The sequence below is a fragment of the Mesorhizobium sp. WSM1386 genome (assembly GCF_055901595.1).
The window spans coordinates 5,971,530-6,086,872 of sequence record NZ_CM148373.1 but is presented as its reverse complement, the minus strand read 5'-3'; the positions used below and the strand labels follow the sequence as shown (position 1 = coordinate 6,086,872).

The window sequence follows — 115,343 nt, the reverse complement described above, 5'->3', positions numbered from 1 at the left end:
GGCTACTTCTACATCCCCGGCACCGAAACCTGCCTGCGCATCGGCGGCTACATCCGTTACGACATCGGCGTCGGCGACGTGGGTTCGTTCGACGGTGCGACAAGCGCCGATCACGAGGTCCCCGGCGACAGCAACGACACCTTCTACAAGCATGCCCGTTTCTCGCTGAAGACCTGGACCGGTCAGGAAACCGAACTCGGCACCTTGAAGACCTATACCGAGACCCGCTTCAACTTCCAGAATAACAACCGTGACTCGGGCAGGTTTGGCACGCTCAATACTGCGGACAACGGAGACACCGTCTCGCTGAACTTCGCCTGGATCCAGCTCGGTGGTCTCCGCGTTGGTAAGGACGAATCGGCCTTCGATACGTTCATCGGCTACGCCGGCAACGTCATCCAGGATACGCTGGTTCCCTATGGCGGTTTCGACACCAACGTCGTGCAGTATTACTTCGACGCTGGCAACGGCTTCTCGGCTGTGGTCTCTCTCGAAGAAGGCTCGGGCACCGACACGATCGACAGCTATGTTCCGCATGTCGTCGGTGGCGTGAAGTGGACGCAGGGCTGGGGCGCGGTTACTGGCGTCATCGCTTACGACAGCAACTATGAAGAAGTCTCCGGCAAGGTCCGTTTGGACGTCAACGTCAACGACGCTCTGTCGCTGTTCGTCATGGGCGGCTACGGCTCCGACGACAACCTCACCGACGGCACTTGGGCGTTCCCGGCTGGCGGTCGCGGCTTCTACAAGCCGTGGAGCGGCAATTGGGCAGTCTGGGGCGGCGGCACCTACAAGTTCAACGAAAAGACCTCGTTCAACCTCCAGGCGTCGTATGACGAAGGCAAGAACATCGGCATCGCCGCGAACGTTGCCTATGACATTGTTCCCGGCCTCACGATCACGGCCGAAGTCGACTACTCGCATCTCGGCGATGACTCTGTGTCGAACTGGACCGGTATTTCTCCTGGCGATGACGACGCAATCGGCGGCATGCTTCGCTTCCAGCGCTCGTTCTAAAAGGCGCTGCCTGATTGAAATCGAAAACCCGGCGGGCAACCGCCGGGTTTTTTCATGTTGTCTGTATGGAACTTCGGACAGCCGATGGCATGGACGCCCGCCTGCTGCCACGCTTGCAGCCGTGGAAGAACAATCCTCGCAGCGAAAGGAAAGAAGGAAGCCAAAACTGCTTGGCAACCGACGCACGAAACGGCGGAGGCTCTGTGGCCGGGATACGCCGGCGGACAGGTGAAGGAACGCGGCGTTAAGCCTGAGGAAACCCTATTAGACTGATCTAGTGGCGGAAAGGATATGCCGGCGGGATTGGATGGCTGCGCGCAGCATCAGGCACTATCGGTCAAACCTCAGCAAGATCGCCCAAGGCTTCGATCAACGGCTGAATCTCGCTTTCGTAATTCTTCCAACGCTTGACGGACGACGTATAGATCGGCTGCCGGACCTGCCAATTGCTGTAGGTATTTACGGAGCCGCCCCTGTCAAAAAAGCGCAGGCAGGCATCGTCCCACGACAATCCGAGATAATCTATGAGCCGGCGTGACTGCTCCTCCTGATTTTCGATCAACATCTCGTAGCGATTTTCGAAAATACGACCCGGGAAAACCTTCTCCCAATGCCGCATCAAGCGATCATACTCCTTGTAGTAAAGCCCCAGCGTCTCAAGATCGGCACTGTAGCTGTGAGCTTTATTGAACTGCAGGACGAAACAGGAGATGCAATTGTCGATGGCGTCTCGACGACAATGAATGATCCGCGCTTTGGGGAAAAGAAGGCCAACCAGGCCAATCAGCTCGAAATTATGAGGCATCTTGTCAATAATTCGCAGTGAGTCGGGAGCCCGCTCGCGCAGATAAGCAAGGTGCTCTTCGGCCAAAGCCCTGGTCAGATTGGGAGTAATCATCGCGATCGATTGGCCGAGGTTCACGTTGGAGCGGTCTGCGACACCGAGTCCATTGGCTGTTCGCCTAAGTTTGCTGAGTTCGCCGGCGCCATGAACATTGGAGTGGCTGGCACAGATCTGCTCTGTCAATGTCGTGCCCGAACGAGGCATGCCAACGACGAATACAGGCGCCTCCGAGGGATTGCCGAACGCGGCTCTTGAAGTCACCAGTTCCGGCGTAAAGGTTGCGATCATGCCATCGACCCAGCGACGGTACGATTGCAGATCGAATGTATGGCCCCCGGCTTGATTCCCCTTCTTGAAGTGATCCATCGCCTCCTTATAGCGACGGAGGTCGTTGAGAAGCTTTCCTGCGGCGTGATGGAGCGCTGCCGCTCCCTCCGGCCCATGGCCCGGGTCTTGAAGCTCCGTCAGGATTGCCCCGAGTTCTGGCGGCTCTTCAGCGAATTTGCGCGTGCGTACAAGCGCATTGTGGGCAGCAGGTACCGCGATGCGCCGTTGTATCGCCTCTTTCAGATGAACCGCGGCTTCGTCCATACGGCCGAGGCTTGCGAGCGCGCGGGGCAACCCCAACCAGGCTACGGGATGATTTCGGTCAATCCTGAGCGCCTTCTCAAAGAGCGGCAGCGCCATCTCCCCCTTGTCAAACGCATTGTAGGCATCGCCCAAGGCGCAAAGCGCCTCCACCAGATCCGGCTTCAACTCAAGGGCGTACTGAAAGTGCTTGATCGCCGGCGTAAATTCGCTGACCTTCAAATAGGTCTCGCCGAGGCTTAGATGGTAATAAGGATTCTGCGGATCCTCTGCCACCGCCCGAGCGAAATATCGCAGTGACTTTTCGTCATCGAAATCGAGCCCGAGCGTTCCCAGGATATACAGGGCCAGCGGATGGTTGGGCGTGCGAGCCAGCACCCTGTGGCACAGTTCCTCAGCCTCGGATAGACGTACGGCCTGCTGCCACTCGAGCGCCTGCCGTAAAAGCAAGTCGTCGGCGTGGCTGCGGTGGGACCGCGCTTTGGATGACGCAGCCTTCGGTGATGCCGACTTCGGCGAGGGTGGGGTCCTGAGGTGCTTTGCCCATGCGGGCGGCAATCGGTTGCTCATCCTGTTTGGCTAGCAAAAGGGGCTTGGAGAATCCAGCCTCGATAGCCGTTTTGCGCAGAGCGCTGGCGTCGCCCCACGATTTCCCCATTCTTCCGGATCGACCCTTATCGGATTCCCGTTTCGCGCTATGCGGTAGTAATCTAGCCCCCTGCGCACTGCCAAGGCGATACGGTGATCACAAGTTTTGGCGCGTCACAATCCATTCGTGGGATGCCATATAAGCGAGCACCTGCAAACCTCGTCGCGATGTCTCGGCCGGGTCACGGCGCTCCGTCGACCGAACTCGTGTACGCCATGACGTCGGCTCGCGCACCACTGTGGAGACAGTGTTGCCGGCGGCGAGGCGCGCACGAACCTTGCCGCTTAGTGGGGATCTCCGACGTCGATTCGTTGACGGGCGCTCTTTCCTATTCCGTTGTGCTAGCCTTTCTTCTGCGACGTGTGTGCGATTGCGCTGCGGCCATTTTTAACACGGGTGTGATGTCCACCGGCGCATTCTCTGCCCCATGTGGGGTCTGTAGCCCCTGCACCTGGACGGTCGGGAATGGGAGTTCGATGCCCTGCTCCTTAAACACCTGGCGGAGGCGTACATAGAATTTGCGTTTCATACCGAAGGCGCCTCCCGGCCTCGTTGTGGCCTTGACCCTCAATACGATGCCGTACTCGCCAAACTCCTGTACGCCCTGCATTTTGATCGGGTCGAGCACCCAGTGTTTGAACTCGGGATCTTCCGCCAATTCGAGGCCGATCCGCTTGATCAGCTTGCGAGCGAAGTCGATATCGGTGTCATAGCCAACGGTGATGTTGAATTTGTCGATAACCCAGTCACGGCTCTGGTTCTGGACGGCCCCGAGTTCCCCAAAAGGTATGGTGAACAGTGGACCACGATGATGACGCAGCTTCACCGAACGCAGCGAAAAGCTCTCCACGGTACCCTTGTAATTGCCCGAGGAAATATATTCGCCGACACGAAACGCATCGTCGAGCAAGAAAAACACGCCCGAAATGATGTCCTTGACGATGGTTTGTGCCCCAAAGCCCACCGCGACGCCGACAACGCCAGCGCCAGCGATCAGCGGGCCGATTTGGATACCCAGCGAGGCGAGCATCATAAGCACCGCCATCACGATGATCGATGCGAGCAGAATGTTCTGAAGGATCGGCAACAGCGTGTGCAGCCGCGCCTGCTGCGGATCGAGCATAGGGACCTCTTCGTCGCTGATCACAGGGTGTGGTGTTTCGATGCCCAGCTTTCGTTCGATCAAGGCTTTGATGATCGACCAGCCGAAATCGGCCGCGAGGGCAATGACCACAACATTAATCAGGCCGCGCAATATGAAGGTCGTCGTATCGCTGTCGCGCATGGATTGCATGTCCAGACCCCAGACACGCGCGAGAAAGTAAGCCGCCGCCAGGATAAAAATCATTCGGATCCCGCGATCGATGACAGCGATCGCCACCGCCGGGATCGTAGGCCGGCCGAGATCTTCCGAACCTGGCCGCAGGACGAAATTAACTCCGCGCTGCGTCATCACGATCGCCAACGGCAGGAAGAATGCGGCGAAGGTGAACCAGAACATTACATAAAGCCCGGCGATGCGCTGCAGGAACAGGACGACCAAATAAGCCGTCAATAGCCATGTCGCTTCCGTGTGAACGCTGTGGCGCGCACCGTCTCGTTGCGTTCTTGGCCGACGCCAGATGGCCAGCAGCAAAAGCAATAGCAGCACGAAATCGGCGCCAAGCGACAGGACCATCATTCCGTCCCGATCGATGCCGAGACCTGGCAAGAGGATGAACGCGGCGGCGAAGAAGGCGAAGACGCCAACGATTCGAGGTAGCCAATAGGACCAATGGTCAGCCACTTCATTGGTGATCGGCAAAGCGCGAACCTCGACCGCGTTCTCGACGTTCATGAAGGAAGGGACCAGCATGGCGATGACGTACATGCGCACACCCCATGTAATGACTGCCGCCATCAGAAATGTCAGTACAATCTCGCGGATAAGCATTGGCCAGTCGAACAGCATGAACGCGCCAGCGCTGCCCAGTGCGAACGAGACGATCAGCATGCTGGAATAAAGTGTGCGACCGCCGATTTTCTTGGCCCGCCCAACGGGCGTACCCTTCGGTTGCGCGATGATCCAGAGACGAAATGGACGGGTCAACTTGTACGTTGCCCAAGTAAGCGCCAGGCCGGCAGCGATGAACATCGCAATCAGCAAGAGTACGCCGGCAGATCCCTTGCTGGACATATCCTCCATCGTCTCTGCCCGAACGCGCGCGAACTGATCTGGCAGCAGGGGCAAAGTTCGCACGATTCTTCCGATATGATGCCTGACCATATCGAGCGTCGAGGATGCCATCGTATTCATCTGGCCTGGTGCGGTCGCTGCGCCGGACGGTGCGTCGGCCGGAGAAGCTCCTGTCTCCGCAGGCGCTCTCGTTGACCCAGCATTTCGCTGTTCGGCCACCCAGGCCTTCACTGACGCATCGTCGAGCAGCTCGAATAGCTGCTTGACCCTTTCAGGCGGGACGGTTGCCGGCGCCTGCGCCTGCGCTGGACCAGCCAATAAGAGGGTGATTCCAAAGATGAGCGGCCTGGAAACCAGGACGAACATCGCGCCAAGGTGTCGGCGAGGTTGTGCCGGGCGCGCCAGGTTCCTGGCTCCCAATCGTCGAGTGATGAGACGCATCATGCTGTTAACCTTCCGGTCAAATCGGCAAGCAACGACGTCTATGCCCGCCATTGCTCCTACGTTGAAGAGCCGATGTTGTGATACAAGACTCCATCGTTCAAGCTAGACCATTGCGTAGGGTCTGGTCGCGCAAATCAGTGATGTGATCCGCAATTCAAAGACGCTGGGCGTCACCGGACTTCTGGTAGAGCAGAACGTTCGCCGCGTTGAGCATCTACCCATCGTGGCAGCCAAAAGCGTGACCGTGTGCGTCTATTCCCTCCAGCGCGATAGACAGTCGCATCGCCCTCTACCTGGCGTCTGTCGACCTTGCGCATTGTGAGCGGAAATATGAGATGAACAAAGTTCACGTTCAATTGAGAACGGCCTCGACGATGGCAACAAAGTCATCGAGCGAGCGATCCCCGCGAATCTCGATGCGCGGAAGGTCGATGGGATCGCTATTAAGGTCCGCCGGCCCGTGTCTGGCGCCGAAGCCGATCCGATAGCCGGACTCCTTGGCCAGCCTGCCGAGCCGTCGATCGGTGACAGAGAAGGGTGCCGCGAAGGCCGTGGTTGGCCGGCCGGTCCACCGTTCGACGAACATACGAGACCGCAGCAGCTCGGCGGCCAATTCAGAGCTCGACAGACCATCGATGGCGCGATGCGTCGCCAGGTGGCTTCCGAAGAACGCACCTTCGGCGGCGAGACGGCGCACCGTTCCCGCATCCATAAGCGGTGTCGGCGGACCGCTGAGAGCGTCCCACTTTGCATTTTCACCCACCAGGTCCGTGACCAGGAACACTTCCGCGGTCAGGTCGTGCGCACGCAAGATCGGCCAGGCATGGTCGGCAAAGTTCTGGAATCCGTCATCGAAGGTGATGAGCACCGGGCGGCCAGCGAAAGGCTGACGGTTGGCGATGGACCCTTCAAGTTGCTCGGACATGATCGCGTGAAAGCCATTTGCGCGCAACCATGCCATCTGGCTTGCGAATGCAGCGGGCGTGAGCCGGAAACGGGCGAGCGCGGCCGGACCTTCATCGGCGACGCTGTGATACATGAGGACAGGGATACGTTGCCGCCGCTCGCTACGAACGACGTCGCGGCGCAAGACCCGCGCCCCGCCCCAGACGATATTGCGCGCGACCCCGATACCGATGGGTGCACGGACCGGCACATGATCAATCACCGGCTCCGTCGCCATGTGGTCCGGCGACAGGCGGCGGAAGCGATCTATGCGATAGAGTTCGGTCTGGATCGATTGCGCAAGGACGAGGCCTTCGGTCTCTGACAGGGTTTTCGAGATCGTTTGGGCACCGAATGTGTTCCAGTCGAAGCCCGTCCTTTCAATATTGTCGCGTAGCACGAATGCGTGTGCGTTGATGAAACTCCCGCCGGGCGCCAGTGCCTCGACGAATTTTTTGGCGATGCGCCGCAATCCGGCGAGATCATCCAGGTAGTAGAGCACTTCCGAACAGACGATCAGATCCATCTCACTGGGCAGCGTGTCCGCAAAAAAATCCAGTACGCCGAACTCGACATTCGGTTGGTCGATGCAGCGCGCGCGCGCCCGCTCGATGGCTACGGCGGAAATGTCGGTGGCAGTCAAATGGCCCACTCGGGGCGCCAATTGGCGCGTGAAATGGCCTTCCGCACAGGCCAGCTCAAGCGCCCGTCCGATGGGACCGGCCGGCAGAATTTCGAGCTGCCGCTCATATTTTTCCTGTTCGTAGGGCGAGCTGTAGTTCCAGGGATCTTCTGTCGCGAAATACCGATTCCAGAACGACGTACGATCCTTGTTGTGGCCACTCGACGCCGGTGCACGGCGCGGCGCCGGATGCGGCTGCGTTGCTTCGGCGCTTGACCGAACCAGTTCCCGCGCTTCCGACATCAATTGCGCGAGTTTGCCGAAGTGGCTGTCCGGATCAGGCTGCTGTTCCGCTGTGGTCGACAGTGCCTCGGCTGCCAGCGTGCTTGATGTGTCGGCACCGTCGTCCTTTTGTGGTAGGAAATTCAGGATCAGTTCAATCCAATGGCGCCTTGTCACTTTCCCGAGTACGCCGAACTGTACGATAGCCCCGATCTGCCCATCCATCATCAGGTAGGCATAGATTTGATCGATTCCTTCCGGAAGCTCGGTCGAGGTTGGATTTCGAGCGTCGACGCGAATTCCGAAGGTGCGCGCCAGCCTGCGGGGAGCGGCAAGATCGTCGGCATCGAGCAGCATTTGCTCGAGATGATACTGTAGGCGACGACCCGCAACCGGGTCGCCCCAGACCTTGCCGAGTTCGATGATCAACTCGCTGATGGCGCCGCCAAACATGTCCCAGCGGGCAGCCATATGGGCTGGCACCGATAGGCTGAGGCCGTCGAAGGTCACCTTGGCGATCTCGCGCGCCCACTTACGCCTTGCCGGGAGCGCGCGCAGGGATTGCGGGTTGATCGAGCCGCCGCCGCTGCCGCAATCCGACGCAGCGTTCCACAGGGCGAACCACGCCAGTGCTTCGGAAGCGGTGCGGCCGCCCGCCGAGATCGCCCCATTGGCATGCGCCGGCGCTGGGTGCTTGACCCTGGGGTCGGTGGCAAAGCCGCGGGCGATAATGATTTCCGCGTCTGCCAGCGTCTGCCTCGAATTGCGGGTGAGCGCGTTGGGGCTGGTTCGATAGAAGGCGAGCGGCTCGTCGACCATCACCCAATTTTTGCCCAGACGCGCGACGCGCTGCCACAGATCCCAGCCCTCGCAGGTGGAAAGAGACACATCAAAACCGCCCAACTCCACAACTGTCGCGCGATCGACCAGCAGCGCGTGAGTGGCGATGGCACATCGGCGGGCGAACGTTTCGAAGGGCTGGCTTGCGACCTCGGGCTCGATGCTCGCCGGGGTGAGCGCTCCATTGGGCATGACGCGCCGCGAACCGCAATAAGCGGCCACTGCATCGGGAGCGGTTTTTAGTGCGGCCAGCATTTTCGTAAGGAAGCTGCCATCCACCCAGTCGTCGGCGTCCAGGAACATCAACCAGCGGCCACGCGCCGTCGAAATCCCGTTGTTGCGTGCGCCGGCGGGGCTTTTCGCGCAAGAACTCAAGGTCCGAAATCGGGCATCCTGTTCCACATAAGCGGCGATGATCGCGGGGGTGCGGTCCGTGGAGGCGTCGTCGACGATGATCACCTCCCAATCCGTGGTTTCCTGATCGAGAAGGCAATCGAGTGCGCGCGTCAGCGTTACCTCCGCGTTGTGCGCAGGAACTACGATCGAGACCAATGGATTATACGCCACGTTGTCTCACCCGCGCCGGTTCGTAACAGGTAGAACAAGCTGCGTTGATCTTTGTCGGCGCAGGCCGGCACGATCGATGCCGATCCATTCGAGCCCAACGTCGACCACGACTATACCCAGTATCCGGCAGGTCTGCCGGTGAATGCCGGCATGCATTGCGCCGCTGTTTTGCTCGACATTGAACATCGGTACCACACCCTTGCGGTAGCATTATTGTGGGTCATTGAGCTTTCGTTTTCTTCTGCAAGAGTTGGCGAATGTCGAAACCCGATACCGGCATCGGATGACAGCACTGCCCTGTCAAGATCGGGGCCAATCAGGGTAGCAAAAAAAGACCTGAAGACAGGCTTGAATGGCAAGCGCTCATGCCCAAGCCTTAGTGCTGCGCCGCCCGGCAACAAAAGATGGTCGCGGGCGAACACGCGAGGGCAAGCCGATCCTGATCGAACTGATCGGAACCGCAGTCGAGCGCCGCAGTTGCTGATGATGGGTCCAAGGCACTCGATCTCGATGCCGCAGTGCTCGACGACGGCCGCCAATTTTCGCACATGATTCCGCAAAAGGGCCTGTTCGCTGGTAGATTGTCGAGCTCGAGCAGCATGTCAAATTTACGCGTGAACCCGCTTAGGCGGAAAAGATTCCGGCTTGCGAGCCGGGTGTTTTGCTGACATCTTTACTAGTTGCTAAATTAGCACGGTGTTAGCTGTTTAAATGAAGGGTATACGGATGGCCAAGGAATCTTCGAGTACCGCTTCTCCGACAAATAAAGCGGACGGAAATCTGACAAGTAATGCAGACGCAAACGGGCTCGCCTTCATGGCGGGCCAGGCTCGCGAGAGCGGGACCCCCGGCGATGCTGTAGGTGTCGACAAGATACGTGATCTGCTGTTCGGCAACCAGATGCAGGACTATGATCGCCGCTTTTCCAAGCTTGAAGAACGGGTCTTGCAGCGCTTCAAGGATGTCGAATCCGAGGCCAAGCGCAATCTTGAAATGTACGAGTCAAACGCGAAAAAGCAGGTCGACTCGCTTGCGGCGCAATTGCGGAACGAAAAAGACGCGCGAGCCGACGCCGACAAGGAGATTGACCGGAATCTTCGCGAGCAAAATCAAGCGCTTGAAAAGCAGGTGCGCGCGTTGTCGGATCAAGTGAACGAGCTTGAGCGCGAAATTGCCGACCGGATAAATCGAAACGATCATTTGCTGCGTGAGGAAATCAAGCAAAAGAATGAAGGCATTCAGATGCTGATGGAGAAAATGTTTTCCGATCTCGGCAACGTCAAGACCGACCGAAATCTTTTGGCCGGCCTGTTTGTCGAGGTTGCAAAATGTCTGAATCAGGATCCCGTCGGCAGCAAGAACAACTCGGACCGTAGCTGGAAAGTGAGTTGATCGGATTTGACGTCGACCGTCGACCCAATCAGCCTTCCGCAAAGAACAGCCTCGAACGATACAGAGATTGATCGCGAGGCTCTGGCCCGTCTTTTGATCGAAATTGCTCGGAACGTTGATCCGGACTACCGTGCGCGTCTCGGAGGAGTTCCAACCGCCGATCCTCGCATGGAAACGCTGCGCCAGTTGCTGGTCAGCCGCGAAATTTCAGAGCTTTCACGAGTTACGCATCTGCTCGACGAACCGGAGCAGCTTGCCGCAGCAGTGGGCGACGTGCTTCCCAATGCAGCCGCACGAGCGCCTCATGCGCAACTCGGTGAGGCGCTTGCGCCGGCTGTCGAAAGGGCTGTGCAACGGTCGATCCAGAAGAGCCCGCGCACGCTGACGGATATATTATACCCTGTGTTTCTTCCAGCAATTCGCAAGTCAATCGGGGAAAAGATCGACCAGACTTTTCAGTCGCTGAATGAAACTTTAAGGCATATATTTACCTGGCATGGCCTCAAGTGGAGACTTGAATCTTGGAGAACTGGAGCCAGCTTTTCGGAAGTTGTGCTGAAGCATTCTCTTTTATATCGTGTTGAACATGTCTTTCTGATTAACCGCACTTCTGGGCTCTTGATAGCGCATGTAGCTGCCGACAATGCGACGAGCGAAGATCCTCAACTGATCTCTTCTATGCTGAGCGCAATCCAAGACTTTGTGAAGGACTCATTCAACGAGAAGGAGCAGAGCGGCCTGGACACTATTCGTTTTGGCGACCTTCGTCTCTGGTCAGAAGTAGGACCGTTCGCGACCCTGGTTTCGGTGATCCGAGGAAACCCCCCAGAAGGATTGCATGACATAGTTCGCGACGTGTTGCTCCGTGTCCATGAGGAATACTCGCAGGCTTTAATGGAGTTTGACGGCGACGGGTCGCAGTTGGCCGGCATAGAGGCGCAGTTGCAGGCCTGCGTCGAGCTGAAGCAGGAGGAATCAAACCAGGGATTTCCGTGGCTGGTGGTGGGCCTGGGCCTGCTGCTGTTGGTTCTGGCAGGCGGTTGGTTCTTTCTTTCATGGCAATCCGGGCAGCGCTGGCAGGCTTATGTGTCGCGACTGGAGAGCCAGCCGGGCATCATCGTTGCCGAACAAAACATACGCGATGGCCAATTCTATATTGCCGGCCTGAGAGACCCGCTTGCCGCCGACCCGCAAGCCCTGCTGTCGGGAACGCAGGTCGATCCCGGCAGGGTCCATTCGCAGTGGCAATTCTATCAGAGCCTTGAACCGGAGTTCGTGTTGAAGCGGCTGACGGCGTCGCTGGCTCCGCCGGAGTCAGTACGGCTTGCCATCGTCGATGGGCGCATCGTTGCCGAGGGTGAGGCTCCCGACACTTGGATAGATCGGGCGCGCGCCGCGGCCCGACAGCTTTCAGTAGGCGGACCGGAATTCGACATCTCCAAGGTTCGTGATGTGAGCCCCGAAGCACGCGCGGCAGAGCGCTGGCAAGCCTATGTGTCGCGACTGGAGAGCCAGCCGGGCATCATCGTTGCCGAACAAAAGATACGCGATGGCCAATTCTATATTGCCGGCCTGAGAGACCCGCTTGCCGCCGACCCGCAAGCCCTGCTGTCGGGAACGCAGGTTGATCCTGCCCGCGTTCACTCACAGTGGCAATTCTTTCAGAGCCTTGATCCAAAGTTCGTGGTGAAGCGGCTGACGGCGTTGCTGTATCCGCTGAAATTGGTTCGGCTTTCGATCGTCGATAATCGCATTGTTGCCGAGGGTGAGGCTCCCGACACTTGGATAGATCGGGCGCGCGCCGCGGCCCGACAGCTTTCAGTAGGCGGACCGGAATTCGACATCTCCAAGGTTCGTGATGTGAGCCCAGAAGCACGCGAGGCGGAGCACTGGCAGTATTATGTGTCGCGACTTGAGGCCCAATCGGGAATCATCGTCGCTCAGCAAACGGTTAGGGGCGGCCAATTCTACATTTCCGGCCTGAGAGACCCGCTTGCCGCCGACCCGCAAGCTCTGCTGTCCGGAACGCAGATTGATCCTGCCCGCGTTCACTCACAGTGGCAATTCTTTCAGAGCCTCGATCCAAAGTTCGTGGTGAAGCGGCTGACGGCGTCGCTGTCCCCGCCGAAATCGGTTCAGCTTTCGATCATCCAAGGTCGCATCCTAGTCGTGGGGGAGGCTCCTGTCGGTTGGATCAACCGGGCGCAGGCCGCTGCCGAACAGCTTTCGGCGGACGGAGTGGTTCTGGATGTCTCGCAACTGCGCGAGTTGAACCTCGAAGAACTTAATTATTTGAGAGAGGCCATCCAGACGACTGATATTTTCTTCTCTTCCGGCAAAGTTGTGCCGGGACCAGAGCAACTGCCGGTTCTCGACAGGCTGGCGGATCAAATCAAGGAATTCGCCCAAAATGCCCGCAAGTCAGGCGTAGCAGCGCGTTTCATGTTGACCGGGCATTCGGACGCCACAGGCCGTGAGACGGCCAACGCGTCGATCAGTGCAGCCCGCGCCGAGACCGTTCGCGCGCTTCTCAACAAACGCGGCGTCGCTCCGGAACTGCTGCTGGTTCGGGGCGCGGGCACTTTTGAGCCGCTGGTGCCTGAAAACAGTCAAGCCGGGAGCTCCACCAATCGCCGGGTTTCGATTACGGTAAACCTGGACTAGGGGAGCCCAAGATGGTGCAAAAAAAGATCTGCATGCTGGGCGGGTTCGCTGTCGGAAAGACGAGCCTGGTTCGCAGGTTTGTGCAAAGCATCTTTTCAGAAACCTACCTGACCACGGTGGGAGTGAAAATCGACAAGAAGAATGTCGCACTCCCGGATAAAACCGTCGATCTGATTTTGTGGGACTTGGCCGGCGAAGACGACATCGGCTCATTCCGCGTCAGTTATGTTCGAGGTGCAACCGGGCTTGTGCTAGTCGTCGATGGGACCCGCGCTGCGACGCTTGCCGTGGCGCTCACGCTGCGCGAACGCGCAGAGGCCGAATTCGGCGCAATGCCGTTCGTAGTGCTGATCAACAAATCCGACCTGGCCGAACGGTGGGCAATATCGGAGAGTGATATCAACGAACTCAGGCAGCGTGGATGGCAAATCTATCTGACGAGTGCGCTCTCGGGTGAGAATGTCGATGATGCATTTCGTCAACTTGCTTTGATGGTAACCAAGTAGATCATGCATGGATTGCCAAAAGAAGTCAGCAGTTGGATTTTCAACTTCTTCTACAATGGGAACTCCGTCGCTTATCTGAAAATCGACACTCAGCTTTGCGTGGCTGCGAAGGGCGGTAATGTTGAGCATTACGGGCTCTCATCGCTTCGCATTGGCGAGCCCGTTGCCGAGCAGCTTGAATTCATGGAAGGTTTGCTGCCTTGCCCGGAGCTTCCGTTTCACATTGCCATGGTCGAACTGCCCAGCGGGCGTGTCGCTGACCTTCATTTTTTTGCTGACAATGCCTGCGTGTGGCTGCTCTTTCTTGACGCCACTGCCGAACGCGACAATAGGCAGCGGCTTCAACAAAAGGCTTATGAAATGACCCTCCTGCAAGAGAGGGAGCGTCAACTCAACAAGGAATTACAATCGACGAACGAGGCGTTGAGGAAGAGCCAGGAAGGATTGACGCGTGAATACCATCGCGCCGAAACCCTGCTCCTCAACATACTTCCGGCGTCGATCGCGGAGCGGCTGAAGGCGCACAAAAAAATTGCTGACAACCACGCAGAAGTGAGTGTGCTTTTTGCCGACATAGTCGGTTTTACAGAACGAGCGCGGAGCGTCGGAGCCGTAACGACACTCGCAATTTTAAATTACTTCTTCAAGACGGCGGATCGGCTCTCGGAACGATACGGCTGCGAAAAGATCAAGACAATCGGCGATTGTGTGATGGTGGTCGCTGGCCTGCCCACCGCGCGAGCCGATCATGCGAAGGCACTCGCGCGCTATGCACTTGAGCTGCGTAAGGCGGTCAAGCGCGAACGCTTCGCAGGAGAACCGCTGAGACTCAGAATTGGAATTCACTCAGGGCCAATCGTCGCCGGCGTCATAGGCAAGAGGCGGTTCGCCTATGATTTGTGGGGCGAGACGGTTAATCTCGCCTCGCGTATTCAAACCTCCGCGGAGCCCGATGAAATCCGCATTTCGGATGCAACTCGCCAAATGCTTGGGCCAAATTTTGCTTGCGACCCACTCGAGGAAACGGAATTGCGTGGTACAGGTCGTGTGAGAATGTGGCGGCTCCCGGCCTGATTGCCGCGCAGCAGTGCCGATCCTGGGCTCATTCATCTCAAGCCCCAAGCTGTAACGCGAAGTTTGACCCGATGGTGACCGCCGACGGTCTATTGGGCGACTTGGGACACGGCTGACATCAGCTCTTGCGGGTTTGGCGCCCCAAACATGTATCGCCCACCTTCTGGCACCTCCGTGAAGCTCCAGCGGACGATCCCCTGCCGGTCCAGCAGGAACTGACCGACCAGTTGTCCATGTCCCGTTGCGATCATCTGCTCGTCGGCTTCGGTAAGCTCGTAGTGGTCCTTCTTGTCGAGGATTGCGGCGGCTGTCATAGGATCCATGGGACCGGGCAATTCGCCAGGTATGTCGACCCGCATATCCTGTGCCGCTGCCATCGCGACCTTGTACGGCCAGTTCGTCTCGTTCTCGGTGAATTGGAGATTAGGCAGCCCAAAAGCACGATGTGAAGCGCGTTCCGGGTCCGAGGCCGCAAGCAGGTTCGGCATCGGGTGGTAGCGGAAATAGAGACGCGCCCGTTCGATCGGCGTGTTGACCACCGTCAGGCTCTCCACGCCCCTTTCGCGCAGCTCCGGGTCAAGCCGCGCCTGGGCGGCGATGTGGCGCCGGCAAAACGCACAATGCAAACCTCGAAACAGGCCGACCAGCACCGGTTTTTGCCCGCGAAAGTCGTCAAGCGCAATCTTGCCTTCCTGGGTAATGGCGTCGAGTACCAGGTTCGGCGCCCGGTCGCCCGGTTGAAGCGGTAGCAATTCACTAGGCGCGGACATGTCCAACCCCCTATCCCGGCTAGTCGAGAAAAGGCAGCACCACAAGCGCTTCCGGGTCGAGCCCGTGCTGGGCGCATATACCCTGCGCCAGGGAAAAGTAGCGTTCGGCCTCCGCCAGATTGTCGAGGTCGAGATTAAGCGTTGCTAGACCATCATAGCACGGAAACAGCAGTTGGGGCTCGCCCGTTTCGCGGGCGACGTCCAGTGCTTCGTGGAACAAGCCGACGGCCAGTTCCGGATGGCCGTTGCACTGGTGAATCTGCCCAAGCACGATCAACGGCACCGCCAGGTGCTCGCGCTGGTCGAGTGCCCGGTCGATCTCGATGGCCTTTTCGGCAGCAGGCACGCCCTCCGTTGGACAGCGATCGGTGAAAGTACAACAAGCCACCGCCAGATTGGCGAGGAGGCGCGCCTGGAAGCCCAAATCCCCAATATGGCGCGCGACTTCAAGACCGCGTCGACAGACCTCCATCGCCCGTGCGGGATCGATGGTCGTGTAAAGCACACCTAGATTGGTATAGCCGCGACAGGCCGTGCCCAGCAGACCGGCGGCTTCGGCCAATTCAATGCTATGCTCGACCTGACGCACGGCTTCACAGTTTCGCCCAAGGCGAGCCAGCGCGACAGCCTTCGTATTAAGTGCCTCGGCGGTTACGAGAGTGGCACCGCGCCCCACCTCGGAAACATGCTCTGCTGTCAGAGTGCGTACGCAATCCAACGCCGCGTCTGCCCATTTTGCCGCGAGATCGTGATCTCCGCTACGGAACGCTTGTCGGCCACGTTCTTGCCAGAGATGCGCCTGCTCGACCGGAGCATCCGCTCCATCGAGGAGCGCTGCCGCTTCAGCGTAGCGGAATTCTGCTTTGTCCCGCTTGCCGACGTCCCAGAGCAGCCGACCGATTTTACGCAGAACGCGGGCAGAGGCTACGCGATCAGCCGACTCACGGTATGCCTGCAAGGCCGCCTCGTAGTGGTGGTGCGCGATCTCGCGGCGGCCCGCCGAGCCGCTCAAATCGGCAATGCGCTCGGTAATTGTAAGTTTGAGCGGTGTTTGCCCGGTCGCCTCCAACGCAGTCAATGCTCGCTCGTAGAAACGAAGGGCGTCGTCGTTGGCGTATATCATGCGGGCGCGATCGCCGGCCGCCTGCAGGTAGTGCGCGCCCTTCTCCCGCTCGGCGCTTTGTGCGAACTGGTGACCGAGCACGGTCAAGTCCTCGAGCCGTTCCGGATTATCGCCGCACAGTTGCTCCAAGGCAGCACCTATCCGCCCGTGGATTTCGGTCCGGCGTTGCCGGAGCAGATTCTGGTAGATCACGTCCTGCAGCAAGGTTTGCGTAAAGCGGTAGCTTTGCGACGAGACAGAGCCTGATCCGGCAACTTCCTCGATGATTTCCGCATCGCAAAGCAGTTCGCAGCCGGCTTCTAGCCAGGCGGGGTCGGCTGTCACGGTCCTCAGAAGGGTGGCATCGAAGCGCGGCCCGATTACCGCGGCTTCCTGGGCCAACCGGCGCACTTCTTGTGGCAGCCGGTCGAAGCGAGTGAGCAACATTGCCTGGACTGTGGCGGGAATGTCGGTTGCGACTTCGCCTGCTACGGTCCGCCATCGCTGCCCCTCGCGCACCAGTACACCGCGATCAACAAGGCCGCGAACAATCTCCTCGACAAAAAGAGGGTTGCCACCCGCTCGGTCGAGGATCTGATCGACGAGCCCTGTTGCGGAGCTTACCCAGCTCTCGCCGAAAAGCGCCGCCAGCAGGCTGCGTCCTTCATCGCTGTTGAGCGGTGAAAGCCTGAGCGCCGTGTGACTGACCCGACTTGAGTCGAGCTGGCCGCTCTCCGGTGCCGAGCGATGCGTGACTAGCACCATTAACCGCGTGCGTTCCAACCTGTCCATCACGAAACGTAGTGCCTCGAGCGAAACGGCGTCGGCCCAGTGCAGGTCTTCGACGACAATCAACAGCGGCGACAACGCAAGCCGCCGTTCGATGATGGTGCGGACCGCGTAGAAAATTTGCCGCCGGAGCTGCTCGGGTTCGACATGCTGCAAGGTGGCATCCGGGTCGCCAAGCCCAACCACATGGTAGAGCAAAGGCATCAGCCGCTTCGCCTCCTCGCCCTGCAGGCCGAGATCGGCAAGCAAGCCTGAAAGCTTCCCCCGCATATCGTCCCCATCGTCGTTTTGCATCATCCCGGCAGCACTGCGCACCACTGCGCCCAAGGCGCCAAATGATTGTTCGCCCAGTGGTGAGCACGTGGTCTGTCGCACGGCGACGTTGCGAAAACGGTCCTCGTCGCCGACACGGGCGACGAACTCCTTCACCAGCCGCGATTTCCCGATACCGGCTTCTCCGACGAGGCGGACAAGTTGGGCCGTGCCGCCGCACGCCCGGTCAAGGCTCGCCAGCATTCTGTCGAGCTCCGCAGCACGACCTATCATCGGCGCGCTGAGGCCGAGCGCCTCGAGCCCACGCGCTGCACGCGGCACCGCAAGCGGTGCATCCAATCGATGGACGAGCACACTGCCAGCCTTGCCGCGAAGCACGACATCACCCATCGACTCGTAAGAGAAGGCATGCCGGGTCAGCCTGTGAGTGAGTTCGCCTACCAGCACTTCACCCGGTGCGGCCAGCGATTGCAGGCGTTGTGCTGTATTCACGGTGTCGCCGGTCACCGAATAGGATTTGGCGGTGCCGATGCCTAATCGTCCAGTAACGACGGGGCCAGTGTTTATGCCAATATGAAGTAATAGAGGCGAGCCGGAGTGAGAGGTGCTTTCGCCGAGCCGCGCCGTCCGGGCGATCATGTCGAGAGCGGCGCGAAGCGCACGCTCCGGATCGTCCTCATGCGCGACCGGTGCACCGAATAAAGCGAGCAGTGCATCGCCGATGAATTTGTCGACGAAACCACCAAAATTTCGCACCGCCGCCGTCAATTCCTTGAACAGCTCGTTCTGCAGGGTTTGCATGACCTCGGGGTCGAGCTGCTCGCTGAGTGTCGTGAAGCCGCAAAGGTCGGCAAAGAGGACGGTTACCGTCCGGCGATCGGCGTCAGAGATGGGCTGCAGCCGTTCGTCGTTATCAATGTTCGGAAGCAGCGACGGAGTTCGAGAGGGCGGCACAATGGTTCGGCTTGGTGTCGGAGCAAGCCGTTCGACGGCTTTTGCGGGCACACCGACACTTGCCCCACATTTCGGACAGAACCCGAAATCAGATGCGCAGGGATAACCGCAACTGGCGCATGGCACGGGCTGGCGCTTGCCACACCTCGGACAGAAAGCGTAACCGCCCTCAACCTCGAAACCGCAGCCTGCGCAGTCCATCGAGCCAGACCTCACTAGGGGCCGTGACGGCGTGTTCTCCCTACGCATTTCCCGGCCCGTGTATTCACAAGCATGAACCCATAGCCGTCGATGGGCAAGCGGCAGCGCAAATGGACATCGGGCGATCGGGTGGGACCTGTGACAGCGCGCAGCCAATTGGGTTCTGCGTGGCTGTCGGTTGCGAAAGTTCCCTCTTGGTTCGGTCTTCCTGCTATCGTGAAGATAAGGAGACGGACCCTTGAGCGAGAATCGTAAGCTAGCCGCAATTCTAGCTGCGGATGTGGTCGGATATAGCCGGCTCGCGAGCGCGGACGAAGATCGTACATTGGCGAGGTTGCGGGCACTGCGCAGCGACCTGATCGATCCGATCATCGCAGTGCACCACGGCCGGGTGATCAAGCGCACTGGCGATGGGGCGCTGGTTGAGTTCCGCAGTGTGGTGGATGCCGTGCGATGCGCCATAGAGGTTCAGAATGGTATGGTTGAGCGCAATGCCGGCGTGCCGCAAGACCGCCGTATCGAGTTCAGGATCGGCATCCATCTGGGAGATGTGGTCGAAGAAAGCGACGGCGACCTGATGGGCGACGGCGTCAACATCGCCTCGCGTTTGGAGGGACTCGCGGCGGCCGGCGCCATCTGCCTGTCCGAGGATGCCTATCGCCAGGTCAAGGCCAGGCTCGACCTCTCCGTCAGCGATCTCGGCAGCACACAGCTCAAGAACATCGCCGAGCCGATCCGGGTCTATTCGCTCCAAGTTGGCAGCGCCGGGACCGCCATCCCGGAAAGCGCAACTAGCCGGCCGGCTGCGGCAGTGCCGCCGAAGCTGTCGATCGCCGTGCTGCCGTTCGCCAACATGAGCGGTGACGCCGAACAGGACTACTTCGCCGACGGCATCTCCGAGGATATCATCACGGCCCTGTCCAAACTGTCGCAGCTCTTCGTCATCGCACGCAATTCGTCGTTCACCTTCAAGGGCCAGAACGTCGGTGTGCAGGAGGTGGGCACGAAACTCGGCGTGCGGTATGTTCTTGAGGGTAGCGTACGCAAGTCGGGGAACCGGGTCCGCATCACCGCGCAGCTCATCGACGCAACCTCGGGCGGCCATCTTTGGGCGGAGCGGTTCGATCGCGACCTGACCGACATATTCGCCGTGCAGGACGACGTGACGCAACAGATCGTCGGCGCGCTGGCGCTTAATCTGACCGCGGGTGATCGGCAGCGGCTGGCTACCGAGTACCCGCGCAACACGGAGGCGTATGACTATTTCCTGCGGGGCAGGGAGCTGTGGCACCGGCTGACGAGGGAGACGAACGTCGCGGCTCGCGACCTCTTGCAACGTGCCATCGAACTTGACCCGAAATTTGCCTCTGCCCATGCATTCCTGGCCCTTACCCACGGCATCGATTACCTGAACCGGTGGGGTGCGTCGCCCCCGGAATCGATGGCGCAAGCCGAAGAGGCCGCAACGCGAGCGGTAATGCTGGATGGCAGCGATCCCTGGGCGCACTGGGCGCTTGCTATTGTCAAGCTGTACACACGGCGACACGATGGGGCCATCGACGAGGCCGAGTGCGCGCTAGTCCTCAATCCGAACTTCGCCGAAGCGCACGTTGCCCTCGGAGAGGCGTTGTACTATTCGGGCAGATCCGAAGACGCCGTCGAGAGTTTTGCCCGGGGGAAAACCTTGAATCCATATTTCCCGGATGTGCTTCTCCACTTTCAGGCTTTGGCCTTGTTTCAACTTGGAAGGTACGAAGAGGCCGCTGACCTCTTGATGCAACGGCTGGCTCGCAACGCTGTCACCGACGTCTCGCGGGCGCTTCTGGCCGCCAGCTACGGCCATCTGGGCCGTTTCGCCGAGGCCCAGGCGGCATGGCAGGAGGTGCTTCGCGTCAATCCTGACTATTCGCTGGAATACCGTCGCAAAGTCCTGCCCTACAAGAACCCTGCCGATTTCGAACTCATGGTGGAGGGGCTCCGCAAGGCCGGTATAGAGCAATGACAGGTGAGGCCATGCGGCGGGATCAGACGCTGTAGGCTTGGCCGATCTTGCGCCATCGCGCGTTTTCGCGAATCAGTTTCAGGTTGTCGGTGGCCTCGGCAAATGTCCGCGAACGGTATTGCCGGAGCAGGTCCGCGAAGAGCGCCCCTTCCGGCAGGCCGGCAAGCTGCTCGCGGACCGAAATCTTTTCGTCGATGACCCGGGTGCCCCAAGCATTTTCCCTTACCTGCAGCTCCGCAGCCAGATCACGCTCTTCCGATGCGGTTTCGTCCAACGCAGCTAGGAGGATCGAGTGGAAAAGCGCTACATAGCCAATCTGTCTCAGGCCGCCGACAACCCGCACCCGCGGCAAGATGGCGAGAACCAGGAACGTCAGGAACAAGTTCGGCAGCAGCACGCCGTCCAGCAACGCCTGCCTAAGATGTGGCCGCTCGAACGGGATGGAAAGACCATGCGGCTTGTCAGGCTCGATCAGGTTCCCGTTCTCAAGAACGAGCTTGCGCACGCGCTCCTCGCGGATGCCCCAGAAATAGTCCGTGGCATTGGGGAGGAACCTGCCGAATGGACCCGATGCCGCCTCTTGCAAGGCATGTTCGAGGCGCCGGCGTCTTGCGGGTTCGATGAGCAGCCTGGAAAGAAGACTGCCGTCATGTTGTAGATGCCGCGCCATGGCGGCCGCGGCGAGCCGATCATCGATGAAAACCGGCAGGGCCATGCCGGAGCGATCCCAATTGGCGACCAGATCCTCGTTCAGCGCTGTTATGGCATCGGCGGCGGTTCCAAAGACCTTATCCTGGTGGGCAAGCAGTGTACCTAGCCAGCGGCTGGCATCCGTTTCATCGCCCACCGCTTCGAGCGCGCGCTTGTTGAGGGAGACGGGACCGGCCGCGCAGGCGCTTTTGCGGCACAGCTTGTGGCGCCCCATGCCAAACAGGTTGACCTTGTCGTCACCGACATGGACCCATCCGGGCCCCTCCCGGCCAATTGTCTCCATGGTCATCGTCGTTCCCATGAAGCCGACGAAGGCTGACAGCTCGTTTTCGACCGCGCCGAGCCAGGCAAACAGGAGGGAATCGAAGGTGATCCGATCCATCAGAAGCAGGCAGTGCAGACCGGACTGGATCACCGGTCTGTACTCGAACTCATCGAGGGTCTTGCCGATCTCCTCAGGCTGCATAATTACACCGAGGCGCTGATGCAGGACTTCGCGCAGCATCGAGCGGGCAGCGATCGCCGGGCCCGATACGGGCCTTGCCACCGGGCGCCACAGCTGGCGGGCGTAGTCGGAAACCGGCGCATTCCAGTTCTGCTCGATGTCACGCACGACTTCCGGGCAGAGCAGCGACAGCACAGCCAGAATTTCCGCCGGAGGCGCAGGGGTTGGATCAAAGACGTCGGTCATCGGTCCCGTCTAACCGCTTGCGGGGCAAACGCCAAGTGAGAGCGGATCCGGCACGAATTGTCTACGTCAACGCCATAAACTGGGTCGTGAGAGATGATGCAATGAGCCTCAGATTGCGTGTTGTCGCTGTCCCGGCACTCCGAGGATACCTGCTGTCGACCGCGCTCGTGTCGCCGGCACGTTGATAAAAGCGGATCTTAGAACCGCAGCCGGGCCATGCTCAGGAGGTCGTGGTACTGCCCGTCGGTAAAACCGGCTTTCACATGCCGTCCTTCGACCTCGAAGCCATGGCTTGTGTAGAGGCGGATGGCCGGTTCGTTGTCGGCATAGACGCTCAATTCGACCCGCTTCAGGGCGCGCCAGTTGTCGGCCACGTCAAGCAGCGCGCCAAGTATGGCCGAGCCGATGCCCCTGCCGACAAAGCCATCGTCAAGGCCGATATTGATTTCGCCGATATGCGAACGGCGCGGCGAGCTTTGCACGACCAGACTGCCATGGCCGACGACCTTGCCGTCCAATTCGGCGACGATCCAGGTGGTTTCCTGGCCGGACTTGGCTATGCGCCGCTCAACCTGGTCCACCGTCTCGAAGGGCATCCTCAACGTGCCCCAGCGGAAGCCCGGCATGTTGAAGATCGCGCAAAGCGCCTCGGCATCGCTTCCCCGGACGGCCCGGACCTGCGGATGGATCTTCTCGGATGGAGAGGTCGTGCTGGTCATGGCTTTCCTGGCGATGCAATCGGCCCTACACGATGCACCGGACGTCACCTGAAAATCCAGCCGTCTCTGCCGCCTATGCTGTCGATTGCGAACCAAAATACCGAGAGGCGGTGTAGAGTTTTAAGGCGCCGCTGATGCCGATCCAGCCGAAAAGGGCGAGCCAGCTCCATGTCGCGGCCGCCGTCCAGTCGATCCGGTGCACCGCGCCGTCGGTGATGACGAGGCCAAGGATGGAAAGCAGGCCGACCAGAAATTGCGCCAAGCCTAGCACCAGCAATTCTTCGCGCGGGGCGCTTTTCCAAATAAGGTAGGTCCCGCCAGCTCCGGCGAGGAAGATGGCGCTGTAGACCTGGGCGTGGAAGGGATCGACCGTCCATGGCCAGGTGCTGCTGACCATAGCGGGAAACAGCAACATGCCCAAGCCATAGAGCCCAAGGACCGCCGTTTCCGCCAACATGTAGCTGCGCCATGCCGGGCTCGGGGTCACGCCATTTGCTGACTGGCGGGCCCTGGCCCGCCACAGGAACAGCCCCGATATCGCGACCGAACCAAGATAGACCACAAACCAGAGCCAGGCCGCTTTTCGCTCGAAGTTGAAATAGCCGAGATTGATCAACGAAACCGCCGACACTATGAGGGTGAAGATGAACGCCATTACCAGCACGAGCCTGCCCGGCGACCAGCGATTCCAGAATAAGAGCGCCGCCATCACTGCCATTTCGGCGGTGTAGAAGCCGCCGAGAAAGCGGGCACTGAACGGCGTGACGGGCCAGGGCCAGCGCGGCTTGACCAGCGCAGGCGCGAAAAACAGGCCGGCGCCGACGATGAGGACGATAATGACCCCTGCCGAGAAAAGCCGTAGCGCCGCGGGAAGTGGCGGGTTGTTGGATGCCGGCACGGGAGAATGCCCCAAAGATGAATGCCCCATGCTCCCACCCTAGCGCCCCTTGCGGCCGGTGAAAATCCGCCGCATGCAAATTGAGCTGTCATCAGATCTATCCATTCGAATGGCCGTGCGATCCCTTTCGACGTAAGATGGGGTGCGCGGACCGAAGCCCGGTCCGGCCAATACGCCTCGGGGCGCATTTTCCGGAGCCTGCACGATGACCGAAGCTCAGGATCTGTTCTCACTTCTGCGGCAATCGACCGATGTCGATCCGCAGGCAATCGATGCGATCCGGCGAACCATCGCCGAGGGCAAGGACCGCGAGCTTTGCCGCATCAATGCGCTGGCCTTCGCCAGCAAGAATGGCGTCGACGAGGAACGCACCATCAGCGCCTTTCTGCATGCGGCGCGGGTGGGCATCTTCGACATCTCCTGGAATGTTCTGTGCCCCGGCTGCGGCGGCGTGCTCGACACCAACGCCACGCTGAAAACCATGCAGAAGGACGAATACACCTGCGCGCTGTGCTCCGAGGGCTATTCGCCAACCCTCGACGAGATGGTCGAGGTGACATTCACCGTCAGTCCACGCATACGCAAGATTGCCGCCCACACTCCACACGAACTGCCGTTGGTGGAATATTTCCGCCAGATCTACTTAGCGTCCGGCGCCGATCTGCCGGAAGAAGATTTGGCGGAGAAGATGGAAGCGTTCGCGCTGGAGGATATCGAGCTTGCGCCCGGTGAAAAGGCGGTTCTGCCCATACAGCTTCCGCCTGAATTCGTCATCGTGTTCGAGCCGGTCACGCATTCAGCGCAGTTCATCGATGCTAAGGGCGAACCAACAAAGGAGCGCCGAAGCCTCTCCTTGGTTTTCGACCGCGACCATGTCCAGAACCAGACGTTGGAGATGCAACCAGGCCCTTTGCGCATTTCCCTGGAAAACAGGACCGACACCCGCGTGCTGCCGACGGTCTTCATCGCAGGCCACGCACTGCATGATTTCCTGGGCAAGCGCCGGCCCTTCCTGACTGCCAAGCGCTTGCTCACCAACCAGACGTTTCGCGATCTCTATCGCACGGACACGCTCGATATCAACCAGCGGCTGAAGATCACCAGTCTGACCTTCCTGTTCACCGACCTGCGCGGATCGACCGAGCTTTACGAGCGGGTGGGCGATCTGTCAGCCTTCGATCTGGTGCGCGAGCATTTCCAGGTGCTGCACGAGATCGTCGCGGCCGAGGCGGGCGCGGTGGTGAAGACGATCGGTGATGCGGTGATGGCGACCTTCGCGACACCTGATCGTGCGGTGGCCGCGGCCCTCAGGATGCGCGATGCCATGCGTGGGCTCAATGAAAAAAGCGGCCGCGAGGATCTGCTGCTCAAGATCGGAGTCCATGCCGGCCCTTGCATCGCCGTGTCCATGAACGAGCGGCAGGACTATTTTGGCCAGACGGTCAACATTGCTTCACGGGTCCAGAACCTCGCCAACGCACAGGCGATCTTCGCCACCCGCGCGGTGGTCGACGACAATCTCACCGCCGATCTGTTGCGCAGGAACGCGCTGACGCCCGTGCCTCACGAAGTCTCGCTGCGCGGCATTGAGCGGGAGATCGCGGTATATACAATTCCCTGAGGAATTTTAGAGCAATTCCTGGACAAGCGTAAAACGGTTTCCCGGGAGAATGGCTACGATTTCGCTTGGCAATTGCGTTAAAACAAGAAGCTGGAGCAGCGTTCCCGTGAAGCGCTCTCGGCTGCTCACAAGCGCTTGCAGAGGAAATAACGATCGGCAGGCTCCGACGTCGGCGCCGGAAGGCGCTGCAGCAGCGGGTGATCGAGCGGCGTGCCACTGACCGCGAAGCCGCCAACGCGAAGCAGGCTCGCAATCAGATCGGGAAGCCAGGTAGCGGTCACTGCATCGCGATCATCATAACCCGTGCCGATGTCGGCATGAACAAGGGCGGCTTCGATGCCGATGAACTTGCGGCCCGTTTCCCGTATTTCGCCGAGCACGAGGTTTTCAGCTTCGGGAATCGAGCTGGCGTGTGCGCCGACTTCGCGGTCAAACACCACGATCCGGCGCCCGGGCAGGCGTTCGCGCAGATGGTGGAACGTCCGGCCATTGCCGAGGCCAAGCTCGAGCACCAGCCCTTCCATCTTCGCCACCTCGGGGCAGACGTAATCGAGAATGTCACGCTGTGCGGTCATCCTGCTGATGAAATTCTCGAGACGACTCATATGCTTTGTGTGTCCTCAACCAGATCAAGAGATCGGTAATGCCCGTGATTAAACCCCGATCGCGCCTCGCCGCATATAGAGGCCGACGATGGACACTGCAACCACCAAACAGGCTGCCGACGAGGGTCGTACCGGGTAGACTTGGCGGCCCGGCGGGCGTCGGAATAGGCGATGTCATTTGTATGGGTCTGCCGCGTCCCGCAAGCCGTCGCCAAGGAAGTTGAACGCCAAGATGACGAGAACAACGGGCAACATCGGCAAAAGCAGCCATGGATAGAACGCGATCACGCTGACGCTGCGCGCCTCGGTTAGCAGGATGCCCCAACTGGTTGTCGGTGGCCTCAGGCCCAGCCCAAGGAAGCTCAGCGCCGTCTCGCCCAGGATCATGCCGGGTATGGAGATCGTCGCCGTCGCGATCAAATGCGACATGAAGCCGGGAATGAGGTGCCGCCGGATAATGCGGCTGCTGCTGGCGCCCATCAATTGCGCGGCCAGAACGTAGTCCTCCTCGCGTAAAGCCAGAAGCTTTGAACGCACGGCACGCGCCAGCCCGGTCCAGTGGAGCAGCCCGAGGATGACGGTGATGCCGAAATAGATCAGGATTGGACTCCAGGTTATCGGCATGATCGCCGCCAGAGCCAGCCATAGCGGTATGCTGGGGATCGATTGCAGAACTTCGATTATCCGTTGAACGATCAGGTCGAAGATACCGCCGTGATACCCAGCCAGTCCGCCTATGACAATGCCGAGCAGGAAGCTGAAACTGATGCCGACAAGGCCGATTGTCAGTGAAATGCGTGCGCCATAGATGATACGCGAGAGCACATCGCGCCCCAGCCTGTCGGTGCCGGCCAGAAAGAGCTGGCCGTTTTCGGCAGGACAGAAAAAATGCCTGTCACCTTCGACGAGGCCCCAGAACCGATAACTGTCGCCCTTGCAGAAGAAGCGAATCCGCTGAACATCATCCAGTTCGTCGATGTAGTTGCGCTTGAGTGTGTCCATATCCAGCGTCATCTGGCGACCATAGACGAATGGCCCGACAAGCTGGCCGTTGTGGAACAGGTGTACCCGCTGCGGCGGCGAATAGATGTAGTCCATGTTGCGCGTGTGTAGATTGTAGGGCGCCAGGAATTCGCAGATCAGTATCCCGAAATAGAGCGCTGCCAGAAATATGCCGGATGCAAGGGCAAGCCGGTGCCGGCGGAATTTCCACCACATCAGCCGCAACTGCGACGCCTGAAAGACCTTCGACTGCTCCGCCGTCATCGCCTCGACAGACTGCAGGTCAAAGGGCGCGATGGAAACATAGTGTTGCAGTGGGGCACCCGGAGCGGGCAGGGGCGATTGCTTGTTCATTTGGTGCTGCCGCCCTGCAAGCGAATTCGTGGATCAAGCAGCGCCAGCGCCAGGTCGGAAATCAGAACACCGATCACGGTCAAAAAGGCAAGGAACATCAGGAAAGACCCTGCCAAATACATATCCTGGCTTTGCAGCGCTCTGATCAGCATCGGGCCCGTCGTTTCCAAAGATAGCACTATCGCGGTGATTTCGGCACCGGAGATGATGGCCGGCAGGATAGAGCCGATGTCGGAAATGAAGAAATTTAGCGCCATGCGCAGCGGATATTTGACGAGCGCCCTGAAGGGATGAAGGCCTTTGGCGCGCGCGGTCACGACATATTGCTTGTGAAGCTCATCGAGCAGATTGGCGCGCAGCCGCCGGATCATGCTTGCCGTGCCACCGGTGCCGATGATCAAGACCGGGATCCACAGATGGGCGAGGATGGACTTCGCCTTGGCCCAGCTCATCGGCTCACTGAGATATTGCGGGTCCATGAGATGACCGATGGAGGTGCCGAACCAGATATTGGCGAAATACATCAGGATCAGCGCCAGCATGAAATTCGGAATGGCCAAGCCGAGAAGCCCGAACAGAGTAAGGCCGTAGTCGCCCCAACTGTATTGATGTGTGGCGGAGTACATGCCGATCGGAAAGGCGATGAGCCAGGTGAAGATGATCGTGACGAAGGAAACCAGCACGGTCAGCCACATTCGGTCCCCGACGACGTCGCGAACCGGCAGCTCATATTCGAAGGAATAGCCGAAATCGCCGTGCAGCATCCCGCCGACCCAGTAGAAGTAGCGAATGACCGGCGGCTGGTCGAAACCATATTCCTTGCGCATCATTTGGATGCGGTCGGAATCTACCGCTTCGCCCTGGGCCCGAAGCTCGGAAACATAGCTGTCGAAGTAGTCGCCCGGGGGAAGCTCGATGATCGTGAACACCAGCGCCGATATGATCAGCAGCGTTGGTACCATCACAGCGATGCGCCAGACAATATATCGAAACACGCTCAGGACTCTCCAAGCCAGAATGTATCGGGCATGTAGACACCGAAATAGGCGGTCGGGTCATAGCCGTAGAGCGCCTTGTCAGGCAGATTGCGCAGCCGTGAGGACGCCAGAACCGGCTGATGCGTTCCATTCACCGTGCCGATCGAAAACACCTGATCGGTATAGATCGACAGCATTGAATTCCAGATCTCGGCGCGCTCCGCGGCCTCGGTCGATGCGTTCCAGCGCTTGAGCAGAGCCATCAACTCGACCACAGGCGGAAGATCGGGCGCCTCACCGAGCGTGCCACGAGACAGGTAGTGAGCGCCCCACAGCGGCCATTGCAGCTGGTCGTCGATGGTGGGGGCCAACTGGTACGGATTCATGTCGGAGGTCGGCACGCCATTGTCGATGCCCGACCACATTGACATCATGATCTGGCCGCCAAGCGCGCGGCTGCGGAAGATGTCGCGCTGCGAAGTCCGGACGAACAGGGCGATGCCGATCTGGCGCCAGTGATCGGTGATGAGTTCGAGCGCGTCGGTTTCCAGCGTGCTTTCGCCGGCCGTTTCCACTATGATCTGCGCCGGGCGTCCATCGGGAAGTACACGCAGACCATCATCGTCGCGTTTTTGAAGCCCGACCTCGTCGAGCAGCGCGTTGGCTTGGTCGGGATCATGGGCGACCCAGGCCTTCGCGAATTCCGGCCGGTAGAGCGGGCTCTCCGGCAGAACCGTATCGGCACTTTCCCGCGCTAATCCGTAGAATACAGCCAAATTGATCTCCCGCCTGTCCACAGCGAGGGAAAGGGCGCGGCGCACGCGCACGTCACGAAAAAGGCTACGCCATACCTGGTCGGCACAATTCAGATTGGGCAGCAGCGCCAGCCGGGAACCCTGTGTGCGTTTCCAGAGATGCATCTTCACCGGGTAACGCTTCTCCGTATCCTTCAGGAACGAGTAATCAGCGAAGTCGATGCCCATGCTTTGCAGGTCGCTCTCACCCGCACCAGTCTTGGCGGAAATGATCGCCGACGAGCTGACATTCAAGACAAACTGGTCAACATAGGGCAACTGCCTGCCATTCTCATCTATTCTATGAAAGAACGGGTTTCGCTCGAAGATGAACTGCTCAGCCGGCGGCTTGGTCCGGTTCTGCCAGGGATCGAGCGTCGGCAACTCCGGGTTCTCCGGGCGATACTGCCGCGACATGCGGATATGCAGGAGCGTCCATTTCTGGACCCGATTCTCCGTCATTAGGCCGGCGAGCCGGAACGGATCTTGGTATTTCTTGTGGAACTGCTTGAGATAGGCGGCTGGCAGAACAAGCGATAGCGGCGAGGCAGCAGCGAGCTTGGGCAGGAAGTCGGGATTTGGCGCCTCCCAACTGTAGCGGACCGTCAACGGGTCGACGATCTCGAAGCGTGGCGGCTTGCCATCTGCCATCAGGCCCGGAGCAAGCCCGCCTGGCGAAAGCTCATCGTTCAGCCAGACATCTTCCCAGCAATAGCGGAAATCTTCCGACGTCAACAGGCTGCCGTCAGACCATTTATGTCCTTCCCGCATCTTGAATGTGAAGACACGATCATGCGCTACGTCGAAACTTTCGAGGATGTCGGGTTGCATGTTAAGCTTTTCGTCATAGCCGACCAGGCGAGCATAGCCATAGATCGTCATTATCCGGATATCTTTCTGGCTGCCGATGATCGTGCGCAGCGTGCCGCCATACTGGCCGGGCTGCCGGCCCATCGCAGCCAGATTCAATACGCGCGGGCTCTTGGGCAGGCGTTCGGCGAGTGCCGGCAGCGCCCTGGCCTTCAGCTGCGGCTGAAGAAACTCCGGCTCCAGATCGCCTGCGCGTAACGTGCCCGGCACAAATGCCGAAGCCATGAGCCCAAGGACGGTGCGCCGGCTGATCAAGGCCGTAGCTCGCTGACATGGGCCGAACGTCGGGCCAGCACGAGGTGGCCGCCGCCTAGGTCGAGCGGCGACAGCACATCCTCGTCGCCCTCGTCGCGGAATTGGGGTCCCCATGCGCTCCTGTCGGAAGCACCGCTGAGCTTCAGCGTCTTGAAATCCATCGGCCTGTCGAGATCGGGAAACGGCACTGCGGCGACCAGTGAGCGCGTGTAGGGATGGACCGGTTTCCTGAGCAGAATTTCGCGCGGGGCAAGCTCGACGATACGCCCACCGCACATCACCGCGATGCGGTCTGCCATGTAGTCCACCACAGCGAGGTTGTGGGAGATGAATAGGTAAGTCAGGCCCAGTTCCTTCTGCAGGTCCTTCAGGAGGTTCAGAATCTGCGCCTGGACAGAGACATCGAGCGCCGAAACCGGCTCGTCGCAGATCAGCAGTTCAGGCCCCAGCGCCAACGCGCGCGCGATGCCGATACGCTGCCGCTGCCCACCGGAGAAACTGTGCGGATAACGCTTGATGAAACGCGGATCGAGCCCGATTGCTTGCATAAGGCTCTTCACGGTGGCTAGTCGGGACGCGGCATTGCCTCGTTGATGGATTTCCAACGGCTCGCTCAAAATGTTCTCCACCGTCATGCGAGGTGAAAGCGATGAAACCGGATCCTGAAAGACCATCTGGATTTTCGCGCGCAGCAGGCGCAGGGCGCCTCTGTCGCCTCCCAACACATCGATCGGTCCATCGCGGCCATTGAAAAGCACAGAGCCGCCGCTAGGCGTGACAGCTCGCATGAGCATCTTGCTGACGGTGGTTTTGCCGGAGCCGCTTTCGCCGACCAGACCCAGGCACTCACCCCGCATGATATCGAAGCTCACGCCGTCCACGGCGCGAACAGGCGTTTGATGATCGCCGCCGAACCATCCCGACTTGCGGATGGTGAAGGTTTTTGTCAGATCCCTGACCGATAGCAGGATGTCGTGCGGCCCCTTCGATGCCGGCGCCGTCTGTTTGCCAAGCAGGTTCTCGACATTCACCGGCACCTCGCGCAGCGCCTTTAGCCGTTCACCAGGCTTCAGGTCGAAATGCGGAACGGCTGCCATAAGGCCCTTCAGGTAAGGGTGACCTGGCCGGCGGAATATCGCCTCGACAGGTCCCGCTTCCATGATCTCGCCATGATAAATGACGACCACCTCGTCGGCGACATTCGCGACCACGCCCAGATCGTGGGTGATCAGCAGCATCGCCATATTCAGCTTGCTCTGAAGCTCGCGCAACAATTGCAGGATTTGCGCCTGGATGGTGACGTCCAACGCCGTCGTCGGCTCGTCGGCGATCAACAGGGCGGGCCGGCAGATAAGCGCCATGGCGATCATGGCGCGCTGACGCAATCCTCCCGAAAGTTCAAACGGATACATGTCATAGGCGCGCTTGGGATCGGGAAAGCCGACGAGGCTGAGCATTTCCTCGGTCCGCGCCCTGCGCTCTGCCCGAGGCATGGGCGTGTGGATCTGCAGGGATTCGCTGACCTGGTTGCCGATCGTGTGCAGCGGCGAAAGCGATGTCATCGGCTCCTGAAAGATCTTGCCGATGCGGCTGCCTCTCAACGCCCGGATTTCGGGTCCATCGCGCGGCATCTGCAGGATATCCTGTGTCGTGCCGGGCTTTTCAGGATCGGAAAATAGGATACGGCCACGAACATGGGCTGTGTTCGGCAAAATGCCCATCACTGCCTGGCTGAGAACCGATTTTCCGGAACCGGACTCGCCGACAAGCGCGGTAACCTTGCCGGGAAGGACGCGAAAATTTGCCCGCCTGACGGCATGCAAGGGTCCCCCGATAATGGCAAAAGAGATGCCAACATCTTCGACCCGCAGTAGATCAACGCCCGAATTCATGCTTACACCGGCCCAGTTTGCCGGCCTGCCGGGCGGCAGACCAGAATGCGAGACTAGCGTATTGCAGGCTTAGAGCAACTTGGATTCGAAACGGTTGCCGGTGGCGAATCGGGCGACCGGACATCAACAAGGCGTTCGGATCAGATAGGGGCGGGCTACTGGAGCTTCCTCGGGTCGCCCGGCGACAGCCGTGCGGCATCGCGATGAAGCAGCATGACCTGCTCTGCCTCCGATCTCCGGTCGTAAATCGCCTCCAGCGCACCCTCTTCATCGACTGCGAGAGCGCCCGACAGATCGGGTGAAAGCACCGTCAGCTTCTGCTTGAGCCCCGCCAGTTCCTCGCTGCCGAGCGTCAGCCAGCTGTTGGCGCCGCAATAGCTCGCGAAGTCCTTGCTGGCGAGAACGCGGTGCGGGTATTTCTTGGTCAGAGTCTGGAGACGCTGGACCTCGTTTACAGCCGAGCCAAACACAGAGAATGTGAGCCGGTCGGTAAGCCCGACATTGCCGAACATCACGTTGCCGACATGCAGGCCGATGCCAAATTTTATGTCGGACAACCCTTTTTCCTTTCGTCGCAGATTGAGCTCCATCATGCGCGCGGTGGCCTTGTGCGCTGCCGCCAGAGCCGCCTGGCAGGCGATCTCGGACTGCGAGCGATGCCTTTCGCAAGGATAGACGGCAATGAAGCCATCCCCTATGAAACTCATGATCTGCCCGCCTTTGCGATTGAAAGGTGCAGCAATGGCGTCGAAAAACTGGTTCAGCGTGTCGATGTAGATTTCGCGGCCCGAAGTTTCGGCAAGCCGTGTCGACCCGCGCATATCGGCCATGACCAGTGCGGCCCGGATTGTGTCGCCCTCGCCGCGCTTGATCTGGCCGTCCAGCACGCGTCTGCCGGCGTCGCCGCCGAGATAAGTGGTCATCATGTTGTCGGCCAGCTTGGTAAGCACCGCCATTTTGGTTGCGATGGCGAGATGGTTTTGGATACGCAGCAGCGCCGAAATCATGCTGTCGCTGAAACCTGAAGCACTGTCGGTCGACCAGGACCCGATCATGCCCTGACTGGTATTGCCGTTGAAGGGATGGACGAAAGCCATATAATCGGTCACGCCCATAAGCCTGAGTTCATCGAAGACAGGAAATTCCGAGGGGACCGACGGGTCGAGACGACGCCGCAGATGGTCGAGCTTGTTGCTGAGCAGATGGTAGTATGGGCTGGTCAGGAACCTGTCGGAATGAACGCCGTCCTTTTTGCGGAAGCCTTCCACTTCCATGCCCTGGCCGCGAAGCCAGGTGAAGCCAAGCGCGTCATAGAGCGGATGAAGCATCGAAAAGCTCAAATGCACCCGCTTCAGCGGCAGGCCGGCAGCAGCCAGCCGCTCGCAAAATCCCTTTACCAATGTTTCCAGTTCGTCGCCCGCCAGCGCCGACTGAGTAAGCCAGTCGGCAACCTTATCCATGAGAATTGTGGAAATTTCTGCTCGCGCCATGCTCATACCACCTCGAAACCCGTCGAATTCGATCCGCCATAACACAGTCCGCCGGAGACCCAAAGATACCCCAGGTCAACGCTCGCGTGCGGCGGCAAAGGCGAAGGAATTCCCGAATGACTGTCGTTGCAACCAAGGAACAGGCTTAACCGCATTCATGCCTTGCGGCGTTATGTGGCGAAGCTGCGGCCGGAGTGCAATCACGTTCCTGACATTCGCAAAAAGTTGCCGGCTGGGGCGCTGTCAGGCCTTCACCACCGTCTCTCGGAGCAGCCCGAGACGCCCAAAAACATTGCGTGTGTCGACGATCAGAAGGGCATGATCAGCAATGGCCTGATAGTCGATCGCGTCATGGTCGGTTGCAACGACGACAGCATCGAAATCCTTCACCGCCGCCTCGGTCAACTCGACCGAACGGCGCCCCCTGATGGCCATATGCTCTCGTGTGGTCGGGATCTCGGGAACATGCGGATCGTGGAATTCCGCCTTGCCGCCCCATTCCTCGATGAGTTCGATGAGCCGCAATGAGGGGCTTTCGCGGATGTCGGGCACATTCTTCTTGTAGGCGAGCCCGATGATGAGAATGCGCGAGCGGCTGAGCGCCTTGCCGCAGCGCCGGTCCAGCGCTTTGGCCAGTTCATCGACCACGTGACGCGGCATAGCCGTGTTGATCTCTGCCGCCAGCTCGATGAAGCGGGTCGGCAGTTCATATTCGCGCGCCTTCCACGTCAGGTAGAAGGGATCGATTGGAACGCAGTGCCCGCCCAATCCGGGGCCAGGATAAAAAGGCATGTAGCCGAAGGGCTTGCTCTTGGCCGCCTCGACCACCTCCCAGATGTCGATTCCCATCGCGCCGAGCACAACCTTCAATTCGTTTACGAGGGCTATGTTGACTGAACGGAAGATATTTTCCGTCAGCTTGACTGCCTCGGCGGTCGCCGTGCTGGAAACCGGAACGACGGTTTTGACCACCCCTTGGTAGAAGGCCTGCACGAGCGTCGCCGCTTCAACGCCGTCACCTGCCACGACCTTGGGGATCGTCGCGACTTCAAAGTTGCGGTTGCCGGGATCCTCGCGTTCGGGCGAGAAGCCAAGAAAGAAGTCTATCTTCGACCGCAAGCCGGTTTCTTCCAGTATGGGCTTGATTACATCGTCGGTGGTGCCGGGATAGGTGGTAGATTCCAGCACGACGAGGTGGCCGAGACGCAGATGCTTTGCGATGATGCCAGTCGTGTTCCTGACAAAGGAGAGGTCCGGCTCACGGTTCTTCGTCAGCGGTGTCGGAACGCAGATGATGATGATGTCGCAGGTTGACAGTTCGGCAAAATCCGCCGTGGCGCGGAACCGTCCACTCGCCACGTGGCCGGCAAGGGCAGTCGACGTCACCGCCTCAATGTAGGATTGGCCGCTGTTCAGGCTCTCGACCTTCTGGGCTTCGATGTCGAAACCGAAAACGGGGAAGCCGGCGCGTGCTACCGCAATTGCCAGCGGCAACCCCACATAGCCCAATCCGATCACGCCGACTTGCGCGGCCTGGGTCGAGATACGGTTCAGCAGACGGTCATATGCCGAAGATCGTGAAGCGCCCAAATCTGCTTTCCCGTTAATTGGGACAGGATGGCCGGTGCCATGCGCGGCTTACCAGTCCCACAGAACCATGGCCGAGGCATATTGCGGAAAGTGGATTCTCGCAAGCTGTCATCAGACCGGCAACTTTGCCTTCAGGTTCGCGGCAGCCATCGCATAGCCGCCGGCGGCACCATCTATGAAATGAACGTGATCGCGGTGCAGCGGCGAGGCGACGAGGCATGTCATCAACGCCGATTTCTGGCGGTGCAGGCCATAGTTGCAGACGCCCGCCTCTTCCGCCTGTTTCAGCCGGTTCTCTATCCGTTGCAACACATCAGCGTCAACGTCGATGGTCATCTTCAAGCCGTCGTCGAATTTCCGGAAATCCGAATTGCTGGCCACGTCGCGTTTGTAGATCTTCGGATCGAAACTGCCGATGGTCCAGCCATATCTATCGGTGACGGCCGTAAGCGCCATCAGGAACACTATCCACAGCTTCGACAGCCACCGCCGTCCCACCGGCGCCGTGGCCCGCGCCTCGATATCGAGGCCGGCGGGCAGCAAGCTGTAACTCGGCCCGTTCACCGGCACCGGGTGACCATCGCGTTCCTGTCTGCCGGCAATGGCGATGATGTCGGATGCCAGAAACTGAAAACCGCGCAGATCTCGCGACGAACCCGGAGTGGCTATGATCGAGACGATTTCGCCATGACGGGTTTCGATCGGGTTCCAGCGGCAGGACAGACCGGTCAGATCCGGCCGTGCGCCGGCCGGAGCAGGATCGATGCGGTAGCGCCCCGCTTTCATCTCGGCTTCCGCCCAACTGCCGCCACCGCCGGCGAACATGGTATAGAAGACCGCATCGGATGCTTGGAACCTTGCCACGCGAACGTCGAGGCCTTGCGCTCGAATATCCTTTATCGGCACGATTGCGGCACGCAGGGTTAGGTCCAGTTCGTCCGCCACCCATCTCTGGACAGCCGCCAGCGCCTTGCGGGTGGGCTCCATCGCCGAGCCGGGAAAGGCGACGAGCGCCCCGTCGCCGCCGAAGACAAAGGGAAGGTCTTGCCGACCCAGCGCGTTGAGGAGGGCCGAAATGACACTGGCGCCGGCCATATTGACCGTTTTGTAGCGTCCCGTCTCGATCGCCTTGGTCGAGCCGACAATGTCGGCGGTGGCCAGCGCCCAACCATCGGGGAGGGGGCGATAGTTGTCGATGTCGGCAACGCTTTCGAATTTTGCGAAGGCGGGCAGAGAAGCGACAAACGAGTCCGAGGCGGCAGCTGTTTCCATGAGCATCAGATAGCACATTCCACTGCTTGGAGGTGCAGTCGATGATGCTTGGAAATTTGACTTGCGCATGCTTTCCGATGATAGGGTCGCGCAATGCGAATTGCCTTCTACGCGCCGCTGAAGTCGCCCAACCATCCCGTTGTCTCCGGCGATCGCCAGATGGCACGGATGCTGGTCCAGGCGCTGCAGCATGGCGGGCATAGCGTCGAACTGGCATCGGAGTTGCGCTTCTATCTACACCAGCCGGAGCCGAAAAGTTTCGATGCGCTCAAGATCGAGGCCGCAGACGAAGCCGCGAGACTGACAAGGCTTTGGGACCGTGACGGCAAGCCCGATCTCTGGTTTTCCTATCATCCCTACTACAAGGCGCCCGACCTGATCGGGCCCGCGCTGGCTTCGGCCTTTGCTGTCCCCTATGTGACGGCGGAAGCCTCCTATTCCAGGCGACGCAACGCCGGCTTGTGGGCCGATAGCCAGGCGCTGGTGGCGCGAGCCATCGAACAGGCGGCACTGAACATCTGCTTCACCCAAAGGGATCGTCAGGGACTGGCGGATGCCATTCCTGGCGCAGCTTTCGGCATGCTTTCACCCTTCATCGACACATCGGCATTCCACGAAATGCCTGCACTGGATTATCCGACGCGCCTCGTCACCGTCGCTATGATGCGCCCGGGCGACAAGGTCTTGAGCTATCGCATGCTGGCGCAAGCGCTCGGGTCGATCGGCCACCTGCCCTGGACCCTGTCGGTCGTCGGCGACGGACCTGCCCGTGACGAGGTCAAGGCGCAATTCGCCGGCTTGTCCGCCGACCGTATCGAATGGCTTGGCGCGATTGAGCCGGCAGCCGTGCGGGATGTCCTCTACACCAAGGGAATCTACGTCTGGCCGGGTTACGGCGAGGCCTATGGCGTTGCCTATCTTGAAGCACAGGCCGCCGGCCTTCCGGTGGTGGCCCAGGACATTGCCGGCGTGCCGGAGGTCGTGCGGGATGGCCAGACCGGGTTTCTCACCCCGCCGCGAGATGTGGCGGCGTTCGCTTCCGCCATTGAAAGGCTTCTGACCGGCGCCGACGAAAGAACCATCATGGCTGCACAAGCCAGACGTTTCGTTCTCGAAGAACGCTCCCTCGGTGGCGCGGCGGCGCGTCTGGCCGAACTTCTCAAGAAGATCCCGGTGTCATGACATCCGACCCGATCTGGCAGCCCCTGGTGGAGGAGCTGGCGCGCCGGCAACGGGCGGGCCGCAAGGCGGAGTTCTGGCTGCGCGACGATGACGCCGTGGATCCGACGCTGGCGCTCGATCGGTTGCTCGACCTCACCGGTGACTTCGCGGTTTCGGTCACCCTGGCCGTCATTCCGGCCCTGACCAACGAAAAGCTTGTCGTCCGGCTTGACCAGGCGCCGCATGCCACCGTTGCCGTCCATGGCTGGGCGCACCGAAATCATGCCCCCGACGGCGAGAAGAAGCAGGAGCTCGGCGCGCATCGGCCACGCGAGGTGGTGCTCGACGACCTGGGTCGCGGGCTGTCGCGCGTAACCGGCCTGCACGCCGCACGTGCCGTTCCGATGCTCGTGCCACCCTGGAACAGGATCGACGCCGGCGTGGTATCCGATCTTGGATCGACAGGATTTACGGCATTGTCGGTCTTCGGGCCGCCGAAGCCGGCTGCCCTGGCGGTCATCAACAGCAATGTCGACATCATGGATTGGCATGGCACGCGCGGCTGCCGCGATCATGGCCTGTTGGTTCAGGCCATCGTCGCGCAATTGCAGCGTGCGTTCGACGGCGGCGAACCGGTCGGCCTACTCACCCACCACCTCGTCCATGATGAATCGGCCTGGCTTTTCCTCGAACGGTTGTTCGAGATCACCACACGGACCGAAGCCTGCGCATGGCTTCCGATCAAGACATTGATCGGGCGCGGCGCCGCTAAAGCTGTTCCAGGAAAAGGGTAAGCGGAGGAATGTACCTCAGCGCTTTTTGTGCACCGAGACTGGAAATTTGAGCGTCTGGCCATCCCGTGCGGCAAAAGCGCCGGCAAACCTGTCTTTGGCCAGTCTCTCCATCCCGTCCAGCTCATCGTCGGTGCGTGACGGATCGTGGTGAAACAGCGCAAGTCCGCGCGCACCGGCAGCTTCACAGAGCTTGACGCCCTGTTGCCACGTCGAGTGCCCGTTACCGCGGTAGCGCTCCATTTCCTCCTCGGTGTAGGTGCAATCGTAGATGACGAGGTCGGCATCTTCGATCAGCTGAAGCACCGCCTGGTCGAGTTCGCCCGGCTCGTGCTCGGTGTCCGTGATCACCGCTACGACGCGGCCGCGCCATTCGACCCGGTAGCCTATGCAGCCACCCGGATGTGTAAGACTACCGGTTCGCACCACCACCCCTTCGCGCGGACGAAGCACGTCGCCGGATGCGAAATCGCGGCAGTCGAGGCTCGCCCTGCAGACACCGAGTGTCACCGGAAACCATGGCGGCCGAATGAATTCATCGACCATCTGCCGCGTCGTCATGCGTCCAGCGAGATGCCCGGACCAAAGCGTAACTTTGATGCCCCGTTCATACATAGGCTTGAAAGCCGGCAGCCCGATGATGTGATCGTAGTGGCAATGAGTGAAAAACAGATCGAAATCGGTCACGCCCGACGCCCGAAGCGCCTTGCCGGCGGGCCGCAGGCCGGAGCCCGCGTCGAACAGAAGCGTATGTTCGCCGCACCGCATCTCGATGCAGATCGTGTTGCCGCCATAGCGAGCGAATTCTGGCCCCGACACCGCGATGCTGCCGCGTACGCCCCAAAACCTGACCAGGAAAATGTCGTCGTCCATGTACGCCCTAGGCGGTTCGCGCGTCGATCAGGTCCGCGGTCGTACTGCTTAGCCGCTCGGCCAGCACCCGCAATATCTCGATGGTCATTTCCGGAAACTCCTTCATAAGCCTCAGGAAATGGTCCTTGCGAATTCTCAAGGCTTCCAATTGGCTTGCTGCCCTGACGGTGGCCGTGCGGGAGCTGTTGCACAATATGGCGATCTCGCCAACGATCGAATTTGGCATCAATTCGGCGACTTTTATCGGTCCGTTGTCGGAATCGACCAGAATATCCGCCCTGCCTGAAAGGATGACATAGGCGGCGTCCGCCTCGTCGCCCTGCCGGAAAAGGATCTCGCCGGCACCGTAATTCACGCGATCGGATGTGAACGCGAGCAGCTTGAGCTTTGCCGGCTCGATGCCGGAGAACAAGGGAACGCGTTGCAGCATTCCAACTTCATCCTTGAGCAGCATTGTCGCAAACCTTCCCACAATTCGCGTCTGTCAGACTATGACAGAAGTTCCTTGAAGATACCGTTTCCTGCCAAAAGTGTCTCGTGTGTTCCGTCTTCCACCAATTGACCCGCATCGAAGACGATAACGCGATCGAACATCGTCGCCATTGCCGGATTCGTCACCACCCATACAATGGCCGGCGAATGGTCGTCGCGTCTGGCTTCCTCAAGCACGTTTCGCAGCACCTTTTCCTGCACCCGCTGTTCCAGCGCCGACAGCGGCCGGTTGAGAATGAGAAAATCGGGACGCTTGAGCAAGGCGCGGGCAATATCGAGCTTCTGTCGCTGTCCGCCGGTCAGGCGCCTGCCGGCGGCGCCGACATTGAAATCGAGGCCGACATCCAGAAGCTCGGCATAAAGCCCCAACTCGTCGAGAATGTCATAGACGATGGAGCGTATGCGGTCAGGCGCGTCGGGATGATTGCTGCCCACACGCCCGAACAGGACATTGTCCATGACCGTGGCCGCGGCAATGTATTTGGCAGGATCGTAGCGTTCGATGGCGTCCTGCAGCTCGGCCGGCAGGTTTTCGTAGAACTGGTTGCGTGCAGCGACGATCTTGCCCATCAGCTCGTCGGTCAGCAGGCCGAAGCGATGCCGGGGCTCGATATAGGCAAAGCTTAACGTGACCATCATGGCGCGGTCGTTCTCCGAAACCGCATCGTAGGGACGATTCTTGAGCCGTTGCAGCAAGGTTTCGTAGGCGGGTATCTCCTCGGCGCTCATGAAGGCGAGCTGCTGGAAAAACTGGTGTTCCGGCGGCAGGTCGGCAAACAGCTCGATCGCCTGTTCGGCGATCTCCATGCCCATTTCGTAGAGGGTGCGGTCGAGGCCGGCTTGCTTCAGCACGGAAGCAAAATAGGGATTGGCCGCCAGTGCCTTGTGAGCCAGCTCGGGGCCGGCGGCGGCGCCGAAGAGCAGGTTCTGGCCGATCGTCGCTTCCTTGTTGTAGGCGCCCGGTTCGAAAGGAACCACCAGCGCGCTCAGCCCTTCTTCTTCCAGCCGTGTTCGCAGCGCCGCACGCAGTTCGACGATCCTTTCGGCAAGCTTGGTGTGGCGCGTGAGGTCGGCCGAAGAGCGCAAGCCAAGATCCAGAATGTCGCGCGACAGAAGAACCGCGTCGAGCACCCGGCGCACCGCTTCGAAGAGGTCGTGCGGGCCGGTAGCGCCGGCGGAGGCATAGTTGATCCAGTCGCTGCGAATATCGAGATCCGGATTGCCCGACCGGCGCGCCTCGTCGATGTTCCAACGGTGTTGGTCCGCCGCGGCGCCGTCATAACTCACCGCTGTCAGCGGCGCATGCTTCAACCCGTAGAGCAGGTTGTCGCGGAGGCTTGCCTGAAACAGGAAAACATCCGACGAGGCATAGGACATGCGCCGGCCGGTTACGGCTTCGGGGAGATCAAGCAGGTCGTCGCTGCCCGAAGCGACCCTTCCGCTGTCCGGCCAGTTCAGCCGCGCGAAAGCTTCCGCAAGCGCCTCCGCTCCGCCTGTTGCGGTGCTGACCAGTGCCACCGTCTCGCCCGGCTTGACCTCGAGCGAGATGCGATTGAGGAGCATGGCGCCGCCGTCGTCGGCTATGGACAGGCTGATCGCCGACAGCGGCTTGGTCATCGGAGCGGGATCGTCGATCGTCAATGCCCCGATATCAGGCGCGATGATATCCTCGACGGTGAATTGTTCAACGACCTGCTGATATTTGACCTGGACATCCTGCCGATCCTGATCCCAGTCGATCAGTTCCTTCATCGGTCCGGGCAGGTCCTTATAAGCGCCGATCACGGCCACGAGCTGGCCGACATCCAGCCGCCCCTGGATGACCAGATACCCACCGATCATGTAGAAGAGAAAGGGCGTGAGCTGCGCGAGAAAATTGTTGAGGAACTTTACCATGAATTTCCATTGGTAAAGATCGAAGCGGATTTTGAAGATGAGTCCGAGCCGCGCAGCTATGTCGGCGCGCTCGTAATTTGACGTGTCGTGGACGTGAACCGCGCCGATGCCGTCGACGATTTCGCCAACCCGGCCCGAAAGCGCGCGCGCCGTCAACTGCCGTTGACGCCCGAGCACGAGCAGCCGCCGCCGCATCCGCGGGATGAGCACGATCTGGATCGCCACGATCACGACCGCTATCATTCCGAGCCAGACGTTCTGGACCATGATGAACAGCATGGCCGTCAGCGCCTGGCCGCCGAGCAGCACCGGCTGCAGGAAGGCATCGCCGATGAAGCCGCCCAGCGGCTCCACCTCGTCCTTCACCATGGTCGCCACTTCGGCGGATTTCACCCGCTTGAAGTAAACCGGCGGAAACCGCAGCACACGATCGACCAGATCGAAGCGGATACGCCGCAGCATGCGTTCGCCGAGGCGGCCCTTGTAGGTATTGATGTAGAGTTTGAACAGGCCGTTGATGACGACCAGCAAGAGGAACACGATGCTGAGCGCGAGCAGCGTCGCCGTGCGGTCGAGCTGAAAACCGGAGAAGAACTGCACCTCGCCAATGAACGGCAGGTTGTAGTGCAGCCGCATGAACGGCAGCGTCGCGCCCGGTTGCTCGAAGCCCTTGCCCTGGATCGGGCCGTTGACGATCAGCTTCGGCAGGTCGAACGACATGAAATACGGGATCATCGAAAGCACGACGATCATCAAGATCCAGAGCTGCTGCTTCCTGGTGTGCGTCCAGATATAGCGGGCTAGGCTGGGTTCCATATGCGACTGTCAGTTTGAAGGATGCAGGATGTGAAGGCACCTGGCAAATGATGTATCTGCAACGTCTTCGCCGCCAACGACAAGCTCGAAGCAGCGAGCCAGGCGAATGGGCGCCGATGGTCCGGACAGATGCAATCGGCCTCCTCCGCCACCGGCCAATGGCGGAACGGCTTGCGGCACAGTTGCGTCCGCAAGTCGAACAGCCTTGCGTGAGGCAAGATTGCGTTGTGTCGCCCGAAATCCCAACATAGAAGACGAATATGATGGATGTCACGCAACCACGCAATGCCGGCCCACGCAATGCCAGCCTGGAAGGGCACGAGCAGGCCCTGGACCTCACACGGGGAATTGCCGCCTATGTCGACCACCCTCTCGTGGCCGGGCTCGCGCGCGTCATCGCCAAGCATCCGCAGGCCGATATCGCCAACGCCTTCAACCACAAGCAGGTCGCCTGCAAGATGTGGGCGCTTGACAAGCTGTTCGAAAGCGACGGCGGCCGGTTCGGGCGTATATGGGTTCTAGGTGGATGGTACGGCGTATTGCCGGCAATGCTTTTCAACGACGCCCGCTTCGACATAGCGGCGATCGGCAGCATCGACATCGATCCCGAAGTCGCGGCGGTCGCCCTGACCCTCAATCGGGAGGCCGGTGACCGGTTCCGGGCGCTGACGGCAGATATGTACGCCCTCGACTATGCGGCCGGGCGGCCCGACCTGGTGGTCAATACGAGCTGCGAACACATAGCCGATCTCGGCGCCTGGCTTGCCCTGCTTCCGCGGGGTACGAACGTGCTGCTGCAATCGAACGATTATTTCAGCGAGCCGACGCACATCAACTGCGTGGCGTCACTTGCAGCCTTCGAAGCAATGGCGGCGCTGCGGGAGATCAGGTTCTCCGGCGAACTGCCGACAAAAAATTATACGCGCTTCATGCTGATCGGAGCTGTTTGAAGCGCTCGCGCAGGATTTGCGCCGAGCGACGGGCGCCTTCCAGGTCGAGACGATGCGCGACTGGCGGCGGTCCTGCAAGCGCCCGGTCAATCGCTTGCGCCAGATCTTCAGGCGTCAGGTCCTGTTCCATCAGCACCGTTGCAAGACCGTGTTCTTCGAGCATCAGGGCGCGACGCGTCTGTTCGGTTTCCCCGCCGGCTGCAAAGGGAACGAGCAGGGAGCGACATCCCGCGCGCAGGACATCGCAGACCGTGTTGTAACCCGCCTGCGAGACCGACAGGCGGGCGCCGGTCAGCAGGCTGGCGAAATCCTCGCGGAACCGGAAGATGGACAGGCCCGGCGTGGCATCGCGTGCGATCGCCTCAAAGTCCTCCTTCGGCAGGTTGGGGCCGGTGATCAAACACCATGTCCAGGCGTTGTCGGCATTGCGCGCCGCTGCGACAGTGGATCTGACAAGGCTCTTTCCGGCGGCCCCGCCGCCAACCGACACCAGAACGTCGAAATGCTCGCAGGCCGCTTGCGCCGGCGGCGCGGCAACGAGCCCGGTGTAGGCGACCTCGGCCCTGATGGCGCCGGCCAGTGGAAATGTCTTGTCGATGGTTGCGAAAGCCGGATCGCCATGGACCATGACAAGGTCGAAATGCCTGTTGACGAGATCGACCGTTTCCTCGTTTCGGCCAGGCTTGACGCGCTCCTGAAGGATGTCGCGGACAGACGTCGCCAAAAGCGGTCTGGGCGATGTCGCTTCGATGGCCTCGATCAGCGGCAAGAGTTCGAAACGCATCTGCCGGCGTCCAAAGGGAAAAGCCTCGATAATGACGATGTCGGGCCCGCAATCCCTGAAAGCCTGCAGCAGCATCTCTGAACGGCGTTTCTTGAAATTATCGTCGATGGGTTTGCCCTGCAGGTCGACAAGCCCGGAAAATCCTTCGTCGCCGGAGGTGACAGGTGGCAGGGTCACAGATTTAACACCCGGTCCGGGAAATCCCGCGATCGGCGCTCCGCCGGTCACGACGGTTACGTCAAACCCGTCATCGACTAGCGCCGCCGCAATGCGGCTGGCGCGCGCGAGATGGCCGATGCCGAGCAGATGCTGGACATAGAAGAATGCGCAGAGCCGCTTCATTCGGCGGCCCGCCACTCCCGCTCGAACAGTTCCTTGAGCTGTCCAATGCCTGCCACATGATCGAATTTGCTTCGCACGCGCTGCTCCGCGGCGTCGCCGAGGCAGGCGCGCAGTACAGGATCGCGAATCAGGCGCTCCAGCGCCTGTGCCAGGGCAATCGGGTTTTCCGAGGAGACCAGCAATCCGGTCTCATCCGACGACAAAAGCTCCGGCACGCCGGAAATATCGGTCGACACGCAGGCAAGCCGCTGGCTGGCCGCCTCCACCAGAACATTGGGCAGACCGTCCCGGTCGCCATCCGCGGTGATCCTGCAGGCCAAAGCGAAGATATCGGCGCTGCGGTAGTGCTCGAGCACCTCCTCCTGCGCCAGCGCGCCTTTCCAGGAGACGCGGCCATCCAGTCCGAGCTTTTGCGCCAGCGCCTTGAGCCGTTTCAGTTCTTCGCCGCCGCCGATATGCTCGAAATGCCACGCCAGATCACCAGGCAAGAGGGCAAGAGCCTCCAGCAACGTATCGTAGCCTTTCTTTTCAACGGCGCGTCCGACACTCAGGATGATGACCGGTTCGGCCGGCACCGAGCCGTCATGCTGTTTTCGCGCCTCGCGGAAACTGCCGAAGCGATGAAGGTCGAGCCCATGATAGCTCAGATGCACGGACGAGTTGCCGTTGGCGAGTTTTTTCAGACGATCGAAGCCGGTTTTCGTGCAGGTGACTGTCCAGCGGGCCGAGGAAAGTTTGCTAGCCAAATCCCAGTCCGGCGAAGTCCAGATATCCTTGGCATGGGCTGAGCAGCTCCAGGGTTGGCGACGAAGCTGGCTGGCGTAGCGCGTCACCGATGCCGGGGTGTGCACGAAATGCGCATGCAACCATCCTGCTTCTTCAGGCCATTCGGCCGCTAGCACGAGCGCTTGCCCGAAGCGGCGTGCGCGATTGCGAGAAAAGTCGCGGCGGATATCGGCGGCGAGCGATCCGAGCGCGCGCCAGAAACTCGGCCGCGGCAAATTGGCAAGCAGCGAGCGAAGCACGCGTAGCGGCTCGTCATGCAGGTATTCCGGCAGGTAGTGGACGGGCGCCTTGATCTCGTCATGCACGGGATGCCGTTTTGCGTCGGTGGGCCGCCTGAGTGCGACGAGTATCAACTCGAACCCCGCGCGTTCCAGACCGAGCAGTTCCTGCGCAATAAAAGTTTCCGACAGCCGCGGATAACCCTTCAGGACCACGACGATCTTGCGACGTTGCAAGTCAGTTGATTCCTTCAACGATCGAAAGGTGGTGGCCGGCCCGCCGGTCGAGCAATTCCGCGACAATCTCGGAAATATGAGGCAGCCCTTCCAGCGTCAGATGCGGATTACTTTGTGAGGGGCGGGACCGGTCCGGCAGCGACACCAGTGCATCGGCGAATCGCTGGGAGTCCTTGGCTTCTTCCGGCAAAAGCAGCTCGATGAGGCCGAGTTGGGATGCGCGCCGAGCGCGAATCAATTGTTCCTGCCGTGGCTCGATGCGCGGCACGATCAGCGCCGGCTTGTCGAAAGATAATATCTCGCAATAGGTGTTGTAACCGCCCATGGCCACGACCGCCTTGGCGCCGGCAATCAGGTCTTCCATGCGGTTGTCGAACTCGATCATCTTGATATAGGGGATCTTGGACCCCTTCCTGAGCAGCTTGTTGCGCTTGCGGGCCGGCATGTAAGGCCCAAGCACGATCAGCGCCCTGTGCTGAAGTTGCGAATCCTGCTGATAGGCATCGAGGACGTCGTGAATCAATTCGGCACCGTCGCCGCCGCCACCGGTGGTCACCAGGATGTAGTCGCCCTCGGGCCGGTGGCCGGGCAACTCGTTCCGCTGCAGGCTCCGTTGCAGGAAACCGAGAAAACTCATCTTTGCCCTGACAGCCGGCGGCACATCCATGCCGGTCAGCGGATCGTAGAAATCCGGCGGGCCGTAGACCCAGACCTTGTCGTAGAACAGGCCTATCTTGCGCATCACATCCCTGCGCGCCCACTCTGCTTCGAGCAGGTGCGGCGCATCCATCACCTCGCGCAGGCCAAGCACCAGCGTTGTTCCACGCGTCTTGAGATAGGAAAGGGTATCCTCGATCTCCCCGCGCAGGCCGAGCGGTTCCTTGTCGACGATGAAGATATCCGGCCGGAAGGTCTCGGCTGTGTGGCGGATGATCGACTGGCGCAGCCTCAGCGTCTCATGCAGATCGATATCCTTTTCCAGGGAGGTGTATTCGCCGTTGCGTAACTTGATGACGCTGGGGATCTTCACGAAGTCGACTCGGGCGCGGTAATCGAAGGCGCCAGCGATCGTCGCACCCGAAATGATAAGCACCTGAAGTCCGCGGAAATCCTCGACGAGCGAATGCGCGATAGTCCGGCAGCGCTGCAAGTGACCAAGCCCGAACGTGTCGTGGCTGTACATGAGAATTCGAGCGTTTTCTGCGTGCTGGGTCATTGTTGAACGTCTCTTAGAATTCTCGCCTTAAGGACCGTGAGCGACGCGCCGGCTTCGAAACCACCGTAGCTTTGAGAAATAAGGTCGCCATTTTCAATATATTTTACTTCGGTGGAATGCCTGCCAGACAGGCATTCCGATCGTCTGAGTCGGAAACTTGATGGATTGGCGAATATCGCCTTGCGGGGGCCGAGACTCCTGGTCGTCGTTTTGGGAGGGATCGAAGGGGAACGTGGTATCCAAAAGATCGGCAGAAATCATCCCTCTTGATTCCAAAAAGTTTCGGTGTCTCCGAAAACCATTGGGTCGGAGCGGTGCGGGTGAGTTCCGCTTTCCAGCCCGTGTAGCCAATCGTCCCACCGTTCATTGTTGTTGTGGAACTCATTTCGCGCGCCGTTGTCCTCGGTCTTGGGGGACCAAGGGTGCTGCCCAACAATCTGTTGATGGGCCGTCTGATTGTGGTTCACCGACCAGAACTGAGTCATCTGTCGCGCAAGCTAGCCGGAATTTCAGCAAGAATCGAGTGGATGTCAGCGCGGGCAACGCACCGCCCCGCAGGTGGGTGTGCAAGACCAGTTGCTTGTCGATCGTAATGGCCTCTAGTTATCTCGCAATGTTCGACCATGACCAGCCCAATTTACCACGACGCCGAGGGGGCCCGCCAGCATTTGGAGGTCATTCGTTGGCCGCATGGTCCGTTTTGCCCTCATTGCTGCAATGCCAATCCGGGAGCGCATCACTACGCTTGCCCGCAAGTCTACTCGCCCGGTGTAGTGCACCGAAGGGCGCCTGCCATTCTCTGTCACTCGCGGAATCGCCGATAGCCGTGGACAGCTCATCTTTGGCCTGGAGGTTCGTCCTACAGCTAAGAGAGGAACCGGGATCCAACCTTGTTCGGTACCGGGGAGGACGCGTTTTGACAACAATGTCTTGTCGGTAATGAAAATTGAAAGCAGGTTACTGGCCAATCGGCCTAATCTGACAACATATTAGGTTTGGCTAAATTGTCTCTTGGAGGCCTCGAAAATGCAGCAGGCAAAACGAATCCTGGTGACCGGAGGCGCGGGTTTTCTGGGATCGTTCTTGTGCGAACGATTGCTTGGAGAAGGCCACGAGGTTGCATGCGTCGACAATTTCTTCACCGGAAGCCGAAAAAACGTCTCGAGTTTACTCGACAACAGATCCTTCGAGATCATCCGCCACGATGTGACGTTTCCGCTCTATGTGGAAGTTGATGAAATTTACAATCTTGCCTGCCCCGCGAGCCCCATTCACTATCAGTTCGATCCGGTCCAGACGACCAAAACCAGCGTTCACGGCGCGATCAACATGCTGGGGCTCGCCAAGCGGGTTCGCGCCAAGATCCTTCAGGCGTCCACGTCGGAAGTTTACGGCGACCCTGAAATTCACCCGCAGACCGAGGATTATTGGGGCAGGGTAAACCCAATAGGACCGCGTGCTTGCTACGACGAAGGCAAGCGATGTGCCGAAACCCTGTTTTTCGACTATTGGCGACAGCACAAGCTGCGGATCAAGGTAGCGCGCATCTTCAACACATATGGCCCGAGGATGCGTCCTGACGACGGCCGCGTCATCTCCAACTTCATCGTGCAAGCCCTGCAGAATGAGCCGATAACAGTGTACGGCACCGGCCAGCAGACACGGTCATTTTGCTATGTCGACGACCTCATCGACGGTCTGGTTCGCATGATGCAAACGGATGACGGTGTTACCGGTCCGATCAATCTGGGCAATCCGGTCGAATTCACGATGCTCGAGCTCGCCAATCTTGTGATCGAACTTACCGGAAGCCGGTCGAGGATCATTTCTTTGCCTTTGCCCATCGACGACCCAAGACAGCGACAGCCCGATATCGGAAGTGCCTTGCGTGAGCTCAATTGGGAGCCAAGAACCGCGTTGCGAGACGGCCTTGTCAAGACCATTGCCTATTTCGAAGGCTTGGTATCGTCGGGGTATCTACGACCCGCCGCTGCCGAATGAAGACCGTCCTGGTCACCGGCGGGGCCGGCTATATCGGATCACACTGTTGCAAGGCATTCGCCGAATCGGGCTGGTCGGTCATCACGTATGACAATCTCTCGCGCGGTTGGCGCGACGCGGTCAAATGGGGCCCGATTGTCGAGGGAGACATTTCCGACGCCGAGGCCGTGTCGGCGACTCTACGACAATATCGGCCTGATGTGGTGGCGCACTTCGCCGCCTATGCCTATGTGGGCGAGTCTGTCGAGCACCCGGGACTCTATTATCGAAACAACAGTTTCGGATCGCTGGTCTTGCTTGAGGAAATGTTGAAGGCCGACGTCAAAAAGCTGATCTTTTCCAGCACGTGCGCGTCTTATGGCGTTCCGGTTCACTCTCCGATTGACGAAACGCATCCGCAGTCGCCCATCAATCCCTATGGATGGTCGAAATTCATCATAGAACGGATGGTGGACAATCTTTCGTATGCTCATGGCCTCGAGGCGGTCGTGCTCCGGTATTTCAATGCGGCTGGATGCGATCCCGATGGCGAGGTCGGTGAGCGGCATGAACCGGAAACACATGTCATACCGCTCGCAATCGAGGCGGCGGTCAGGCGGGACCGGATTTTTACCGTCAACGGCATCGACTTCGATACCCGCGACGGGACCGCAGTACGCGACTATGTCCATGTCACCGATCTCGCGCGTGCTCACGTGCTGGCGGGGGAGAAACTCCTTCGCGACAAGGGTGTCCACGTCTACAATCTCGGGACTGGAACTGGAACGTCGGTGAAGGAACTGGTCGATGCGGTGAACCGGGCATCGGGATCGCGCCTTCCTGTGGTTTACGGTCCGCGCAGGGCAGGTGACCCTCCAGCGCTCGTAGCCGCGGCCGGCAAGGCGCACCGGGAACTCGGCTGGGCGCCTGAGCAATCCGGAATAGACAGGATCGTCGAGACGGCGCTGGCCTGGTACCGCAGGCAATTGTGACAGGCCCGCCACCCCGCCGCCTGTCCTACCGGCGTCGAGACCTACCGCGCCGCCCGAAAGCTTTCAGTTCGCTGCCCGCGCCGGACCGAGTCGGTGGTGAGGCTAGATTAATCACGTTTTCAGCGTTAGGGCCGACTGACGAAGTAGAGCAGCGTCAGCGTCCTTTATCCTCAGCATCAGAGTCACGCACGATTTCGTGCTGACGACGTTGGTATTGAGGAACAATGAGGGAGGCAGGTCCTTGGCTGTTGACCCTGCCGTTCTCTATCCAAATGACATTGGCCGCATCACGCGCCGTTTCTACGCGGTGCGTGATGAGCAAAGTTGTCCTTTTGCCAAGCTGCCTGTCAATCGCGCGCCGCACCTGGTCCTCGAGCGCGGTATCGAGCGCGTTCGTGGCCTCATCCAGGATCAGGAAGTCCGGATTGCGCAATACAGCGCGTGCCAGGCCAATGCGCTGTCGCTGTCCGCCGGAAAATCGCAGCCCCTCTTGCCCGATCCAGGTATCGTATTGCTCAGGAAGGTCCTCGACGAATGACGCGACGCCGGCACTGCGGGCAGCGACAATGATCTCTTCTTCGGCCGCATCGGCTTTGGCCATCCGGATATTGTCTGTCACCGTGCCCTCGACGAGGTCGACGTCCTGACCCGTTACTGCGATCTTGGACAACCAGTCGTCCCGCCTGATGTCTTGGAGCCGGGTGCCGTCAATCTTGATGTCGCCAGAGGTCGGTTCGTACAGCCGTAGGAGGAGGTTCACGATCGTCGTCTTGCCAGCGCCACTTGCGCCGATCAGCGCAGTGGTTTCTCCGGCTGGAATTTCGAACGACAGGTCAGTCAGGACCGGCGTATTTTGATCATATCCAAAGCTTACGTGCTCGAAGACGATACTCGCGTTCAAATTTTCGAGCGCGATGGTCCCCTGCGATGGATATTCCTTGTCCTCGGACTGAACCATCTCCAGGACTGAGCGCAGTTGCGGCTGCAACTGCGCCAGAAATAGCAGATTGCTCTCGAACTCCTGCGTATGCGGCTGCAGCCGATAAAGCAGCGCGACGGCGGCCAGCGTCACCTCGAAGCTGATGTGCCACCACCCGGAGACCAGGACGATAGCCCCCAACATTCCCAGATAGCCGATCTCGGTTGTTGGGCCGATCCAAGACGAAAGGCGAATCATGGACAGCGATGCCTTGCGCGCGGCCGCCGACGATTGCACGAAGCGGCGCTGATGAAGCGCCTCCTGTCCATAGGCCCGGATGGTGCGCAACGCCTGGAGCGTCATAAGCATGTGTTCGCCGAGCGATTGATGGATCTTCTTCACCTGATGGCCCAGATCCCGCGCAGGTCGCGAAAAGATGCGCAAGATCGCCGAAATCGCGATTGAGCCAATGGCAGCGATCACCAGGATCTTCCAGGAGATCGTGAAGAGAAAGACGGCGAACACGAAGATAGAGCAGCTGTTGATGATGAGTCGGGTCACCGCACCATAGGCTTGGGCCACGAGCCACGACTCGGTCCCGAGCACCTCCATGAGCTGCGACTGTTCGTGCCGTTGGATGTGTCCGAAGGCGACCCTGAGATATTGTTCGTGGACGAGGTTGCGCACCCGTTCGCTGATTCGTTCGCCGATGCTGGAGCTTATCAACGAATATAGCAGCGCCAGTGCTCCACGCGCGAGAATGAGCAGGAGGATCGCGAAGGCGAGCCGGGTAGGACTACCGAGCCAGGAGATTGCCAGACCCAGCGCCCGGCCCTGAAGGCCATTTCCAGTTTCTGTGATCCGGTCGGACACCAAATAGAGGAACAGCAGGATCAGGGTGATGCCGAGCGTCTCGGCCAGGGACGACAGAAAGCCAAGCGCAAGCAGCGCGGGCGTCGCCCACCGCGGCTTGCCGACGATGCGAAGCAGGTGCGAAAGATCGCGCAACGAAGCGCGGACCGCACCGCGGCGAATGGCGCCGTTCGCATCGCTCATTTCAGTTCCCCGGTCGGGAAGCGTACGATCGCCTGCGGGCGGACAGGCGGACGACCGCGCACCAGCTTTGTCGCGGCGCGCTTGGCCAAATGCGCCCCGATCCAGGGCAAATCCACGGCGATTATCCGCATGGCGATCGCGGGATGACGGCGTATTAGCAGTGACAGGATCGGGAGCACATAGCGCGGGTGCCTCTGGCGCAAGGTCCGCTCCAGGAGCCACGCCGAATAGAAATGCAGGCCCTCACGCAGCTTAGATGCCGCTTCCGGATGGCGGCCGAGCATCTCGTCCACCACCAGTATCCAGGACCGCAGCATGCGAGTCATGTTGCTCGACATATTTCCCGGCAGATAGCGATATCCCACCAGCGGCTCTTCGACGACTTCGAAGTGGTATCTTTCGGCGACGCGACAGTAGAAGAGGATATCTTCACAACCTTGCGCGCCGGCCTCACGCAGTCCGCCTTCGAAACCGTTGGCGTCGATCAGCGCCTGCCGATGTACCAAGGCGGCGCTGCCGTTGCCAACGAAATTGCCGAGAAAAAGGCGCTCAAGCACATCGCCCCGCCAGTTTGGCCGATGCCGAGCATCCGTTACCGCTCCCTGCGCATCGATGACCAGATACCAGCAGTAGACGAGCCCCACTTTCTCGTCCGCCCGATCGAACGCGGCCAGTTGCCGTTCTATCTTGGTCGGCGCCCAGAGATCGTCGGCATCGACGAACGCAATCAGATCGGATCGCGCCGCTTGCCAACCCGTGTTGCGTGCAGCGGCCACGCCGGCATTTTCCTGCTCGATCAGCCGGACACGCGGATCGGTCTCCGTGTGACGTCGGGCTATGGTGACAGTCTGGTCGCGCGAACCATCGTCGACGACAATAATCTCGAGCGCGCGGTGAGTCTGCGAGCGAACGCTGCGGAGCGTCTCCTCGATTGTATCTTGCGCGTTGTGAGCGGGGATAATGACACTGACGAGTTCGCCGTTCATTCGAGCACGGCCTCTAGCATGGCAACAAAGTCATCGAGCGAACGATCCCCGCGCATCTCGATGCGGGGAAGGTCGATCAGATCGCAATCGAGATCCGCCGGCCCAGATCTGGCGCCGAACCCGATTCGATAGCCGCATTCCTTCGCCAGCCGGCCAAGCCGTCGGTCGGTGACAGAGAAGGGCGCCGCGAACGCCGTCGTTGACCGCCCAGTCCAGCGCTCGATGAACATGCGCGAGCGCAGCAGCTCGGCGGCCAGCTCGGAGCTCGAAAGACCGTCGATTGCGCGATGCGTCGCCAGATGGCTTCCGAAGAATGCACCTTCGGCTGCAAGGCGCCCCACCGTCCAGGCGTCCATGAGCGGTGTCGGCGGACCGCTGTCTGCATCCCACAGCGCGTTTTCACCCACTAGGTCCGTCACAAGGAACACTTCCGCGGTAAAGTCGTTCGCGCGCAGGGTTGGCCAGGCATGGTCTGCAAAGTTCTGAAAGCCGTCATCGAACGTTATGAGCACCGGGCGGCCCACGAAAGGGTGACGGTTGGCGATAAACCATCCCAGCTGTTCCGACACGATCGCGTGAAAGCCATTAGCGCGCAGCCATGCCATCTGTCTGTCGAACGCGGCGGGCGTGAAGCGATAGCGGGCAAGAGCGGCCGGACCATCATCGCAGACGCTGTGATACATCAGAACGGGGATGCGCTGCCGCCGCTCGTTGCGCGCCACGTAGCTGCGCCGCGCCCGCGCCCCACCCCAGACGACGTTTCGCGCGACCTCGATTTCGACGGGCGCCAGGATCGAGACATGATCGACCGTCGGTTCCGCCGCCAGCTCTTCCGGGGACAAACGGCGGAACCGGTCGATGCGATAGAGTTCCGTCTGGATCGATCGCTCAAGGACGAGGCCTTCGGTCGCTGCCAGCGTCTGCGAGATTACTTGCGCACCGAATTTGTTATCCCAATCGAAGCCTGTCCGTTCAATATTATCACCAAGCACGAATGCGTGCGCGCTGATGAAACTGCCGCCGGGCGCCAACGCGTCGACGAGTTTTGTGGCGAAGCGCCGCAACGCGTCTAGATCATCCAGGTAATAGAGCACTTCCGAGCAGACGATCAGATCCATCTCACCTGGCAGGGCATCCGCGCTCAAATCCAGTACCCTGAATTCGACATTCAGCTGGTCCCTGCATCGTGCGCGCGCTCGCGCGATGGCAACGGCGGAGATGTCCGTTGCAGTCAAATGGCCCACTCGGGGCGCCAGTTGCCGCGTGAAATGGCCCTCCGCGCACGCCAGCTCAAGCGCCCGTCCTATCGGACCGGCCGGCAGAATTTCGAGCTGCCGCTCATATTTTTCTTGCTCATAGGGCGAACCGTAGTTCCAAGGATCCGCAGTCATGAAAAACCGATCCCAGAATGACGCGCGATCACCGTCGCGCCTTCCCTCAACCTGTGCAGGACGCGGCGGTGCGGAAGGTTCTGTCGCTTCGGTGTTTGGCCGCGCCAGCCGTTGCGCTGCCGTTGTCAACTGCGCAAGTCTGCCGTAGTGACTGTCCCGATCAGACCGTCCGGCCATTCGCAGCAACGTCTGTGCCGTGAGCACGTTTGTTTTGTCGGCCCCGGCGCCCCGTTGCAGGGTCGGCACAGGCGATCGGCTCGCAACCCGCGCGGCACCCTTCCACAAACGGAAAGCCATGCGCTTAAACCCGGAGAGGTCGCGTGTGAGCTCTTGAGGAGGCATGACATCTAGGATCAATTCAATCCAGTGTCGCTTTGTCACTGTCCCGAGTGCACCGAACTGAACCAGGGCCGCGATCTGGCCATCCACCATTAGGTAGGCATAGATTTGATCGATCCCTTCCGGCAGTTTGGTCGAGGTCGGATTTCGAGCATCGACGCGAATCCCAAGTGTCCGCGCCAGCCTGCGAGGAGCGGCAAGGTCGTCGAAGTCGAGAAGCATTTGCTCGAGATGATATTGCACGCGACGACCCGCAACCGGATCGCTCCAGATATAGCTGAGTTGATCGACCAAATCGGTGAGGGGGCCGCCGAACCTGTCCCATCTGGCAGCCAATTGCTGCGGCGTCGACAGACTTCCTACCATCAAGCCGTCGAAGACCACCTTGGCGATCTCAGGCGCCCATTCGTATCTGGCCGGGAGAGCGCGTAGGATGTGCGGGTGGATTGGGCCGCCGCCGTTGCCGCAATCCGATGCGGCGTTCCACAACGCAAACCATGCGAGTGCTTCGGAAGCGGCGCGCCCGTCCGCCGAATTTGCTCCGTTGGCGTGCGCGGACGCCGGGCGTTTCACCCGGGGGTCGGCAGAAAAGCCTCGGGCGATCACGATTTCGGCGTCCGCCAGCATCTGCGTCGAATTGCGCGTGAGCGAGTTGGGGCGGGCTCGATAGAAGGCCAGCGGCTCGTCAACCATCACCCAACGGTTTCCGAGACGTGCGACGCGCTGCCACAAATCCCAGTCCTCACACGTGCGCAGCGACACATCGAAGCCGCCTAACTCGACGACTGTCGCCCGGTCAATCAGCAGCGCGTGAGTACGGATGGCACAACGTCGCGCGAATGTCTCGAACGGTTGGATCGCAACTTCCGGGGCGATGCTCGGTGGGGTGAGTTCGCCATCGGGCATCACTCGCCGAGAACCGCAATACGCAGCCACAGAATCGGGCGCGGCTTCCAGTGCGGTCAGCATTTTCGCGAGAAAGCTGGCGTCCACCCAATCGTCGGCATCCAGGAACATTAGCCAGCGTCCGCGCGCTGACGAAATCCCCTTATTGCGCGCGCCGGCGGCGCTGTGTGCCGAAGAGTTCAGCGTCCGAAATCGGGCATCGCGCCCAACGTGACCGGCGATAATTTCGGCGGTGCCATCACTCGAGCCGTCATTGACGACAATCGCCTCCCAATCGGCAATGTCCTGACCGAGGAGACAGTCGAGTGCTTGTGCGAGCGTCAGTTGCGCGTTGCGCGCGGGCACCACGATTGAAACCAAGGGATTGTCCGCCACGTCTCCCTACCCGCGCTTGGTTCGGAGGTAGAACAGGATTCCTGAAGCATAGCCGGCGATTTCATGCCAAAGGAACCGATCTTCGGGAATCCTGCGTCCAAGCAGCCTTCTGCGAACTCTGCCGAGGTACCAAAGCGGCTTCCATCTGAAAGCCTGTTTTAAATTCGCCTTGACGCCAGTTCGTTCATGCTGGACGAGCAATGCGGCCGCGTGACCGCGCATGTAGAAGTAGATTTGCTTAGCCAGACCGTCCATCGTCCGCCTGTGGAAATGGAACGCGACGGAGGTTGGCTGGTAAAGGCAGTCATATCCGTTGGCGAGCAACCGATACCAATATTCGGAGTCGCCTGAACATCCAGCCTGGCCGACGTCGAGGCGTTCGTCAAACAATCCCGCGCGGTCAAACACCTCGCGTCGAAAGGCCATGCTGGCACCGGCGCCGATTTTCCAGGCCGGGAACACGTCGTGCTTGCTGGCAGCAAAGTCGGCCGCGCGGAAAAATTGAGGCCTGTAGCCTTGCCCGAAGCTCCAGAACGTCTCGAAATAACGCTGGGCTTCGGTGGCAATTTCGGCGGGCAGTACAAGGCCCGTCACTGCGCCGATCGAAGGTCTGTCGAATGCCGTGATCAACTGCTCAAGCCATTGCGGATGAAGCAAGACGTCGTCGTCGGTGTAGGCGATGATTTCCGAGGATGCGCGCTTAGCGCCCCGATTGCGGGCAATATCCAAGCCAGGTCGATCCTCGCGGACGTATATTGCGCCGGCAGCGAGTGCTACCTCGCGCGTTTGGCTGCCTGTCGATGCGTTGTCGACCACGATGACTTCTGCCGGCGGGACGCTTTGCTGTGGAAGCGAGGAGAGGCAACGCCGCAACTCATCCGGCCTGTCGCGTGTGCATATGATCACGCTGGCGTTCGGTAGGTCCGGAAACGGTGGAGCTGGTCTTCGGTCAGGCGAGGCCGCGATTGGGGCGGCGCGGCATTCACCGTCGCTCCCTCTAAGCAGATGCCCGACTGGAAACCCGCCGCGCCACAGCACGATCATGCCAGAATCGCAATCCTTGGGAGCAGCTTCAGTGTCTAAATCCACGTGCCGGATACCTGAGCAGCCATCCGGGCCAAACAGCTTGTGCAGTTCTGGTTTCAACAAATTTGCGCGCCGATTCGGCGTGACGGACATCTTCACCAGCTCATTTCGCCATAGAGGGGCCGAAATTCGTTCTTGTCGTTCCGCATTCGTCTCACGCATATCTTGAGCCATTGAGGAACCAGTCGGGCCCTGCAATACTCTTCGAGCATATTGGGCATGCGAGAGATCGCAACGCCCGGTTCCATCATAAAGAACCTCCTCAGCAGCTCGCCGGCTGCGAAAAATCGTCCCTCAATCAAAGCTCGTGTAGCAAGCCAATGAATCATGTCGAAGAAATGGGCGTCGAAATCGCTCGCGAATGACGGATATTTTTCACGAAATTCGGCAAGGACGATTTCGCAGGAACGAAGCATTTGCATGACATCGCTCGACATATTGACGTTCGTCATCCGGTAACCGACAAGGTACTGAGGCACGAGGCGAAATTCGTAATTTTCCGCTATCCTTAGGCACATTAGAAGATCCTCGCAGCCTTGTGCGTTCCTGGCTCGCAAGGACGGATCGAATTGTCCCACCCGCTCGAATGCGGAGCGACGTAAGAGCATCGAACTTCCGTTGCCGACCAGGTTTTGTCTGCACATGCGCTGGAGAACGTGACCTTCGGCGTCAGGCTGATGGCGCAGCGAGAATACCCGGCCATCCTGGTCGATATGCGCAAACCAGCAATATGCCAAGCCCGCCGAGGAGCCACCTTCCCGCAAGGCGCGCAATTGCAGTGCGATTTTCGCGGGAGCCCAAAGATCATCTGCGTCGACAAACGCCAGAAACTCCGCGTCCGTGGAAGCCGCGCCGCGGTTGCGAGCGTGCGCAACGCCGCCATTCGACTGCCCTATGAGGCGTATACGTCGATCTTTCTCGGCATAGGAGGCTACAATTGATGGGGACTCGTCCGTCGAACCATCGTCCACCACGATAATGTCCAACGCCTGGTAGGTCTGCTGGCAGATGCTGGTCAGGGTGGAGCGAATGGTTCGCTCGGCATTGAACATAGGGACTATGACGCCAACCGTGGCTTTGTCCTGGATCATCGGCGACTTCGTTTTCTCCCCCTGGAACGGTAAAAACGGCTGTGCTGCCATGCTGTCAGTGCTGCTCTTCAATGATCGGCGAATTCGCGGCGAAAATTACTCGGGCGTTCCCAGCCGCCTCACCAGGAATTGCGATCGCGACAAAATCATGTCGAAATCCAAGAAGCAGGCGCGAGGTCCATCGCGCTCAATCGCTGTTTCATTAGCTTTTCCTGATTAATCCAGTCAACCCACAGGCTCGGATCGGCGACTCCTGATCGTGACGCTGTTCGGTCGGACCCTGTGAGGGCAGGGCCGGGGAGTCGAGCGGCACTGCCGGACGCCGGGGAACTATCGCTTCTGGTTCATTGGAGACGGCAAGCCACTCGCGGCTTCGTCAGCGCCTAGTCCAGCCATGCATGGCGAGTTCTTCCGGATGTTCGTCCAATCATCGCAATTCATGCAAAGAAGAACGTTACCGCGTGGGGTAGGTCCATGCAAATCAATAACGCAAGATCTCACGCCCTAGCCAGGCCTAGTGTGCACAGGCGGATTATTTAACTTCCGTTCAAAACTGCTTCCTTCTGGAATTTCAAGACAGAGCCTTGCTGGATCAGGGAACGCTGGATGATATTTGCCGATCTTGTTCATGCTGACCCGAAATTGAAGACTTACCGGCGACCTTATTGCAGAATGGTGAGATGGGTGACTCAAGCGGGCTCATATGATATATATGAGCTGTTGCTAAATTAGCGATGCCATTTCGTGCTGACTTTGGCAAGGAGCACGCGGAACGTACACTGCAAGCCAACGGGATTGGGCCAAAACCGGCTCCGGGATGTTGAGGTGATGAATATGGCTGTTGCCGAAGCTTTTGTGCGAACTGAGTTACTCAATGACGCTGGCCATCGCGCACGACCGGTTTTCACCTCAAGGGGGAGATACTCAAGGGGGAGACAGATGACAGATGACGCCGATGCAACGTTGGCGCGGGCACTTACGCAAGAGTTCCTGGTCGCATGTGAATTGCCGTCTTCGATCGAGTCCTACGAGCTCTTCGCGAAGAAGGTCATCGCGGCTGCACGGGTGCGGGATGAAAGATGGGAAGATATTTCATCTGCGCCCAAGGACGGAACCAGGATTCTCGTGCTTTGCCCCCATGCGCGCATCTTTTCGGATATTCATATCGACTGGTGGTCGGATGGCCCCGGCAAGCCGCGCTGGGCGCAGTCAAGCCCGAACGAGCAACCGAAGTTCTGGCGTGAAATCCCAGCCGGGCCGGGGCAAAGTCACGACCTGCCCGTAGGAAAACGCGACCGCCGTCGCTGATTGTGGGCTGCTACAGATCCTCCCGACGTTTCTCGTAAGATCCGGCGCGAGTTCCACAATGGTAAGGAGGCCATCGTCCTCGTTCCCGCCGGCCGCAACCCTCGCCCGACGATATCAGCCACGAGAGGCTGCAACTGGCTTGCGTTTTGGGCCTGTAGCTCGGCGTCACCGACGCAATGGGTCGCACGGTCGAGCTGCGACGTGGCCCACTTGGTGTCTCCGAAGACGTTGGCTGAGACTGGGGATGATGACACTGGTGCGCTCGTAAGCTTGCTCAGCAGAGATAGAAGAGCATCGCGCCACCTGGCGCGCTGAATGGCAGCTATCCAGCTCATTGAGGATGATTGGAATAGACCAGCCGGTTACCGATGTGCCCGCACGCTCCTCGAGGCACACCCGCAATGGCTAAGCCGTTTGTGTATCAAAGCCACGTGAGCGTCGCGACCGTGGGTATCATCGCGCCGGATAGCCGTATCCAGTTCAGCCAGATCATGCAGTGGAGGCTGCCACCTTCCAGTTGATCGACCATGCAGGCATATCGAAGGCGTGGTCTCAATGATCGTGTAGGACACGGCGAGGCCGCTGTAAGGATGTCCCGAAACGGAGCAACCGCGTTTGGCACCGCAATTGCTTGTTCTGAAAGACAAGCGGGATACTTCCTACATGATCGAAAGTGATCCTAAGGTTGGCTGCAATCGATGCAAAGTGCCCCTTACTGGTGTCACTGGGTCTCAAGGGTCCGACCTGTTAGCTTGCCCCAGTTGCGGCCTCTCGGACACTTACGACAATGTCATGCTTGAACTTGATCAGCGCACCGCGGAAGCACTTTCTCGTGCGCTCTGCCAACCCGTCCCGCCAAAGGCGTATCGTTTCGCACTGCTATTTCGGGCAGGGACGAGATAGGCTCAACACAAATATCGACCTCAGAATTGTGCGGTGACAACTGATGATTGGGGGTCGACACGGCCGGCTGAAGACGAACGAACTCCGTAAGTTCGTGGCTACACAAACCGACCGAGGTTTGTCGAGCCAACAGTTTTCGGCACGAATAGGCCTCGGCGATGGGTGAGACGCCGAGGCCTATGGACATGAACGAATCACATGGCATGTCCGCAGTAACGATGCGCTTGAATTCTCCAACAAATGATAAACCGGCATGCAACCTGAACTGGCGGCAAGGGGAGGATCTCGGCTCGGGTATGCGCTTGATATCATCTGGCATCCGCTTGGTCGGCGCCTCTTCAGTGGCGCAGCCTTACTGCCAAGCCGATGCAGAATGCTATGTCGGAGCCAGCCTCTCGCAGGATGAGTTCATACGCGTGGTCGATGCCTTGATCGTTCGCCGGTAGACGTCAAGTTCCAACAACTCTCTGACCGGCAACGGTATTGCCATAGCCCCCATTGCCATAGCCCCCAAGGCGCAGTGCCCCTGGTGAGCGTACAGTCCGGCACTACGGTCAGTCCATTCCACAACTTGGATGATGCAGGCATGCAAAGGGACTAGCCCCGTCGTCCCAAGGTTTGATCTATTCAAATTCCCAAGCGATTCACCACCGAACGGTTTTGCACCCCAGGTCCACGGATTGTGCGTCCTCACCCGTATAGGCAAAACCTCAGTTGTGAATACGTGAGCAAGAGAGTTGTTGCGGGCTCTGTCGTGACTGACCGTTCCTCGCAATTAGACAACCGCCATGACCCCGGCACCACCCGTAGCAGCCTCAATGACAGCGTCATCGACGGCTGGGTGTCGTGTTGGGCTTAACAGCTCGCAAGGCCTCTATGCCGAATCCGGCAGCAACGACAAGGCAGAGGGTCAGGAGCCCAATTGCGATGATATGCGAACCCGAACAGCAAGCCAAAGGCCACAAAAGCGGCTATTCGCGCGGGTTCCGGTCCAAAGCCTGACACAGGCGGCATCCCGATCGGAACAATCGTCACGACGACCATGGCAACAAAGGTTAGCCACGCGGCAGTCCGGCAGAACGCCATTACGGGAAGGTCCGCACGTCCCGTTTCAGGTGCGGCCAAACTGCTGGCCACGTGAAGGGTCGCAACCCCAGACGGTTCAAATCCGCGGCAGCTTTTGTTGGCAACGATCAATGCTGCGGGATCCTTCGCAGGATCAGTTCCCCAAAGGCCAACCGCGCGCGACGTCTGCCTGGTGTCGAGAGGTCAGTTGGAGTTCCGGCCTGTCAATGAGCTACAGCTAACTTGGTAGGCGCCGTATGCTGTGTCGGGCTCTTGAATAGGACTAATATGGTTCAAATTCTGACAGCGGCGTGCGCTGTACGCCCGGAGAGAGATTGAAGATGGGAAAAAGGAAGTCACGCACCAGGCCGGGCGGCGACCTGCCCGTTGTGCAGGGCAACAGGCCCAAGGCGATAGCACTTGCCGCCTTGCATCTGAGCGAAGCGCTGTTGCTTGAACTGGAAGCATCCGAGATACTCACGGCCAGAGAAATCAGGGGGGTGCTGAAGGACGCCGCAACGACGCTGCGGAATGCTGCAACGCAAGTGGACAACCGAAGTTGCATGGTGGCGAGTGAGATGGTCGAGGCCATCCGAGAAAGTTTCAAGAAAAGCAAAGCCTGATCCGCGCCCGACGGGCGCTGTTCGCCAGATTGCCTCCGGCCAACGTAAACCCGACGTCGCTTCCTATTCCAACAGGCGTAGCTAATATAGGCTACTCATCTGCTCGAGCCTGATATACACTAACCCGGGTTGTCAAAAGGAGGGGTTGGTGGGGTTCAATGGTATCTGCATCGCATCCATTTTTGACCGGGAACGAAAACCGTCCCTCATCGACCCGACTTGACGATGATGACAAGGATTACGTCAAAGCGCTCGGCTTCGCGCTGAGGCGGTATCCGGCTGAAACGGCAATCGTTGATCAAGGGCAGCACGCTGCTCGTGTCTTTATAATCGAGTCTGGCTGGGGATGCATATCGCACAATCTGGCCGGCGGTCAGCGTCAGATCCTGGATTTTGCATTGAAGGGCGACGTCGTCCTGCCACACTCTTTCCCAGGAACTGCTCCGGAGACGTTTGTCGCACAGACCGATCTTGCGGTATTCGAGGCATCAACCAAGACGTTTGCGCTTGCAACCGCCAAATCGCCTCGCATAGCTTCCCTATTTCTTGAAACTCTGGTCCATCAGCGGGCGCTTGTCGCCCAACATCTGACAAATGTTGGTCGGCGCAGTGCGTTGACGCGCACCGCACACCTGCTGCTCGAACTGAGGACGCGCTTGGAGCGCGTGGGTGGTGTCGCCCGCAATGGCTATTCTTGCCCGCTTACCCAGTACGACCTCGCCGACGCGCTAGGGCTGACGCCTATCCACGTCAATCGCATGTTGCGAGAATTGCGTGAACGCAAGCTTCTGGAGTTCCGTCAGGGCCATGTCCGGATCCTGGATAGAGAGCGCATCGCCAAGTTTGCAGGCTTCGATGACAGGTATATCGACAGCTGACGCATGTCCTCCATCTGCATCCCCGAGACGGTCCATTTCGGCCACCGCGGCGGTCTATGTGGCCCAGTGCGTCGCGTTTCGCAACCCAAATAGCACGAGCCTTTGCCGAGGTTATGCAGGGATACCGGGGCGATCTTCCTCTCGCCAAATGAACTCATTTTTTTTACGCTTCTTTAACTTACATTAGTGAGAGCGTACAGTTTCGCTGATAGCCTGCATACGTTGGACGCGTGGCGATGGCGGGGGCCTGGGAACGCACAGTCTGTTATCTTTGACGCGAACAGAAAATCGTTTGCACTATTTCGCTTGTCTCGAAATCCCCGTCTCGCGCCGGTCTCGAACTTGGGTGTTGTTTACGGGTGAGTGGCATGATTACGGCAATTCAAACAGGCACCAAACCGATCCGTGGGCTGGAACTCGTCGGTCAAAAAGGCGGGGCAGGGGCAATACGTCTTCACGGAAAGGCGACTGCCGAAGCCTGTCTGGTTCTGCTCGATGAACGTGTGCTTGACCGGCAATGCCTGGCGCAAAGCTTGACCACTTACCGTGTCGGGAAAGACATCCTGTCATTCGGATCGATCGATGAATGGCAGTCGTGCGAGAATAAGCCGCCAGTTTCGGCAGTTCTGCTAAACCTGGGAAGCCGCAAGGCCAGTGATGCAAAGACAGGTGACGCGATAGCTGACCTCGTCAAGAAGGCTCATCCCGCCCCAGTTGCGATCTTGGCTGACACTGACGAGTTGGAGCAGATTCTCAAGGCCCTGAGCTACGGCGCCAAAGCATATATCCCCTCATCCCTCCGCTTCGAAATTTGTGTCGAAGCCATAAACTTCGTCATCGCTGGCGGCACATTTGTTCCGGCAAGTAGCCTTGCAGGGCTGCACAAGACCAGTAAGGCTGATGTCGAAATGCCAAGATCTATGGCGAGCGTGTTTACCGAGCGGCAAGAGGACGTTGTCCAAGTTCTCAGACGCGGGAAGGCGAACAAGATAATCGCCCACGAGCTCAATCTTCGAGAAAGTACAGTTAAAGTTCATATCCGTAATATCATGAAGAAGTTGAAGGCAACCAACAGGACTGAGGCTGTCTACATGCTGAACGAGATGTTCCCCGGCGAGAATCATTCGTTACGAGCGAGTTGAAGCGCTCTTGCGTGTTTATCTAGATTGCCTTGTTTTGGAGAGAGTTCTCAGCGGCGACTCTCGCGAACTACGCTGGCGTAGGTTGTAACTACAGTTCACAAGCACTTCGAGATTTGCGTCGGCTCCGGCTGGCGCGCTTCTCAGAGGAAACCTTGTTGGAGATCTGTGTCGCGCCTGAGCGGGCTGCAAGCATAATGACTGGTCGAATTTCCTTTTTTGTTTTGAGTGGGGGAGTTGGTTTCGGGCTATGGCCGCTGTCTCGGGAGGACAACCCGAAGCAGCAACGCCGAGATTCCCATCCATCTGATAGCATCGGAGCGGAACGCAGACAGCGTCCGGTCTGACCTTGCCCGAATTGGCCTTTCTGGTGGATGTGCCATCTCCGAACCGATCGGACGCAACACAGCTGCTGCCGTCCCTACTGCGACGCTGCACACGATCGCTTGCCATGGCGAGGGGATTGTTCTCATCGCGCGATCTGATCATGCGATCTCCACCAGCCTGGAACTCTGAGAAACAATCGAGAAGGGCGTGCCAGCTGCGGAGGAAGGCAGCGTTGTTGTGTTTGGCCTGCGTCCAGTCGCCCTGAAGCTGGATTTGGCTATATCGAGGCCGGGGCGCCCGCAGCGTGAAATCGACATTCGCAATGTGCTTCGGTTCATCGAGAAACGCGAGCCCGAGGTGGCAAAAAGCTACATCGCCACCCGGCTTATTTTTCTGGAACACAGGCATCTTTCTGCACCGCGCGAGCACCATGCGCGAAGCCTTTCTTCGCCACCGTCCCCGAGATTTGGACTCGCGCTGAAAAAGCCCTGGATGCGGCGACGACAAACGACTCTGGTACCTATCTTCCGCTCAATCTCTATGCGTCAGACCCGGCGACTTCCATTGACTACGCCATTATGGAAAAAGTCAGCAATATCGCTTTGGTACCTGTAAGCTTCACTTGGAGCGACCTTGGCTCCGGGCAGTCATTGCTGGATTCAGGCATGACCGATGAGAGCGGAAATGTAGTGATCGGCGATGTCGTTGCCATAGACTGCGAGAATTCCTGTCTGCGCAGCCGCGGCAGATTGCTGTCGGCAATCGGGTTGAAGAACGTTGCCGTTGTCTCGACAGCCGATGCGAACTTCGTGGCCCCAGTAGCCGAAAGCCAGCATGTAAGGCGTGTTGTCGAGCGGCTTGGGAATGTTAGCTCCTCGAAACCAAGCTCACGCCTTCCCATAATCATGTTCTGCTGCCGGCGCCTGACGCGAGCGTGTTGCACACTTGCTTTCAATGAGCATCGCCGCACTGGTCGACCGTGGGAGTGAACGAACGCTACGGAGGCTTCCACAAGGCGCCGCGCCGCCTGGAGCCATTGAACGCCTTGCACCTGACAGTTCGGACCGCGGATCTAACTAATTGGCTCGCAACGGACCGTCATAGACCGTTACGGCGCAATCGATCTTGGCTGCGACCACGGGTCTGCGCTTGTCGTCATATACCTGGACAGCCAGCGCGCTCTTCACACCATCATGCCATTCGTCTTGCGCTATGGCCACGAGCATCCTGATCGCGTCGGCCTGCGCCTCGGCAATGCCACGGTATTCGGTACCTTCTGTGTCGGGCGAGCGTGTTTTGCCATCTTGGATGTCGAAAAAAAACACAGGCATTAATTATCTCAATCTTGTGAAACTGCGACGTCAAAAATACCGGTCGCGAAAGCGCTTAGGCTGTGCTGGCGCCATTTCTTAAGTCAATTTCTTGACACGGGACAGCAACCGCAGGTGGGAACCAAAACGGAGCTGTGCACAACTTGGTAGAAGTTCCATCACAAAATGTAACAAGGGCTACAATCCGTTACCTAGCGCGTCAGAACACACGCAAACCAATGTGACCTCGCGCTACGATCGGGCGATTCTCGGGGAGCCAATTCAGGCGGTATGAGTAAGAGCTGGGAGGCTTTTGTGCTAATGTCGCCGCTTGATCGCTATCTATTCAGCCATCTGGAGTTTTCCAGTCTTGACCCCCAGGATCGTCGGCGAAACCGAGGCCCTGATAAAGCCGTCCGGCTTCCGTGAATATGACGCCCGCTGGTGGTTTGGCCACCCCGGTTCGGCTATGCCGCCGGAGCTCAACCTGATCGGTGTCCAGGCGCTCGGCATGGGGCTTGGGACGCTGATCCGCCGTCTCGGCGCCGGCCCTGACATCGTCACCGGGCATGATTTCCGTTCCTATTCATTGTCGATCAAGCTGGCGCTGGTGTCCGGATTGATGGCCGCGGGCGCACGGGTGAGGGATATTGGCCTGGCGCTGTCGCCGATGGCCTATTTCGCCCAGTTCGCGCTGGAAACCCAGTCGGTGGCCATGGTCACCGCCTCGCACAACGAAAATGGCTGGACCGGCGTCAAGATGGGAGCGGCGCGGCCACTGACCTTCGGACCCGAGGAGATGAGCGCGCTGAAGGCGATCGTGCAGGCCGGAGATTTCGACCTTGTCGGCGGTGGTTCCTATGATTTCGTTCGCGATTTTCGCGCCACCTATCTCGACGACCTGACCAGGGACAAGCGTATCGCGCGAAAGCTGAAAGTGGTCGCCGCCTGCGGCAACGGCACCGCCGGCGCCTTTGCCCCGGAAGCGTTGCAGCGCATCGGCTGCGAGGTGATCCCGCTCGATACCGAACTCGACCACACCTTTCCACGCTACAACCCCAACCCCGAAGACATGCAGATGCTGCATGCCATAAGGGACAAGGTTCTGGAGACCGGCGCCGATGTTGGGCTGGGTTTTGACGGCGACGGCGACCGCTGCGGCGTCGTCGACAATGAAGGCAACGAGATTTTTGCCGACAAGGTCGGCGTGATGCTCGCGCGCGACATCTCCGGCCAGCACCCGGGCTCGACCTTCGTGGTCGACGTCAAGTCGACCGGGCTGGTCACGGCCATCGCCATCTGCCAGATGCTGGACCGCAACCCGGACAGCTCGATGGCCGACCTCTACCGTGCGCTGCCGCTGACCTTCGGCACGCCGACCATGTCGCCGCACTGCGCGGACGACGTGAAGTATGGCGTGGTCGAGCGGGTGGTCTCCGACTTTCAGGCGATGATGCGAGACGGCGCCGCTTTCGCCGGCCAGAAGATATCGGACCTGATCGCCGTCAACGGCGTGCGTGTCGTCGCCGAGGACGGCACCTGGGGGCTGGTGCGGGCGTCTTCGAACAAGCCTGAGCTCGTCGTGGTCGTCGAAAGCCCGGTCTCGTCGCAGCGTCGCCGCCAGATGTTCGAGGCCGTCGACGCCGTGCTGCGCCGCAGCCCCGAAGTCGGCGCCTACAACCAGACTTTCTAAGAGGCGGGGTCTTGCCATTCGGTCTGAAGGCAGACTGGACTGGGTCAACGACGAGAAGCCTATCCGAGAGGTGATCGTTTCGGTCTCGAGATCAATCGTGCCGCATCCGGCCCCATTACGCTCCCGTTTTTGCCCGAACTGGACAATCCGGTCGGCCGCCAAGAATTCCGTTACATGACGGAACGGTTCCCTCTGGCAGGGCGGCACTGCGCGCGAGACCGGTCGGCATCGGCCGCGCAAACTGGGATCTTCCGTGCACAAAACCGCTGTCCCTGTACATCATAGGTTAATGACACATAGTTCGACGCGCCGAATAACGTCGGATCAGCGGGCATGGAACGAGCTCCGCTGCTTGGGAGCGACCATCGCAATCTCGCGCACCAATGCAGGTGGTGCGCTGTGCAGACCTGGCCAGATGATCGGATGTCCATCCCACCCTTCCAGAGAGACAGATCCTCAATCAGCTATTGTGTGGGCTGGCCTCAAGCTCCCCAACGTGCAGACCGCATATGGCGGCGTCTGACATTCTCTCTAGGCGTTCATGATTAGCGGAACCTAATTTCTCACCATAGCTTGTCCCTGATGGACAACCATTCAGAGAAACTGGTGCCTAGCCCTCCACCGAAGTGGCAGAACCGGAGGGGGATAATGATCTCGGCTGCAGTCCTTGTGCTCGCGGTCTGTAGCCTAGGCGCCTGGTGGATCTTTGGATGAGCACACGCGGCATCAGTTTTCTGCACAAATGGATCGCTAATGAGGTGCCCGAGACAGCGCCTCCCGATGCAGTGTTTATCGCTGAACTCACACACAAGCTCTTCGCCGACGCGAAAGCAGTCGGCATCAAGAGGATAGAAATCGACGAAGATGTTGAAAGCCTTTACCGGGTATTCGTTGAAGCCATTGCACAATTGGGCGGCGGGGCGCCAGAGTAGGCGCCCGGCGAGGTATCGGGCGTCCCGATAGGCCCAGCGCCCTTCGCGGGACGCGGACCCCGGCGCCTGCACGAACTGTCGAGAGGTGCCGTGCTTTTGCGTCGCAAGCCATGCCATTCGGCGCTATTCGGCCCAACAGCGAACGTCAATCGCCCATGAGTTGATGTGATGGTCGAGCTCCGGTTGAAGCAGATCGCGCACTCGAACAGCGCTGGTGGTTGGCAACGCAGCGCTTCGATCTATCCGTCTGGGAAACGTTCCACAATGTGAATCCTTCGTGCTGTTGCCGCAATACTACAGCGCTGACGGCTCGCGTTGACTAAGTTGGTCCCGTGCAGGGTTCCTGGGTCGGGCGGACCATCCGGGAAGGGGCGCACATTCGAGGGAAGATAGCCCGTCGACTTCGGTGTCGGCGGGTTTTTCTTTTGCAACATCGACCAGGACGCTGGTCAGGTGGAGGGTCGCTCGTTCGCCGGGGAGCGTCGGGCCGGTTTGGTCTGTACTTGTGTGGGTCGTCGGAGTGCCTGGCTACCTCCGGCATCCACCAATCCGGCATTCGCAACTGGCGAGACAATATTCGAGACATGCAAGGATATTCTGCTGGCGATAGTAGGGTCGATCGCTTTCGGACAGACAGGATCGAGGCCGTTTATGTCGGTTTCGGCTCGAGCTCGCCATCCATTCTCCCGCGGCTCGCACACCCATAAGGATAATTGCGCGATCGCTAATATGCCTTTAATTTAAGCAGCGCGGGGAACATCCCAACCATTCCCGCCGTGGCCGGTGTGGATCGCCCCTAGCGCCCAACTGCACCGGCCATTCCCCTACCGCTGGGCAGCCCCCTTATCGGCAAGCCGATCCAGCAGCTAGCCAGAGGGGCAAAGTCGCACGAGATTGGACTGTGGAATTGCGATCACTGTCGGATTCAGAAAGCTGGCGCAGATCCAGCATGATCGGCCGCTCGGCCTCCCGGAAGGAAGGCTCAGAGCTTGCTTCATTGCTGCATCGCCGATCACACTATCGTGCAGGCCGCATTAGCCAAGTCCGTTCGCCTCCTGCAATCTGGGTGTTCTAGCCGACATCGGCGCGAAGAGCACTTGCGCCTTCGTAAAACGTTCTCCTGTCAGAGATGCGGTGAAGGCTCCACGATCATGAAGAGAACGGACGGATCAAGTTCGAATGACGATGCTCCACCGGGCGCCCTATGATCGGACCACCGTCGAACGTTTCCAGAAGAGCTTTCCCCGGGCCCGCTGGAGCCATCGGATGCGGTGGCGAGCCCGTCCATCGCAACGTTCTTGGATCCCAGTACGCTGACTTTCCAGACGACCCTGACTATGTCTGGGGTCGGTGGCGTCCCGCCGCCCTCGATGAGCTCATCAGGACCTGGCCTTCGCGAACCAAGACGGAGATTGGTGACGCGCTTTGGTGGCAGCCAACTCTTGATGACCTCAGGGTCGCACGAAGGGCGGCGCGTGGGTTGGAAAGACGGCGCCGTCGAGGGTGACCCTATTTGCCACCGTTCAGGGTCTTCTCGATCTGCCCCACCGACGCTATGACATCATCAAAGCTGGGCGCGGCGCCGAAAATCATCGCGGTCGTGTTGGCGTAGTCGCGCGCAAGCGCATCGACCATCTTGGTCGCGGGCTCGATCGCAAAGGTTCCGGCACTGCCGAGGCAAGAAAGTGTGCTTTCTCAAGCGGCTGGGCATTGGTCCGCGGCGCAGTATGCCTTGGAAGAACATGGCGTCCGCTGATGGCCGCCGAATCCAGGCTCGTCAACGCAGTCTTGGCTCCTAAAGCCAGTCTCGCTGTAGTCGCAGCCCCTTGAACGATCCGAGGCGGCCCGGCGCCTGTGGGTTTTGGGATGTGAACAGGAACCGGGCCTAACCGTCGGGCTGTTTGTGAGCACGGCGCCGTCGGCTCGATGATTTATGCGCCAATGCTAATATACCTCAAAGCTATCCGAATGAAGTATGAGAACAGCAATAGGGAGCAAGCAAAGGCGGATAAAGCTGTCACTTCGGTTGTCCATCACCGCCGTCTTCTCAATGAACGGCGCCAATTAGGTCTCGGAAAACTTCGGACCAGAAACGGAAATCAGCCGACCGACCGTCATAATGAGCTTCCAAAGCACAGTAGGCCACCGCGGTCTGGCTCCGGGCCATACAGTTCGATAGCGGCCTTCACTGCAGCGCTAGGATCGAGAAATCTGAGATCGTCAGCGCAGCGCGCTTGTCTGTCTGAAACATCAAACAATCCTTCCCATGGGCGCCTTCGACACCACACCTCGACGCTATCGCGCAACCTGAAGCTGGCGGAGGCGTCGGCTAGCCCGTGGAGGCGGTGATGGCCATGACGCACAGCCGTGGTCGGCCCGTCACTGCTTCCACGTGGCGGGCCACGGTCTGATGAATTTATGGGAACATTTCGGCAAAATTAAAATTGAAGGGTCTTCTGGTAGGAGGCCAAACTGTCCCAGCGAAGCGTCGACAAAGACCGATTGGAGCGCGCCGACCGCGAGGCAAAACTTGCTAACGCCGCCGAGAAGGAGGCACGAGATACAAAAACTGCGCGACTTCGTGAACAACGTCTTGCTGCCGAAGCTAAGGGTTCCAAAGCTTTGAAGAAACGTCGATCCAGGGGGCTAGACTAGATCGTTGGCGGTAAGGCACATCGCCAGGTCAGTTAAGGTCGGCCTTGGGTGAACCCCGGGTTAGGGTGGTTGCCGGTATCTGGATTCCACGGGGGCTTTACGTTGCGCTCTCGGTCCAGCTCGTCAGCTTTGACCGCTGCTCCTCGGAGATATCGGTGTCTGGCTTCAGAAAACGGCGGATGTAGTGGCGCAGGGTCTCTGCCCAAGCAGGAGAAAGACCAGCGTCGAGTTCTACTCATGGCCGCCAAAAAGCCCGTCACCTCGCGGAAACGAGCTTTCTGACTGGACGAAGGCAGGAGAGTGTCACACCGGCTTGCGGCTGCTTCGCACTTCCGTCCCGGCTGTTCTATTTAGCGTCGGGCGATCAGCAGGCAAAGTTGGCGCAAGTCGCGATCGTAGGTCCCTTGACTGCCCAGCACGTCCGCACAGCGTTTCTTCATTCGCGCCAGTTGCGCATCCGACAGGTCGGCTACGACGCTGACCAGTCTACGATTGCTGGGATTGGTGAGATCGCTCGGCGCCTCAGCCCGGATTGCGGTTGCCTATGCACAAAGTGGGATGCTAGATTCGGTTTTGGACAGGTTTGAAGCCATCGACCTCTGCCAAATGGCTTCTCAACCGGCGTGGGATTCCGCCGTCGACTAAAGCAGCCCAGTTTCCGGTCAGCCGTAAATCTGCTTCGGAACCGTCTCGCCCCTATCCAAAGCAGGCAGCGGGAAAGGTTTGACCTGTCCTCCAGTCTTGTCCAGATACTGCATCAACGCCGTCACCAGGTGGTAGAAGATGCTCGCAGGGACCTCCGTCGCCAGTGACCTTCCGCGCTCGTCAATCCGGTCGACCCACAAGCCAAGCGGTGCCGGATCAATATGCCATCGGAAGAGGCGGGCGACACGAGCTTCGATCTCGGGTTTCAGATCCGGTCCGCCAATGCCGTCCAGGGCGACGGCCGCCTTGATGGCCTCGCATTGCGGCCAACTGCGGGAGAGCCGGTCGAGGGGCAATCCCTGCCGCGATACCGCTGCATAGGCCAGACCCGTGGCCCGATTCAATCCGCTGGCGACCGCCGACGAGTAGAGTTTCCTTGCGTAGGCCGCCAAGTCTTTCTGCCCGCTCGCGCGGGCGAAATCGACGAGGAGGGAGGCCCATTCGAAATGGTGCCCCGGTTCGGTCCACTGTCCCTTGTCACCCGGCAATGGCAGCCAATCGACGTCGAAATGTTCCCCAAGCGTCCAGCTTTCCTGGTCGAAGAAATGGCACCGGAAGAGATCGATGACGCGTGCCGCTCGACGCAGATATGCACGGTCGCCGGTGACGTCGTGCCAGGCAAGGAAGGATTCTAGCATATGCATGTGCGGGTTCGAGAACCGCACCCCCTTCCAGCCCGGGGTCTCGAAGAAACCGTTCAGGCTGTCGTCTTCAAGATGGGCGTCGATGAATTGGAATGTCTCCTGGGCAAGCCGCAGGGCTTCCTGATGGCCGCATCGATGAGCATGGGCAAGCGCCAGGAGCACGCAGGAATGGTCGTACACGTCCTCGACCCGGTCAGCCACGCTGCCGTCCGCATTCAGCGTGCGCACCCAACCCCCGCGGTCGGTCCGGCCGTATTTCGCGATGAAGTCGATACCATGGTCGATCAGCTTGTCGGCAGGTCCGTCCCAGCCGCGTTCCTTGGCCACCGCGAAAGCGTAGATCTGGCGAGCCATCGTGCGCATGCGCTTGGGTTTGCCCAGTGGCCTTGCATCGAAACCAAGAGCCTCGTGGAAGCCACCGTGCACATCGTCGACACCTGCGGTGGACCACAGCGGCAGCGTCTCCTCGAAGAGCCAGTGCTCGACGCGCTTGCGCCATGAGCCGGAGACAATGACCTGGTCTTCCGACGCCGTGAACTTGGTCTCGAGGCGTCCGCTCTTCTCCAACTGTTCGACGACTTTCTTCACGTTCTGGCTGTGGCTGACTGGAGCGACGAATACCGCGTCCGGCGTCGCCACCACCGCCACATCCTTCATCCCGATGACGGTCAGCAGCCTGCCCAGGCTTCTGAGGTAGGAACTGCCGCAATCCATGGCGACGACGTCGCCCATGACGACGTTGCCGTCGCGGTCCGTCGGGCTGGCTTCGAGCAGCGATTGCCACGATCCGAGATCGTTCCAGCGGAAGGAGGCCGTAACCATCGCGATGCCGCGGGCGCGCTCCATGATTGCGTAGTCGATCGATGTCGAAGGGACAGCCGAGTAGAAGCCTTGGGGCAGGTAGATGCCTGAGACGTCAGTCCGGGCGGTCTTGTGGGCCCGTTCCACGCTTTCCCAGATGTCGGGTCGCAGGTCGAGGAATGCTTGCCGCATCGTGTTGGCCTGAAACAGAAAGATGCCGGCATTCCAGTAGAATCTTCCCGAAGACACATATTGGCCGGCTGTCTCAGCATCGGGTTTTTCGACAAAACGCGAAACGGCGGCAACCCCGCCACGGTTCACCGAAACCTCGATGTAACCGTACCCGGTTTCGGGATGTGTCGGCTTGATGCCGAACACTACAATGCTTCCTGCCTCGGCGGCAGGCGTGCCCGCCTCGACGGTTTCCCAGAATTGCGCTTCGGTTGATATCTGATGATCGGACGGGACCATCAGCACAAGCGCGTCGTCGCCATGCTCGCAGATCGTCTGCAAGGTGGCGATGGCCACCGCGGCGGCGGTATTGCGAGCTACGGGCTCGAAAATCGGTTTGCCGCCCTGGAGGCCGAGCGGACCGATGTCAGAGATAACGCGATCGGCGTGTCGTTCGGCAGCGATCAGGTAGATCGGCGTTTCAGCATGTGGCCGCGCCTTGAGGCGTCGGACGGTCTTGGCGAGCATGGAGCCGTCGCCCGAAAGGTCGTGGAATTGCTTGGGATTGTCTTCGCGTGAGAGCGGCCATAGCCGAGAGCCGACGCCCCCGCTCATGATAAAACTTACGATCCGGCCAGGCATGGTCCAGTTCCTCTCAGAATGTCCGATTGTAGACCCCGACTTCTGGATTGCGGCGCGGCACAGCATCGAGAGCCTCGAACATCTCGCGACCTCGGTCCGACGAGATGGGGTTTTTCACCACGACGACAATTTCCGGGTTGTCCGACGAGGCCCCGGCCAGGCCCCACGTGCCGTCCTGGGCAACCACACGCACTCCGTTCACTGTGACGAGATTGGGCAGCACCTGCGGTGCCGTTGCCGCAGGCAGCCACCACCCTCAGCTTTCGGCCGACGGTCTTTCCGGCAGTCAGGTTTTCGATATATCTCTCGCGAAATCCGGGCCCGAATTCATAGTTCCGCCCGCCGATGAGATCGAGATCGCCGTCCAGCACAAGCGCCTTCAAAGCTGTCATCTCCTCCGACCGAATGTCAGGGGCCTTTGCGCCCCCATCTTCACTGCGGTCCAGCCGTTCTCGTTGTGGGAGGCCGTCACCATGGCCGCCGACGGAAAGTTGAGTGCGATCCGGGCGAAGTAGGCTGTGGGAGGAAGGGCCAAACCGATGTCCTTGACGCGCGCGCTGGCCGTTATCAGGCCGGAGACCAGTGCCGTCGCAATGGCCATGGAATAACTGCGGAAGTCGTGTCCGGTGACGATGTCCGGGCCGACACCCATTCGGCGGATCAAGGTGCCGAGCCGACGCCGATCGCCTGCACGCCCATCAGGTTGAGTTCGGGTTCTTTGTCCGAGCCTGGATGCCCGAACCACCAGCGCGCGTCGTATTCCCGCAAGCCAGTGGCTTCGATGAGAGCACTGATTTCGAAGATGAAATGTGTTTGGAGTGGCTTGGCCGACTATGTTCACGGTCGCGGTTTCCGCTCTGCAATTGCGCGGAACAGTCGTAGCACGCCCCGCAGGTGGGCCCCTTGGCGAATTGGGGGTAGCCCTAACGTCCTGCTTCGGATCACTCATCCAATAGGAACACGCCCTGCGCTCTCGAGTTGACAACGGGAGGACGAAGGTTCGTCGGCTGGAAGCCGGCTTTTACCGCTCTCGGAGCGCTTCCTGCTTATATTTCGCCAGCGGCGAAAGAAAATAGCCGATGATACTGCGCGTACCAGTCTTGATCTCGACCGTCACCGCCATGCCGGGACTGAGCTTGACGAGTTTGTCATCAACCTGCATGTCCGTACGGTCAAGTGAAACCCGTGCGGCATATTCCAGTTCCTGACCTCTCGGCTCACTTTCGCTCTGCGATACGCCCGACGCGGGGTCATTCGATGCGCTCTGTTGCCTGTTGCGGGTTATGGCGTCCGATGACACGCTGAGCACTTCTCCATGAAGTAGCCCGTAGCGGGTGAAATTGAATGTATCGACCTTGATTTCAGTCTTCTGTCCCGGATGGACAAAACCGATATCTCGGTTGGAGAGCATGGCCTCGATCTCGAGATGACTCCCACTCGGAACCACCACGGCCAGTGCCTGAGCAGGCGTCACCACGCCCCCCACCGTATGAACGGCGAGTTGTTGCACGACGCCATCGACCGGCGCGGTCAATTGTTGGAGCTTTGTGAGCCGCTCCGCCTTGATCACCTCCTGCTCAGCGCTCGCAGCCCTCTGCTGGGCTTTGGCGAGTGCGTCATAGGTCGCGCGCCGATACTCCGCAGCGGTCCTTTCCCTCGTTTCCTTTAGCAGTGCGATGGCCGCATCGGCTTCGCGCAGGCGGCCCAGCTCAAGTTTGAGATCCTGCTGAAGGCCGACCAGCTCCTGATACTCGGAGAGATAGACGACCTTCGAAGAAAGTGCCTCGTCGAGGAGCTTCTTGCGAATGTCGACTCGCTCCTCAAGAACCGGTATCGTCGCCTGGAGCTTCGCTCCGCTTGCCAAGGTGGTCGATCGTTCCGCTTCCTTCTGATTTCGCTGGCGATCGATCTCGGCGAGCTTGGCGTCCTGTTCGGCAAGCTGACTGATCAGAAACTGACGATGCATCTCGATCTCCGCGGCGCTCGCCCTGTGCGGTGGCTGGAAAGCAGCAAGCGGGTCCTCCGCGAGCGCCGCGCGCAGCCGCGCGACGTCGAGTTCGGCTGAAAGGAGTTCGCTTTGCTGGCGCTCCTGGTCGGCTTCGGTCATGGTCGGATCAAGCTCGATCAGAACCTCGCCAGCCTTCACGTTCTGCCCATCGCGTACGTTGATAGCGCGCACAACGCCCGCTTCGAACGGCTGGAGCACCTTGGTGCGCCCGTCTGGCACGATCTTGCCCGTCGCGGTTGCCACGACATCGACGGTGCCCAGCGACGCCCACACCAGCGCGAAGCAGAAGACCGCGACGATACTCGCCGCGATCGCGCGCCCGATCGGCGACGGCGGCGTTTCGGTGATTTCGAGCGCCGCCGGCAGGAACGCGATTTCGTGCTCGCGGCGCCGAAGCTGGGCTCTGGGAAACTCGACGACATTTCGATTAGCGGACTTCATGGATGCCGGCTTGTAGATAGTGGAGGTTTGCGTAACGCCCGTTCGAGCGGATTAGGTCATCATGGGTACCGTCCTCGACGATACGGCCATGCTCGATCGTTATGATCCGGTTCGCGTGGCGCACGGTCGAGAGCCGATGAGCGATGACGAAGACGGTTCGGCCGGCAGAAATTCGTTTCATGTTCTGCTGAATGGCGCGCTCGCTTTCATAGTCCAGAGCGCTGGTCGCTTCATCGAGGATGAGGATGCGCGGATCGGTAATGAGTGCGCGAGCGATTGCGACGCGTTGGCGCTGCCCACCGGAAAGACTGCTGCCGCGTTCGCCCACGATGGTGTCATAGCCCTCAGGCAGCTCCAGGATGAAATCGTGAGCGCCGGCGAGCGTTGCCGCCGCAATGACGCGCTCCATGGGCATAGCCGGATCGGCGAGGGCGATGTTCTCGCGAATGGAGCGATTGAAGAGCACGTTATCCTGCAAGACAACGCCAATCTGGCGTCGAAGCCAGGTTAGATCGACCATGGCCAGGTCGACGCCATCGACCAGCACCCGCCCACTCTCCGGCACATAGAGCCGCTGTATCAGCTTGGCGACGGTGCTCTTGCCTGAGCCCGAGGAGCCCACGATGCCGATGACCTGACCGGGCTCGACGCTGAACGACACGTCGTGCAGTACCTCGGGGCCATCGATGCGGTAGCGGAAAGTCGCATGCTCGAACGTCACCCGCCCGCGGATCGTCGGCAGTGCGGCTCGGCCAGGATTGAAGCTTGGCTCGGGAATGGTGTTGAGTATGTCGCCGAGACGGTCGATCGACAGGCGGGCTTGATGGAAATCCTGCCAGATCTGCGCAAGCCGAAGCACCGGCGTGCTGACGCGCGCAGCCAGCATGTTGAATGCGACAAGCCCGCCGACGCTCAGCTCGCCGCCGATCACGAGCCTGGCACCGAAATAGAGGGTTGCGGCGACGACCAGCTTGTTGATCATCTGCACCGCTTGGCTCGCCGTATTGTTCAGGCTGAGCACGCGGAAGCTTGCTGTGACATAGGCTGCGAGCTGCTCCTCCCAGCGGCGCTGCATCTGCGGCTCGACCGCCATGGCCTTCAGCGTCTCGACGCCCGTGACCGTCTCGACCAGGAAAGCTTGGTTCTCCGAGCCGCGATCGAACTTCTCATCAAGGCGCCGGCGAAACAGCGGTGCAGCTCCCGCGGAAATGCAGATGTAGAATGGGAACGACGCCAGAACGATCAGAGTCAAGAACGTCGAGTAATAGAACATCACCGCAAGGAAAACGAAGGTGAAGACGAGATCGATGACAAGCGTGAGCGCCGAGCTCGTCAGGAACTGGCGGATATTCTCGAGCTCGCGGACGCGTGCGACTGAATCCCCGACGCGGCGTGTCTGGAAATATGCGATCGGCAACGCCATCAAGTGACGAAACAGCCGGGCGCCGAGCTCGACGTCGATGCGGTTCGTCGTATGCGCGAACAGATAGACACGCAGCGTGCCGAGAATAGCTTCGAAAACGGTCAGCGCGACCAGACCAGTGACCAGAACGTCGAGCGTGCTCATGCTTCGATGCACAAGCACCTTGTCGATGACCACCTGGAAGAACAGCGGTGTGATGACGGCAAATATCTGAAGGAAGAACGATGCGATCAGCACCTCGCCGAGAAGATAGCGATACTTGTGGACCGCGCCGAGAAACCAGCTGATATCGAATCGGCGAGAGAGATCCGTCAGGGCCGCGCGCCGTGTCATCAGGATGATGTCGCCGTCCCAGATGGCCTCGAGTTCCTCCTGCGTCAATGCATAGGGTTGCGGTGACGATGGGCGCTGAACGATGAGTTTGTCGTCGAGGATTTTGCCAAGGATCAGGAATCCACCGTCCCGTAGCACGGCTATCCCCGGCAGCGGAGTAACCGCGAGCCGATCCCAGTTCGTCCTCTGTACCTTAGCCTTGAGCCCGAAATCCTTTGCACAGCGCAGGATTTCGGTGACACCTGCGCGCGCCGCGCCCATCCGATGGCGAATTTGGCCCGGATCGGCCGCGATACCATGGCAATGTAGCAATATCGCCAGGGCAAGTAGGCCTGAGTCGCCATTCTCAGAATCGTTGCTTGCCGCCTGAGGCGCCGGATCGCGTCGATCGGCGACCCGCGCACGCATCAATGTATCGCGAGCGCGCATCAAGGCATTGCCTGCACCTTGCGCCAGGTCACGCCCGCGGGCACCGATTTTGACGAATGCATGAACGATCCGATTTGCAACAGTCGGTCCAACCAAGATCAAACGGCCATCCCAGATTGCTTCGAATTCAGCGCGCGCGATCTGCTTCGGACGGGACCAGGTTGGATCAAGCACAATCGCTGCCTTGTCGTTGACCTTTCCAAGGAGCAGAAACCCGCCATTCCGCAGCGACGCGATGCCGGGGAGCCGGACATTCCCAAGTCGCTTCCAGTTTGTCTTGCGCGAGCCGACCTTCAGCCCGAGCCCACGGGCGCAGCGAATCATCGCACGGACGCCGATCGCATCGCCGCTACCGCAGCGATCGCGGATCTGATCGGGCTTAGCGTCTACGCCATGAAGGCGCAGGAACAGAGCCAGGGCTCGAACTTCAAGGTCTGCGGCGTTGGCATTCTCGTTTTGCATCGCCATTCTGGCTTAACCCTCCGCGGATACACGTCCGCGTTCCATGTTCCTTCTCAGCTTTCGCGAACGCGACGGGTGTCGCACCAGGCGCTGAAGCCCTGGAGGCGATCAATGGTGCGGTCTGGTCAGGTACAAGTCCTGATTCCAGTTGGCTCCATTCGACAAGGACGCCACGATCTGACCGTGATCGGCCCGCCCGGAGTGACCGGCCAGGTACTGGTTCAGCAGCGCAAAACTGTGGCTTGCCAGGGACGCTGTGGCCGTGCCGGTCGCATGCCGATGATCCGCCGTGGTGGCCGCAGGCCGAGGATCCGTTATGGTCATGGTCTGCGGCGAGGCTGTCGCGACGGCGCCGGTGGCCGGGTCCTTCGCTGTTGCCGTCAACTTGAGTGTCGCCACCGGCTGGTCCCAGCCCCCGTAGTTCGATTGCAGCGTCAATCCGCTGTCGACCTGCGCGGCTGTCAAGGTGATGTTGCCGCCCCTGAACGTCTTGCCATCGAGTTTGTCGGTGATCGTCTCGTACCTCGGCAAGCCCGTTATGTTCACGGTCACGACATCGTTGGGGTCGGTCGTTGTCACCTCGACCCCCAGGTCGACCGTACCGCCTCCCCCGTTCACCTTGAGCGTGGAATCCGCGATGGTGAGTACCGGCGCGATCGATGACGGGGTAGTAGGGGTAATCGGGTTAGTTGGGGCAGTTGGGGCAGTTGGGATGGTTGGGGCTGTCGATGACGTCGCGACCTGGAGACCGGAGAAGGTCTTCACCGCGCCCGCAAGATTCGCAGCGACACCGCTTGCGTCCTTGATGCTCGCACCGTTCGGCAGATTGACGCCGGCGATGCCGAGCGCCGAGATATCGGTGTCCGTCGACGCGACCGTTGTGCGGAAGTTGAGCGCGCTCGTTCCGGAGCCGCCCACATAGGTGGCGGTCGCGCCATTGTTGAGCGATAGTGTCGGCGTGCCCGACACCGCCACGGCCTCGTTGAAGCCGAGTGTCAGCGTGACCGTGTCTCCGACGTGCTCGGTGCCGGTTCCTGGCGAGGCTGTGGCCTGCGTTACCGCCGGCAAGACCGGATCGATCTGGAGGCCGGAGAACGTCTTCATCGCGCCCGAGAGGTTCGCCGCAACACCGGATGCATCCTTGATGCTGGCGCCGCTCGGAAGATTGACCCCGGTGACAGCGAGTGCCGAGGTATCCTTGTCGGTCGAAGCGACCGTGGTGCGGAAGGTGAGCGCGTTGGTGCCCGACCCACTGACATAGCTGGCCGTTCCGCCATCATTGAGCGACAGTGCTGGCGTGCCCGTGACGGTTACGGCTTTGTTGAAGGCGACCGTCATCGTGATGGCATCGCCGGCATGCTCGATTCCCGTTCCCGGTGAAGCGGTGACCTGCGTCACCGCTGGCTGGATCGTTGGCGCAGGCGGGGTCTGGGTCGATGAGGATGTCGAGGGAGTGACGTTGGCGCCCGTGACGGTGTCGCCGCTGCCCGCCCTCTGATAGAGCTGAACCCCATCGACCAGCATCTGCATCGACGATGGGGTCGAGCTATCGAGAGCCGTATGCCATCCGGCCGCGTTGGAATTCGCGACCTGATTGCTCATAATCAATTCCATCGGTTCATTCGGGATCGGCACCTGCGCGCTGGTCACTTGCGCCATCTGTTTCCCGTCCAGATACCAAGTGATCGATTCACCGGGCACCCAGTTGATGCCGTAAGTATGGAAGCCGGCCGTGAGGTCGATGCCGGTGTCGACCACGCCGCCGAACTCCCCTGACGGCGTGTGGAGGTGGTAGGAGAACGCCTGGTTTGCCGGTCCCGAGCCGGTGTATCCACCCTCCTGCATATCGATCTCGAAATTGTCGCCGCTGGTGCCGGCGCCTTTGCCGGGCATCAGCCAGAGGCCCGGCCACGCGCCGTCGCCACTCGGCGCCTTCATGCTGATCTGAAGGTAGCCGCCATTGAATTCGAAGTTGCCATAGCTGCTGACCGCGCCGGACGTGATCGGGAATGTCTGTGCAGTTCCCTGGTTCATACCACTGACGGGCTGTTTGATCGCCGTGAGATCCAGCAGCCCGTTGCTCACGGACACTTGGCTCGGCATATCGTAGTCTGCATCATACGCCCCGCCCGGGCCGCTTCCACCTGATCCATAGCTGTTCCAGGCCCAGCCGTTGGCGGCATTGCTGGTGATGTACGTATGCCAATCGCTATCGAGCGCCGTGCCGGAGAAGGTTTCCTCGAAGACGAGGTCGCTAGAAGCAAAGCCTGCGGGTGCGGAAAGAGCCATTCCGTGATCCTTCTTTGGCGTTGAAAACAGGGGATTCCACTGCCGCGCATCGCCAAGGCGCGCGACATGTCACATGCTCGCAGCTAGCACAGCGAACGGATTTCAAAGTCGTGGAAAGTTGGAAGTCTTCGCCCTAGGCGTTGTTGTCGAGCGAACCTAACGTTGAACTCGCCATCGGTGGCGAGTGTGGTCGACGGGCTCTTCGGGCCTTCGCCCTTGAACCCACAAGGGGTGTGGCTGGCAACGCGCAAGATGTTCGACGGTTCGAGCCGCGGCCGAATTTAGGTTGAGCGCATCTCTCCCGGCGAACGATCTGCCGAGCTTGCTGTCTAGTATAGGCACGATAGTTCCTTAGTTTATTGCGTCTTTTTTGTTTTTCATTTCACCCGCGCCCCTAAGTAAAACACAGGCATTTCCGCTCGTTACTTAATCGCCCACACCGTATTGCGCCTACTGAATTGATCATTCGAGGACGATGTACGAAACCCAGCCGGACCCTACCACGGTTTACGGCGAGAATGAGGCTTGGTTAACGCTTATCAACACATTCCTAATATAAATTATTAACACATTCTAATATGGAAAGTGATCGAATAGCCGTCCCGAGACAGCCTTCCGGACGTCCTACCAAAACTGTGTCCCTCATTTGAAATGTTGCGCTGGTTGGGCGCAGGTTGGTTCGAGCGGGTCGTTGGTATGAAGTTCTCGAGAAGCACGGCCCGGATGTCTTCGGATGCTGCGTGGCGGACGAGCCGTCGAGGCTATCGGGCTGCCGGCGCGGACGTTTGACCGTGCCATTTGCGCGTCAATGCACTTGGCCGAGGTCGCCTTGCGGCGTTGACGCGCTCCAGCCTCTGCACGTATTGCTCAGCGACGTGGCCGGCGGTACGGCGGCGATATCCGCATCATCCGCTTTCAATCGCAACGTCCCATCCAGGGGAAATACGATCGCTTAAGCGGCTTGTTGAAATGGCTGAAACGTGGCCCAAGGGCGTGAGGGCGGCGCTTCGTCGTCGCGGGACGACCCTGCGGATTGTCAAATTTGAACCGCGCAACCAGTCGCCAAAGCTCTACCTCGTGGCCGTCTGCTAACCGCCTGGCGTGCTCATTCGCCGCATCGTCGTCCGTGCAGGCAAGGTTGACCCCGCCCATGAATTGGCCATCTTCATCCAGAACGTAAACCCGATAATGCGGCATCGCTTGTCCTCATCGGCGACAACATTCTAGTAGTCAGCCTCGCTGCGGAACGCGGAAGTTTTGGCTCCTGTGAGCTATCTCAGATGGGCCGCGTGGACCCGCGACAGCAAATGTTGTGACAAAGCGCCGGCGACCCCGCCGAGGCGCGTCGTGGCGTAGGCGAACGCAGTAAGGGCAAAGCCCGCCATGATCGCCCCGGCCCGCTGGGCGGCGCCGACGTTGCCGCGCATAGCCGCCCTCAGGTCGTTCGCAACGGCGCGCGGCAGCACCTCCCGGACGTAGTGCCATTCGGCCCCAAGGCCGTCTTTGGACCCTGCGAGACCCGTCAACACTGCCTTGGCGGTGCCCTCGACGAGGCAGCGGTGGACGAAGTATTTCCACGTGGTGCGCTGGACCGGCACCGCGTGGAGCACTCGCGCCGCTGGCCGATACGCCCAATAGCCCCCGAGGTATAGGCTGGCGGCCCGGATGCAGAATTCCGTCTCCTCGCAGCTCTCAGCTTTGCCGCCGATCCTTGCTCGGCCGCTGACGGAGAATCCGAGCTTGCGGCGCCCGAGGTCCGGCGCAAAGCCGCCGGCGCGCTCCAGCACGTCGGCGCGCACCGACATGTTGGCCCCGATCGGGTTGCGGATGCACCCGTCCCGCACGTGCATGCCGGCGTAGGTGCAGCCCACGACCCAGTGGAACTCGCCGGGAAACCACGAGGGCGGCGGCACCTGCCACAGCGGCTCAACCGGACCGCCGGCCCCCAACACCGCCGGATCCCGATAAGCCTCCAATAGCTCCTCCAGCCACTGCGGGTCGGCGACGGCGTCGTCATCGAGGAAAGCAATCACCGGGGCCGTGATGTATTCCGCTCCTGTCATGCGCCCGCCCGACAAGCCCGGTTGCCTGGCATTGGCGAGGACGGTAACGCCCGCAATCTCGCCAGCGGCGCGCTCTAGCAGGGCCTCGTTGTTGTCCACGACCACGACGATTTCACGCGGGGCACGTGTTTGGGTGCGGCAGGACCCGACCGCACGCTTCAACTCGTCCCAGCGGTCGAGAGTGTGCGCGCAGATCACAACGGAGGCTTCGGTCATTGGGCTTCCCGGACGGTTCCTGAGGCCAAGCGGGTCTGCGCCGCCCGGGCCGTCGCGGCTTTGAGGATGTTCCAGATCACGCTTCCATCATTGCGGATATCGAACTGGTCGTGTTCATCGACGGGATAGCGTCCGCTGTCCTGCAGCGATACCAGCCGCCACACCATCCAACCAGCGCAGCTGGGACTACGGGCAAGCGTATCAAGCCACATGGCGTAAGCCTCGGCGGAGTCCCGATTGGAGCGGGCATAGCCGAATTCCTCCAGAAGAACCGGCTTTTTGGCGCCGGCCGCCAACTGGCAGAACTCGGTGATCATGTCGTTGAATTGCTGGACCGTCAGGCTGTAATAGAGCGGGTAGCCGTGCCAGGTCCCGAAATCGAGAGTCGGGATTGTCAAATCGGCTAGCTTCACGGGAATGTTGGCATTCCCTGAGCCGACAAGGTGATTGGGATCGAGGGACTTGACGTAAGCCGACATTTCGCCAGTCCAGGCCAACAGCAATGCCTCCGGCTGCGCATTGCCTTCGTTCATCAGCTCCCAGGCCATGATGGTCGGGTCATCCCGGTAGGCGAGCCCGGTGAGCAGGTTGACGTGCTGCACGACGTGGCGGACCCAGGTCCTGTAGTCCTGCTTCGTGCGCGGGTCGGTGAAGAAAAACCGGGACTTGTCCTGGCTGCCGTACCAAGCCCGCATCTGCTGGGCGCCACCCGTGTAGTCCCAGAAATCCAGGAAGGCGATAATGAGCCTGAGGTGTCGTTTGCCGGCCTCGGCGATAAGGAAATCGACCTTTTGCATGCCGTTGGCGCCGTCATTGATCGCCATCCTGTTTTGACTTGGATCCCAGTAGAGCAGGTAGGTGCCCTTGACCGCGAGATTGCTGGCTTCGCCTTCAAGCCGCCAATCCCAGATCGTAGGGACGCTTCCGTCGATCGACCCGATCACCGGCTGAAGGAAGGTGCGGACCACATTGGCGCCCATCGCCACCGCGTCATCGAGAACGCGGGTGACCTCAACCTGCGAACCATAGGTCAGATAATGGTTGTTTACGCCGGTCACGAAGAACGGCTTGCCGTCCAACGTGAAATTTGTACCGGAAGTCTTGATGAAAGACATCGCCGATGGCTTATCCACGGTGCTCGCGATTGCCACAACAGACATGAACGCCAAAGCAAATGCACACAGCCACGCATTGCGCAGTCCGTATTTCGCCCCGTATTTCGCCCAATGCCAGTCGATCATCATCCCTGCATGTGGCTCTGGCCGGACGCCGAGTGCAATCGCCCCTAAGGATTACCTCCTCTGGCCTCGCACAGACCGGCGTCGATCGGGCATAGTGCTGCTTGGCTGGGTGGTTCTCGTCAAAGCTCCCGTCTTCTTGAAATCCGACGTGAGAACAACAATGCGCATTTGCTTGAGTCTCGATCCGTCGCGGCTGCTGCGCTGGCATCTATGGCTGGCAGAGGCACTCGCTGAAGTGCCCGGCAACGAGGTCTCCTGCGTTTTCGCGGCTGGCTGCCGCCCGCTGCCGTCAATCTTCCGTCTGCTGCTCGAACTCGAACGACTGGTCTATGGTTTTAGCGGGAAGGGCGCCGTCGACCCCGTAGAGGCGGCGCTGCGGTGCCTGCCGCCGCCTCCGGCCGGCCAAGCGGATGTGGTGATCGATTTGAGCGGGTCGGAATCGCTCCCGGCGGCGCGGCGCGTGCTCACCCCGATCTTCAATGGCGCACCCGGCGAGATCGGTGTCGTGGCGGCCTGGGTGCATCATCAGGATCTTCTCGTCGACCTGCATGACACGGCGCGCCCGTTGCGACCGTGGACGGCGCGCCCGACCAGTGCAGACCGACAAGTGTTGGCATTGAGGCTCGACAGCGCCCTTTCCTGCGCTGTGCCGCTGATTCTCAAGGCCCTGTGCGAGGAAACCGGTTCATCTGCGTCCGCTAATCCCGGTCCACGGACGGCGCTACCTTCGTGCGGCGCGCTTTCGGCCCTTGCAAGGGTGACCGGCACGGTTGCATCGAAGGCGATCGGGCGTCTGGATGTTCTGGCGAGGGGCGGCAGGACGTGGGGGGTTGGCTGGCGCATCGACGAATCGGCGAGTCTGCTCGACAAAGGCGAAGCACCCTTCAGGATGCTCACCGGGAATGCCGACAGCTACCTTGCCGACCCGTTCCCATTCCGGCATCAGGGGCAGGATTTCATCTTTGTCGAGCAGTATCTCTACTCAAAGAACCGGGGGTGCATTGCGGTCGTGGCCGTGAACCGGGACGGGACAGCCGGTGCATCCCGGATCGTTGTGGAGGAACCGCATCACCTCTCGTACCCGTTCGTGTTCGAGCAGAATGGTCAGATCTGGATGATCCCTGAATCGGGAGCGGCCAGGAATGTCTGCCTCTACAGGGCAGTCGAGTTCCCTTACCGGTGGACACGGGAAGCCTGCCTCATGGAAGGCATTGAGGGCTACGATACCACGCCGCTCTGGCATGAGGGCGGCTTTTGGTTTTTCGTCAGCCCAAGGCTGTGGAAGTCCACGTCCTGGGATGCCTTGAGCCTCTACCACGCCGAGAGCCTGACCGGGTCTTGGACGCCTCATGCAGCCAACCCGGTCCTGCTCGATGCCAGGCTCAGTCGGCCCGCAGGCGCCGTCATCCGACACGGCGGACGCGCGCTACGCCCGGTCCAAGACTGCGCGCGCGGCTATGGCGGCGCGGTGACCTTCTGCCAGATCGATTCGCTGAGCGAGTTGGAGTTTACCCAGACCCCGATCGGTCGCATCTGGTCAGGAGCGTTGGGATGTCACACCTACAACCGCCGGTCCGGCCTGGAGGTGATCGACCTGTTCGGGCATATGCGGGGTTTGCGAGAGGTCACGACCTCGTATCGGTTGCTGGAGCCTGAGGCGACGGTCTCGGGACTGAGCGGGGTCTCGGAGTCGTTTGGGCAGCCCCTCTCCTGGCCGGTCTCACCGGGTTAGCTATCCGCACAGGTACCCCGCCTGCAAAGAGCCGGACGCGCTCGAGCCTGCCAACACAGCTGCTGAAGGTGATCGCCGCCGCTGCCCGTACCTCTGCGCTGGCGGTGTGAGCTGAAAACAACCCGAAAGGATACCCCAAAAGAGTTAGTCTTCTATTGTCTTTTGCTAACCACCCATCTCCCTTTCATTTCATTTCTTCACCGGTAAAGCTCGCACAACAACAAAAACTTTAGGGGCCAGCCACAAGCGCTTTAAGGGCCGGCGACAAGCGTACCAATCTTCGTGCATCTCATCTTCATTTCATTTTGGTCCGGAGTCCGCAAATGGTTGGAGTACACCCGTGGATGTGGCGGTTATTGGAAATGGTCCCCACGACTTGTGGCCGGCAGTGCATTTGCGTGCGCGCCATGCGGAGCACCGGACTTTCGGGAAGCTCATCGGTCATGGAAGGACAACATGATCACCGGTATGTTGCTCAGATCCGTTCCAGTCCCGGCCTGCATTGCATTCGCACTGCCGCGAACAGCTTCGGCCTAGCATGTCGATTCGTGTACGGGGCCTATTACCTGGCACGACACCCGCAGTCCTGGCGCACTTTCAGCCCGTCCGTTGGGTTCCACTACTCGACGTCACAGCGCTGCCATGAATGAGCGTCTCCCCAGCAATCTCGCCCATGTCGGTGCCGTATTGCCGCCCGACCCGATTGATTTTGCACTGCAGCGAGCACTGACTCTGCCCCGAGTGAGCTTTATCGTCCCGACACTCAATGAAGCCGAGAACCTCCCTTGGCTTCTACCGCGCATCCCCGACTGGGCGCATGAGATTATTGTCGTGGATGGTCGTTCGACTGACGACACGGTCGCGGTCGCGCGCCGCCTGCGCGCGGACGTGAAGGTTGTCATGGAACCCCGGCTGGGCAAGGGCGCTGCACTGCAAGCGGGATTCCGGGCCGCCACGGGCGACATCATCGTGATGCTGGACGCTGACGGCTCCATGGTCCCGGAGCAGGCGATTGTCTTTGTCAGTGCGCTGATGGCCGGCGCGGATCTCGTCAAGGGGTCACGCTTTATCCAGGGCGCCGGTACCGACGACATGTCGCTGTTCCGGATGTTCGGCAACAGGGGGTTGACCCTGTTCGTGCGGCTGCTCTATGGCGGTTGGTTCTCCGATTTGTGCTACGGATACATCGCCTTCTGGACCAAGCACGTCGGCACGCTGAATTGCGACTGCGATGGCTTCGAGATTGAGACCCTCATCAACGTACGGGCATTGAAGAACCACCTCAACATCGTCGAGGTGGCGAGTTTCGAGGCTCCGCGCATCAGTGGAGTGAGCCATCTGCGCGCCATCCCGGACGGCTGGCGCGTCCTCAAGACCATCCTGCGTGAAAGGGTGCACCAACAGCACAGGCGAGGCGCGACAGCCTGTGATGACGGCGGGTAATCCTGATGCGAATCCTGATGGTTGCCGCTCGCTGCTACCCCTTCATGGGCGGCACTGAAACCCACATCCAGGAGGTCGGTCCCCGCTTGGTCGCGCGTGGCCACGCAGTCGACGTGCTCACTACCGATCCCTCGGGGGAACTGCCGGTTGAGGAGGAGGTGCGCGGCATGCGTGTGCGGCGCGTGCCGGCCTGGCCAAGGGAACTGGACCTCTATGTGGCACCTGGCATTTATACCGCGATCCGGCGCGGCGCTTGGGATCTGGTCCACTTCCAGGGTTACAGCAGTTTCGTGGCGCCGATCGGGCTGCTTGCGGCCGTCCGCGGGCACCTGCCGTTCGTCCTGACCTTCCACAGCGGCGGGCATTCCTCCCGGCTGCGCAACGCCGTACGCAGCACCCAGCATACGCTGCTCCGGCCGCTGGTAGCCCGGGCCGCGCGGCTGATCGGCGTCTCCGAATTCGAAGCCGACTTCTTCAGCTCGAGGATGGGCGTGCCGCGGGAGCGGTTTGTCGTCATCCCGAACGGCGCCGCGATGCCGGCTCCTAGCCCCGGCGTCAAGGTCGATCCACACCTGATCGTCTCGAGCGGCAGGCTGGAGCGCTACAAGGGCCATCATCGGGCGATCGCGGCCTTGCCCAAACTGATCCGCCGGGTACCGGACGTGCGGCTGCACATCGTCGGTACAGGGCCGTACGAGAGAGAATTGCGGCGCCTCGTCGCAGCGCTCGGCCTCGAGAAGCGGGTCACTATCGCAGCTATCCCCGGATCCGAGCGGCAGAAAATGGCAGACTTGCTGGCGAGTGCCGGGCTGTTCGTGCTGTTCAGCGAGTACGAAGCCCATCCGGTCGCCGTGATGGAAGCCCTGTCGCTGCGCCGTCCGGTCCTCGTCAGCGACACGTCGGGCCTGCGGGAGCTGGCCGCCAATGGCCTGTGCCGGGCGATTTCGTGCAGCGCCGGTCCGGGGGAGCTGGCCGACGCCCTGGCCGGGGAACTGGAGGCCCATCGGGAGGTTCCGGATCTGGCGCTGCCCGACTGGGATGCCTGCGCGCAAGCGCTGAACGACGTTTATCGTGATGTCCTGAGCAACCGATCCGCGGTCCGATTGCACCCCGGTGGGGTGATGTCGTGGCCTCGCGAGACGGGGGCATGAGGCGGATGGTATCGGCTCATTTCACTGCGGGCGCCAGGATAAACCCGATCAGGGCCGGGATACGGTTCGTGTCGGCCGTTATCGGTCCTGACCTTCGCGGCGGCAGTGTCGATCCCCCGCTGCAACGGGCCAACTCCGGATGGATCGCGGTTCTGTGCCTGGCGACCGCAGCGGCTCTACTCCTGGTCGTGGCAGGGCACGCGGCCGGGCGCCGGGGGTATGACGTGGCGCCGCTGTTCTTTTGGTCCGGTGTCGTCCTCTTGATCGTCCCAACCAGCCTTCGCATCGCCTGGCCGACAACAGCCCGGGCTGAGCGCCTTTTCCTCCTGTTCCTGCTTGCCGACGCTTTCTTGTATTGCAAGATCGTCTATTCCCCGACGAGCTTCGGCGGCTACGACGAGGTCTTGCACTGGATCGCGGCCCAGGATCTCATCGCCGCCCGCCGGTTGTTCCTACCCAACCCGCTCTTACCGATCGGGCCAACGTACCCGGCTCTGGAAATAGTGGCGACGGCGATCGTCAATGTTACGGGACTGCCTTTGTTTGCGGCGGCGACGCTCTTGCTGGTCATCCTCAAGGGCACGTTCATCGGTGCCCTGTTTCTGTTCCTTGAAAGCATCGCCGGATCGCCGCGTATCTCGGCCATCGCCTGTCTGGCCTATATGGGCTGCTCAACCTTTTTCCTGTTCGACTCGATGTTCGCCTACGAGAGCCTCGGCATAGTGCTGTGCGTGCTGACCTTCGCTGTCGAAGCAGCGTCCAAGGATCTTGTCGGGCGAGCGAGGTTGAAGTCGCTCGGGCTGATTGCGTTGCTGTTGGCAAGCCTCGCGGTCACACATCACCTCTCGGCCGCTTTCGCCGCCATCTATTTCGGATCGCTGGCGGCGCTGGAGGCTTGGCGCCGGCACGATCCCTTGCGCATCAAGACCAGCACTGCGGTGGGCCTCGCGGCGATCCTCGCCATAACCCTCCCGTCGCTGTGGGTGCAGGCCCGTGGCATCCCTCTCGCAGCCTACCTCGGCCCGGTGATTGAGTCCGGCTTCGTCTCATTGCTCAGGAAGGTGATGGGGCCCGCCCCACGGTTGGAGCACCTCGGAGTGCCGGACAAGGCCCTCTACATGCGGCTGACCACCTTGCTCGCGCTCCTGCTGGTGGCACTCGGACTGGCAACGGGATTCTTTCGGTCGCTGGCCATGGCAGCGCCTGGTGGTGCGCGGTCCGGTTGGCGTCCGATCCAGGACATTCTCAAACGTCGCTGGCACGAAAGCCGCATCATACTCCTCACCTTGTTGGCCTTCGGGTTTCCGGTCTCGGTGGCCTTCCGGTTGACCAGCGCCGGATGGGAAATCGGAAACCGCATGGGAACGTTCGTTTTCATCGGCGTCGGGCTGGTCGTCGCTGTGAGCGTCGTCCACTTCTGGGACGGGCGCGCGCCACGCGGGTTGCGCCGCGTCGCTCCGGCCGTTGCTCTGTCAGTCATCGTCCTGGGCGGCCTCATGAGCTCTTCGCTCAATCCGATCCACGGGCGCTACAGGGTGGCCGCAGATCAGGAGTCGATCGAACCGATGGGGATCGAAACGGCACGCTGGACCAAGGAATGGCTCGGTGCCGGCAATCGCTTCACCACCGACCGCATCAACCGCCTTCTGCTTGCGAGCTACGGTCGGCAGGACGTCAGGGTCGAGATCAGAGAAGGCGTCGATACCGCGCGCATATTCGAGGCCGAGACGTTGGAACCTGATGAGTTTTGGGCCTTGGCAGGAAGCGACATTGATTTCCTGCTGATGGACCTGCGCCTGACCACGACTCCGCCGGTGCTCGGCTTTTACTTTCAGCCGTGGCAGCGGCAGAAGGGACCGCTCTCGGGCGCGGCGCTGCTCAAGTTCAATGACGTCAAGGGCGTCACCCGCATCTACGACAATGGCTGGATCGTCATCTACGACGTGAGGGGATTGCATGAAAATTCGTAGCAAGCGGGACCTTCTGGCCGGCTGCCTGTGGGCGGGGGCCGCTGTGGCGGCCGTTGCGGTCAGCGACAGCGTGCTCCTCCGTACTGCCCTGGGCGCGCCCATGGTGTTCCTCGTCCCTGGCCACACGGTGCTGCGGGCCATTGGCGTCAAGACCACCTCCTTTGCGCAACACTTCGTCTACGCGGTCGGAGCAAGCCTCGCCGCATGCATCGCCGGGGGCTTTGCCCTGAACGCGGCAGGCTTCCTTGCGCCGCTCGGCTGGGCGCTGTGGTTCTGGGCCGTGACGGCCGCCGCGGCACTGGTGGCCGCCGTCCGCCGCGACACTCCCGATCTGCCAGCCTGGCCGGCTCCAGCGCGGGTCCGGCTTTGGCAGGGAGCCGTGCTCATGCTGGCGGTGCTTATTGCGAACGGAGCCTATGCGCTGGCCGTCCGGGACGATGCGGTCCACCGGGAATTCAAATACACCGAGTTTTGGCTGTTGCCATCGGCCGGTGGCGAGTCCCGCCGGATCACCGTCGGGATCAGGAGTGCCGAGGCCGAACCTCAGCAATTCGACGTGGAAATCACCCTTGATGGGCAGCCGTTCGCCGTTTTCCGATCGGTCGCCGTCGCGCCGGGCGACACCTGGACGCGAGAAATCCCGGTACCCGCCTTGGCAACTCGCCAGATGGCCGAGGCGCGGCTCTATCGACCGGCGGATAACCGGCTCTATCGCAGTGTTTCGACGCTGGTGCCGCGCATCTGAAAAGAGGCTCGATCATGCGCATCCTACTGCTATCGCAGTTCTATCCTCCGGTAATCGGGGGTGAGGAGCGGCACGTCCGCAATCTCGGCGCAGCGCTGGCGCAGCGAGGCCATCATGTCAGCGTCGGGACCTTGATGCATCCCGGCTCCCCCGAAACCGAGCTGGACGGCGCGGTCCGCGTGCATCGACTGCGCGGCACGCTCCAGCGTCTGTCGGGCCTGCATACAGATCCCGAGCGCCGCCATGCACCACCCTTCCCGGATCCCGAACTTGTCCTTGCCCTGAAGCGGCTGGTTGCCCGGGAGGAGCCGGATATCGTTCACGCCCACAACTGGATTTACGCGTCCCTCCTGCCAATCAAAGGCGTGGGCGGGGCACGCCTCGTGGTTACGCTCCACGACTACGGCCTTGTCTGCGCCAAGAAGAACTTCATGCACTTGGGCGTCCATCTCTGCAGTGGCCCGGCGCCGGCCAAGTGCCTGCCTTGCGCCACGGGGCATTACGGGGCGGTGAAGGCGGCCGTGACCACCTTGGGCAACTGGGCGTCGAGCTTCGCCGCTCGCCGCGTGGTGGACCGCTTCATCGCGGTCAGCCACGCGGTGGCCCGTCACACCGGACTCACCCAAGGCCGCGCCCCTTACGACGTCATCCCAAACTTCGTGCCCGACGATGTCGGGGTGCTTGGTCCGGAAGATGCCTGCCTGCGGGAGCTGCCCGGGGATGGCTTCATCCTGTTCGTCGGCGACATGATGCGCCTCAAGGGCATTGACGTTCTCCTGCAAGCCTATGCCCGCCTGGAGCGGGCGCCGCCGCTGGTCCTGGTCGGGCGCCGGGTCGCCGATACGCCAACCGAATTTCCGCCGAACGTTAGAGTCTTCAGCATGTGGCCGCATTCCGCTATCATGCATGCATGGCGGCGCTCACTGTTCGGCGTGCTGCCATCGGTGGGGCCAGAAGCCTGCGCGACAGTGATCATGGAAGCGATGGCGTCCGGCAAGACAGTCGTTGCAACCGACATCGGCGGCATGCCCGATCTCGTCGATCATGGCGAAACAGGCCTTCTCGTGCCGAGCGGCAACGCGCCCGCCCTCGCCAACGCAATGCAGACACTTCTTGACGACCGCGCCTTGCGAGCCCGCCTGGAGGCGACGAGCCTGGCTAGGGTCGAGCGCCTCAAGGCCGGGGCGGTCGTGGCCCGGATCGAGCAGGTTTACCGGGAGGTCCTGCGCCCAGCCGCCGGCAGGTCCGCGTTGCCGGTGCAAGGTTCGGGACAGCAATCATGTCGGTAGACCGCGCCGGGACGGCCATTATTCGCGTGCGCCGAAAGCTTCGAAAGAACGCCGCGCTGGTGATGAATTCCGGCGCGCTGGCAATCGGAACGGCTGCGGCGGCCGCTCTCGGGTTTGTTTATTGGTGGCTCGCGGCGCGGCTGTTTCCGCCGGAGGTGATCGGCAACATCGCTGCCCTCCTGTCCGTGATGGGGCTTATCGGCATGCTGGGGGAGGCGGGGATCGGGACCATGCTGGTGGGCGAGATCGTCCGCAATCCTGGCAAGGAGCGCGGTCTCGTGGCCGCGGCAGCGTGCGTCGGGGTGGCGCTGGCGGTCGGCCTGGCCTTGCTGTTCGTCCTCGGGCATGCGTACTTCTACAGCTCGACCGCGCTGATCGGCGGCTGGTTCGAGGGTATTGCGTTCGTCCTCGGCTGCGGTTTGACCGTTCTTGCCGTCGTGGCCGACCAGGCATTCCTGGGCAACCTTCGCAGCTCCGGCAGGATGATCCGGCTAGTGCTGTTCGGCACGTTGAAGCTGATGCTGATCGCTGCCGCCGCGATTGGCGGCTACACCTCCAATGCCGCGATTCTTCTGAGCTGGGCGGCCGGCCTGCTGGCGTCTCTCGTCGGCGTGGACCTGTTGACGCGGGGCGGTGCGCGTCATCTCGTTGGGCCTCCCGACCTACAGCTGCTCCAAACGCTCCGCAAGAAGGTCTTCGACCACTATGCGCTCGACGTGGCCGTGCAGGCCCCGGCCGTCATCATGCCCTACCTGGTGCTGGTTCTCCTGTCGCCGGCCATCAATGCCGCCTTCGTATCGTTGTGGATGTTGGTCTCCATGGCCTCGTTGATTCCCGCGGCCTTGGCCACGGCCCTGTTCCCCGTTGTGAGGGCGAGCCCGAAACAATCCAGACACGACATCCTTTTATCGGTGATGGCGTCGTTGCTCTTCTCGCTGGTCTGCGCCGTATTCATCTTCACCTATTCGCAGACGGTCCTTGCAGTCTTCAATCCAGCCTATCCTGAGATCGCCGGTTCGAGCCTGCGCTTCCTCGGCTTCAGCCTGTTGGGATCAACGCTTAAATTTCATGCCTGCACGCTGGCGCGGTTGGGCGACAGGATGCGCAAGGCATCTCGCTGGTTCGCGCTTGGCGGATTGCTGGAGCTGTGCCTGGTGATCGCGGGAGCGAAACTTGGTGGACTTCAAGGCCTGGTCCTGAGCTGGACGCTCGCCGTCAGCATCGAGGGTGCGTGTGCGGCCCTGATGTTGGCCCTCGCGACGAACCTCGATTCTGCAGCCGGCCCTGTGCGGGAACAACCGACCGCGTCGCGGCTCCAGACGTGAAGAGACATCGATCGTGGCACAGGGTTATCGACCGCAATTGGACGGCCTTCGGGCCATCGTGATCGGACTGGGTCGACCACTTCGGCGGGCCGTGTGCCAGAAGCGCTTTCCCATCGGACAGGGGGCGCTGGGGGTGTTCTGGTCCCTAGAGCAATTCCAGGAAAAGTGTGACATGGTTTTCCGTTCGGAATTGCGTAAAAACAAAGAGATAGAGCGGTTCGCCGTTTCCGTGAAACGGTGAAATGCTCTAGCCGTGGTGGCGATGTTCCCGAAGCGACCCGATTCCTGTTGTCCAACACTTGTTCTAGTGACGCCGATTGACCCCTTCGCCTTCGATCTGTCGATCTTCGGCAAGTTCGAGATCCTGGGCATCGGCGTGCTGATTGGCGCGCTGTCCGATTCCGCGTCCCGTGGTCGCCGACGCTCTCGAGGCCAGGTGGGCCCCCGCGCGTCTGAAGTCCGGCGCTGTTATTTGGTGGCGACTGCCGTGATGCCCATCAGGACGCCGGCCAATTGATTGCGCCGCAACCGAGCCGGAAGCTGTTGCAGAGCCACTTCGATACCGCGCAGGAGCCAGTAGGGCGGCGTAGCGAGCCAATATCCGCCGAACACCAGCGGGAACTCGATCAGGCGAAAGCCCGCTTGGAGCATCAGGGAGCGCAGTGAGCAATAGTCGTATTCCCGCATGTGCATGCCCGTCGCCACCTCGTCGAAATAAATCGAGATATCGTGCGGCCCCGTGATCGCGCTCGGGGTCGTGCACACATAGTGCGCGCCGGGCCTAAGCACCCGGTGGATTTCCCGGAGCTGGGCCTCGGCGTCCTCCACGTGCAGATGCTCCATGAGCTGGTCCGAATGCGCCAGATCGACGGAGTTGTCCGCGAGCGGGATCTCGACCCCTTCCGTCTTCAGGAAGCGGAAATTGGCCGGAGCGGCGGCGAAATCCACCAGGGCCTCCGTAACATCGAGGCCCAGCACCTCACGGGTGATCCCGGACAGCGCGAAGGGCAGCGAGGCGTCACCGCAGCCGATCTCGAGGTACACGTCGCCGCGCCCCATCAGAGGCGAGAGGGCCCTGACCTGTTTCGCGATCCGGTCTGGGCGCGAGCCGACGGCGGCTTTTTGCGGATGGTCCGGCAGGCTGTTGAACAGTTCCGAATATACCTCGGAATAGACTCGGGAACGCTCGTCGCGGGAGGCGCCCCGTAGCCGATCCGCGAGTCCGCGTTCGAGTTCGTAGTGCGCGATCAGGTGGTCGGGCGGCCGTGTGTCCTTGCAGCGCCGCTGGATCGCGACATAGTCAGGCTTCAGCTTCACGACCCTCATTCGATCTGCCCCGGGCTCGGAATCGTTTTCTATACCCATGGCCATGGCAGGTGACTTTCACTTTCAATGCTGGGCATCCCATCCCGAACTGGTGGAGCACCGTCGACTAGCAAGGCTCTGCCTTTATCGTGATCCTTCACCGCCAGCGGCACAACTACCCTTCATGGGCACTCCTTCCGGATAAGCCTTGGAACTCGGCCAATGAGCACATTGCTGCAGTGCTGCAGGAGCCGCTCAAGCGTATGTCCAACCCAGTCGCAACCGACAGCCCCCGTATGTGGCGGCGGCATTGGGCTCACGACATCGACGCGACCACCTCCAGCATCACCTCCGTTGCGCCGCCGGCGATGGACAGGATGCGGGCGTCACGCGTTATCCGCTCGATCGGACTCTCGCGCATGACGCCCATGGCGCCGTGGTACTGCACGCACGCATAGACAACCTCATTGACCAGTTCGCCGCAAATGGCCTTCAACATCGAGATCTCGCGCATGCAATCTTGGTCCGCCGCCATGCGCCAAGCGGTGGCATAGAGAAACTGGCGGCTTGCCTCCACCTTCGCTGAAAGCATCGCGAGACGTTGACGGATCGCTTGCAAGTCCCAAAGGGCGCCCCCGAATGCGCGGCGAGCTTTCACCCAGGCGAGGGTCATATCGATCGCCGCCTCGGCCGTCCCTATCGCCATGGCCGCGAGGACAAGGCGCTCGTTCTGGAAGTTGCGCATGATGGAGTAAAAGCCCTGTCCCTCCGCGCCGAGCACGCTCTCGGCGGGGATACGGCAACCGTCGAAGACGAGCTCCGCGGTATCGGAGGAGCGCCAGCCGTGCTTGTCCAACTCGCGGGCGACGCTGAAGCCCGGCGTGCCCTTCTCGACCAGGAACATCGTGATTCCGTTGCTTCCTGCCGAGGGATCGGTCTTGGCGGCGACGCAGTAGAGATCTGCGTGGACGCCATTCGTGATGTAGAGCTTTGTGCCGTTGAGCACGTAAGAGTCGCCCTCTCGGGTCGCGCGCATATGGATGGCCTTCACGTCCGATCCGGCATCCGGCTCCGTGATGGCGACCGCGGTGATCACCTCGCCGCTGACGATGCCCGGCATCCAGCGGGCCCGCTGGGCTTTGGTCCCGTCGTGAAAGACATACATGGAAGCCATGTCGCTATGGACCAGCATCGCATCGGCGGCGCCGCCATAGGTCGAGCGCCCGAGCTCCTCGGCGAAGACCGTCGATGCAACCGCATCCATCTCGGCACCACCATACTCGGCCGGGTAGCGGATGCCGAAGAAGCCGAGTTCGCCCATGCGGCGCAGGACCGGACGGGGAACGAACCCGTCCTCTTCCCAGCGATCCGCACAGGGCTTGATCTCCTCCTCGACGAACCGGCGGACCTGGTCCCGCAGGAGTTCATACTCCCCCGTTGTCCACGGCAGCCCCGATCCTCGCGACGGTACCCAAGCGTTGTCCATCATCTTCATCCGCCCCAAGGCCATTCGGAGGGCCGTTCGAAAGCTAGAGTTCGATTTCCTCTCTCGGTCCCTCGAGTGAAGGGGCTCTGGAATCGGCCACCCAGCGCATTGCGTCTATCACTTCCGCCAGTCCGGCCACTGTCGGGCGCTCGAAGAGATTGCGAAGCTGCACGTCGACGCCGAAGGTCTTTCGCATTTTTGACACCGCCCGCATCACCAACAGCGACTGCCCGCCCAGGCCAAAGAAGTTGTCGTCCCGGCCGATCGACTCGACCTGGAGGAGATCGCACCACAGCGCGGCCACCATCTTTTCGGTCTCCGTCGAGGGAGCGGCGAAGTCTTGTGCAGGCTGGATGTTTTCCGCCGTCGGTTCGGGAAGCGAGGTGCGGTCGATCTTCCCGTTGGACGTGAGCGGCATCCGTTCGAGGCGAACATAGTGTGTCGGAATCATGGACTCCATGAGTTCTTCGGCAAGGTGGGCGCGCAGGTCCGCAACGGTCACAGGTTTCGACGAGACATAGTAGGCCACAAGTCGTGCGATGCCGTCTTCGACCGCCGGCGGTTCGACATGGCCGAGTTGTGTCGCCGATTTCACCACCGAGGTGGCGATGGCAGCGACAGCGCATTCCTGAACGTGCGGGTGCTTCAGAAGCCGCGCTTCGATCTCGCCCAGTTCGACACGCGCGCCACCAACCTTCACCTGATGATCGGCGCGGCCGAGAAAGTCCAGGCGCCCTTCCGCATTCCAGCGGGCGAGATCGCCGGTCTTGTACAGCCGCAGCTGCGAAAACCGATCTCGGGGATCGGCGGCCGTAAGGAAACGTTCGTCAGTGAGGTCAGGGCGATTGAAATAGCCCCTCGCCAAGCCGTCGCCGGCAATGAACATCTCACCGACAATGCCGGGGGAGGTGGGCTGATGTGCCTTGCTGAGGACGTAGATGCCCGCATTGGCGGCCGGAACGCCGATCGGCACCGATGAGCTTTGGTCCCGGTCGATGTCGAAACGGTGTATCATGCAGCCCACCGTGGCCTCGGTTGGTCCGTACTCGTTGTAGATCTCGACAGGATGGGGGATGGCTTTCGTGATATCGCGAGCCAATTCGGTCTTGAAGTCCTCGCCACCCACGATGAACTTGCGCAGCCTTGTGGTCCCAAGATTGCGGTCGCGGATCATCGCGAGATGCGCCGGCGTCAGCTTCATAATATCGACGGCATTGTCGTCGATGACCTTGAGAACGACCATGCTCTGGATTCCGGGATCACCAAGATAGACCACGATGCGGCCACCGGTGATGAGTGGCGTGAAGAGCGTCGTCACGGTCAGGTCGAAGGCGAGGGATGAGAAAAGGGGCCATGCGAGACGTTCGCCGGAGCTGTACACCCGAGCGGCCCACCAGATGTAATTCACCAGGTTCCGGTGCTCGATCACAACGCCCTTGGGCGTGCCGGTCGAGCCGGAGGTGAAGATGATGTAGGCGGCGCCGTGCGGAGTGGCAGCCGACGGTCGGGCCGAGACCGGCTGAGCCGAGATCGACCCGAAATCGGCGTCGAGCACGAAAATGTCGGCAAGGTCCGGGGAAATGACGGACCGCAAGCGCGTCTGAGTGATCGCCACCGGCGCCCGCCCGTCGGTCCCGTTGGCAATGTCCTTCAGGATTGTTGCGAGACGCCCCTTCGGTGTTGCCGCATCCACCGGCACATAGGCCGCGCCCGACTTCAGGACGCCTAAGATCGCGACGACGACTTCAATGGAGTGCTCCATGAACACAACGGCAATCCGGCCCCGCCCCACGCCGGTCGAGCTCAGATGCGTAGCCATTTGGTTGGAGCGTTCGTTGAGCTGCTGGTACGTCAGCGTTGCGTCGCCGAAGCGGATCGCTTCGGCATCAGGATTACGCATCGCCTGGTCGAGGAAGAGATCGATGATCGTCCTGTCCGACGGGTAGGGCGCTGCCGTGGCGTTGTACTCGACGACCAGCGCCTGATGATCGGCATCTTTCAGCAGGGAAAGCGCTCCGCCCTCCGCCGTGATAGGTAGGACTTCATTCATGAGATGCGCTCCCGATAGCAGATCGTTCAGCTTTTTGGGTTGCTTGGCGATAAAGTTCTGCGATGGCAGGTGCGTCCGGTTCCTCCAGCATAAGGGTATCGTTGCAGTCCTCGGGCCCGAAATAGAATTCGGCATGGGGGACCACTCGAAGCCAGCGGTGCGGTGCTGCACCCGATCGCATCCAGGCCTTGTTCGGAAGGAATATGCATACTTGACCCGAATACGGAGTGGGAATGTACCGCCGCAAAGCCGTGATCGCCGCGGATTTGAGCCGAGCTCTGCTCGCCAGCACCGGATCTGACGTGACAGGCTCTTTGCTTCTGCGAATGGGGGTCACGATGGCGCGCTCGCCGAGATTCCGCAGGCGACTGCCGAAATGTCGGAGACGGGCACCGAATGTCGGCATTTTCGCCATCTCTCGCAGGAGTGACTCGGCGCTACGGCTAGCATTGAAATACAGCAGACGCGGCAATTTGCTAAAGGTGGTGGGGTGAAGAGGGCCAAACAGCGCTACGCATGGGATCTCCGCTCCGCGTCCACACAGGATTTTGGCCAGCTCGAAAGCGGTTGCAGCACCGGAGCAGTAACCGGCGATGATGTATGGACCAGTGGGCTGATATTCGACGATCTGGCGGGCGAAGTACTTGGCGATATCTTCGACGCGGTCCATCGGCTCGCTCTGCCCATCGAAGCCAGGCGGCTGGAGTGCGTAAAACGGTTGATCGCCGCCCAGGTGCTTCGACAGGTCCGAGAATGAGAAGGGGGCGCCGATATGCCCGGGTACGGCATAAATGGGCGTGCGTGTTCCACGAGACTGCAGGGGAATGATTGCAGGCTGTTGCCGAGCCGCCGCCGTGGCCATGTTCAGAAAGGCGATGATTTCGCCCTTCCGGTTCCGCAACTGGTCGGAAGACTCCGCCGTCAGTGTGCCAGCTGGGGCGTTGCACCGCAGCCGATCGCCCTCTACCCAGACCTTTATGTCCTTGACCGCGAGGTTTGCGAGAAGCTCCGGGATGTGCATCACGTTTGCCGACACAGGGCTTCCCGAACCACTTCCTTCATGATTCACGACCCGCATCCCAACTCCCTCACCACGACGGTTCACCGATGAAACTGCGGCCTCGTTCTTCGTACGCCCGTTGTGGAGCGCTGCCCGTTGTGGAGCGCTGCCCCGTCAATGAACTTGCGTGCCCTCGTTTATCCACAGTGCATCGTAAGCGAATGATGGCATCGCGGGCACTTCAATTCCGGACTACCAATTCCGGACTACCACCGTCCCGATGTATCCAGGTTTCGGTACGAATCTACGGACAGCCCAATCCCCTTCATCCCAGGAAGAGGGCTGTCCTAAGCCGCACCCCAGGGCCTTGGAGATAGCCTCCAGCCGGGTCCAGCGCCGGAGGAAGCCCTCCAGCCGGTCTTCGGGACCAAGGGCGGTGTAGGACCCATACTCGGAGGCGGAAAAGCAGAGCGCTGCGATCTCGTCCGCTTCGGGCACAGGGCGAACTGCCTCGATGTCCACCCCGACCTCCTGCCTGGTCGAGAGGGCGACGACCGCGACATCTCCGGATCGTGAGACGCTGAAGCACAGATCGCGAGCACCCATGCGGTGCGAGAGGTGTGGTTTGCCTCGGTGCCCATATTCTAGTTCGACCTCGGATGGCGAGATTCCCAGTTTGGAAGCGAGGACCTGACGCAGTCGCCCACGTGTAGCGACAAAGCGCCGGCGGTCCCGCTCCAGTCTCAACCCCTCGGCGCGCCGCCGTTCCTCTTCGTTGAGGCAAACACCTATCTCGCGGACGACGTTCGGCTCCACATCGAGCATGAATGCCAGGATCTCTAAACCATCATTCTCGAGAACCGGCATTATGGTCTCGGGTCTCAGCTCGATTTCACCCAAGACGTTTGGAGGGGGCGGTGCCGGCTCCACAAGAAGCTGACTGACGCCGATTAATCGATGTTCCGGCCGAACCGAGACAGCATGAGAATTCCAGCTCGCGCCCACGCCATGACGATCGTTCCCGCCCGCGTCAGAAAATTCGATAGAGTCGAGCTCAGGGTAGCAGTCAGGAGTCATACGTGGATGCCGATCGCTGGGAGCGCTCATGCGCACAAGTGCCAATTCTTTCAAATGAACGGCAGCGCCATTCATGCGGATTTCCCCGATGAAACAATCACGTAGGGGCGAAAGCAAGGAGCGCCTGGTGGATATTTTGGTGTATGGATGGGCTACGTCAAAACACCCAGGCATACCGCTGCTCGCAAGGGGTATGCCCGGAGGCGAAACTGCCAAATGTCTCTTGCCGGACTGACAGTGAACTGGCGCTCCAGGGATCTCCTTGCTGGGAGGCGGATCGGTGGACCAAAAGTACTCGCGCGTCGGGCAGAAGGGGCCGAAATGCCCTTCTTCAACGACCTAAAATGATGGCTCCAGCGGTAGGAGTCGAACCTACAAGCCTGTCGGCGCCGCATCAACAGTGCGGTGCGTCTACCAATTCCGCCACGCTGAAACATAGATTAGAGAGCCCGCCGCGCTGTGCTTCAAACAGCGCTCGTCCGGTGGGCGATATAGAGTGAAGATGGACCCTCCTTCTTTGGTTGGCGCTTCAAGCCATGGCCTCTTTCATGTTCGCAGCAATGGTCCCTAGCACTCGCTTGGCACCGCGCAACTTTGCCTCGATGCGGCGCTCTGGACCGTCTCTGCCTATGGCGATCCACTTCATGGGATGCTCCGCATTGGCCAGGTGCGACTTGTGCCCCGAGAAGCCTGCCAGAAAATCGTAGCTGCACTCCCCGCGTCCGATGCTGTCCTCGATAGCCAGAACATGGCTGATAAGCCCAGGCTTAAGCCGGCCGTCGCGCTCAAAGAGAAAGCCGCTTTGGTAGTTGTAAACACGGCCGTCATGCACGAAATTGTACAAGACCCCAATTGTCTGGTCCCCAGCCAACGTCCGCGAGATGCGCACGGTCCCAGTGGGAACTCCGAGTGCAATGAGGTCTTCGTGAAATCGGCGGAAGCTCGGATTGGCAAAGGCGCCCTTGCGTCCCCACCGCGCCTGATGAAGCTCGGCCAGCAAATCAAACGCGGCGAGCGCCTCCAAAGTGCCTTCCATGGTCTGGAACGCAATGGGGCCGCGTTCAGTATATAACCGCATGGCGCGGCTTACCGCCTGCCGAGTATTGCGGCCCAATGTGGCGCGGAAATTTCCGCCTTTCCGGCGGACTTCTGCGAAATCGATCCACCGCGCCGTATCGTCCGCTCTCACATCGGTAAGGAGCCCGGCCCGGCCCGCAGTGCGGCAAGCGGCCAGCTCAAAGTCCGGATCGATTCCCGAGAGCACCAGCTGGTCAGAGTAGCGCAAGTGCTGCGCTAAAGCCTCGAGGCATGCCACCCTGGTGGCATCGGCCAGGGATCGCTCCGCAAGAATGTTGTTGTACTCGATAAACAATCGATCGAAACGAACATCGCCGGTTTCATTGAGTAGCCAACGCGCCCGCGCATGTGGCCCGAAGCTCCAGGTGCTCCGCCGGCAAATAATCGCCAACCCAACGATTCTGCTTGACGTCCGGGCGACCAGAATATGTGGTTGAGCGCCCCCCGGCAGATGCCGCAGCCAAGTTCCGATCCAGAGCCAGGACAGGTAGAATGAGTGAGTTGCTCGGGCTTCGAGCTCCTTCCAAATGGCTTCAAGTCTCGCGATGTCCGGCAAGGCCTCCACGGTCACATCGATAACAGCATCCTGGGGCATGGCGTGTCCTACAGAAGCCGCACGTTAGGGTTGTGCACCGATGATTGAGACATCGCGAACTCCTGTCCTTGTTGCGCGCTGCTGGTCAGCCATGGAGCGCCCGGGGGTTTGCCCTGTTTGTAGAAGTTTCGTATCGCCGGCGCGGGAAGTGAAGACCCTATTCCTGACTACCCACGGCGGGCAGTCCAAGCCACACTTCGAACTCGGCGGAGACGGATATGCCCGTTCGTGAAACGGCTGAAGCTGTGGGCGAGTGATCGTTGCGGCTCCCACGTCGGCCCGACGAGTTCATTCACGCAGACCGTGCCGTGCAGAACAGTTTCCTTGCGGCCATCAATTCGGACCGATTGGCTGCTCCGCCACCTCGCTGCCAGGTCCTGCATCGTTGAGAGTGGACCCGGCCGGCGAGCTCTCGCCGGTCAGGGACGAGGTCGAGACCGGCGAACCGCCCAGCGCGTCCGGCTCGCCTTCGGCCACGATTATGTTGACGAGGTCGCCCGGCTGCAACAGGGTCATCCCGGGGGACTCGATGCTGACCGGCCCGGCTGCCGATTGCCGCACGATTTGGTAGGTTACGCTGTTCGCGTTCACAGCCTGGGCGCGGTTCATCGGCAACGTGTCCAGGACGCCTTCGCTGGCGTTCAAGTCGCGCGTGTTGGCTGCGATCTGGGTCTCAGTGGACTCGATCTCAACCTCCAGATCGTTCCTGAGGTCGGCCTGGGTCTGCAACGCCTCAGCCTCCAGCGAAGCAAGGCGCTGCTTGGCCATCGCGTACTGGTTGAGGGCATCCTGCCGACGCTGTTGTGCGTCGGACAACTCGCTCCGGACCTGATCCATCACCGTCATGCTGAGAACGTTGCGATTCACGAGCGTGCGCATGCTGTTGACGCGATCCTCGCGCAGCTTGACGAGCTCGTCGAGCGAGTCCATGTGCCCATACGCGGCAACATCTTGCCTGGCCGCTTCTAGTGCACGCAAGATCGTGCGCTCGCGATCCTTGCGGGTCGTGGCGACGGCCTTGCGCCGGTCGCTCTGCTCGCTGACGAGGTTGGCGGCTTCAGTCGCGCCGGCGAACTCCAGCAACTGGCGCGGGATCTTGGGCGCCGTGCCGTCGCGCTCGGCTTTCAGCACCGCCACGCGGGCGAGCAACTTCGAAATTGCATCGATCGCCCCGCCCCGCCTCTGGGTTTCACGCACGGCTTCAATTTTCTGCCACGGCTCGCCCGGGCTCCGGTCGAGGCCGCCGGCCAGCGCGATGGCGTGCAGGATCGTCATGCCGGGCGCGTACTTGAACGAACCCGAATTCTTGACTGGCCCCAGTACGTAAATGGGCGGGCGCTCCAGCGACAGGATGTTGACCAGTCCTTTGCGGCCCAGCAGTTGTTCGAAGGTAGCCGCCAGGTCGGCCTGTACCTGTTGCGCCGACCGGTTGGCGACCGAAATGGAGCCAAGCAAGGGCATGGAAATCGTGCCGTCCTCTTGGACAGTATACTCGCCGCTCAGCTCCGGACGCTGCACGATACCGCGTAGGGCCGAGGCTGAGGACGCGCCCCCCCATTTGTCTTCTTCGATGTCGACGCGCTCGTAGAACACGACCTTGAGGCGGTCGCCGACGCCGAACTGGCTTCCGGTTGGCAGGTCCGGCGCCGTACTGAGGGGGCGCTGGGCACTGGTGGGAACGGCCGGGACGGCGTTGCGTTCGACCAACGCCACGGCCGACGCATCCGGTCCCGTGCTGAGGGTTTTTGGGCGCTCGGTACTGGTGGGGACGGCAGGGGCGGCGCTCCCCAACGTTACGGCCGACGCACCCGGTCCCAACACGATCGCGCTGGGTTCGGCCGTGGCTCGAACCGGTTGATCTTGCCAGCTGTCGATAGCAGCAGACACCTTTTGCACCACGGCTTCGGAGACATCGTCGACCTTCTGCACCACGGCCCCGGAAACATCCTCGACCTTCTGCGCCGCGGCTCCGGAGGCATCGTTGACCTTCTGCGCCACGGCTCCGGAGGCATCGTTGACCTTCTGCGCCACGGCTCTGGAAACAGCCCCGATGACCTTCCAGTTGATGGGCTCCCAGTTTCTGACCGCGCCCCCTCCCAGGGCGGCGACTCCGGAGAGTCCAAAGACCAGCAGGACGGCCTTTGTCCCCCTGCGGCCGCCGGCCTGTGACGAGGGAGTGACGGGCAAGGAATTGTACTCTGTAGCCATGGCGTGTAGCTTTCACCTTCTGGTGACCATGCCTCCCAAACTGGTCGAGCATGGGTTGACGGAGCAAGACTCTCCTCATCGTGGCCCTTCACCGCCTGCGGCACAACTATCCCTTTGTGGGCACTCCCTATGGATGAAGCACTGACTTGGACGAGCTCGTCCAATGTGCTGCGCTGCAGAAGAACCTCTTTGATGGCAAGGCGATCCAACGCAACGAAGAGCCGCCTGACGACGCAACTGGCACGCGGGAGCGGCATCGCGGGAAACGCGGGAAACCAAGCCCCGGCAACCCTCACTGCCGCGCGTCCAACGCCACGATGGCGGCGCCGTGGCGCCCGCATCATGCCTCCCCAAGGCCACGGGCTTGTGAAACCCGAGTCTCGATGCTGCCCTACGCCTAAGGGCGGTATTTTGGCTTAGGGTTTTCCTAGCGTAACGTTAACGTTAATGCGGTTGGCGCGCCGAGCGCCTTACCGGGCGGGCTGGGGAGCTACGATGACAAAACAATCCTTTGTAACGGTTCTCGTCGGGCCGAGCGAGTTACTCCGAGAGGGCCTTAGTCGAATCTTGGATACAGCAAAGTTTCGTATTCTTTTTTCTGCGGCTTGTGTTCACGATCTTCTGCAGAAGCCGCTACCCCAGCACCGGCCCATCTTACTCATAATGGATGTCGGCGGTACTGATGCAGATGCTGAATTCGCACAGATTGCTCACTTTAAGGCAATTTGTGCGAACAGTCATGTTGTTGTGCTAGCCGATCACTGTCGATCGAGCGATATAGTTTCGGCTTTTCGTGCGGGGGCTGACGCGTATTTGACAAAAGCCGCTCCTTCCGACACGTTCATCAAAGCTCTCGAATTGGTTATGCTTGGACAGATGGTATTGCCTGTGGAACCTTCGGCGTTTATTCAAGATATAAGGCCTGATCTTAAATATGATGCGGTAACCGATGATTTGACAAGCGCGGCTGCTAAAATCGAGAATGTGGAGAGGGGCCTATCGATTTTGTCAAACAGGGAAAAATGTATTCTACGTTGTTTGGTCGAAGGGGAGTCCAACAAAACCATCGCGCGCGAGATTAGAATCGCCGAAGCTACGGTGAAGGTACACGTCAAGGCGATCCTTCGAAAGATTCGGGTTCGCAACCGTACGCAGGCTGCAGTTTGGGCGATGAACCATGGTGTGCTCACTCTCGCGTCTGGCCCGTCAGGGAACGAAAAGATGACAGGTCCGCAAGATCTATTTGAAGGACAGAAGGGGTACCCCTTTCTCGCGAACGCTCATCCGATGTGACCGCTTTATCGGGAGCTGATGAATTCACGCCCAATACCAGGCTCCGCGATGAGGGGATTTATCAAGGAGGCAAAGCAAAGTTTGCTTCCTGGATTTTGGCTCCACGAGGCCCGAATCGAAACGGTCGAGGGCGGAGAAATTCGACCAACTGGATGCAGTCCTGGTCGGACCGGCGAGGAAGCCAACTCCACGAAGGGCAGATGGTTCCCGACACAGGCTTCGGGTTGCTGAACGGGCAGCACAAGAGTTTGGATACGATTGAGTACGCTATGAACTGGGTGGGCAGATACACGTCCTCTTCGATTTCATCCTGCGGCTGCTAAGGGCATTTGCGGCGGCGGTGTAGGCAGCCTGAATGTCGCCCAGGGCCTGAACAAATAGCCAAAGCACGACAACCCTCGAGCTCCTCAGACTGGTGCTGCGCCTCGCCACGCTGATCTCGTCCATTCGGCCGGCTTGGTCGGGATCGGCCATGGCAGCCGCCTCTTTCGGAATGGAAGGTGATGCGATACATTAGCAATTCGTTAAGTGTGCCCGGAGGCCAGCCTAAGGTGAGCGTAAGGGGTGTGTCGTGGTGAGTTTCAAATCTCTAATCAAGCGGGCCGAGAACGTAGACAAGGAATTTCAGGAATTCCAATCGGACCTGGCCGAAGCAATCGAGGACTGCCTTTCGACCGATGGGCAGGGTTCGGAAGGTGCGGAAGTGCCGGCAAACACTGGCCCTGCTGAGGGCGAAAGCGACGCGCCGTCCGTGAGGTTGACACCGCACACACAGACCCGGCTTGCTGCCCTGGAGGCCGTCGCCGGGCTTTTCCGGGACGGGCAAGGCCACCTGGAAGAGATCGAAACCAGATTGGCCGAGATAGCCACCGCGCATCGCATGACGCGCGAGATTCTGAACGTCCTGCATCGCGATACCCTAAGGGCCAACGAGTTGGAACTGGCCAATGTCGCTTTGACCACGGAACACAAGTCCTTGTCGGAACAATTGCTCGACACCGGCCGCAAGCTGCGCGAACTCGACCGTGCAGCCGAGGTCTGGCAACAGCGCGAGGCCGGCATAGTCCAGGACCGCGAGTCGCTGCGTACAGCGCTTGCGAAGGCACGGCTCGAGCTGGTGGAAATGGGCCATGAGAGTGCAAGGCGCGAAACGCAGTTCGGCGAGATCGTCAATGCCCTGACCGTCAAAACCGTGGAGGTCGACAGACGCGCAAGCGAGAACAAGCTGCTGCGCGAAAAGCAGGTCGGCCTTTCCGTCGAGCTCGAGCAGGCGCAAAAGCGGGAGACCGAGGCTCGGCATAAACTGGACGAGTTCGCGGCAACTCACGCCAACGAAAGCGCGCACATAGCCGAGCTGTTGGCGCAACTTGGCAGGCACGAGAAGGAAGGAGCCCGGCTGCAGAAGTCACTGGAGACCACGCATGCCAAGCTCGCCGAGGCAACCGAGGCGGCCCGCATCGTGGAAAGCGACAGCGCTGGCGAACGGGCGCGCGCCCACGCGGAGATGCGCGGGCTGCGTTCCGAGATAGAGGAGTTGCGATCGAGGCTGGAGAAGGAAACCAACAACAGCAGCGAAACCTCCGCCGAGATCACCCTGCTCAGAACCCAGGTTAACGATTTCGCGACCGAGCGCCGGATCGCGGAGGAAAGGCTTGTCGCCCTCAAAACCGAGAGCGAAGGCGACAAGAAAAACCTGTCGGCGGTCAGCACCAACCTATCGGAGCTTTCATTGCAACTGGCTTCAGACCAGATACAGCTCGATATCCAGAGGCAGGAATGCGAAGATCTGCGCGCCGAGATCGTGACCCTTGACGCGCGCATTAAGGAATTGCTGCCCTACGAGCGGTTGCACCGAGTGACCGACGCGAGATCGCGCAAAGACGCTGTGTTGCCCACAAATGGACATATCGTCGAAGCGGCGCCGCGCGCGAGGCGCACATCCCGACGTCAGATGCGCGCTAATGCCGGGTAGCGCAACGCCCGGAACCGGTGTCGCTGCGGGAACATCGCTCAGCCGAAGAGCTTGGTCACAAAGCCGCTGAACCAGGCGTGGTGCGCTTGCGTGGAAACGAACAATATTTGGCAGTAATTTCAATGCGTTATAAGGTTATTCAAACAATCGAGTGGGAATGATTCACACCCACTCAAACGCCGCCGAAACACGCCGATCTGCGACGTAACTATCTGATAACGAATATAAATCCTATCAAGAACAATAAGCGACAATTGGTACGCAGAGATTGGCTCTGACGGACCTCCCTGTTTCCAGGAACATACTTGCCTGGATTGCGTTTCCTATTCCGGACCTTTCGGAAACAGGGAGAACGGTGTGATGGACTGGAACCGCGTGGAAGGAAACTGGAAACAGGTGAAAGGCAAGGTCAAGGAGCAGTGGGGTAAACTCACCGACGATGACCTTGACCGCATCGCCGGCAAGCGCGATCAGCTCGAAGGCAAGATCCAGGAGCGTTACGGCATCGAGAAGGATCGTGTGCGGCGCGATGTCGATGATTGGTACAGCCGGCAAGGTTGGTAGGCGTCAGACCTTGTGCGCCGGCGGTCGCCGCGCCTTTGTAGCGCTCCAGGTGGAACAATATACCGACATCGAAATTCTCCTATCAAAGGAGGCGAGTGATGGAACTCATTGATACTCGGGTGCTCCACCAAGCAGGAGCCGACTGGGTCGAATTCCATGGAGAAGGCGGCGAGTCCGTCAGAGTGACGCTTGCCGCCGGCGACAGGAACCGGACAGACGACGAAATCATAAATGCCGCCAAAGCCGTGCTGGTGCAGGTCGCGACATTCGGCATGGCGGACGAACAAGCGAATGCCCGCGCGCCACAGGCTCCGGCATTCACCCTTGCCAGGCAGAACTGACATGGACCTGTTTAGACGTGTTGTTGAATTCTTCGGAAGGACGCGGTCGCCTCAAGCCTCCGGTGACATGCTCACACAGACGGGAGCTGGCCCAGCTGTTGCGGCCCACTCAAAGGATGCGGCCTCGAACACCCCGACAGGCCACAATCCGCTGGCCACGGCAAAGAAAGCACGGGTCGAAAGACGGCGACACGGGCTGCTGGACGTTGATTGACACCGCGTCGGGCACAAGCCCGAGGCGCATCTTAGGCGGAATTCGTAGCAAGGAATCGTGCAGTGGCAGAAAACCTTTCGCGAGAGAAGGAGCAACAGGGTACCAGGAGGTTAATGATGTGGGCGGTCGCGGCTGTGGCCGTGATCTTTATAGTTCTGCTCGCTCTGTTCGTGTTCGGCCCTTGGGCGTGATTTGGTGACTTGGCTGTCTTCCTGCCGATCCGACAGGATCGTCGCGCTTCGCGACATTAGGAGCGTGGGAAGAGACGCGATCCTTCCGAGAATTTCGCTCAATGCGATTTCAGCCGGAACAAGTCGGGAGGCGGCCGGTTTGGTGGAGGCAATACGCACAACCCAAGGAGACCCACCATGACCATCAAACTTCTCTCCGCCACTGCGCTTGCACTCGCACTGGCAACATCTGCAATGGCCCAGTCGAACGCTTCTGGCTCCAACAACGGGTCGGGCTCGACGGCCGGAACTGCGAATGGTGCCACCACCGGCTCTGGTTCTGGCTCCGGGGCATCGACCACGCCCGTTGACCCGAACGCGACGAATTCGACAACCAATTCGAACGGCATGACCGACCGCTGTAAGGATGCCGCGGGCAACGACACCGACAACAACACCGCCTCCGGCACCACGACATCGAACATGCAGAACTGCAACAAATGAGCCGGTGCCTTAGAGCGCTGCCGGACGCCCCCTCTTGCGACTTGGCGAAGATCCGGCAGCGTTTTTGCGGATGCAATAGCGGCAGACGCAGATGAGCCGAGAGGCCGTCGGGCAAGCGCCACCCCTACTCTTGTGGGCGGCAGGCACATCAGCGGCGGCCGTCATTGCTTTGACCGTCTGCGCCATCGGATCGGTCCGCGACAACAATTTGCGTGAAACCACCATCGTGCAGGCCATAGGCGGCGACCCTGAACGGGCCGTCCCGGCAATGATCCGCAACGGCTGTGGCGGATGTCACGAAATCCCGGGGGTGCCCGGTGCCCGTGGTACCGTCGGTCCGTCCCTGCAAGGCGTCGTCGAAAGAAGATATATCGGGGCGTCGCGAGCCCCCCCGGATGCGATGATGCAATGGATCAGCAGGGCGCGGGACGTAGACCCGAAGACGGCCATGCCCAATACAAATCTGTCGCCTCAAGAGGCGCGTGACATTACCGCCTATCTTTATGCGCGAACATAAGGCGCGCCGAAGTCATCCCACGGTGCAGGCGTCTTGCCAGCAGAAGCAGCAGCCCAAGCATCAACACGGCGCCGCCCACCACGAGTGATTGAGCCGTCAGGACCATGATTGTCTGGCTTGTTGTCGAGCCTGCCCGCATCTGTCGTACATCGGCCGCGGTGACGCTGAGGTCGGGATTTCCGAACCGAGCGGTGACGTAATTTGCAAGGGCTGCCACCTGGCCATCGTCCAGCCAGCCGCTGAAGGCCGCCATTGATTTGCGCCCCGCGACGTCACCAGCCTTGATGCCTTCAAGGATCGTCATGACGACATTCTCAGGCGTGGCTGCGCCGAGGGCGGTGTTGTGGATCAATGAGGGATAGGACCCGTCAGGTGATCCGCTTCCATTCATCCCATGGCATCCCGAACAGAGCGACCGATAGAGAGTATCGCCGTCTGTGCTCCCGCTGCCCTGCGTCTTGGCTCCATCACCGCCGGCGGTCACGGGCGCATCGCCCCACGAGAAACGCGGCTGTCGCTCGTCTCCCGGTTGAGCGGGCACATCCCTGAGGTAGGCGACCATGGCGTGGATGTCTTCATCGGAAAGGTGTTGCAGGCTGTTCATGACTGTCTCCGCCATCGGACCGCCCGCATAGGCCTTCCCAGGCACAGCGCCGGTTTTGAGAAATCGAAACAGCTCCTCATCGCTCCAGCCGCCCACGCCCGCGATCTTGTCACCGGTGATGTTGAAGGCTTGCCAGATGCCGGCGGTGCCGCCGGCAAGCTTGCGATTTTCATCCATGCCGAATGTCGTATTTCGCGGCGTGTGGCAGGCACCGCAGTGGCCGAGCACCTCGACAAGATAGGCGCCTCTGTTCCATCCGGCGGTTCGGCTTGCATCCAGCGTAAAATTGCCGGTGTGCAAGTTCGCGAGCTTCCACAACACAAGGATCCAGCGCTGGTTGAATGGAAAAGGTAGGATGTTTTGTGGCCGCGGCTGCGAGATCGCTGGCTGCGCCAACAGATACGCCCGGACTGCGAGCACGTCTTCGCGGCTCATTGCGGCGAAGCTGTCATAGGGCATGGCGGGATAGAGATCGGCTCCGTCGCGCCTGATACCTTTCTGGACGGCTCGCACGAACTCGTCCGCGGAATAGCGTCCGATGCCTGTGTCCGGATCCGGTGTGATGTTGGTGGAATACACATCGCCAAACGGTGTCGGCACGCGATAGCCACCGGCGAACGGGCGGCTCGGATTCGATGTATGGCAGCCTACGCAATCGGCGGCCCTGGCGAGATATTCGCCTTTCTGGATTTCGTTCGCCCACAATTGCGTGCAAAGCGTCAACGATGCCAGGAAGACCGCGACCGCCTGAGAGGTTACGCCCGGGGTCCCCCTCGGCATCGTCACAGTTCGCACCCGCTGAAGATCAGCCCTGCCACCAATTGCGCCAGCAAGATAAGCGTAAACAGCGCCCCGATACCCACCGAAGCCTTGGCCAGAAACGCGCGCGTCCGCGCCTTCGAGGGTGGGCTTCTACCGTGCCTTCGGTCGTGAACGGCGCGCCACGACAGCAGCGCGCCCGCCATTGCGGCAGCGGCGCCTATCAATGAGAACAAGGCAGTGGGACGAAAGCCGGCGTGGCATTGCCAGAATGCAATCGAATAATCGAGCTGCAGCGTTATTGCCCATGCAACTGGTCCACTGACCAGGCCTGCCCAGGAAACGCCGGTACGGATCGCCTGCATCTCACATCCTTGGAGCCCAATAGATAACAAGATAGAGCACGACCCATGAGACGACCACGAAGTCCCAGTAGAAGGCATTGTCCGAGACGTCGCTGAAGCGGCGGCCCGCCTTGCCTTGTTGCGTGAACATGAGAACCGCTAGGACGATCGTGTCGCCGACATCGGTAAGAAGATGCGTCGTATGCAGGCCGAGCAGGAACCAGACGATCGATCCGTAAGCGTTCTGATCCCATGAGATCCGCAGCGCCGGAAATTCCCAGATGCGAACGATCAGCGGAAGAATTCCGACGATCGACATGACGACCACGCCGAGGCGAACCTTCGCGAGATCCTGACGGCGCGCCCAAAGTTCGACGAGGTGGTTGGGCACGATGCTCGCAACCAGAATGACCAATATCGCCGTGCCCGGCAGCAGATCTGGCGCCGGCGCTCCGATCGGCCAATGCGGGGCCAGCACGGCCAGATAGAAATAGGTGCCGATCGCCAAGGCAAAACCTGTTGCCTCGAGAGCAATGAAGGCAAGCGTCCCCCACCACATCGGGCTCGCCGCTCCGAAATCATATGTGGGCAGATGGCTGACGTCGGCTACGGGGCGGTGCTTCATTCCTCGTCCTCCGGTTCGCCTTTGGGCCAGAACCAACAGATGAAGCCGATCGAAACCGGTATCGCGCCCCAGACCACCGCCCATGGCGTGTAGATCGATCCGAGAAATGCGCCGCCAACCGCGATGGCTGACAGCAGCGGCCAGATTGAATTGTCAGCCGATGGCACCCTTACTTGCGGCACCGCGTCGGCGACCGTGCCGGCGAGCACCTCTCGTGCATCGACACGCAGACCTTCGACGACGGGGAGTATATCGGGCTCGGCCCAGAGCGGTTCGCGATGATTTACCACCGGCAGTCGCGAAAAATCATAGGAAGGCGGCGGCGAGGCCGTCGCCCATTCGAGCGTGCTCCCCCCCCAGGGATTGTCTCCGGCAATGCGGCCGTTGCGAAGGCTGAGCAGGATGTTGAGGAAGAAAAGCGCAAAGCCAGCGACCACCACCAGCGACGAGAGGCTGATGAAGAGGTTCATCTCGCCCCAGCCGCTCGCCGGCGGGTAGGTATAGACCCGGCGGGGCATGCCTTGCAGGCCTAGGATGTGCATGGGGAAGAAAGTGAGGTTGAACCCGACGAAGAGCAGCCAGAAATTCCAGCGGCCCAGGCCCTCCGACAACATGCGCCCGGTGATCTTGGGAAACCAGTAATAGACTGCGCCGAGCAGGGGAAAGACGGCGCCGCCGACCAGCACATAGTGGAAATGCGCAACCACGAAGTAGGTGTCGTGCACCTGCAGGTCGAGCGGCACCGAGGCGACCATGACCCCGGTCAGCCCGCCGATCACAAAGGTGAATATGAAGCCGAGCACGAAAAGCATGGGCGTGGCCAAGATCGGCCGGCCGCCCCAGATCGTCGCGATCCAGCAGAAGATCTGAATGCCGCTCGGAATGGCGATCATCATCGAGGAGGCGGTGAAGAAGCTCTCGCCGAGTTGCGGCAGGCCGGTGGCGAACATGTGGTGCACCCACAGTCCAAAGGAAAGAAAGCCGATCGCGACCAGCGACAGCACGATCCCAAGATAGCCGAACACCGGGCGGCGGACGAAGGTCGGCAGGATCGCTGAGACGAAGCCGGTCGCCGGGATGAAGATGATGTAGACTTCGGGATGGCCGAAGAACCAGAACAGATGCTGCCACAGCAACGCATCGCCCCCTGCATTGGGGTCGAAAAACTTCGTGCCGACCAGCCGGTCGAGGATCAGCATCGTGCTCGACACCATCACCGCGGGCATGGCGAACAGGATGACGAAAGCCGTGACGAGGACCGACCAGACGTAGAGCGGGATGCGGTCGAGCGACATGCCCGGCGCGCGCTGTTTGAACACCGTCGCGATGATCTCCACCGCGACCGCGAGTGCGGACACTTCGGTATAGGTCACCATCTGTGCCCAGAAGTCGGGGCGCTTGCCGATACCATATTCGGGTCCGGCGAGCGGCACATAGGAAAACCAACCGGCATCCGCGCCCGTTTCGAAGGCGAAGGCGATCCAGATCATCAGCCCGCCGGACAGATAGACCCAGTAGCTGAAGGCATTGAGCCGCGGAAAGGCGACGTTGCGGGTGCCGATCATCAACGGCACCAGGTAAATGGCGAATGCTTCCATAACCGGCACGGCGAACAGAAACATCATCGTCGTGCCATGCATGGTGAACAGCTGATTGTAGAGATCGGGGCCGATGTGGCCGGCCTCGGGCTGGGCAAGCTGGAAGCGCATGGCGAGCGCCGACAGACCCGCAAGGATGAGGAACAGGAAAGCTGTCACGATATAGCGCCGGCCGATCAGCTTGTGATCGACCGTGACCAACCAACCGTAAAAGCCTTTCGGCGTTCGCCAGGCATGCGCCAGAAAGGCCCGCAGCCTCACATCCTCGAGGCCGGTGTCGCGCACACCTTTCAGAACCTGTTCATGCTCGGCTGATTTTCCGGCAGTGCCACTCATTCGAGACTTCCGAGATAGGTGACGACCGCATTGAGATCGTCGGCGCTAAGTGCAATGCGCGGCATCTTGGCCCCGGGCTTCATCGACTGCGGATCGGCGATCCAGGCGGCAAGTGCCCCAGGGGTCATCGCCAGCGTATCCGCCGCCAGCGCGCGTCGGCTTGCGAGATGGCTAAGATCGGGTCCAACCGTTCCGCTGGCAGGCGTACCTCTTATCGTGTGGC

Annotated in this window: 84 protein-coding genes, 1 tRNA gene and 1 pseudogene (2 of these 86 cut by a window edge); 34 read left to right on the top strand and 52 right to left on the bottom strand. The window is 60.3% G+C overall.

Annotated features, from left to right (window positions below):
- Positions 1-1,017, top strand: partial view of a porin gene (locus AC0NIH_RS29725; protein WP_473468429.1) — the 3' portion only. The gene continues 135 nt to the left of window position 1, outside the view; the window shows 1,017 of its 1,152 coding nt (coding positions 136-1,152); its start codon lies off the left edge, out of view; it ends in the stop codon at positions 1,015-1,017.
- A 337-nt stretch (positions 1,018-1,354) separates the two neighbouring features.
- On the opposite strand, the gene AC0NIH_RS29720 is transcribed toward AC0NIH_RS29725, so the two are convergent.
- The 3 genes from AC0NIH_RS29720 to AC0NIH_RS29710 all read right to left on the bottom strand — a co-directional run bounded on the left by AC0NIH_RS29720 (position 1,355) and on the right by AC0NIH_RS29710 (position 8,974).
- Positions 1,355-3,019 (bottom strand): tetratricopeptide repeat-containing sulfotransferase family protein, encoded by a 1,665-nt coding sequence (locus tag AC0NIH_RS29720; RefSeq protein WP_473468432.1) that lies wholly within the window; start codon positions 3,017-3,019, stop codon positions 1,355-1,357.
- Between the two features lie 407 nt (positions 3,020-3,426).
- A complete protein-coding gene (locus AC0NIH_RS29715; RefSeq protein ID WP_473468433.1) occupies positions 3,427-5,718 on the bottom strand; it encodes a mechanosensitive ion channel family protein in 2,292 nt (763 codons plus the stop codon).
- Positions 5,719-6,070: 352 nt separating this feature from the next.
- Positions 6,071-8,974: a glycosyltransferase gene (locus AC0NIH_RS29710; RefSeq protein WP_473468436.1), complete on the bottom strand. Its 2,904-nt coding sequence runs from the start codon at positions 8,972-8,974 to the stop codon at positions 6,071-6,073.
- A gap of 51 nt (positions 8,975-9,025) precedes the next feature.
- Between AC0NIH_RS29710 and AC0NIH_RS29705 the strand changes: the two genes are divergently transcribed.
- The 5 genes from AC0NIH_RS29705 (at position 9,026) to AC0NIH_RS29685 (ending at position 14,610) form a co-directional block, all read left to right on the top strand.
- Positions 9,026-9,526: a hypothetical protein gene (locus AC0NIH_RS29705; RefSeq protein WP_473468438.1), complete on the top strand. Its 501-nt coding sequence runs from the start codon at positions 9,026-9,028 to the stop codon at positions 9,524-9,526.
- Between the two features lie 174 nt (positions 9,527-9,700).
- Positions 9,701-10,366, top strand: coding sequence for a DUF3450 domain-containing protein (locus AC0NIH_RS29700; protein WP_473468440.1), 666 nt, complete (start codon positions 9,701-9,703; stop codon positions 10,364-10,366).
- 6 nt (positions 10,367-10,372) lie between these two features.
- Positions 10,373-13,030: an OmpA family protein gene (locus tag AC0NIH_RS29695; RefSeq protein WP_474025093.1), complete on the top strand. Its 2,658-nt coding sequence runs from the start codon at positions 10,373-10,375 to the stop codon at positions 13,028-13,030.
- 11 nt (positions 13,031-13,041) lie between these two features.
- Positions 13,042-13,536, top strand: coding sequence for a Rab family GTPase (locus tag AC0NIH_RS29690; protein ID WP_473468444.1), 495 nt, complete (start codon positions 13,042-13,044; stop codon positions 13,534-13,536).
- Positions 13,537-13,539: 3 nt separating this feature from the next.
- Positions 13,540-14,610 (top strand): adenylate/guanylate cyclase domain-containing protein, encoded by a 1,071-nt coding sequence (locus AC0NIH_RS29685; RefSeq protein WP_287275813.1) that lies wholly within the window; start codon positions 13,540-13,542, stop codon positions 14,608-14,610.
- An 89-nt stretch (positions 14,611-14,699) separates the two neighbouring features.
- On the opposite strand, the gene AC0NIH_RS29680 is transcribed toward AC0NIH_RS29685, so the two are convergent.
- Positions 14,700-15,380: a redoxin domain-containing protein gene (locus AC0NIH_RS29680; RefSeq protein ID WP_023767405.1), complete on the bottom strand. Its 681-nt coding sequence runs from the start codon at positions 15,378-15,380 to the stop codon at positions 14,700-14,702.
- A gap of 19 nt (positions 15,381-15,399) precedes the next feature.
- The gene (locus tag AC0NIH_RS29675; RefSeq protein WP_031258072.1) at positions 15,400-18,699 is read right to left on the bottom strand and encodes an ATP-binding protein; all 3,300 of its coding nucleotides are present in this window, start codon (positions 18,697-18,699) and stop codon (positions 15,400-15,402) included.
- A gap of 238 nt (positions 18,700-18,937) precedes the next feature.
- Here AC0NIH_RS29675 and AC0NIH_RS29670 point away from each other — a divergent pair, with 238 nt between their 5' ends.
- Positions 18,938-20,701 carry an adenylate/guanylate cyclase domain-containing protein gene (locus tag AC0NIH_RS29670; RefSeq protein ID WP_473468447.1) on the top strand — a complete coding sequence of 588 codons (1,764 nt, stop codon included), beginning with the start codon at positions 18,938-18,940 and terminating at the stop codon, positions 20,699-20,701.
- A gap of 22 nt (positions 20,702-20,723) precedes the next feature.
- Here the strand turns inward: AC0NIH_RS29670 and AC0NIH_RS29665 are convergent, their stop codons facing one another.
- From AC0NIH_RS29665 to AC0NIH_RS29655, 3 genes are all read right to left on the bottom strand, one after another.
- The gene (locus tag AC0NIH_RS29665) at positions 20,724-22,103 is read right to left on the bottom strand and encodes a hypothetical protein (protein ID WP_473468450.1); all 1,380 of its coding nucleotides are present in this window, start codon (positions 22,101-22,103) and stop codon (positions 20,724-20,726) included.
- 197 nt (positions 22,104-22,300) lie between these two features.
- Entirely contained in the window at positions 22,301-22,822 is a 522-nt protein-coding gene (locus AC0NIH_RS29660) for a GNAT family N-acetyltransferase (protein WP_473468452.1), read from the bottom strand.
- A gap of 73 nt (positions 22,823-22,895) precedes the next feature.
- Positions 22,896-23,720 carry a hypothetical protein gene (locus AC0NIH_RS29655; protein ID WP_473468453.1) on the bottom strand — a complete coding sequence of 275 codons (825 nt, stop codon included), beginning with the start codon at positions 23,718-23,720 and terminating at the stop codon, positions 22,896-22,898.
- Between the two features lie 205 nt (positions 23,721-23,925).
- On the opposite strand from AC0NIH_RS29655, the gene AC0NIH_RS29650 reads away from it, so the two are divergent.
- Positions 23,926-25,341, top strand: coding sequence for an adenylate/guanylate cyclase domain-containing protein (locus AC0NIH_RS29650; protein ID WP_023767399.1), 1,416 nt, complete (start codon positions 23,926-23,928; stop codon positions 25,339-25,341).
- 125 nt (positions 25,342-25,466) lie between these two features.
- Here AC0NIH_RS29650 and AC0NIH_RS29645 read toward each other — a convergent pair whose 3' ends face one another.
- The 8 genes from AC0NIH_RS29645 to AC0NIH_RS29610 all read right to left on the bottom strand — a co-directional run bounded on the left by AC0NIH_RS29645 (position 25,467) and on the right by AC0NIH_RS29610 (position 36,460).
- Positions 25,467-25,946, bottom strand: a complete 480-nt coding sequence (locus tag AC0NIH_RS29645) for a class I SAM-dependent methyltransferase (protein ID WP_023767398.1) — start codon at positions 25,944-25,946, stop codon at positions 25,467-25,469.
- 174 nt (positions 25,947-26,120) lie between these two features.
- Entirely contained in the window at positions 26,121-27,302 is a 1,182-nt protein-coding gene (locus tag AC0NIH_RS29640) for an ABC transporter permease (protein ID WP_224689990.1), read from the bottom strand.
- Positions 27,299-28,297, bottom strand: coding sequence for an ABC transporter permease (locus AC0NIH_RS29635; protein ID WP_023767396.1), 999 nt, complete (start codon positions 28,295-28,297; stop codon positions 27,299-27,301). Before AC0NIH_RS29635 ends, AC0NIH_RS29640 begins: the two co-directional genes overlap by 4 nt.
- 2 nt (positions 28,298-28,299) lie before the next feature.
- Positions 28,300-30,168 (bottom strand): ABC transporter substrate-binding protein, encoded by a 1,869-nt coding sequence (locus tag AC0NIH_RS29630; RefSeq protein ID WP_473468456.1) that lies wholly within the window; start codon positions 30,166-30,168, stop codon positions 28,300-28,302.
- 26 nt (positions 30,169-30,194) lie between these two features.
- The gene (locus AC0NIH_RS29625) at positions 30,195-32,090 is read right to left on the bottom strand and encodes an ABC transporter ATP-binding protein (protein WP_473468459.1); all 1,896 of its coding nucleotides are present in this window, start codon (positions 32,088-32,090) and stop codon (positions 30,195-30,197) included.
- Between the two features lie 155 nt (positions 32,091-32,245).
- Entirely contained in the window at positions 32,246-33,586 is a 1,341-nt protein-coding gene (locus AC0NIH_RS29620) for an adenylate/guanylate cyclase domain-containing protein (protein WP_287275833.1), read from the bottom strand.
- A 237-nt stretch (positions 33,587-33,823) separates the two neighbouring features.
- Positions 33,824-35,170, bottom strand: coding sequence for a nucleotide sugar dehydrogenase (locus tag AC0NIH_RS29615; RefSeq protein ID WP_473468460.1), 1,347 nt, complete (start codon positions 35,168-35,170; stop codon positions 33,824-33,826).
- A gap of 111 nt (positions 35,171-35,281) precedes the next feature.
- A complete protein-coding gene (locus tag AC0NIH_RS29610; RefSeq protein ID WP_473468477.1) occupies positions 35,282-36,460 on the bottom strand; it encodes a DUF3095 domain-containing protein in 1,179 nt (392 codons plus the stop codon).
- Positions 36,461-36,535: 75 nt separating this feature from the next.
- Between AC0NIH_RS29610 and AC0NIH_RS29605 the strand changes: the two genes are divergently transcribed.
- Positions 36,536-37,624, top strand: a complete 1,089-nt coding sequence (locus AC0NIH_RS29605) for a glycosyltransferase family 4 protein (RefSeq protein ID WP_473468462.1) — start codon at positions 36,536-36,538, stop codon at positions 37,622-37,624.
- Complete coding sequence (locus AC0NIH_RS29600) at positions 37,621-38,397, top strand: polysaccharide deacetylase family protein (RefSeq protein WP_473468463.1); 777 nt, start codon at positions 37,621-37,623, stop codon at positions 38,395-38,397. Before AC0NIH_RS29605 ends, AC0NIH_RS29600 begins: the two co-directional genes overlap by 4 nt.
- A 15-nt stretch (positions 38,398-38,412) precedes the next feature.
- On the opposite strand, the gene AC0NIH_RS29595 is transcribed toward AC0NIH_RS29600, so the two are convergent.
- Genes AC0NIH_RS29595 through AC0NIH_RS29585 form a run of 3 tightly spaced genes read right to left on the bottom strand, consistent with a single transcriptional unit; the run spans position 38,413 to position 42,471 of the window.
- Positions 38,413-39,267, bottom strand: a complete 855-nt coding sequence (locus AC0NIH_RS29595; RefSeq protein ID WP_473468465.1) for an MBL fold metallo-hydrolase — start codon at positions 39,265-39,267, stop codon at positions 38,413-38,415.
- 7 nt (positions 39,268-39,274) lie between these two features.
- Positions 39,275-39,721 (bottom strand): cyclic nucleotide-binding domain-containing protein, encoded by a 447-nt coding sequence (locus AC0NIH_RS29590; RefSeq protein ID WP_023767387.1) that lies wholly within the window; start codon positions 39,719-39,721, stop codon positions 39,275-39,277.
- 35 nt (positions 39,722-39,756) lie between these two features.
- A complete protein-coding gene (locus tag AC0NIH_RS29585) occupies positions 39,757-42,471 on the bottom strand; it encodes an ABC transporter transmembrane domain-containing protein (protein ID WP_473468467.1) in 2,715 nt (904 codons plus the stop codon).
- 263 nt (positions 42,472-42,734) lie between these two features.
- Here AC0NIH_RS29585 and AC0NIH_RS29580 point away from each other — a divergent pair, with 263 nt between their 5' ends.
- Positions 42,735-43,421: a methyltransferase domain-containing protein gene (locus AC0NIH_RS29580; protein WP_473468478.1), complete on the top strand. Its 687-nt coding sequence runs from the start codon at positions 42,735-42,737 to the stop codon at positions 43,419-43,421.
- Here AC0NIH_RS29580 and AC0NIH_RS29575 read toward each other — a convergent pair.
- The 3 genes from AC0NIH_RS29575 to AC0NIH_RS29565 are packed head-to-tail and all read right to left on the bottom strand — an operon-like array spanning position 43,399 to position 47,004.
- Entirely contained in the window at positions 43,399-44,547 is a 1,149-nt protein-coding gene (locus AC0NIH_RS29575; protein WP_473468468.1) for a glycosyltransferase family protein, read from the bottom strand. The two genes, AC0NIH_RS29580 and AC0NIH_RS29575, sit on opposite strands and share 23 nt — an antisense overlap.
- The gene (locus AC0NIH_RS29570) at positions 44,544-45,788 is read right to left on the bottom strand and encodes a glycosyltransferase (RefSeq protein WP_473468469.1); all 1,245 of its coding nucleotides are present in this window, start codon (positions 45,786-45,788) and stop codon (positions 44,544-44,546) included. Before AC0NIH_RS29570 ends, AC0NIH_RS29575 begins: the two co-directional genes overlap by 4 nt.
- Before the next feature lies 1 nt (position 45,789).
- A complete protein-coding gene (locus AC0NIH_RS29565) occupies positions 45,790-47,004 on the bottom strand; it encodes a glycosyltransferase family protein (protein ID WP_023776706.1) in 1,215 nt (404 codons plus the stop codon).
- A gap of 1,026 nt (positions 47,005-48,030) precedes the next feature.
- Between AC0NIH_RS29565 and AC0NIH_RS29560 the strand changes: the two genes are divergently transcribed.
- Both AC0NIH_RS29560 and galE read left to right on the top strand, forming a co-directional pair.
- Positions 48,031-49,005: a UDP-glucuronic acid decarboxylase family protein gene (locus tag AC0NIH_RS29560; protein ID WP_023776708.1), complete on the top strand. Its 975-nt coding sequence runs from the start codon at positions 48,031-48,033 to the stop codon at positions 49,003-49,005.
- A complete protein-coding gene (gene galE / locus AC0NIH_RS29555) occupies positions 49,002-49,976 on the top strand; it encodes a UDP-glucose 4-epimerase GalE (protein WP_473468471.1) in 975 nt (324 codons plus the stop codon). The genes AC0NIH_RS29560 and galE overlap by 4 nt, the downstream gene beginning before the upstream one ends.
- A 154-nt stretch (positions 49,977-50,130) precedes the next feature.
- Here the strand turns inward: galE and AC0NIH_RS29550 are convergent, their stop codons facing one another.
- Genes AC0NIH_RS29550 through AC0NIH_RS29530 form a run of 5 tightly spaced genes read right to left on the bottom strand, consistent with a single transcriptional unit; the run spans position 50,131 to position 58,176 of the window.
- Complete coding sequence (locus tag AC0NIH_RS29550) at positions 50,131-51,951, bottom strand: ABC transporter ATP-binding protein (RefSeq protein WP_473468474.1); 1,821 nt, start codon at positions 51,949-51,951, stop codon at positions 50,131-50,133.
- Positions 51,948-52,937 carry a glycosyltransferase family 2 protein gene (locus AC0NIH_RS29545; protein ID WP_224690526.1) on the bottom strand — a complete coding sequence of 330 codons (990 nt, stop codon included), beginning with the start codon at positions 52,935-52,937 and terminating at the stop codon, positions 51,948-51,950. Before AC0NIH_RS29545 ends, AC0NIH_RS29550 begins: the two co-directional genes overlap by 4 nt.
- Complete coding sequence (locus AC0NIH_RS29540; RefSeq protein ID WP_473468476.1) at positions 52,934-55,948, bottom strand: glycosyltransferase; 3,015 nt, start codon at positions 55,946-55,948, stop codon at positions 52,934-52,936. The genes AC0NIH_RS29545 and AC0NIH_RS29540 overlap by 4 nt, the downstream gene beginning before the upstream one ends.
- A gap of 6 nt (positions 55,949-55,954) precedes the next feature.
- Positions 55,955-57,127 (bottom strand): glycosyltransferase family 2 protein, encoded by a 1,173-nt coding sequence (locus AC0NIH_RS29535; RefSeq protein ID WP_474025274.1) that lies wholly within the window; start codon positions 57,125-57,127, stop codon positions 55,955-55,957.
- 2 nt (positions 57,128-57,129) lie between these two features.
- The gene (locus tag AC0NIH_RS29530; protein WP_474025092.1) at positions 57,130-58,176 is read right to left on the bottom strand and encodes a glycosyltransferase family 2 protein; all 1,047 of its coding nucleotides are present in this window, start codon (positions 58,174-58,176) and stop codon (positions 57,130-57,132) included.
- 888 nt (positions 58,177-59,064) lie between these two features.
- Here AC0NIH_RS29530 and AC0NIH_RS29525 point away from each other — a divergent pair.
- The 5 genes from AC0NIH_RS29525 to AC0NIH_RS29505 all read left to right on the top strand — a co-directional run bounded on the left by AC0NIH_RS29525 (position 59,065) and on the right by AC0NIH_RS29505 (position 64,044).
- Positions 59,065-59,433, top strand: coding sequence for a hypothetical protein (locus tag AC0NIH_RS29525; RefSeq protein ID WP_023776715.1), 369 nt, complete (start codon positions 59,065-59,067; stop codon positions 59,431-59,433).
- A gap of 1,082 nt (positions 59,434-60,515) precedes the next feature.
- Positions 60,516-60,782, top strand: a complete 267-nt coding sequence (locus AC0NIH_RS29520; protein WP_474025091.1) for a hypothetical protein — start codon at positions 60,516-60,518, stop codon at positions 60,780-60,782.
- A gap of 954 nt (positions 60,783-61,736) precedes the next feature.
- Positions 61,737-62,024, top strand: coding sequence for a hypothetical protein (locus AC0NIH_RS29515; protein WP_023776717.1), 288 nt, complete (start codon positions 61,737-61,739; stop codon positions 62,022-62,024).
- A gap of 158 nt (positions 62,025-62,182) precedes the next feature.
- Positions 62,183-62,902 (top strand): Crp/Fnr family transcriptional regulator, encoded by a 720-nt coding sequence (locus AC0NIH_RS29510; protein ID WP_023776718.1) that lies wholly within the window; start codon positions 62,183-62,185, stop codon positions 62,900-62,902.
- A gap of 368 nt (positions 62,903-63,270) precedes the next feature.
- Positions 63,271-64,044, top strand: coding sequence for a response regulator transcription factor (locus AC0NIH_RS29505; RefSeq protein ID WP_023769453.1), 774 nt, complete (start codon positions 63,271-63,273; stop codon positions 64,042-64,044).
- Positions 64,045-65,027: 983 nt separating this feature from the next.
- Here the strand turns inward: AC0NIH_RS29505 and AC0NIH_RS29500 are convergent.
- Positions 65,028-65,204: a hypothetical protein gene (locus AC0NIH_RS29500; protein WP_473469761.1), complete on the bottom strand. Its 177-nt coding sequence runs from the start codon at positions 65,202-65,204 to the stop codon at positions 65,028-65,030.
- Here AC0NIH_RS29500 and AC0NIH_RS29495 point away from each other — a divergent pair.
- The gene (locus AC0NIH_RS29495; protein WP_473469759.1) at positions 65,121-65,357 is read left to right on the top strand and encodes a hypothetical protein; all 237 of its coding nucleotides are present in this window, start codon (positions 65,121-65,123) and stop codon (positions 65,355-65,357) included. The genes AC0NIH_RS29500 and AC0NIH_RS29495 overlap by 84 nt on opposite strands.
- A gap of 87 nt (positions 65,358-65,444) precedes the next feature.
- On the opposite strand, the gene AC0NIH_RS29490 is transcribed toward AC0NIH_RS29495, so the two are convergent.
- Positions 65,445-65,699, bottom strand: a complete 255-nt coding sequence (locus tag AC0NIH_RS29490) for a DUF6894 family protein (protein WP_473469756.1) — start codon at positions 65,697-65,699, stop codon at positions 65,445-65,447.
- 349 nt (positions 65,700-66,048) lie between these two features.
- On the opposite strand from AC0NIH_RS29490, the gene AC0NIH_RS29485 reads away from it, so the two are divergent.
- Both AC0NIH_RS29485 and AC0NIH_RS29480 read left to right on the top strand, forming a co-directional pair.
- Complete coding sequence (locus AC0NIH_RS29485) at positions 66,049-67,371, top strand: phosphohexomutase domain-containing protein (protein ID WP_474025090.1); 1,323 nt, start codon at positions 66,049-66,051, stop codon at positions 67,369-67,371.
- A 710-nt stretch (positions 67,372-68,081) separates the two neighbouring features.
- On the top strand, positions 68,082-68,303 hold the full coding sequence (locus AC0NIH_RS29480; protein ID WP_473469088.1) for a hypothetical protein: 222 nt from the start codon (positions 68,082-68,084) through the stop codon (positions 68,301-68,303).
- A gap of 1,509 nt (positions 68,304-69,812) precedes the next feature.
- On the opposite strand, the gene AC0NIH_RS29475 is transcribed toward AC0NIH_RS29480, so the two are convergent.
- From AC0NIH_RS29475 to AC0NIH_RS29430, 10 genes and pseudogenes are all read right to left on the bottom strand, one after another.
- Positions 69,813-69,938 (bottom strand): hypothetical protein, encoded by a 126-nt coding sequence (locus AC0NIH_RS29475; protein WP_023767916.1) that lies wholly within the window; start codon positions 69,936-69,938, stop codon positions 69,813-69,815.
- 1,682 nt (positions 69,939-71,620) lie between these two features.
- Complete coding sequence (locus tag AC0NIH_RS29470) at positions 71,621-73,921, bottom strand: AGE family epimerase/isomerase (RefSeq protein WP_473469129.1); 2,301 nt, start codon at positions 73,919-73,921, stop codon at positions 71,621-71,623.
- A 13-nt stretch (positions 73,922-73,934) separates the two neighbouring features.
- Positions 73,935-74,144: a hypothetical protein gene (locus tag AC0NIH_RS29465; protein ID WP_473469132.1), complete on the bottom strand. Its 210-nt coding sequence runs from the start codon at positions 74,142-74,144 to the stop codon at positions 73,935-73,937.
- Positions 74,107-74,762, bottom strand: a pseudogene (locus tag AC0NIH_RS29460) (phosphohexomutase domain-containing protein); the annotation flags it as partial. The pseudogene AC0NIH_RS29460 and the gene AC0NIH_RS29465, both read right to left, overlap by 38 nt.
- Positions 74,763-74,942: 180 nt before the next feature.
- Positions 74,943-76,370, bottom strand: coding sequence for an HlyD family type I secretion periplasmic adaptor subunit (locus AC0NIH_RS29455; protein ID WP_473469091.1), 1,428 nt, complete (start codon positions 76,368-76,370; stop codon positions 74,943-74,945).
- Positions 76,357-79,023, bottom strand: a complete 2,667-nt coding sequence (locus AC0NIH_RS29450) for a type I secretion system permease/ATPase (protein WP_473469093.1) — start codon at positions 79,021-79,023, stop codon at positions 76,357-76,359. Before AC0NIH_RS29450 ends, AC0NIH_RS29455 begins: the two co-directional genes overlap by 14 nt.
- A 102-nt stretch (positions 79,024-79,125) precedes the next feature.
- Positions 79,126-81,306: a glycoside hydrolase family 16 protein gene (locus AC0NIH_RS29445; RefSeq protein ID WP_473469095.1), complete on the bottom strand. Its 2,181-nt coding sequence runs from the start codon at positions 81,304-81,306 to the stop codon at positions 79,126-79,128.
- 915 nt (positions 81,307-82,221) lie between these two features.
- The gene (locus AC0NIH_RS29440) at positions 82,222-82,503 is read right to left on the bottom strand and encodes a hypothetical protein (RefSeq protein WP_473469097.1); all 282 of its coding nucleotides are present in this window, start codon (positions 82,501-82,503) and stop codon (positions 82,222-82,224) included.
- Between the two features lie 74 nt (positions 82,504-82,577).
- A complete protein-coding gene (locus tag AC0NIH_RS29435; RefSeq protein WP_473469100.1) occupies positions 82,578-83,585 on the bottom strand; it encodes a glycosyltransferase family 2 protein in 1,008 nt (335 codons plus the stop codon).
- Complete coding sequence (locus AC0NIH_RS29430; RefSeq protein ID WP_473469102.1) at positions 83,582-84,700, bottom strand: glycoside hydrolase 5 family protein; 1,119 nt, start codon at positions 84,698-84,700, stop codon at positions 83,582-83,584. The genes AC0NIH_RS29435 and AC0NIH_RS29430 overlap by 4 nt, the downstream gene beginning before the upstream one ends.
- Between AC0NIH_RS29430 and AC0NIH_RS29425 the strand changes: the two genes are divergently transcribed.
- The 7 genes from AC0NIH_RS29425 (at position 84,690) to AC0NIH_RS29395 (ending at position 94,481) form a co-directional block, all read left to right on the top strand.
- Complete coding sequence (locus AC0NIH_RS29425) at positions 84,690-86,558, top strand: glucosamine inositolphosphorylceramide transferase family protein (protein WP_473469104.1); 1,869 nt, start codon at positions 84,690-84,692, stop codon at positions 86,556-86,558. The two genes, AC0NIH_RS29430 and AC0NIH_RS29425, sit on opposite strands and share 11 nt — an antisense overlap.
- Positions 86,559-87,200: 642 nt before the next feature.
- Positions 87,201-88,001 carry a glycosyltransferase family 2 protein gene (locus AC0NIH_RS29420; protein WP_473469106.1) on the top strand — a complete coding sequence of 267 codons (801 nt, stop codon included), beginning with the start codon at positions 87,201-87,203 and terminating at the stop codon, positions 87,999-88,001.
- Between the two features lie 5 nt (positions 88,002-88,006).
- Positions 88,007-89,152: a glycosyltransferase family 4 protein gene (locus tag AC0NIH_RS29415; RefSeq protein ID WP_473469108.1), complete on the top strand. Its 1,146-nt coding sequence runs from the start codon at positions 88,007-88,009 to the stop codon at positions 89,150-89,152.
- Between the two features lie 68 nt (positions 89,153-89,220).
- A complete protein-coding gene (locus AC0NIH_RS29410; protein WP_473469112.1) occupies positions 89,221-91,122 on the top strand; it encodes a hypothetical protein in 1,902 nt (633 codons plus the stop codon).
- Complete coding sequence (locus tag AC0NIH_RS29405) at positions 91,109-91,867, top strand: hypothetical protein (RefSeq protein WP_473469115.1); 759 nt, start codon at positions 91,109-91,111, stop codon at positions 91,865-91,867. Before AC0NIH_RS29410 ends, AC0NIH_RS29405 begins: the two co-directional genes overlap by 14 nt.
- Positions 91,868-91,881: 14 nt before the next feature.
- Entirely contained in the window at positions 91,882-93,156 is a 1,275-nt protein-coding gene (locus tag AC0NIH_RS29400) for a glycosyltransferase family 4 protein (protein WP_224685832.1), read from the top strand.
- Positions 93,147-94,481, top strand: coding sequence for a lipopolysaccharide biosynthesis protein (locus AC0NIH_RS29395; RefSeq protein WP_473469118.1), 1,335 nt, complete (start codon positions 93,147-93,149; stop codon positions 94,479-94,481). The genes AC0NIH_RS29400 and AC0NIH_RS29395 overlap by 10 nt, the downstream gene beginning before the upstream one ends.
- 468 nt (positions 94,482-94,949) lie before the next feature.
- On the opposite strand, the gene AC0NIH_RS29390 is transcribed toward AC0NIH_RS29395, so the two are convergent.
- The 8 genes from AC0NIH_RS29390 to AC0NIH_RS29355 all read right to left on the bottom strand — a co-directional run bounded on the left by AC0NIH_RS29390 (position 94,950) and on the right by AC0NIH_RS29355 (position 105,258).
- Complete coding sequence (locus tag AC0NIH_RS29390) at positions 94,950-95,807, bottom strand: class I SAM-dependent methyltransferase (RefSeq protein WP_023776742.1); 858 nt, start codon at positions 95,805-95,807, stop codon at positions 94,950-94,952.
- A gap of 295 nt (positions 95,808-96,102) precedes the next feature.
- Complete coding sequence (locus AC0NIH_RS29385) at positions 96,103-97,281, bottom strand: acyl-CoA dehydrogenase family protein (RefSeq protein WP_084555611.1); 1,179 nt, start codon at positions 97,279-97,281, stop codon at positions 96,103-96,105.
- Between the two features lie 34 nt (positions 97,282-97,315).
- The gene (locus AC0NIH_RS29380) at positions 97,316-99,322 is read right to left on the bottom strand and encodes a non-ribosomal peptide synthetase (protein WP_473469121.1); all 2,007 of its coding nucleotides are present in this window, start codon (positions 99,320-99,322) and stop codon (positions 97,316-97,318) included.
- Positions 99,315-100,400: a TubC N-terminal docking domain-related protein gene (locus AC0NIH_RS29375; protein ID WP_473469123.1), complete on the bottom strand. Its 1,086-nt coding sequence runs from the start codon at positions 100,398-100,400 to the stop codon at positions 99,315-99,317. Before AC0NIH_RS29375 ends, AC0NIH_RS29380 begins: the two co-directional genes overlap by 8 nt.
- Positions 100,401-100,574: 174 nt before the next feature.
- The gene (locus AC0NIH_RS29370) at positions 100,575-101,474 is read right to left on the bottom strand and encodes a 4'-phosphopantetheinyl transferase family protein (protein WP_473469125.1); all 900 of its coding nucleotides are present in this window, start codon (positions 101,472-101,474) and stop codon (positions 100,575-100,577) included.
- A gap of 273 nt (positions 101,475-101,747) precedes the next feature.
- Positions 101,748-101,832 (bottom strand) — tRNA-Asn (locus AC0NIH_RS29365).
- A gap of 96 nt (positions 101,833-101,928) precedes the next feature.
- Positions 101,929-103,071, bottom strand: a complete 1,143-nt coding sequence (locus AC0NIH_RS29360; protein WP_352715330.1) for a GNAT family N-acetyltransferase — start codon at positions 103,069-103,071, stop codon at positions 101,929-101,931.
- Positions 103,072-103,404: 333 nt separating this feature from the next.
- Positions 103,405-105,258 (bottom strand): polysaccharide biosynthesis/export family protein, encoded by a 1,854-nt coding sequence (locus tag AC0NIH_RS29355; protein ID WP_473469127.1) that lies wholly within the window; start codon positions 105,256-105,258, stop codon positions 103,405-103,407.
- Positions 105,259-105,774: 516 nt separating this feature from the next.
- Here AC0NIH_RS29355 and AC0NIH_RS29350 point away from each other — a divergent pair.
- From AC0NIH_RS29350 to AC0NIH_RS29325, 6 genes are all read left to right on the top strand, one after another.
- Positions 105,775-106,572 (top strand): LuxR C-terminal-related transcriptional regulator, encoded by a 798-nt coding sequence (locus AC0NIH_RS29350; protein WP_287277534.1) that lies wholly within the window; start codon positions 105,775-105,777, stop codon positions 106,570-106,572.
- A 574-nt stretch (positions 106,573-107,146) separates the two neighbouring features.
- A complete protein-coding gene (locus AC0NIH_RS29345; protein ID WP_473468555.1) occupies positions 107,147-108,544 on the top strand; it encodes a coiled-coil domain-containing protein in 1,398 nt (465 codons plus the stop codon).
- A gap of 360 nt (positions 108,545-108,904) precedes the next feature.
- A complete protein-coding gene (locus tag AC0NIH_RS29340) occupies positions 108,905-109,108 on the top strand; it encodes a CsbD family protein (protein WP_023768098.1) in 204 nt (67 codons plus the stop codon).
- A gap of 98 nt (positions 109,109-109,206) precedes the next feature.
- Complete coding sequence (locus AC0NIH_RS29335; protein WP_023780207.1) at positions 109,207-109,449, top strand: hypothetical protein; 243 nt, start codon at positions 109,207-109,209, stop codon at positions 109,447-109,449.
- A gap of 582 nt (positions 109,450-110,031) precedes the next feature.
- The gene (locus AC0NIH_RS29330; protein ID WP_287276932.1) at positions 110,032-110,337 is read left to right on the top strand and encodes a hypothetical protein; all 306 of its coding nucleotides are present in this window, start codon (positions 110,032-110,034) and stop codon (positions 110,335-110,337) included.
- Positions 110,338-110,428: 91 nt separating this feature from the next.
- On the top strand, positions 110,429-110,854 hold the full coding sequence (locus AC0NIH_RS29325; RefSeq protein ID WP_473562741.1) for a c-type cytochrome: 426 nt from the start codon (positions 110,429-110,431) through the stop codon (positions 110,852-110,854).
- On the opposite strand, the gene AC0NIH_RS29320 is transcribed toward AC0NIH_RS29325, so the two are convergent.
- The 5 genes in view from AC0NIH_RS29320 to coxB are tightly spaced (at most 2 nt apart) and all read right to left on the bottom strand, a layout consistent with a single transcriptional unit that may run on beyond the window.
- Complete coding sequence (locus tag AC0NIH_RS29320; RefSeq protein WP_473468559.1) at positions 110,826-112,238, bottom strand: c-type cytochrome; 1,413 nt, start codon at positions 112,236-112,238, stop codon at positions 110,826-110,828. The two genes, AC0NIH_RS29325 and AC0NIH_RS29320, sit on opposite strands and share 29 nt — an antisense overlap.
- 2 nt (positions 112,239-112,240) lie before the next feature.
- The gene (locus AC0NIH_RS29315) at positions 112,241-112,582 is read right to left on the bottom strand and encodes a hypothetical protein (protein ID WP_023780204.1); all 342 of its coding nucleotides are present in this window, start codon (positions 112,580-112,582) and stop codon (positions 112,241-112,243) included.
- Between the two features lies 1 nt (position 112,583).
- Positions 112,584-113,186, bottom strand: a complete 603-nt coding sequence (locus AC0NIH_RS29310) for a cytochrome c oxidase subunit 3 (RefSeq protein ID WP_023780203.1) — start codon at positions 113,184-113,186, stop codon at positions 112,584-112,586.
- Positions 113,183-115,120, bottom strand: a complete 1,938-nt coding sequence (gene ctaD, locus AC0NIH_RS29305; RefSeq protein WP_473468483.1) for a cytochrome c oxidase subunit I — start codon at positions 115,118-115,120, stop codon at positions 113,183-113,185. The genes AC0NIH_RS29310 and ctaD overlap by 4 nt, the downstream gene beginning before the upstream one ends.
- A protein-coding gene (gene coxB, locus AC0NIH_RS29300; RefSeq protein WP_473562740.1) for a cytochrome c oxidase subunit II crosses the window boundary here: on the bottom strand, positions 115,117-115,343 show its 3' end. It continues 1,114 nt past the right edge of the window; the window shows 227 of its 1,341 coding nt (coding positions 1,115-1,341); its start codon lies beyond the right edge, outside the window; its stop codon occupies positions 115,117-115,119. The genes ctaD and coxB overlap by 4 nt, the downstream gene beginning before the upstream one ends.

What these genes read in the sequence shown, in the direction of transcription:
- AC0NIH_RS29720 (WP_473468432.1), bottom strand. Translation starts at nt 3,019, where the DNA reads ATGAGCAACCGATTGCCGCCCGCATGGGCAAAGCACCTCAGGACCCCA.
- AC0NIH_RS29715 (WP_473468433.1), bottom strand. Translation starts at nt 5,718, where the DNA reads ATGATGCGTCTCATCACTCGACGATTGGGAGCCAGGAACCTGGCGCGC.
- AC0NIH_RS29700 (WP_473468440.1), top strand. Translation starts at nt 9,701, where the DNA reads ATGGCCAAGGAATCTTCGAGTACCGCTTCTCCGACAAATAAAGCGGAC.
- AC0NIH_RS29690 (WP_473468444.1), top strand. Translation starts at nt 13,042, where the DNA reads ATGGTGCAAAAAAAGATCTGCATGCTGGGCGGGTTCGCTGTCGGAAAG.
- AC0NIH_RS29685 (WP_287275813.1), top strand. Translation starts at nt 13,540, where the DNA reads ATGCATGGATTGCCAAAAGAAGTCAGCAGTTGGATTTTCAACTTCTTC.
- AC0NIH_RS29680 (WP_023767405.1), bottom strand. Translation starts at nt 15,380, where the DNA reads ATGTCCGCGCCTAGTGAATTGCTACCGCTTCAACCGGGCGACCGGGCG.
- AC0NIH_RS29675 (WP_031258072.1), bottom strand. Translation starts at nt 18,699, where the DNA reads ATGGACTGCGCAGGCTGCGGTTTCGAGGTTGAGGGCGGTTACGCTTTC.
- AC0NIH_RS29665 (WP_473468450.1), bottom strand. Translation starts at nt 22,103, where the DNA reads ATGACCGACGTCTTTGATCCAACCCCTGCGCCTCCGGCGGAAATTCTG.
- AC0NIH_RS29660 (WP_473468452.1), bottom strand. Translation starts at nt 22,822, where the DNA reads ATGACCAGCACGACCTCTCCATCCGAGAAGATCCATCCGCAGGTCCGG.
- AC0NIH_RS29650 (WP_023767399.1), top strand. Translation starts at nt 23,926, where the DNA reads ATGACCGAAGCTCAGGATCTGTTCTCACTTCTGCGGCAATCGACCGAT.
- AC0NIH_RS29645 (WP_023767398.1), bottom strand. Translation starts at nt 25,946, where the DNA reads ATGAGTCGTCTCGAGAATTTCATCAGCAGGATGACCGCACAGCGTGAC.
- AC0NIH_RS29640 (WP_224689990.1), bottom strand. Translation starts at nt 27,302, where the DNA reads ATGAACAAGCAATCGCCCCTGCCCGCTCCGGGTGCCCCACTGCAACAC.
- AC0NIH_RS29630 (WP_473468456.1), bottom strand. Translation starts at nt 30,168, where the DNA reads ATGGCTTCGGCATTTGTGCCGGGCACGTTACGCGCAGGCGATCTGGAG.
- AC0NIH_RS29625 (WP_473468459.1), bottom strand. Translation starts at nt 32,090, where the DNA reads ATGAATTCGGGCGTTGATCTACTGCGGGTCGAAGATGTTGGCATCTCT.
- AC0NIH_RS29620 (WP_287275833.1), bottom strand. Translation starts at nt 33,586, where the DNA reads ATGAGCATGGCGCGAGCAGAAATTTCCACAATTCTCATGGATAAGGTT.
- AC0NIH_RS29610 (WP_473468477.1), bottom strand. Translation starts at nt 36,460, where the DNA reads ATGTGCTATCTGATGCTCATGGAAACAGCTGCCGCCTCGGACTCGTTT.
- AC0NIH_RS29605 (WP_473468462.1), top strand. Translation starts at nt 36,536, where the DNA reads ATGCGAATTGCCTTCTACGCGCCGCTGAAGTCGCCCAACCATCCCGTT.
- AC0NIH_RS29600 (WP_473468463.1), top strand. Translation starts at nt 37,621, where the DNA reads ATGACATCCGACCCGATCTGGCAGCCCCTGGTGGAGGAGCTGGCGCGC.
- AC0NIH_RS29595 (WP_473468465.1), bottom strand. Translation starts at nt 39,267, where the DNA reads ATGGACGACGACATTTTCCTGGTCAGGTTTTGGGGCGTACGCGGCAGC.
- AC0NIH_RS29590 (WP_023767387.1), bottom strand. Translation starts at nt 39,721, where the DNA reads ATGCTGCTCAAGGATGAAGTTGGAATGCTGCAACGCGTTCCCTTGTTC.
- AC0NIH_RS29585 (WP_473468467.1), bottom strand. Translation starts at nt 42,471, where the DNA reads ATGGAACCCAGCCTAGCCCGCTATATCTGGACGCACACCAGGAAGCAG.
- AC0NIH_RS29580 (WP_473468478.1), top strand. Translation starts at nt 42,735, where the DNA reads ATGGATGTCACGCAACCACGCAATGCCGGCCCACGCAATGCCAGCCTG.
- AC0NIH_RS29575 (WP_473468468.1), bottom strand. Translation starts at nt 44,547, where the DNA reads ATGAAGCGGCTCTGCGCATTCTTCTATGTCCAGCATCTGCTCGGCATC.
- AC0NIH_RS29565 (WP_023776706.1), bottom strand. Translation starts at nt 47,004, where the DNA reads ATGACCCAGCACGCAGAAAACGCTCGAATTCTCATGTACAGCCACGAC.
- AC0NIH_RS29560 (WP_023776708.1), top strand. Translation starts at nt 48,031, where the DNA reads ATGCAGCAGGCAAAACGAATCCTGGTGACCGGAGGCGCGGGTTTTCTG.
- galE (WP_473468471.1), top strand. Translation starts at nt 49,002, where the DNA reads ATGAAGACCGTCCTGGTCACCGGCGGGGCCGGCTATATCGGATCACAC.
- AC0NIH_RS29550 (WP_473468474.1), bottom strand. Translation starts at nt 51,951, where the DNA reads ATGAGCGATGCGAACGGCGCCATTCGCCGCGGTGCGGTCCGCGCTTCG.
- AC0NIH_RS29545 (WP_224690526.1), bottom strand. Translation starts at nt 52,937, where the DNA reads ATGAACGGCGAACTCGTCAGTGTCATTATCCCCGCTCACAACGCGCAA.
- AC0NIH_RS29535 (WP_474025274.1), bottom strand. Translation starts at nt 57,127, where the DNA reads ATGTCCGTCACGCCGAATCGGCGCGCAAATTTGTTGAAACCAGAACTG.
- AC0NIH_RS29530 (WP_474025092.1), bottom strand. Translation starts at nt 58,176, where the DNA reads ATGGCAGCACAGCCGTTTTTACCGTTCCAGGGGGAGAAAACGAAGTCG.
- AC0NIH_RS29525 (WP_023776715.1), top strand. Translation starts at nt 59,065, where the DNA reads ATGACAGATGACGCCGATGCAACGTTGGCGCGGGCACTTACGCAAGAG.
- AC0NIH_RS29520 (WP_474025091.1), top strand. Translation starts at nt 60,516, where the DNA reads ATGGACATGAACGAATCACATGGCATGTCCGCAGTAACGATGCGCTTG.
- AC0NIH_RS29510 (WP_023776718.1), top strand. Translation starts at nt 62,183, where the DNA reads ATGGTATCTGCATCGCATCCATTTTTGACCGGGAACGAAAACCGTCCC.
- AC0NIH_RS29505 (WP_023769453.1), top strand. Translation starts at nt 63,271, where the DNA reads ATGATTACGGCAATTCAAACAGGCACCAAACCGATCCGTGGGCTGGAA.
- AC0NIH_RS29500 (WP_473469761.1), bottom strand. Translation starts at nt 65,204, where the DNA reads ATGCTGGCTTTCGGCTACTGGGGCCACGAAGTTCGCATCGGCTGTCGA.
- AC0NIH_RS29490 (WP_473469756.1), bottom strand. Translation starts at nt 65,699, where the DNA reads ATGCCTGTGTTTTTTTTCGACATCCAAGATGGCAAAACACGCTCGCCC.
- AC0NIH_RS29480 (WP_473469088.1), top strand. Translation starts at nt 68,082, where the DNA reads ATGAGCACACGCGGCATCAGTTTTCTGCACAAATGGATCGCTAATGAG.
- AC0NIH_RS29475 (WP_023767916.1), bottom strand. Translation starts at nt 69,938, where the DNA reads ATGGTCGATGCGCTTGCGCGCGACTACGCCAACACGACCGCGATGATT.
- AC0NIH_RS29470 (WP_473469129.1), bottom strand. Translation starts at nt 73,921, where the DNA reads ATGCCTGGCCGGATCGTAAGTTTTATCATGAGCGGGGGCGTCGGCTCT.
- AC0NIH_RS29455 (WP_473469091.1), bottom strand. Translation starts at nt 76,370, where the DNA reads ATGAAGTCCGCTAATCGAAATGTCGTCGAGTTTCCCAGAGCCCAGCTT.
- AC0NIH_RS29450 (WP_473469093.1), bottom strand. Translation starts at nt 79,023, where the DNA reads ATGGCGATGCAAAACGAGAATGCCAACGCCGCAGACCTTGAAGTTCGA.
- AC0NIH_RS29445 (WP_473469095.1), bottom strand. Translation starts at nt 81,306, where the DNA reads ATGGCTCTTTCCGCACCCGCAGGCTTTGCTTCTAGCGACCTCGTCTTC.
- AC0NIH_RS29440 (WP_473469097.1), bottom strand. Translation starts at nt 82,503, where the DNA reads ATGCCGCATTATCGGGTTTACGTTCTGGATGAAGATGGCCAATTCATG.
- AC0NIH_RS29435 (WP_473469100.1), bottom strand. Translation starts at nt 83,585, where the DNA reads ATGACCGAAGCCTCCGTTGTGATCTGCGCGCACACTCTCGACCGCTGG.
- AC0NIH_RS29425 (WP_473469104.1), top strand. Translation starts at nt 84,690, where the DNA reads ATGAAAGACATCGCCGATGGCTTATCCACGGTGCTCGCGATTGCCACA.
- AC0NIH_RS29430 (WP_473469102.1), bottom strand. Translation starts at nt 84,700, where the DNA reads ATGTCTTTCATCAAGACTTCCGGTACAAATTTCACGTTGGACGGCAAG.
- AC0NIH_RS29420 (WP_473469106.1), top strand. Translation starts at nt 87,201, where the DNA reads ATGAATGAGCGTCTCCCCAGCAATCTCGCCCATGTCGGTGCCGTATTG.
- AC0NIH_RS29415 (WP_473469108.1), top strand. Translation starts at nt 88,007, where the DNA reads ATGCGAATCCTGATGGTTGCCGCTCGCTGCTACCCCTTCATGGGCGGC.
- AC0NIH_RS29405 (WP_473469115.1), top strand. Translation starts at nt 91,109, where the DNA reads ATGAAAATTCGTAGCAAGCGGGACCTTCTGGCCGGCTGCCTGTGGGCG.
- AC0NIH_RS29400 (WP_224685832.1), top strand. Translation starts at nt 91,882, where the DNA reads ATGCGCATCCTACTGCTATCGCAGTTCTATCCTCCGGTAATCGGGGGT.
- AC0NIH_RS29395 (WP_473469118.1), top strand. Translation starts at nt 93,147, where the DNA reads ATGTCGGTAGACCGCGCCGGGACGGCCATTATTCGCGTGCGCCGAAAG.
- AC0NIH_RS29390 (WP_023776742.1), bottom strand. Translation starts at nt 95,807, where the DNA reads ATGAGGGTCGTGAAGCTGAAGCCTGACTATGTCGCGATCCAGCGGCGC.
- AC0NIH_RS29385 (WP_084555611.1), bottom strand. Translation starts at nt 97,281, where the DNA reads ATGAAGATGATGGACAACGCTTGGGTACCGTCGCGAGGATCGGGGCTG.
- AC0NIH_RS29380 (WP_473469121.1), bottom strand. Translation starts at nt 99,322, where the DNA reads ATGAATGAAGTCCTACCTATCACGGCGGAGGGCGGAGCGCTTTCCCTG.
- AC0NIH_RS29375 (WP_473469123.1), bottom strand. Translation starts at nt 100,400, where the DNA reads ATGCGGGTCGTGAATCATGAAGGAAGTGGTTCGGGAAGCCCTGTGTCG.
- AC0NIH_RS29370 (WP_473469125.1), bottom strand. Translation starts at nt 101,474, where the DNA reads ATGAATGGCGCTGCCGTTCATTTGAAAGAATTGGCACTTGTGCGCATG.
- AC0NIH_RS29360 (WP_352715330.1), bottom strand. Translation starts at nt 103,071, where the DNA reads ATGCCCCAGGATGCTGTTATCGATGTGACCGTGGAGGCCTTGCCGGAC.
- AC0NIH_RS29350 (WP_287277534.1), top strand. Translation starts at nt 105,775, where the DNA reads ATGACAAAACAATCCTTTGTAACGGTTCTCGTCGGGCCGAGCGAGTTA.
- AC0NIH_RS29340 (WP_023768098.1), top strand. Translation starts at nt 108,905, where the DNA reads ATGGACTGGAACCGCGTGGAAGGAAACTGGAAACAGGTGAAAGGCAAG.
- AC0NIH_RS29335 (WP_023780207.1), top strand. Translation starts at nt 109,207, where the DNA reads ATGGAACTCATTGATACTCGGGTGCTCCACCAAGCAGGAGCCGACTGG.
- AC0NIH_RS29330 (WP_287276932.1), top strand. Translation starts at nt 110,032, where the DNA reads ATGACCATCAAACTTCTCTCCGCCACTGCGCTTGCACTCGCACTGGCA.
- AC0NIH_RS29325 (WP_473562741.1), top strand. Translation starts at nt 110,429, where the DNA reads ATGAGCCGAGAGGCCGTCGGGCAAGCGCCACCCCTACTCTTGTGGGCG.
- AC0NIH_RS29320 (WP_473468559.1), bottom strand. Translation starts at nt 112,238, where the DNA reads ATGCCGAGGGGGACCCCGGGCGTAACCTCTCAGGCGGTCGCGGTCTTC.
- AC0NIH_RS29315 (WP_023780204.1), bottom strand. Translation starts at nt 112,582, where the DNA reads ATGCAGGCGATCCGTACCGGCGTTTCCTGGGCAGGCCTGGTCAGTGGA.
- AC0NIH_RS29310 (WP_023780203.1), bottom strand. Translation starts at nt 113,186, where the DNA reads ATGAAGCACCGCCCCGTAGCCGACGTCAGCCATCTGCCCACATATGAT.
- ctaD (WP_473468483.1), bottom strand. Translation starts at nt 115,120, where the DNA reads ATGAGTGGCACTGCCGGAAAATCAGCCGAGCATGAACAGGTTCTGAAA.